We start from the raw sequence: 114329 nt of genomic DNA, 5'->3' as shown, positions 1-114329 counted from the left end.
TACAGTTGGCGAGCTGTGGTCCCCAATGGTTTGACCGGCTTGCAAGCCGTCAATATTGAAGGCGAGCGTGTGATGTTGGCGCTGGACACCAATCCGGAAGGTCAAAGCCCGATTACCTCGCAACCGGCAAACGCCGCCGTGGTGAACGCAGGTGCTGGCCATGACCCACGTGTCATTGACCCTGCCCTGCCCTATGCCCAGGCCGTCGCGGCCGGCGCACAACGCGAAGGGCCAGCCATCAATAACGGACAAGGCCTGAAACCCGCGAACTCCAGTTTCGAGAACTTCAGCAACGCGATTTCGGCTCACGACCCGACCTACTTTATTGTCGGCAATAAAGGCGGCACCAATGCCCGCTTCCAGCTGAGCTTCAAGTACCGCCTGCATTCGCCGGATGATCCTAGCAATCCGAAGTTCTACGATCACTTCTACATTGGCTATACGCAAACAGCCCTGTGGGATCTGCATGCCGAATCCAAGCCTTTTGTAGACACCACCTACCGCCCCAGCTTCTTCTGGCGTAAGGACTCCATCTGGGAATCCGAGCAGAAACGTCTATTCATGGGCCTGGCAACCGGCTACGAACACGCTTCCAACGGCAAAGCAGGAGATGACTCCCGCTCCATGAACGAGGTCTTCATCCAGCCCGAGTTCAATTACCGCTTTGATCACGGCGCCACACTGACGTTCGCCCCACGCATAAAACACTATGTATTTATGGGCGAAAACGACGATTGGGCACATTACCGTGGTCGAGTGGACTGGAAGCTGCGCTACGCCCAGGACAACGGGCTGGTACTGTCCGGCATGTACAACAAGGGCGCCGGCAGCCGCAATACACATGAACTGTCTATTGCCTGGCCGCTGAACCGCACGCCTTTGAACATGAACGGCTACCTCTACGCCCAGTACTTCTCGGGTTACGCGGAAACCATGTTGAGCTACCGCGAGCGCAGCTCTTCGCAGTTCCGTATCGGTCTGGCGCTGGTGCCGTAAGCGCTGCTACAACAGTCCCCCACCGCGTCGGCTTCCCATGCCGGCGCGGGCCATATCATGGTCACAGGCCTGAATCAGAAAGCGCTGAAACAAGGCCACCAATCCTTCCGGCTCACGTCCTTTAGGCCACAACAAGCCCACCTCTACCGACTCCACCGGGTCATGAATCCCGATGGCATGGATACGCTTGCCTTCCAGAGACCAGGGCCGGTAAACCATATCTGACAAGATCGTCACCCCAAAGCCATAAGCTACCAAACCGCGCACCGCCTCCAGGGAGCGCGTCCGCATAGCCACACGCTCCGGAAAGCCGGGGCTGCCCCAATGTCGCATGGCCGCCGTATCGGCATCGTCCACCGTCAGAAAGATGTAAGGATAGTTGTTGACCTGCTCCAGGGACACACTGGACTCATTGGCCAGAGCATGTTGATCCGACACCCATAAGCGCCGGCGGGAACTGCTCAGGCGATGGTGCCCGAACATGGCCAAATCGGTGATATTCGACAAAATAGCAACACCCAGATCGATACGCTCGCCCTCCAGGGCGGCCTCCATTTCGGGGCGCTCCATATCCACCAGCTCGATGTCGATATTCGGATAGCTGTGCTTGAAACGACTGATCAGATCAGGCAAGAAGTAGCCTAGAACCGTATAGCCCGCGGCTACCCGAATCTGCCCTTCGATATTTTGTCGCCGCAAATCTGCATGGTTCAGCGCATCGCTGACGGCATCAATCACGTGATGGGCGTGGTGAAAGAACGCCTGTCCCTGTGGCGTTAACTCCACACCATGGGGCAAACGCTCAAACAAGGCCACATTCAGCTGGCGCTCCAGACTTTGCACCGCATTACTGATAGCCGACTGGGAGACATTCTCCGCCTGGGCCGCCGCCGAGAACTGCCCGCTGACCGCCGCAGCGATGAAATATCGAAACTGCCTCAGAGTCACTTCGTGCTTCATAGCCATCCGTTTTTCAGATATCAGGTACACGTAAATTTGATTTTACGATAACAAAAAGCTGCCCTAGACTAAAGAACAAACGACAACAACTTGCACGAAAACCATCCTTCTTGCAGGAGACAAACTCATGAATGCCCCACTCAACAAACCTTACAAGGCCATGTTGGAATCCGTGTCCCTGGATGACAAATACACTGTCACCAAGGGCCGCGCCTATATGAGCGGCACCCAAGCCCTGGTGCGCTTGCCCATGCTGCAGAAAGAACGGGACCGGCGCGCCGGTCTGAATACAGCAGGCTTCATCTCTGGCTACCGGGGCTCCCCATTAGGGAGCGTAGACCAGGCTCTGTGGCAAGCCAGCAAACATCTGAAAGAACACGACATCGTGTTCAAACCCGGTCTGAACGAAGATCTGGCCGCTACCGCCGTCTGGGGTAGCCAGCAAACCAATCTGTACCCCAGTGCCCGTTTCGACGGCACCTTTGCCATGTGGTACGGCAAGGGCCCTGGCGTGGACCGCTCCATGGACGTGTTCAAGCATGCCAACTCGGCCGGTAGCGCCCGCCACGGCGGTGTGCTGGTACTGGCAGGCGATGACCACGGTGCCAAATCCTCCACCGTTGCCCACCAGTCCGATCACGTTTTCGCCGCCGCCGGTATTCCCGTGCTCTACCCGGCCAACGTGCAGGAATACCTGGACTTTGGCCAGCACGGCTGGGCCATGAGCCGTTTCTCCGGCCTGTGGGTAGCCTTGAAATGCGTCACCGAAGTGGTGGAGTCAAACGCCTCGGTCGATCTGGACCCGGACAGCCTGAACATTGTCCTGCCCGAGATCGAGGACATGCCCGCCGATGGCCTGAACATCCGCTGGCCAGACCCGCCACTGGCGCAAGAAGCCCGCATGATGAACCACAAGTGGTACGCCGCTCTGGCTTATGTGCGCGCCAACAAATTGAACCGCGTCGAGATTGATTCGCCCGAAGCCCGCTTTGGCATCATGACGGCGGGTAAAGCCTATCTGGATACCCGTCAGGCACTGGCCGATCTGGGCCTGTCCGACGAGCTATGCGCCGAGCTAGGTATCCGACTATTTAAAGTGGGCTGTATTTGGCCCCTGGACGGGCAAGACGCCCGCCAGTTCGCAACCGGCCTGTCCGAAATTCTGGTGGTGGAAGAAAAACGCCAGATTCTGGAATATGCACTTAAAGAAGAGCTGTACAACTGGCGCGATGACGTACGTCCCAAGGTCTACGGCAAGTTTGACGAGACCGAGCACGGTGGCGGCGAATGGTCCAGCTTGCGCTCGCCCTGGCTACTCCCTCCTCAAGGTGAACTGTCTCCTGCGATTATTGCGCGCGCCATTGCCCGCCGCCTGTGCACCATGGACATTTCCGAGGAGCTGCAAGCCCGCATCCAGGCCCGTCTGGCCATTCTGGATGCCAAGGACCGCGAAGCCCGTATGCCGCGCGTCAGCGTAGAGCGCAAGCCCTGGTTCTGTTCGGGCTGTCCGCACAATACCTCCACTCGCGTGCCCGAAGGCTCGCGCGCCATGGCCGGGATTGGCTGCCACTACATGACGGTCTGGATGGATCGCAGCACCTCCACTTTCAGTCATATGGGCGGCGAAGGCGTCGCCTGGATTGGCCAACAACCCTTTACCGATGAAAAACACGTCTTCGCCAACCTGGGCGATGGCACGTATTTCCATTCGGGAATTTTGGCGATCCGAGCCTCGATCGCAGCCAACTCCAATATCACCTACAAGATTCTGTATAACGATGCCGTCGCCATGACAGGCGGCCAACCCGTAGACGGGATCTTGAAAGTCACCGACGTCATTGCCCAAGTCCATGCCGAGGGCGCTCGCAAGATTGTGGTGGTCACCGACGAGCCCGAGAAATTCAAGGGCGTGACCCTGGCTGGCAACCCGCCTGTGTATCACCGTGATGAGCTGGACCGCGTACAGCGCGAGCTGCGCGAAGTGCCCGGCACCACCATCCTGGTGTATGACCAGACCTGCGCCACGGAAAAACGCCGTCGCCGCAAGAAAGGGACTTACCCGGACCCTGCCCTGCGCGCCTTCATCAACGACACGGTCTGTGAAGGCTGCGGTGACTGCTCGGTCAAATCCAACTGCTTGTCCGTTGAGCCTCTGGACACCCCTATGGGCTCCAAGCGCCGCATCAACCAGTCCTCCTGTAATAAGGACTTCTCCTGCGTTAACGGTTTCTGCCCCAGCTTTGTCACGCTGAAAGGGGCGCAGGTACGCAAGCCGGAAGCTCAGGGCCGTTCGCTGGAGTCCTTCAATCTGGCCGATCTGCCTTTGCCCAAACTGCCGGATCTGGACAAGACCTACGGTATTTTGATCGCCGGTATTGGCGGCACAGGTGTCGTGACGGTAGGCGGCCTGCTGGGTATGGCTGCTCATATCGAGCAAAAAGGGGTCAGCGTTCTGGATATGGCCGGTTTGGCCCAGAAAGGTGGTGCAGTGCTAAGCCACGTGCAAATCGCACGCCAGCCCGATCTGCTCCATGCCACCCGCGTCCCAACGGGCGAGGCCTCCTTGCTGATTGGCAGTGATGCTCTGGTTAGCGCCTCCACGGATGTCCTGAGCCGTGTCAGCCGCGATCGCACCCACACCATTATCAACACCGCAGCCAGCCCGACTTCGGACCTGATCGGCAATGCGCACTGGAAATTCCCGCTGCAAACCGCCTGCACGGATATCGAAAATGCCGTAGGCAAGGAAATCCGCTATCTGGACGCCAATGCCCTGGCCGTACACGTTATGGGCGATGCGCTCTATGCCAACCCCATCTTGCTGGGCTATGCCTTCCAGCGCGGCTGGATTCCGCTGCATATGGACAGCTTGCTGCGCGCTATCGAACTGAACGGCGTCGCTGTCAAAGCCAACCGTGAAGCCTTCCAGTGGGGGCGTCTGGCGGCTGAAAAGGGTATCGAAGCCTTGATGGAAGGTGCGACACCCAAAGCCCGCGAAGTCACTTTTCCTGAAAGCGTGCAGTCCCTGATCAAGCGCATGGAAGAACACCTGACTGCCTATCAGAACCCGGCCTGGGCCAAGCGTTACCGCGACGCCATCAACAAGGTCATGGAACGCGAATCGCGCCTGAATCAGGACAAGGCTCTACCCCTGACTCGCATCGCCGCCACGCAACTGGCCAAGCTGATGAGCTACAAGGACGAGTACGAAGTGGCCCGCCTGTACACCGACCCGGCCTTCCTGGACAAGCTGCGTGCCCAGTTTGCGGGTGAACCTGGCAAGGACTACCAGATTGAATACCATCTGGCCCCGCCCTTGCTCGGTCGCAAGAACAGCCAGGGTCAGCCAGTCAAGAGCAAGTTCGGCCCTTCGACCCGCAGCTTGTTCAAGATTCTGGCCCGTCTGCGTGGTTTGCGTGGTGGTGCGCTGGATATCTTTGGCTACACCCAGGAACGCCGTCAGGAACGTCAGAACATTGAAGACTATCTGGCCGACCTGAATGAAGTCAGCGCCCACCTGGATGCGGACAATATGGAAGTGGCCCAGCGCTGGTTGAACTACCCGGATCTGATCCGTGGCTACGGCCATGTCAAAGATGCGGGCCACGTCAAAGCCTACGCCCAGCGTGAACAACAACGCAGCCAGTTCCGTTCTCGTACCGAACCCAGCCAACGCGTTGCCTGAACCTATCGCCAGCCCTGGTAACACAGGGCTGGCTCCCCTTAACTCCTCCTTAGCGGCAGGCTGTCTTTCAAAGCGGCCTGCTTTTTTTTCGTCTTTAAACCCCGAACCGGCATGCGGCCACACTTCCCCGACAAGCCCAAGCGTTTAGCAAGATAGTTTGCTCAGTAAACTGACATACAATCGTGCAATTCGATGCCAGTGCCACCGTCCGTGGCAATTAGGTCGACCAGGACCACATTTTATGCGCCATCTTGTTTACGTTTTTGTTCCTTCAGCCCTGATTTTGCTGACCGCTTTCAGGCTGGCTTTTGCCTTGTGGCAATGGCCGCGTGTACGTCAGGCCGGAGGTCTGCTGCCCATCCTGATTGGCGGCTTGCGTATCGACGCCCTGATGATCGCCGCGCTCAGCGCCCCCGTGGTCTTGCTGGCCCCCTGGCTAGGACACTATCCCGTCATGACGACGATAGCCGCCATCTGGTTTACCTTCGCCTGGTTCCTGCTGACCTTGCTGGAAGTTTCCACGCCCCAATTCATTATTGAATACGACACTCGCCCCAATCGGCTGTATGTGGACTATCTGAAGCACCCTCAAGAAGTAGTGGGCATGCTCTGGAAAGGCTACAAGCTGATGATAGGCATCGCCCTGATTGGTCTGGGGCTGATTGTGTATTCGGGCTGGTCTATTTTTGGTCATGTGTCTGCCGACCCCGTGATGAGCTGGTGGCTGCGTCCTATCTGGATGCTGATTGCTGCGGCCCTGTGCGTCCTGGCAATTCGGGGCACCTTGGCCCACCGCCCCATCAATCCTTCTTCGGTCGCCTGGAGCAGCGACAGCATGCTCAACACGCTGCCCTTGAACTCGCTGTATAACGTGGCCTACGCCATCTACAGCATGAAAAACGAGCGCTCGGCCGAGGATATTTACGGTGGCCTGGACGTCGCAGAAATGAACCAGATCGTGCGCGATGCGGCTGCCTTGCCGGCTGGCCCTGACACACTACCCACCCTGCATCGTCAGACGCCCGTGCAAAAACGTGAGCGCAAACCCAATCTGGTCCTGATCGTGGAGGAGAGCCTGGGGGCGCAATATGTCAGCAATCTGGGCGGGGCCAATCTAACCCCCGAACTGGACAAACTGGCCCAAACGGGCTGGAACTTTCGCCGCGCCTACGCTACCGGCACGCGTTCGGTACGGGGTCTGGAAGCGGTTTCTGCCGGTTTCCCCCCAACCGTGGCAGACGCTGTACTGCGCCTGCCCGGCTCGCAAACCCGCTTTTTCACCCTGGCCCAATTGCTCAAGGAACAAGGCTACCGCTCACGCTTTATCTATGGCGGCGAAGCCCACTTTGACAATATGAAGAGCTTTTTCCTGGGCAATGGCTTTGATGAGCTGCATGAGCAATCCAGCTTTGAGTCCCCCGAGTTCGTCGGCACCTGGGGCGCCAGCGACGAGGACATGTTCAACAAGCTGCACCAGTTGCTAAGCCAGGACAAGGAGCAACCCACCCTGACGCTGGCGTTCTCCGTCAGCAACCACTCGCCTTGGGAATACCCGGCTGGCCGTATTCAGGTGGAAGGCGATCCCGCCACGGTAGAGAACACGGTACGTTACGCCGACTGGGCCATTGGGGACTTCTTCAAGAAAGCGCGTGAATCCGACTATTGGGACAACACAGTATTCTTGATCGTGGCCGACCATGACTCGCGCGTGGGCGGTGCCAATCTGGTGCCTGTGCGTCACTTCCATATTCCTGCCCTGATTCTGGGCGCAGGCGTTCCCAGCCGTCAGGACGAACGCATCATGAGCCAGATTGACCTGGCTCCCACCCTGCTATCTCTGATGGGCATTGAAAGCGAGCACCCCATGATCGGGCGCGACCTGACCCAGCAGGACAGCGACCGGGCCATGATGCAGTACTTCGAGAACTATGGCTATTTGAAAGGCGACATCCTGACCGTGCTGATGCCACACCTGCCGCCTTGTCAGTATCGCTATACCGCGCCGGACAAGTACGAGCCGCTGGAACAGATAGACGAAGAGCTGGCCAAGGAAGCCCTTGCCCACGTGCTCTGGCCTAGCTGGGCGTATCACGAACAGGCTTACACCCTGCCCCACCTGCAAAAACGCTAAAACCGAGGGTTCAGGGCTTGACGAAGTCCTGAATTTGTTCTACTATACTTGTCTTTAGTCGGGGCGTAGCGCAGCCTGGTAGCGCATCTGGTTTGGGACCAGAGGGTCGCGAGTTCGAATCCCGCCGCCCCGACCATTAAAGAATTAAAGGCTTAGTTCATTGCACAGTGAACTAAGCCTTTTTTTTTGCCTGCTCCCAGGGCATCGCCTTATTTGCGTTATGCTCTGACGACCGCCTTAAGCCCTGCTTGTTCCTGACCCGTTCAAACTACACGGATGTGTCCTTCAAAAAGCTGAGTTTGCCATTAGGCTCGATATAAGCCGCCGCTACCTCTTCCAGCGACTGGATTCCGGCCAAACGCATTTCACTCAGAATTTCATCGCGAGTCACAAACTCCCGACGCATATTGCGCCACTGCAATTGCCCGTCCCTGACCACACACACTTTGCGCGGAGTGGCCAGTGCATTGAGCGCCGGGAATCGGTACATCAGCCAATCGACTATGTACCCCCAAGCCACAATGGTTGCGGCCACCAGCAGACCATCCGTCAAGGAATTGCTGCCGCCTGACATCGCATTACCACTGGCATCGGCAATCAGCAAAAGAATCAACAGGTCCGCAACGCCCAGCGATCCCAGTTCACGTCGTCCTGCCAGCCGCAGCAGGACGAACAGAACAAAGTACACCACTGTGCCTCGCAGCACGGACTCCAACACAGGTATTTCCAGTGCGAAGACCGTGCTCCAATCAGGTGTCAGCATGACGACAAGCAGCCTTTGATCAGTTCAGATCAAAGTACTGGTGGTCCTTGGGACGCTGGCCTGCCACATCCTTGGCCGTGATCTTGTCAGTGAACTCATTGCCCAGGTGAGAGCGCACATAGTTGACGACTTCGGCTATTTGCTCGTCATTTAGAACGCCACCAAAACCGGGCATGCCCTTATTGCCCTGGTTCACCATGAACACCACATAAGCAGGCGCCCCCAGTTTCGGATTCTTGGACAGGGACGGATACATGCCCGCCCCTTGAGCGCCCTTGCCATCGATCATGTGGCAAGACGCACAGACCTGCTCATAAATTTCCTGGCCGGTTTTCTGGGTAAAGACCACCGTATCACCCCCTACCACCGCCGTATCCGCATGGCTGATGGTCAACAGTCCCGAGGCCAGAAAAACCGCTAGAGATCGCATCATCATGACTAGGCTCCTTTGGAATCGGCTTGTTGATTACCCACAATATGGCTATGCAAGCGGGAAATCGCGTTCAGGGACGACAGGATCGCGCCTTCCTGCCAGGCGTTGACGTAAGAAGCGTGCTCACCCGCCAAAACCAGTCGACCATCAATCTGGCACAGGTTCTCGTAGTGCGCGGCCCGTGTCTGGTCCGTCCACATGCCATAGCAGCCCAATGTCCAGGGAACGCGGTGCCAGGCGACCGCCACCCCACTCTCGAACTCATCCTTATATTGAGGGTGGATTTGCGCACCATATTCCAGGGCCTTCTTGACCCGGTCCTCAGGACTGAGCGACGACCATTCCACGGCGCTGGGACCGAACATATACCCCCCCAGCAATACGCCTTTGCCACCGGCCATCATGCCGCCACTGGGGTAAGAGATTTGTGTGATGGGCAGGTCGGTATAACTGATGCCGCCATAGATCGCGTCATCATCTTCCCAGAAGCGCCGTTTGAACTGCAGCCCGATCTTGACCGAGGGAGCGTAGGGCACAGCGTCAATGGCAGCGTGCATTTCCTTGCTGGCATCCAGATCTATCTGGCTCAGAATCGACAAGGGAATGGTGCATACGCACCAGTCTGCTGTTTCAGTGTGCTCGCTACCCTTGCTTTGATCCTTGTAGCTAACCGTCACCTTGCCATCACTCTGCTTGATTGCAGTGACCTTGGCATTAAAGGTAAACAGGCCCTCCAGCTCCTTGCCAAAAGCAGCGCCGATCTGGTCCATCCCGCCAACCGGCTGAAACATGGTCTGCTGGAACTCGTACAGATCATGAATGCCCATATTGTGCCAAACACTGGAGCGCACAATATCGGCCAGTTTCAAAGGCTCGGAAAACTCAGGTTGAGCATTCAGACCGCCTCCCGGATCACGCTCAAAACCGCGCACCTCGGAACTGGCATGGCCTTTCACATAAGCCATGTTCTTGTCCAAGGCCCCCCAACTGCGCAAGGCTTCCAGCAGCTTTTCCTGATCTTCCTTGGACAAGGGTGCATCCAGCGACTGAGTATTAATGGCTTTGGACAAGAGCTCGGAGACCTGCCCCTGAAAATCCGCGTGGATATGGCGAAACCGCTGAGGCTTGCCACCAAAATGCTCTTTGCTATGCAAATAGGCGTTGTAGTTGTACTGGATAAACGGTTCCAGCCTGACTTTCAGCCGCTTACAATAATCCAGCAAGGCCCGGTGATGGAAAGGAATCCGCCACGGGCCGGGGTTGATGTATTGATCCTTGTCGAACTTGACATCCTGCTTGGCACCCCCCAGCTCGGTATAGCTGTCCCCGCCGTGCAAGGACCAGTTGCGCCCCCCCACTTTTTCCCGAAACTCCAGGATTTTGACTTTGTACCCTGCATTGCGCAGCTCCAAAGCGGCCACCATGCCAGCCAGACCCGCCCCCAGGATCACCACAGAGGTCCCTGGCTTGGGCTTGCCTTCCAGACGAATCGGGCCATCGTAACTGCCCTCCGCCGCATGGCCCAGACGCATCATGGCCTGATACATGGCCGCGCCACCTGCGGCATACCCGACCATCGTCAGGAAATGTCGCCGTGTCAGTATTCCACCCTGTGAAACTTGGCTCATCGTCCTTTCTCCTTTTGGAAAAATGATGAGCAGCATTCGCCCCCAACTTCTTTGCCTGCCCCCGGTGCATGAATGCTACTCGTGTGGAAAAAAACAAAGAACACAATGCCTTATGATCAACTTGTCACTTAACTATAAGCACCTAAAATGTTTAAGCCCAACATAAGAAACACATCTTTACAGGGCTGAAAATTAGCTGACTCCCGATAAATGCGTACAAACCCCTTTTTGATGTGGGCCTATGCTTGCCAAGTTCACCACGACGGGATATAATTTTTTTCTTAGTCGGGGCGTAGCGCAGCCTGGTAGCGCATCTGGTTTGGGACCAGAGGGTCGCGAGTTCGAATCCCGCCGCCCCGACCAAAAAATTCAAAGGCCTTGCAGAGCAATCTGCAAGGCCTTTTAGTTTTGCCGGTTCGGTTCACTGCGTCATTTAACTTTGGCTGGCGCTCACACCCACCGAGTCGGGCAAACCAAAAATAGAATCAAATGCCCAGTTGTAGATAAAGGCGAAGATGGGAAAGAAAGCCAGCAACACCGCTTCCATCAAAAAAGCTTTCCACAAGCTGACATTTAGCCACCACGCAATCAGCGGGATCAGCAAAGACACCAGCACAATCTGAAAACCGGCCACGTGCAGCACCCGGTGCCAGAACGTACGCGCCTGAATCTGACGACGACGCTCCCAGGCTTCAAACAGCATGTTGTAGAACAGGTTCACCGATACTGCGCAGGTGCTGATCATGAAAGACAGCATCCCGCTTTCCAGGGCCCCTGCCCCACTCAAGTGCCCCAATACGGTTGCCGCTACCATCATGCCCAGCAACTCGAACATCCCTATGTAGACGACTCTTCTTTTCCATCCCTGCACGATAAATATCCTTGATCAAAAGCTCAGAAAGCATGATTATCCGCAGTACAGCTTCTAGAAAAAGTCAGATTCCATCAGTTTTACTTATGGTTTAGCCATGCTTACCAGTGATCATCTTGAGCTCTTGCTTGCCGTGGTTGAACACGGCTCCTTCTCCGCCGCCGCGCGGGCGTTGCGCCGCACACAATCGGCCGTCAGCATGGCCGTGGCCAATCTGGAGGCCGAGCTGGATCTGTCGCTTTTTGACCGCAGCCGACGTGAACCTGTACCCACGGCCGAACTACTGGCCATGCTGCCCGACGCCAAGCTGATCGCCAGCCGCTTGCAGAGTTTGCGACTGCATTTGCAGGAATTATCGGGGGGATTGGAAAGCCATTTACGGCTGGGTATCGTGTGCGATGTCGATCCCGAACCGGCGTTGATTGCCTTGCAGGCTCTGGAACAACGCTATCCCGGTCTGGACATAGAACTGCGAACCGCGCCCCAAGACGCACTGGTCGAAGCGTTGCAAAAGCGCGAGCTGGATCTGTGCATTGCCTATGGCGGGCGGGAACTGGAAAGCGTGGGGATTGTGCAATCGCTGTGGACCGAAACCATTAGCGCTGTCGCTGCACCCGGCCATCCCTTGCTACAGGAAAGCCCCAGGCCCCTGGAAGATTTGAAAGCCTACCGGCAGATTGTGATTACCAGCCCCGACAAGGATATACGCAAGGACCGTTCCATGCTCAGCCTGCGTCAATGGAAAACGGACAGTCTGCCCATGACACTGGAACTGGTGGAACGCGGATTGGGCTGGGCGAATCTGCCCCTGTCTTGCCTGCGGCCCTCACTGGAGTCTGGCCGTTTGCACCGTATCCAGTTCTCTACCGGCAGCAATGGTCTGGACTTGCCCATTTATCTTCTGCAATCCAAGGGACAGGATGTGGGCAAGGCGCGGGCCCTGTTCAGACAGGCCCTGCAAGACGAATTGAATACGCGCCTTGCGCCTATTCCGGTACGGTGACATTCGCCTGGCCGCTATCAGCCAGGAACTGCGCCACCATCCCTTCCTTTTTCTGCCGAGCAATAAAAGCCTCAACCCAGGCATGGGCCAGCGTACGCTCCGACGGCACCGCCATGGCCTGACGAATTACAGTGAAACTGTCGGGCAGCACACGCAAGCCGCTGCGGGAGCGGGCATAGCGCTCCAAAGGCTGTCGTACGCCCGCAGCGGCATCCAGCTCTTCTTCCACAAACAGATCAATCGCATCGGCAGAGGTCGTTGCTCGTACCAGATCGGCATGTTTTAAATGACGGCTCAGGAACAAATCGTAGGCCGCCCCTTTGCCAACGGCAATGCACACGCCTTGCTGATCCAGCTGATCCACGTTCTGAAAGGCGGACTTGTCACGCACCAGATAGGTGCCTTCGATATGCACATAGGCTTCACTGAAGCGAATCTTCTCCGCACGCTTGGGATCAATCGCCAAAAAAGCCAGATCCCACTCGTCCCTGTAGACCGCCTCTACGACAGCCTGGGCCGCATCGTAGCCATGAAATTGCACGCTCAGGCCCAGCTCTTGCGCCACGCTGCGCGCCAGGTCCGCCGAGACCCCTTTGGGCGACTGCTCATTGGCACCGCGTTGGGCCAGGACGGGATTGCCATAATTCATGGCAACACGCAAAACCCCGCTGGGGGCCAGTTCTGCTGCGACAGCCTGCTTTTGTGTCATGTAAATGCTCCGTCATACTTTTAAGAACCCGGTCTTCTACAATAACGCACCTTCCTGTCCCACTACATAATGGAGCGCCTGTATGTCTCGTGATGATCTTGGAAAACTCTTGCTGCGTGTCACGGTCGGTGTGTTGATCCTGCTGCACGGCATCGCCAAGATACGTTATGGCATCGGAGGAATCGAAAGAATGCTGATCGCCAATAATATGCCCGGCTTTCTGGCCTGGGGCGTGTACATAGGCGAAGTGATTGCTCCCGTCCTGATGATTCTGGGTTTTTACGCCCGTGCCGGCGGTTTGATTGTAGCCATGAACATGGTCATTGCCTTGCTGCTGGCCCATAGCAACCAGATCGGCAGTTTCAATGCCCAAGGTATTTGGGCATTGGAGTTGCAAGGCATGTTCCTGATTGGTGCGCTCACAGTCGGCTTGATTGGCGCCGGACGCTACAGCCTGGGTGGCGATGGCGGCCCCTGGAACTAAGGCTGGCCCGATTCATGTGCTGAAAAACGCCCGCTTCGCCGGGCGTTTTTCATGGATGATCAAGCTTAACCCCCACCTGCCCCCCCTTGTTCGCCCTAGCCACTCAGTCCGCTGGCCTCAGGTAGCTCTACACTCGACAATACTGCACTTGCACGGGAGTTAAAGTTGGCGTTGGCGTTGGCGTTGGCGTTGGCGTTGGCGTTGGCGTTGGCGTTGGCGTTGGCACCCAGCTTCCGGCCTTAACTTGCCAAGGTCAAATCCAGTCGCAAACCACCTTTTTCCGACGCACTGGCTTGCACCTTCCCCTGATAGCTGCGCGCGAGCTCACGCACAATATCCAGTCCCAATCCAAAGCCTGGATGTCGCTCATCCGCACGCTGGCCACGACCAAACACACGCTCCAACTGCTCCGGCTCCAGGCCAGGACCATCATCTTCCACCACCAGATGCAGCACATTGTCCTGCTGCCACACCTGACACCACACATTCTGCGTCGCCCATTTGCAGGCGTTATCCAACAGGTTTCCAGCCATCTCCTGCAAGTCCTGCTCTTCGCCTTTAAAGATCAACTCCTGATCGGGTAAATCCAGATGAATCTGTTTGTCGCTATGCAAACGCCCCATCACCCGACACAAGGATTGCAGACAACTAGACACATCCGTACGCACACCTATGGCGCGTACCGCCATGGCCCGTGCACGAGACAAGTGGTGGTCAACCTGACGCTGGGCCAAGGCCACCTGCTCGCTAACCAAAGCCGCCAAATGCGGATCTTCGGATTGCGCAGCATTGCCCATAATCGTTAGCGGGGTTTTGACCGCATGGGCCAGATTTCCTGCCTGCGCCCGTGCGCGATCCACCATACCCGCATTAGCACTGAGTACAGCATTGAAATCATCCACCAAGGGTTGAATTTCACTGGGGAAATTGCCACTGACTTGTGGCTCCCGCCCCTCCTGCACATCCAGCAAACGACGTCGCAAAAGATGCAGAGGGTACAAGGCCAGCACCACTTGCAAGATTGCCGCCAGGATCAAACCCACGGCCAAACCACCCAGCGACAGGAACAGAATCCGCTCAAAACGGGCTAATGGTTCGGCCAGCAGCTCCCGATTGCCGGCCACCATGATCTGCAAGCTTTGTCCCTTATCATTCACCTCGTCCAGCTCCTGACGCAACACAACCAGGCGCTGCTTTTCCGGCCCCGTCAGTGACAAGACGCCATTGGGCGAATCGGGAGCATTCACATCCAGAGCCTCGTCCCACAAGGACGTCGAGCGCAAAACCACCGTCCACTGCTCACTGCCCGCTTCCTGGCGTGCAATCTGCCAGTACATACCCGAATAAGGCTGCTCAAATAAAGGATCGCTCAGGCGCGATTGCAAAGTCACCCCATCCGCATTGTCCAGATTCACGTCCGCCATAATCTGGTCCAGATGAGTTTGCAAACGCTGCTCGAACTGACGGTAAACGTGGTCTTGAAACAAGCGGTTCAGGCCCAAACCGGCCAGAACAATACTGATCAGAATCCAGGCCAAAGTCCCCAGCAGCAGGCGGCCACGCAGAGAGCCCAGAATGGTATGACCCCGCAAGGCGATCATGCTTCAGGGTCCACCAGACGGTAGCCCATACCTCGCACCGTTTCGATATAACCGGCGGGCAATTTCTTGCGCAGACGGCCGATAAAAACCTCGATGGTATTGGAGTCGCGCTCGAAGTCCTGAGAGTAAATATGCTCGGTCAATTGAGTACGCGACAGCACTTGGCCAGGGTGATGCATCATGAACGCCAGCAAACGGTATTCATGGCTGGTCAGCGACAAGACCATGCCCGCACAACTGATCGAGGACGAGCGCGCGTCCAGCTCCAATTTGCCCAGCTGCAAACGTGGGTTCGCCTGACCGGCCGCACGGCGCAGCAAAGCGCGCATACGAGCCAGCAGCTCTTCCATGTGAAAGGGTTTGGCCACGTAATCGTCTGCACCCGCATCCATACCTTCGACCTTATCGTGCCAATCATTGCGTGCGGTCAGAATCAGCACCGGCATATTGATGTCCGAAGCACGCCAACGACGCAAGACCGATACCCCGTCCATGCCCGGCAAACCCAGATCCAGAACTACCGCATCAAAGGCCTCTACCTCGCCCTGATAATGGCCTTGCTCACCATCATGAGCCACCTGAACGGCATAGCCGGCCCGTTCCAGCGCCTGCTGCAATTGCGCTGCCAGGGTAGGTTCGTCTTCAACAACCAGTATCCGCATCTTAATGTCCTCGGGAATGCGAGCGTTTCACGCCGCGCACAAGCAGCACTTTGGCGGTCAAGGCATCCACTTTCAGACGCAACAAGCGGTTGTCATCAACCAGCATGCGCAAGTCATACACCCAAAGCTCAAAGCGCTCGTCATATTCAAACTGCACACGCAGCACTCGTCCGGGATAGGTCTCGCGCACCCGCTTCAAGACTTCCCGCAACGGCAAGGCTTCCCCACGGCGCACGGCTTCGCGGGCCTGATCGTGGCCCCGATAGGCCGGGCCCGGAGGCCAGTACGGGCTGGGGCCGAAACGCTCGTTAGGAGGGGGAGGCGGGGGTGGAGGCGGGGGAGGGGGCAAACGACGAAAACAGTCGTCGTCCCCGAGGTAATCATGTCCTGACCAATCCGAACGCTGATTCCTGTCCCACGACGAATCCCCCTTCTGCTTTTTGCTGCCGCAGTCAGGGTAATCGTGAGAATGGGCCAATGCCAATGGCATCACCGCCGTCAAAACGGCGGCCAAACTCATCAGCAAGGCGGATTGTTTAATGGACGTCATAAGAATCGGTACGTGCAGAAAAATAGAGGGATCAAACGATCACTCCCCCTTATATAGCAAGCTGCGGATGAACATAACATGAACAGCAGCTTCAGTTTAGATTCAGAGCCACCTGTCCATAATGGGCACCAGGCTGACAGGACAAACAAACCTTCCCACCTCAAAAGGAAGCTACCCAGGAATCTGACAGCACCACTTTTTGATTACATGAAGGAGCTATACATGAAACGCACTTCCCTCTTTTCTGCCCTGGTATTGAGCGCAAGTCTGTTGGGTGGCACCGCTGCCATTGCACAGGAAGCCACAAGCGCAGCCCAAACACAGAGCACGCAGCAACAAGCCCGTCAGGCCCGCGACCACAAACCGCTGACCGCTGATCAAGTCACCGATATCGGTCCCGCCTACCAGCGCCTAAAAGATGCCGGCTACACCAAAGTGGGCAGCCTGCATCAGCGAGGCGACAACATCATGGCCATGGTGGTCGATAAGGACGGCAAGGTTGTACGTGTCCGTTCCGAAGGTGCCAATGGCGAGTTTACGGTTGTAGAGCGCAAGAACGACGGTCAGCATCGTCGCGGCCACCGCTCCGGTCACGATCAACAACGTGACAGCGCCACGAAAGAGGCCACCAAGTCCTGATCATCACATCACTTTCCCCTAAGCAGTTGATGTTCGCAAGCAGTAGAAGTGACAACACGCGGTTGTTTTAGCAGTAGAAGTCGGTAGCAGGACGAAAAACGGCGCCCCCCCAGCGCCGTTTTTCTTTTCTACTGATTAGCCCGGATAGGGTCATCCCGCTCAAGGCGTTAGGATGGGAGTCTGTTTCACCTTTGGGAAAAGTGTCTCTCATGCTGTCTGCTGATTCGGTTTACTCACAAAGCTACTCGGAATTTCACTGGTCCATCCCCGAGCACTACAACATCGCTCACGACACCTGCGACAAATGGGCTGACGGGTCCGGGCGTCTGGCCCTGATCCAGCAATTGCCCGATGGTCAGATCAAACGCTACACCTTCGATCAGCTCAAAGCCTGGTCCGATTCTTTAGCGGCTGCCTGGCAAGCCCAGGGTATTCAGGCAGGCGACCGTATCGCCATCTTTCTGGCTCAAGGACTGGAAACGGCGCTGGCGCATTTGGCGACCTACAAGATTGGCGCCATTGCCATGCCCTTGTTCACCCTGTTTGGCACGGACGCGCTGCGCTACAGGCTGAATGATTCCGGTGCCAGCACCTTGATTACCGATCAACAAGGCCTGGAGACGGTGTTGCCCTTGCGCGAGCACCTGCCACAGCTCAAACATCTTTACCAAAGTGACAGCCAGCAGGATCAGGGCGATGCACTTTCCTTATGGCAAGCCATTGCCGCCCACCCCGAACCGGCACCGCGCACATTGAATACCCGCGCAGACGACCCTGCCGTGCTGATCTATACCTCCGGCACCACAGGTTCGGCCAAAGGTGCTCTACATGCCCACCGCGTGCTGCTGGGGCATCTGCCGGGCGTAGAGATGTCGCACAACTTCCTGCCCACAGGCGAAGGCCTGATGTGGACACCCGCCGACTGGGCCTGGATTGGCGGCCTGCTGGATGTGCTGCTACCGGCCTGGCATCACGGCATACCCGTGCTGGCCTACCGCTTCCCCAAATTCGATGCCGAGGCTACCTGGAAACTGATGTCCGAGCACGGTGTCACGCATACTTTCCTGCCCCCTACTGCCCTGAAAATGCTGCGTCGCAGCCAATGGTCACGCGAGCAATGGCCTTTGAAGCTGCAATCCATTGCCAGTGGCGGGGAGTCACTAGGCGTACAGTTGCTGGATTGGGCGAAGCAGGAACTGGGCATCACCATCAACGAGTTCTACGGACAAACCGAGTGCAATATGATCGTGTCCTCTTGCTCGGCCTGGTTTCCAGGACAGGCGGGCAAGATCGGCAAGGCCGTGCCTGGTCACAAGGTCGCGATTGTGGATGATCAGGGGCAAATTCAGAAACCCGGCATCGAAGGCCATATTGCCGTGCAGTCCCCCGATCCGGTTATGTTCCTGGGTTACTGGCAACGGCCTGAAGCCACTCGCGAGAAATTTGTGGGTGACTGGCTGCTGACCGGCGACAAAGGCATGCAGGACGAGGATGGCTATATCCAGTTCGTAGGCCGCGATGATGATGTCATCACCAGCTCCGGCTACCGCATTGGGCCCGGCCCGATTGAGGATGGCCTGATGGGGCATCCCGCTGTCGCCATGGCGGCAGTGATCGGTGTCCCCGACCCCGAACGCACCGAAGTCGTGAAAGCTTTTGTGGTGCTGAAGGAGGATATCGAACCGTCCCAGGAACTGGTCAAGGAGATTCAGGAGCACATCAAACGCCGGGTGGCTGCACATGAGTACCCACGGCTGATTGAGTTTGTCGATGCCCTGCCCATGACAACCACCGGCAAAGTCATACGTCATGCTTTACGCAAATTGAGCCAGTAAAGGCACAAGCTGCAGGCGGCACCCGCACAACACAAGGCCGTCGCTACTCCCTTTACTGGAGCCAACGCCGCCCCAATGGATAAAAAAACACCCCAATCCTTGGACGTAAATCCAGCGATTGGGGTGGTTGCCACACAGGAACAACTGTCCCGATGTGGGGGTATGGCTTTATTCAAACTCCAGGCAAAGCGCCGCAAGGCCGCTCTGCCCGCATCCGTCTGATTAACCGAAACGACCCGTGATGTAGTCTTCGGTTTCCTTGCGAGCGGGCTTCACGAAGATCTGGTCAGTTTCACCAAATTCCATCAACTCGCCCAGATACATATAGGCAGTGTAATCCGAGCAACGAGCCGCTTGCTGCATGTTGTGGGTCACGATAACCACGGTGTAATCCGCTTTCAGTTCAGCAATCAGCTCTTCAATCTTGGCCGTGGAAATCGGGTCCAGTGCCGAGCAAGGCTCGTCCAGCAGCAGAACTTCGGGTTTGATCGCCACACCACGGGCAATACACAGACGCTGCTGCTGACCACCGGACAGGCCGTTACCGCTTTGGTGCAGCTTATCTTTCACTTCGTTCCACAGCGCAGCTTTGGACAAGGCCCATTCCACACGCTCGTCCATTTCGCCTTTGCTCAGGCGCTCGAACAAACGCACGCCAAAGGCCACGTTGTCGTAAATGCTCATGGGAAATGGTGTCGGCTTCTGGAACACCATGCCCACTTTGGCGCGGATCAGGGAGATGTCCTGCTTGGACGTCAGCAGGTTTTCATTGTCCAGCAGGATTTCACCTTCAGCGCGCTGGCCGGGGTACAGCTCGTACATGCGGTTCAGCGTGCGCAGCAAGGTGGATTTACCGCAACCGGATGGTCCGATAAAGGCCGTGACCTTCTTTTCCTTGATAGACATGTTCACATTGCGCAGGGCATGGAATTTGCCATAGAAGAAATTCAGGTTGCGGATTTCAATCTTGGTCGATTCGTCGGAGGTAATAATTTGACTCATAGCGTTGGCCGACTAGGGCGCTCCGTGAAAACGTTATTTTTGGCGGAAAAGGCTGCGAGCCAGGATATTGATACCCAAGACCAGCAAGGTAATCAGCACCGCACCTGCCCAGGCCAGACGGTTCCAGTCCTCAAAGGGGCTGGCAGCATATTGGAAAATCACCACCGGCAAGTTGGCCAGCGGTGCGTTCATGTTCAGGGACATGAACTGGTTGTTCAAGGCGGTGAACAACAAGGGAGCCGTTTCACCCGCAATACGAGCCACAGCCAGCAGAACGCCCGTCACGATACCGGGCAAGGCAGCACGGTAGGAGATGGACATCACAATCTTCCACTTGGGGCAGCCCAGAGCCGCCGCGGCTTCGCGCAGACCGTTGGGAACCAGCATCAACATATTGTCTGTGGAACGTACCACCACGGGGATCACCAGAATGGCCAAAGCCAAGGAACCGGCCCAACCCGAATAGTGCCCCACCTGTGCCACGTATACGGCATAGATGAACAGACCAATAATGATGGACGGTGCCGACAACAGCACGTCGTTCAAAAAGCGGGTGGCCGGAGCCAGCCAGCCGCGCTGACCGTATTCGGCCAGATAGGTGCCGGCCAGAATGCCGATAGGTGTGCCGATCAGAGTACCGACGCCAGCCATCATGACACTGCCGACAATGGCGTTCAGCAAACCACCCTCACCACCAGGAGGCGGGGTGCTTTCAAACAACAGGGACCAGGCCATGGCACTGCTGCCCTTTTCAATCAGGGTCCAGATGATCCAGAACAGCCAGAACAGGCCGAAGATCAAGGCAGTAAAAGACACACCCAGCATCAGGCGGTTAAACACCTGCCTGCGTTTGTAAATCGGGTTGCTCAGACTAATTGCGGATTTTTTATCAAACATGGTAGGTGATCCTTAGCGCGACGTGCCTTCGTTCTTGGCCAGACGCAACAAGAGCAACTTGGAGATCGCCAATACAACCGTGGTGATCAGGAACAGGATCAGACCCAGCTCCAGCAAGGCGGATTTCTGCATGCCACCGGCTTCGTTAAACTCGTTGGCCAGTGCAGACGCAATCGAGTTCGAGGGCGAAAACAGCGAGCTTGGCAAGTTAAAGGAGTTACCAATCACAAAGGTGACAGCCATGGTTTCACCCAGCGCACGTCCCAGACCCAACATGATCCCGCCAATCACCCCGTTCTTGGTGAAAGGCAGCACCACACGCCACATCACTTCCCAGGTCGTGCTGCCCAGACCGTATGCGGACTCCTTGAGCATGGGAGGCACCAGCTCGAACACGTCGCGCATCACGGCGGTAATGAAGGGGATCACCATAATGGACAGAATCAGACCGGCGGTAAAGACACCAATCCCGAAGGGGGGGCCCGCAAAGATCTGACCCAGCACTGGCACCCCGTCAAAAAAGGAGATCAGGCCAGGCTGTACATAGCGCTGGAACAGGGGCACAAAGACAAACAGGCCCCACATACCGTAAATAATGGAGGGAATCGCAGCCAGCATTTCAATGGCCGTACCCAGAGGGCGACGCAACCAGGCTGGCGAGAGCTCTGTCAGGAACATCGCAATGCCAAACGAGACCGGCACGGCAATACAGAGTGCGATGAAAGAAGTCAGCAAGGTACCGGCAATGGGCACCAATGCGCCATATTCGTTATTGACCGGATCCCAGTTATTCGTCCAGAGAAAAGAGAAACCGTATTCGGCAATGGATTCCCGGCTTCCATAGATCAGGGAAATAGAGATGGCAGCCAGCAATATGAACACGAGAAACGCAAACGAGCGTGTCATGTTCTTGAAAATGCCGTCCATAAAGGCGTTCTGATTTGATTTCATGTAGACAGATGAAGGGACAGGCCGGAATAGGACGAACGCACTGCAACCGATTCACAGATTCTGTAACAGCCAGGGCTGCTCCAGCCCAACAAACCGGATAACGCTACGCGCTGTGCGTTCAAGACAAAACCGTAATTTTTACATAATAAAGACGGCACCACCTAGAGGTGGGCCGTCTCGCAGGATCAATTTACAACTGACCTGTATTTGAACACGAATCTTACTTCCAGACCGCAGCGCCGTCTTTGGACTTGATCTCCGATGCCCAGGCCGCCTTGATCTGGTCGGTTACGTCCTTAGGCAACGCAACGTAATCCAGCTCTTCAGCAGATTTGGCACCGTTCTCGAAGGCCCAGTTAAAGAAGTTCAGCACTTCTTTACCGTTCTCGGGCTTGTCCTGCACCTTGTGCATCAGGATGAAGGTAGCCGAAGTGATAGGCCAGGACTTTGCGCCAGGCTCTTCGGTCAGAATCACACCCATGCCAGGCGTACCGGCCCAGTCTGCGTTGGCAGCGGCGGCAGCAAAGCTTTCCTGACCAGGCTGGACGAATTGGCCGTCCTTGTTCTGCAACTGGGTCCAGGACAATTTGTTTTGCTTGGCGTAAGCGTATTCAACGTAGCCGATCGAGTTCTGCAGCTGGCGTACGTAAGCAGCCACGCCTTCGTTACCCTTGCCGCCTTGACCGGTAGGCCACTTCACAGCCTTGCCTTCACCAACCTGGGACTTCCAGTCCGGGGACACTTTGGACAGGTAGTTGGTCCAACCGAAAGTGGTGCCCGAACCGTCGGAGCGGTGAACCACCACGATGTCCTTGTTAGGCAAGGTCAAATCGGGGTTCAGCTCCTTGATGGCTGCATCGTCCCACTTGGTGATCTTGGCCAGGTAGATATCGCCCAGTACTTTACCGGACAGTTTCAGCTTGCCAGGCTCAATGCCTTCGACGTTGATCACAGGCACCACACCACCGATCACGGCGGGGAACTGCAACAGGTTTTCTTTTTCCAGTGTTTCGACCTTCATTGGGTCGTCCGAAGCACCGAAATCCACGGTCTTGGCAATAATCTGCTGCTGACCACCACCCGAACCAATCGACTGGTAGTTGACGCGGTTATTCGTTTGTTTGGCGTATTCAGCCGCCCATTTGGCATAGATTGGGTAAGGGAACGACGCACCAGCACCGGTTACGTCTGCAGCTGTGGCAGTAGCCGCAAAAGCGCTGAACGCCAGAGCAATACTTACCTTGTTGAATACACGTTTTAACATCGAGAAATCCTCTTGATGATAGTCAGATCACAGGCCCACCCTGTATGTGTCGTCATAGTAAACAGACTATATGACACGTTCATGACAGTCTGTATTTCACACACCGCCCAAGCGCTGCATCATGCTCAGATGCAGATTGAACGGGGCACCGCGACTGCGGATGCGGTTATAAGTGCCATCCGGATTGGCCTTCCAGGACAACTGGTTGTCACGCAAGGCATAGGTGAAGGCTTCGGCAATAACCCGCTTTTTCAGGCTGCGGTCCAGCACTGGCACACCCAGCTCCACGCGGCGGAAGAAGTTGCGGTCCATCCAGTCGGCCGAGGAAATAAAGACCTCTTCCTGACCGCCATTGTAGAAATAGAAAACACGCGAGTGCTCCAGAAAGCGTCCGATGATTGAACGCACCTGGATGTTCTCCGACAAACCCTTGACCCCCGGACGCAAGGCGCAAGCACCACGCACGATCAGGTCTACCCTGACTCCGGCCTGGCTGGCATCGTAAAGCGCCTGAATGATCTTGGGCTCCAGCAGGGAGTTCATCTTGGCCATGATGCGGGCTTTCTTGCCTGCCAGGGCGCGCTCGGTTTCCGCCTGGATGCGATCCATCATGCTGTCATGCAAGGTGAACGGCGACTGCAGCAAGCGCTTCAGGGGCCGCCAGGCACCCAGCCCGGTCAGCATGGAAAACACCTTGTCCATGTCCTCGCAAATTTCCTGATTGGCGGTAATCAGGCCAAAGTCCGTGTACAGGCGAGCGGTGCGCGGGTGATAGTTACCCGTACCCAAATGACCATAACGCCGGATCGAACCCCCTTCACGACGCAACACCAGTGCCATCTTGGCGTGGGTCTTGTGCCCCACCACCCCGTAACTGACGTGTGCTCCCACCTCTTCCAGCTTGGCGGCCCAATTGATATTGGTCTGTTCGTCAAAACGAGCCATCAGCTCCACCACCACCGTTACCTCTTTGCCAGCACGCGCCGCCGATAGGAGGATATTCATCAACTCCGAATCTTCACCAGTACGGTAAATCGTCTGCTTGATACCGACGACGGCCGGGTCCGCCGCTGCGGCACGCAAGAAGCTCAAGACGGGCTGGAAGGACTGATACGGATGGTGCAGCAGTTGGTCTTTGCGGGAAATCGCCTCAAAAAACTGTGCGGGGGATTCAAATGAAGAATCAAACGGCGCCGGAATAGGCGCACGGTAATCCGGGAACAGAAGATCCGGACGGTCTGGCACATTACACAGCTGCATCAGGCGCGTCAGATTGACCGGGCCGCTGACGCGATAAGTATCTGGCACATCCAGCGAAAACTCGCTTTGCAAAAAGCGCTCCAGGCGCTCGGGCATGGAACGGTCAATTTCCAGACGTACGGCCGCACCAAAGTTACGTTGCGACAGCTCACCCTGCAAGGCGGCGCGCAAGTTGGTAACTTCTTCCTCGTCCACAAACAGATCGCTGTTACGGGTAACGCGCCACTGATAGCAGCCCTTTACGTCCATGCCGGGAAAAAGCTCGCCCACAAAAACGCTGATCAGGGAAGTCAGCAGCATATAGCCTTGGGGAATGCCGGCGATATCATCTGGCACACGAATCACACGTGGCAAGGCACGGGGTGCCTGCACAATGGCAATCGTGCCGGTGCGGGCAAAGGCGTCTTCACCGCTCAGCTCAACAATGTAGTTCAGGCTTTTGTTGTAGACGCGCGGAAAGGGATGCGCCGGGTCCAGACCAATAGGCGTGAGCAAAGGCATAACGTCACGCAAAAAGGTTTGATATGCCCATTCACGCTGAGCAGGTGTCCATAGCGCGGTCAGCAGCAACCCTATGCCTTCATCCATCAAGGTCGGCAAGACCTCGTCCATCAGCAAGTCGTTTTGTTTCTCGACCAACTGGTGAGCCGCAGCCTGCACCTTGTCAAACGCTTGTTGAGGCAAAAACCCGTCATCCCCCACTTGATGAGGATTTTGCAAGATCTGTTCTTTCAGACTGGAAATACGAATTTCAAAGAATTCATCCAGGTTAGAACTCACGATACAGATGTAGCGCAAGCGCTCCAGCAAAGGCGTGGTCGAATTTTCGGCCATGGCCAGCACTCGCTCATTGAACTTGAGCAAGGACAACTCACGGTTTAGCAAGGTTGAATCTGGAGAAGGCAGCATGGTGAGGTCGTTAAAAAGCCAAAGAAAATGGGATCGTGAGACTTTTACTACATGAATGTTACAGCTCTATGACCCGTAGCAATTCAAGTCTAAAACAGCTCTGCCTGGCAGGAGCGCAAATATCACATCGCCTTTCCCAAGATGCTTTCATCTAACTTTTCTTAATTTTCCGGTTTATGTAACAAAACCCATGATTAATGTCCTTATAATCGCACAGTAATCATCCCGAGCGATGCCTCATGGAACAACTTCTTGCCGCTGTGGACCTGGGCTCCAACAGCTTTCGTTTATCCATTGGACGAGTGGTTCAGCACAACGGTCATGCCCAGATCTACACCATTGACCGCCTGAATGAATCCGTCCGACTCGCCGCTGGCATGGGTCCCGACAAATACATCAGTCCCGATGCCATTGAACGCGCCGTAGTCATTCTGAAACGCTTCAACGAACGTCTGGCCGGTTTTCACCCCAATCGCGTTCGCGCTGTAGCCACCAATACCTTTCGGGTGGCACGCAATTTAAGCGAGGTTCTGCCGGCTGCCGAGGCAGCCTTTGGCTTTCCTATCGAGGTCATCTCCGGCCACGAGGAAGCCCGCCTGATTTTCTCCGGAATCAGCAACGAGCTGCCACCCTCCCCCAATCGCCGTCTGATGATCGACATCGGCGGCGGTTCGACCGAAGTCATTATTGGCAAGGGCCTCAAACCTCTGCTGCTGTCCTCGCTCTACATGGGCTGTGTCAGCTATACCGACAAATTCTTCTCCGATGGCGTGATCACCGAAGAGCGCATGAGCAATGCGATCCTGACGGCTCGTCGCGAACTGGAAGGAATTACGCGCCAATACCGCAAAACGGGCTGGCAGGAAGCGTATGGCTCCTCCGGAACCGCCAAGGGCCTGATCGCCATCCTGCAAGAGAACGGCATGTCCAAAAAGGGGATTACCCTGGAAGGCATGGAGTTGCTGCGCAAACGCCTGGTGCACGATGGCAAGGTGGACACACGCAATCTGAGCGGCATCAAACCACACCGCGCGCCCGTGCTGGCGGCAGGTCTGGCCATTATGATGGCCGCCTTCCAGGAGCTGAAGATTCGCCAGATGCTGCCTGGTGAAGGCGCACTGCGTGTGGGTGTGCTCTACGACATGCTGGGGCGCGAATCGGAACACGATCAGCGTGACCAGACCGTTCAGCAAATGATGAAGCGCTATCAGGTCGACACACGCCAGGCCCATCGTGTGCACGAGGCGGCGATGAAGTTCTTCGCACAACTGAAGCTGCCCGACACCCCTGAAGTGCAGGAACTGCAGCGTCAATTGGGCTGGGCTGCCGATCTTCATGAAGTGGGCCTGAGCATTGCACACGCGGATTACCACAAGCACACGGCCTACGTGCTGGAACATGCCGATATGCCCGGCTTTTCCAACGACGACCAAGCCTTGTTGAGCTTCCTGAGCCTGGGTCACCAGGGCAAGCTGGGTAAACTCAAGCGCTTTGAGTCCAATAACGCCTGGTGGCTGACATTGCTGAGCCTGCGTCTGGCCGTCATGCTGATGCGCCGTCGCGAGGACAGGGAAACCCTTCCGCTGAGCCTGCAAGCGCGTGGCAAGACCGTCATGATTCATCTGGATCACGAATGGATGGCCAGCCATCCCCTGTCCCAGGCCTCCTTGCTGGCTGAAGTACAGGCTTGGCAAAGCGATATCAATGATCTGAGCCTGGAGCTGGTCTGACAAGGCCTGCTGGACCTGTAGCGGCTAGGTGGTGGGCCAAGCCAAGCAGATAATCAGAACCTAAAAAACCCCCGAAAGTTGGATTGCCATCCAACTTTCGGGGGTTCTTTTTATTCGCAGGCCCTATTCAGGCCCGACTTGTTCAGGCCTGAGCAGTACGCAATCAGACCAGGCCAAAGTGACGTTTATAGCGCTCGTCCATGGCTTCCAGATCCAGCAGGACAGGAAAGTCTGCCGTATTGAAGTCCGGATCCCAGGCAGGCTCCCCACAAATCGTGGCCCCCAGCTTCAGGTAGCCTTTGATCAGCGGTGGAATGCGCGCTGGCAAATCGCTGTTCAGTCGTTCAACCGGATAGCGATTCAAGGGCTGCACATGCGGAATGTGCTTGTTGTCCTGCATGGATTTTTGGGCCACACGCCAGACTTCGGCGGCGGTGACGCCATCATCACGCAAACTGACACTGGCACAACCCAGAAGGTAACGGTAACCACCTACACGCGTCAGGGCAGCAATACCACCCCACAGCATCATGATGGCCGAGCCATTACGGTAGTCGGGATGGATGCAGGAGCGCCCAACCTCAACCAGGCTGGGGCGCAGCGCATCCAGGGCACTGATATCGAATTCGGACTCTGAATAATAGCCGCCCGCTTTATTGGCATTTTCAGGGGTCAGCAAGCGGTAGGTTCCTACAACCCGGTTTTCTTCGGGTTCGGTAACCATGAAATGCTCGCACCAGGGGTCGAAGCGGTCTATATCCAGACCATTGTGCTGGTCTGGAAAGACGGCGTTCATTTCCTGGGTGAAAACCTGAAAACGCAAGCGCTGAAGACATTCAAGCTCAGCCTGGGTACGAGCCAGGCGCAAGGCCAGGCCTCCAACGGTATGACCTGCCCAAGTATTCGCCCAATCCACTTCAGTACGTTCGCGCTCAAGATTTAGCATCGTGATGACTCCAAACACTTTCGTGCATCATGCACAAACAATGTTTCAGGTATTTGATAGCCACATTACTATTTCATTAAATCCACTGCAAGCAAGGTATCGATGCCTGCTTGAGCCAGATCGGCTTGTTCTGCTTCCACCATCAAGCGCAGCTTGGGTTCTGTACCTGATGCACGAATAAGCACTCGCCCACGGTCACCCAACATTTGCTCCACTTCACGGGTTGCCTGTTGCAAACCCGCATGGTTTTTCCAGTCCTGGCCCGCTTGCAATGGCACGTTAACCATAATTTGCGGGTACATCTTCAGGCCTTCCATCAGTTCTGGCAGGCTCTTGCCGCTATGGCACAGGGCGGTCAGCACTTGCAGGGCGGCAATAATACCATCGCCTGTGGTGTGCCAGTCCAGGCACAGCAGGTGACCGGAGCTTTCGCCACCGAACACCCAGCCGTTTTGCTGCATCAATTCCAGCACGTAGCGGTCGCCCACTTTGGCTCGAGCAAACTCCACGCCCAATTCCTGCATTTTCTTCTCGAAACCCAGGTTGGTCATCAGCGTGCCAACCACGCCTTTTACAGGCTGGGTCTGCAGATGATCAGCAACAATTAGATACAATAGTTCGTCGCCATTGTAGATGCGCCCCTGGGAATCGACCATTTGCAGACGGTCTGCGTCACCATCCAACGCAATACCCAAATCTGCGCCGTGCTTGCGTACTTCTTCGGCCAGCTTCTCGGGATAAGTCGCGCCCACTTCCTGATTGATGTTGAACCCATCAGGTTGAACACCCACGGCAACCACTTCGGCACCCAATTCGCGGAACACGTGCGGAGCGATGTTGTAAGCCGCGCCATGAGCGGCATCCACAACAATCTTGAGCCCGTTCAGGTTCAAGTCGTTCGGGAAGGCACTCTTGCAAAATTCAATATAACGGCCAGCCGAGTCAGCCAGACGACGGGCACGGCCCAGGGACTCGGACTTCACCCAGTGCATGGGCTGGTCAATGGCTTGCTCGATTTTCAGCTCGATCTCGTCAGGCAGCTTGGTGCCCTGTGCGGAAAAGAACTTGATACCGTTGTCGTAATACGGGTTGTGCGAGGCAGAGATCACGATACCGGCCGTCAGGCGCAGCGTACGCGTCAAATAGGCCACAGCGGGCGTAGGCACAGGGCCAGCCAGCAATACATCGATCCCGGCGGCCGACAAACCGGCTTCCAGCGCCGATTCCAGCATGTAGCCAGAAATTCGGGTGTCCTTGCCAATCACCACGGTGGGGCGGCCTGTACCTTCATACTGGGCAGCCAGAACCTGCCCGGCAGCGTAACCCAGGCGCAAAGCGAACTCGGGGTTAATCGTTGGGCCACCTACTTCACCGCGGACACCATCGGTGCCGAAATACTTACGATCGCTCATTCAGAGACTCCACATTCAACCGCGTTCCACACATCCAGCGCTTCGCGCGTGGCGGCTACATCATGGACACGGACAATTTTTGCGCCCCGTGCCACGCAGGCAAGGGCTGCCGATAGACTACCAATCAAACGCTCACTGGCGGGTTTCCCCGTGACATGGCCAATCATGGATTTGCGCGACAAGCCGATCAACCAGGGGTAACCAGGCACTGCCGCCTGCTGCAAATCCCGTAGCAACTGATAATTATGTGCCGCTGTTTTACCGAAGCCAAAGCCGGGATCCAGCATGATACGCTCGGATTGAATGCCTGCGCTCACTATGGCGTCACATCGTTGTTGCAAAAAATGACGTACATCAACGACCACATCATCGTAGTGAACCTGCTCTTGCATGGTCCTGGGCTCACCTTGCATGTGCATGATGCACAGTCCGCAATTGGAGTCCTTGACGGCCTCGATGGCACCGGGCATGCGCAAGGCATAGATGTCATTGATCATGTCTGCACCGGCCGCCAGGCTGGCGCGCATGACCTCAGGCTTGAACGTATCCACCGACAAGGCCACACCGCTGTCGCGCAAGCCCTCGATCAGGGGAATGACACGCTCAAGCTCTTGTTCCAGGGAAACGGGTTCGGCACCGGGACGAGTCGACTCGCCACCAATATCCAGAATGTCTGCGCCTTCGGCGATTAATTGACGGGCGTGGTCCAGCGCCCGAGGCAAATCATTGTGTGCATTGCCGTCATAAAAGGAGTCTGGGGTGACATTCACAATCCCCATAACCAAAGGGCGCTCCAGCCCAAACTGGAAGCGCCCACAAGACCACTCAGGGTAATTCATGAAATAGGCATGGCCTATGTTGTAAGTTAAGCAACCGGCGTTGTCGCCGCGGCACCCTTGTCATCAGCTGGGCGAGGACCAGCGGCTGGTGGCGTGGAGCCATCGGAGGGTGTGTTGTCATTGCTGTTGGGCACGTGTGGAGCCCGTGGTGGCAAACCTTTCATGATGTCGTCGATCTGGTCGGCATCAATGGTTTCCCACTCCAGCAAGGCCTTGGCCATGGCATGCATCTTGTCCATATTGTCTTCGATCAGCTTGCGGGCAACCGCGTACTGTTCGTCGATAATCTTGCGGATTTCGAAGTCCACTTTCTGCATGGTGGCTTCGGACACATGCGTGGTTTTGGTGACGCTGCGCCCCAGGAACACTTCGCCTTCGTTCTCGGCGTACACAACAGGCCCCAGGGAGTCTGTCATGCCGTAGCGAGTCACGATGTCACGCGCAATTTGCGTGGCACGTTCAAAGTCGTTCGATGCGCCCGTGGTCATTTGATTCATGAACACTTCTTCAGCGATACGACCACCGAACAGCACGGCGATCATGTTCAACAGGCGCTCTTTGTCCATGCTGTAGCGATCGCCTTCCGGCAACTGCATGGTGACACCCAACGCACGACCACGAGGAATGATGGTGACTTTGTGAACCGGGTCCGTCTTGGGCAGCATGCAAGCTACCAAGGCGTGACCGGCTTCGTGGTAAGCGGTGTTGCGACGCTCTTCCTCGGGCATGATCATGGTGCGACGTTCTGCACCCATGATGATCTTGTCCTTGGCGCGCTCGAAGTCCTGCATATCCACGGTGCGACCATTACGGCGCGCAGCGAACAAAGCGGCTTCGTTGACCAGGTTGGCCAGATCAGCACCGGAGAAACCGGGAGTACCACGAGCCAGCACCACAGCGTCCACGTTGGGAGCCAAAGGCACTTTGCGCATGTGCACTTTCAGAATCTGCTCACGACCACGGATGTCAGGCAGGCCAACAACCACTTGACGGTCAAAACGGCCAGGACGCAGCAAAGCGGGGTCCAGTACGTCAGGACGGTTGGTTGCAGCAATGACCAGTACGCCTTGGCCGGTTTCAAAACCGTCCATCTCGACCAGCAACTGGTTCAGTGTCTGTTCACGTTCGTCGTTACCACCGCCAAGGCCTGCGCCACGCTGGCGGCCCACGGCGTCGATTTCGTCGATAAAGATGATGCAAGGCGATTGCTTCTTGGCGGTCTCGAACATGTCGCGAACGCGGGAAGCACCCACACCCACAAACATTTCGACGAAGTCGGAACCGGAAATGCTGAAGAAAGGCACTTTGGCTTCGCCAGCAATGGCACGAGCCAACAGGGTCTTACCTGTACCCGGCGAGCCAACCATCAGGATACCGCGTGGAATGCGGCCACCCAGACGCTGGAAGCGGCTTGGGTCGCGCAGAAAGTCCACCAGTTCCTGTACGTCTTCCTTGGCTTCGTCGCAACCGGCCACGTCCGCAAAGGTAACAGGGTTGGAGTTCTCGTCCAGCAAACGTGCACGGGATTTACCGAAGCTGAATGCCCCGCCCTTGCCGCCACCTTGCATCTGACGCATGAAGAACACCCACACGCCAATCAGGAGCAACATGGGGAACCAGGAGATGAACAGGCTGGTCAGGAAGGAAGGCTCTTCACGGGCTTTACCCGATACCTGCACACCGGATTTCACCAGTTCAGGCACCATCCACAGGTCACCGGGGGACGTCAGCGAGTAGCTGCGGCCAGAATCCGGCGTGACATGCAGGGTATCGCCCTGAATATCCACCTTGCTGATGCGGCCGGAGCGGGCATCATTCATGAATTGTGTGTAAGTGACGCCATCAGTGGCTGGTGGCCGGCCGTCAAACTGCTTGAAAACAGTAAACAGCACCAGCGCAATAACCATCCAGATCGCGACTTTGGAAAACGAATTGTTCAAAGCCAATCTCCTGCGATTGCGATAACTTGCTCCATATGCTTACACATACCTGAACAAGCGCCATACATAGTTCATTCTACCCGATTCAAAGCCCGGCAAGTCATAAATTACCTGCGCTTCAAGCCACGGGCAACGAGAAAGGTTTCGGAGGATTTATCACGCGAAGCCTTGGGTTTACGCTCGACGACTCTGACAAAATTCTGCTTGAAAGACTCCACGATCTGGGAAAACCCGCTGCCGTGGAAGGCTTTGACGATCAGTACCCCTTCATCGGTCAGATGCTGCAGGGCAAATTCCTGTGCCAGCTCGCATAAATGCTGGATGCGGGCGGAATCGGCCGATGCCACACCAGACAAGTTGGGGGCCATATCCGAAATCACAAGGTCTACCGCCGCACCTTTTAAGGAATCTTGCAATTGCTCCAGTACAGAGTCCTCGCGAAAGTCGCCTTGCATGAACTCTACCCCGGCAATTGGTTCCATTTCCAATATATCCAGTGCGATAATGCGACCATTGAGCACACCGCCAGGGCCGACCATGCGTTCCCGTATCAATTGCGACCAGCTGCCCGGCGTAGACCCCAGGTCCACCACCACCTTGCCCTGAACCTGAATCTTCTCCAGATCCAATATTTCACTGAGCTTGAAGGCCGCACGCGCGCGATACCCTTTTTGTTGCGCCAATTTGACGTAGGGGTCATTTATATGCTGCTGAACCCACTCTTTAGAGAATTTTTTCTTGGCCATTCCCGTACAATCTCTTTATGCCAAAACTCAACCTTACACCTCATGAGCGCAGCGAACTTCGTGCTGCTGCTCACGCTCTGCGCCCAGTTGTCCTGATTGGAGACAATGGCCTGACCGACGCCGTGATCAAGGAAATCACCGTCCACCTGCAGGCTCACCAGCTCATCAAGATCCGTGTGGCCGGTGATGACCGTCAGGCTCGTCTGACCATGTTAGAACAAATCTGCGATGCGCTCGATGCTGCCCCTATTCATCATCTGGGCAAAATCCTGACTATCTACAGACCCAATATCGAACGCCCCCCTGTTTTGGGAGCGCCTGTTGAAAAACCTACCCGTGCGGTGCGCAAGCCTTCGGAGCCTTACACGCCCAAAAAGCTGGCCGCTTCCGGTGTTCAGCGTACGCGCAAGACGGAACGTGCTCGCCGTGCTGAAATGCAAGCTGAACGCAGCAGCACCCAGGAGAAGAAAGCCTCGGCCGCACCACGCAGTGTTCAAAAGTTCTCGGCAGTCAAACCTGCTGCCGCGCCCCGTAGCAATACCAACCGTCCTGGCAGTGCCATGTCCTTGCGGGCAGGTGCTCGTCGCGGACTGGGCGGTTCGGGCAAACGCTAAACTGCCGTAAATTATAAGGCCCCCGCACAATGTGCAGGGGCCTTTCTTTTGCGTGCTCGAATCAACAGCAGGGCAAGCCTGCTGTCAGAAGCAAGGTCAAACGTAACTGATCGACAGGATTTCGTATTCACGAATACCGGCGGGCGCCTTGACCTCGACCACATCACCTTCGCTCTTGCCGATCAGGGCACGAGCCACAGGGCTGGAGATGGAGATCTTGTTGGCACGGATATCGGCCTCGACGTCACCCACAATCTGGTAAGTCACGGTGTTGCCGGACTCCAGGTCCTCGATTTCAACCGTAGCACCAAATACGATGCGGCCATCCGCCTGCAGCGCGGCCGGTTCGATAATCTGGGCATTGGACAAAGTGCCTTCCAATTCGGCAATCCGACCCTCGATAAAGCCTTGGCGCTCGCGCGCGGCATCATACTCGGCGTTCTCGGACAAATCGCCTTGTGCTCGCGCTTCGGCGATGGCGTTAATTACATCCGGGCGTTCCACCGTCTTGAGGCGGTGTAATTCGACTTGCAAACGTTGTGCGCCCTGCGCAGTCAATGGGATCGCAGACATAGTATTCCTGCTCAACAAGTAAAAGACGCTCCGTAGCAGGAGCGCCTGGAAGATAGGGGGATAACGATGATGGGGCAAACAATCAAACAGGTTGAATCGGCCGACTTGAAAGTCCTGCTGACCCTACAGCGTACATTCAAACACACTGCTCAAGCCAAACCTGCCGGCTGCCCCAATATGGCTTTTCCGACACAGAGAAATTCTGCGGCAGAAAAAAACCCCGCGAAGAACCGGGGTGTGAGATCTATTGTCGGCAAACTGCCTGAAAATAGCAAGCCCCTGAAACCCCTGTGTAAAAAAACAGAAGCTCAAGGGCCACGGGTTTAGAGCAGGCTATGTCAAGACTGGCGACAGGCTGAGGGCCAAACTAGTCAGAGCCAGGCCAGTCTTGATTCGCCTTGGGCCGACTACACCATATTCTGGCGACGGCCTCGCAACAAAGCGTGCAGCAAAATGGCACCAAAGGTGGCGCAGCCAATGCCGTCCAGACGAATCACGCCAAACTGCAAGGAGAAGTTACCAGCCCCCAGAATCAGGGTGACGGCTGCCACCAGCAAATTGCGGTTATCGCTGAAATCCACCTGGTTCACCACCCAGATACGGGCGCCCGCAATAGCGATCAAACCAAACACCACGATAGACATGCCACCGAGTACAGGACCAGGAATCGACTGAATCACGGCACCAAACTTGGGCGAAAAGCCCAGGAAAATCGCGATCACGGCAGCAAAGGCAAACACCAGCGTCGAGTAGATACGGGTAGCGGCCATCACGCCGATATTCTCAGCATAAGTCGTCACACCAGTGCCGCCTACGGAGCCGGACAGCATGGTCGCCACGCCATCACCCACGAAAGCACGCCCCAGATAACCGTCCAGATCCTGGCCGGTCATGGCGCTAACCGCCTTGATGTGACCCAGATTCTCGGCCACCAGAATAATGGCCACCGGCACAATCACGGTCATGGCATGAGCCTGGAACACAGGCGCAGAAAAGCTGGGCAGACCCAGCCAGGCGGCTTCAGCAACCGGCGCAAAGTTGATTGGGGTGCCGTAGCCCATCACATTGGTGAAAACCCAGTACAACACGCAAGCCAGGGCCAAACCCACCAGAATCAGCAAACGCTGAGCCACCCCACGGGTATAGACCGCAATACCACCCACGCACAACACGGTCATCAAGGCCATCATGGAATCGAAGGTGCCGCTACCCATCGCGCCCTTGGCCGCAATAGGAGCCAGATTCAGGCCAATCACCGCCACAATCGAGCCGGTAACAACCGGAGGCATCCAATGGTTGATCAAACGCGCTGCCCCACCCTGGGTACGGGCATTGAACACCCAGACCAGAACACCGATCAGCGTATAGACCAGACCACAGATAATAATGGCCCCCAAGGCCACGCCAATATTGGGATTCGGGCCGCTGCCGGCATAGCCGGTAACCGCAATCACACCGCCAATAAATGCAAAACTGGAACCCAGGTAGCTGGGAACCCGGCCACCGACAAACACAAAGAAAATCAGCGTACCAATACCGGACATCAAGATGGCCAGATTGGGATCAAAGCCCATCAACAAGGGAGCCAGAATGGTGGAGCCGAACATGGCCACCACGTGCTGCGCACCCATGGCAATGTTTTGCGGCGTGGCCAGACATTCGTCGGGCTGCACAACCGCACCGGGTTCGCTGCCGGACACTCGGCGCCAACGCGGGAAGTAAGACTGAGACATAAAGGGTTCCAGAAAAGGAATAAAGAAATACAGCGCAATTGGTCAGACGGTCGCGCAGTGCTCCCTGAGGCACTGGCTGATTCGTTGAGGCATGATTTTAAACGTGAAAGACTCAACAAGGCACCTGAAAATAAGGCAGTACGCGGTAAACCCCAACATGGATCCAGCTAGTCCAGGTTTCAAACTGCCTTTTGGCGTCGATGCTCGCGCTATATGCGGTATATACCCCCTCTATCTGCCTGTGCTTGACTGGCCCATTACAATAGACAATCAGCCTGCCTTTGGCAGTCCGATTCCCTAGCAGAGTGATTACGCCAGCATGAGTACGTCTATTTGTCTGATCCGCCATGGTGAAACCGCCTGGAACGCCGTACGCCGTTTACAGGGCTGGCAGGATATAGAGCTGAACGAGACCGGCCGCGAACAGGCCCGTGTCCTGCAAAGTTACCTGAGCTCCCCGGCGTTTCACATGCCTGTGGATGCCGTCATCAGCAGCGATCTGCAACGCGCCTCAGAAACAGCGGCAATTGCCTGTCAGCATTGGGATATTGAAATCCAGCAAATCCAGGGACTGCGCGAGCGTGGCTTTGGCAAGCTGGAAGGCCAGGCCTGGGATGCGGCAGGTCGCCATGGGCCGGATCAGCCCGACGATACCGTCGATATCGATTACGCCGTAGAGGGCGGCGAATCACTGCGTCAGTTTCAAACACGGGTTCTGAGCTGCTTTGAGGCGCTGGCGCAGGACAATGCGGGCAAAAACCTGCTGGTCTTTGCCCATGGCGGTGTCATTGATATGGTTTGGCGCAAGCTGAACCAGCAGGCGCTGAATGCCAAGCGCACTCATGCCATTTTGAATACCAGTTTGAATTTCTTCAGTATCGATGAAGACTTGAACTGGACCTGTACGCAGTGGGGGCAGTTGCCACATCTGAATACGGCACTGGACGAGCAAGTCTAAGCCATACATAGCCATGATCAGGCAGGTACCCGCAGATCGGATTAGCTGCAGCGTTCGATAAACCAGCCTGAGACTTGTGCGGAGTCCTGTCCGCCTGACTCACCTCATCAGTTCCTGACAGTGTCTCCAGCGCCACACCCGCAACCTTCATCCTTGCGATAGCGACGGCCCTATACCAGGAAGAGCCACAGGCACTATTGCGGTTGCGGCCATAAGCATAGCCCCCTCAAACCACGATGAGGCCAACAAGGGCCTCAAAAATCAGCTACAGGGGCAATGATCAGCTTTCTTTGTTCAGTCGTGGCTTGCGCGGCGCCTGACGAGCCAGACGGTCATACAGCCAATTAGGGAAAAGACGCATCAGGCGCGAGACAACTCCCATCTGCCACGGAATGACTCGATAGGACACGCCCTGCTCGATAGTCTTGCGAGCTTTGCGGGCAAAGTCCTCAGCAGGCATCAGAAACGGCATGGAGTAAGGATTCTGCGCCGTCATGGCCGTGCGAATATAACCGGGCGTAATGGTGACAACAGAGACACCGTACAACGACAGCTCCAGCCGCAAGCTTTCGCAGTAGGCAATGACAGCCGCCTTGGAGCTGCTATAAGCTCCTGCACCAGGCAGACCACGAATACCCGCCACGCTGGCAATACCCACCAAGGTTCCCTTCCCCGCCGCTTTCATGGTGCCGATAAAAGGCTCGAAGGTCGCCACCATGGCCAGAAGGTTTGTATCCACAATGGCTTTGAAGACGGCAAAATCCTCGGTTTCTTCCGTCAAGGTGCCAGCGCTGATCCCCGCACTGGCAATGACCACATCAATTTTTTGCCCTGTGAACTGCAAAAAGTCCTGGGCCGCTTGATGCAAGGCGTCTCTGTCACGTACATCCGCCACATAGATACGGTGCACACCGGGCAAGCTCTCAGCCAGCGCCTGGAGTTCTTCCTGACGCCGGCCCAGCAAACCCAGGCAAGCACCTTGAGCGGCGTACTCCTGGGCCAGCGCTTTGCCCAGACCGCTGCTGGCACCCGTGATAAAGACGGTTTGCATCTTTGCCTGCTTTTTACAGGAAGATCAGGGCAGCAATGCCCAGCACCAGCAACCACTTGAGGATGTAGTACAGGGTTTCGTTCTTTTTCTTGATCGCCTTGCCGAAACGACGCACTGCATAAACCGTACCGAAAATACGGTTTATACCACCGGTGCGGTCGCCTTCCTGGTTAGGAGCGGCAGCGGCGCGCAGCAAGAAACCACCCACTGCGTGATTGATCGCCTGTGCCCAACGGTAACGCATGGGGCGCTCTACGTCCGCAAACAAGATAATGCGGTTCTGATCCGTTTTGTTCTCGGCGTAGTGAATAAAGGTTTCATCAAACACCACGGCCTCGCCATCACGCCAGTGATAACGCTGGCCGTCCACTTCGATATAGCAATCCGGACTATTAGGCGTCATCAGCCCCATGTGAAAGCGCAGCGAACCCGCATAAGGGTCGCGGTGACGCGGTAAACGGGCACCGGGTGGCAAAGAGGTGAACATGGCCGCCTTGATCGAAGGAATGTCCTTGAGCAGATTGGTCGTCACCGGGCACAGTTCGCGTGCTGACGGATGATCCGCGTCATACCACTTCAGGTAAAAACGCGTCCAGCCGGTTTTAAAGAAGGAGTTGAAACCCGCATCGTTGTACTTGTCCGAGGCCTTGATATGGCCTTCGCCAAATAGCTGCTCGGCCTCGGCACGGATTTCATCGCAGTGCTCCAGCAGCTTGTTCAGCTCGGGAAAGTGTTTCAAATCCAGATACGGCTCGTTCGGTACTGCCGAAAAGCCGTACATGAAGACGTTCAAAGGAGCCGTGAAGGTGGAATGATCCAGCAACTGGCGAGAAAACCGGTGCCTGACTCTACCCCTGAAGTGCACAACAATCGTGCACACGATGAACAAGGCAAGAATGAACCATTTCACGACATGATCTCCAAAGAAGAAAACTTCTGCACTGTGCAGGCAGTGGCCTGCGTGCTGCCCCAATACGACGGCTTGGTCTTGTCTGATGCAAGAACAAAAAAAGGCGCACCACTAAGGTGCGCCTTTCCAGCCGGGTAAGACTTAGTGTTTCGCGAGCAGAGCGTGCAGCTCTTGAAGCGCGTAAACTTTCAAGCCCTCACCTTGGCTCAGATACTGCAAGCCTTGAACCGCCGCCACAGCACCGGCAATGGTGGTGTAGTAGGCCAGGTTGGCAGCCAGCGCATGTGTACGGATTGTACGCGAATCAACGATGGCGTTGCGACGCTCTTCAACCGTATTGATGACCAAGGAAACTTCACCATTCTTGATCATGTCCACAATGTGCGGACGGCCTTCGGTAACCTTGTTCACCACTTGAACAGCCAGACCAGCCTGTTCGATGGCGCTGGCGGTACCGCGAGTAGCCACAACCTTGAAGCCCAGCGAAATCAGGCCACGAGCCACTTCAACCGCTTGTGGTTTATCCTGAGCACGCACGCTGATGAAGGCCTGGCCGCCCTTGGGCAGGTTCACACTGGCAGCCATCTGCGACTTCACGAAGGCTTCGGCAAACGAGGTGCCCACACCCATGACTTCGCCGGTGGACTTCATTTCAGGTCCCAGAATGGTATCCACACCAGGGAACTTCACGAAGGGGAACACGGCTTCTTTCACGCTGTAGTAAGACGGCGTGACTTCTTCAGTAATGCCTTGCTGGGACAGAGTCTGACCAGCCATGGCGCGAGCGGCGATCTTGGCCAGCTGCAAACCGGTAGCCTTGGACACGAACGGCACGGTACGCGAAGCACGTGGGTTCACTTCCAGCACGTACACATCGCCATCCTGAATGGCGAACTGCACGTTCATCAAGCCCTTCACGTTCAAGGCCTTGGCCATAAGTGCGGTCTGGCGCTTGATTTCAGCCACGGTTTCGTCGCTGAGCGAGTAAGGAGGCAAGCTGCAAGCGGAGTCACCGGAGTGAACACCAGCTTGTTCAATGTGTTGCATCACACCGCCCACAAACACGCGCTCGCCATCGGCCAGGCAGTCCACGTCCACTTCGGTGGCGTTATTCAGGAAGTGATCCAGCAGCACGGGCGAGTCATTGCTGACCTTGACCGCTTCGCGCATATAGCGCTCCAGGTCTTGCTGCTCGTGCACAATTTCCATGGCGCGGCCACCCAGCACATAGCTTGGGCGCACCACCAGGGGGTATCCAATTTCAGCAGCCAGAGCAATGGCTTCGCCTTCGGTACGAGCTGTACGGTTTGGCGGCTGACGCAGACCCAGCTTGGTCAGCAGCTTCTGGAAGCGCTCACGGTCTTCAGCCACGTCAATGGATTCAGGGCTGGTACCGATGATAGGTACACCGTTGGCTTCCAGAGCACGTGCCAATTTCAGCGGAGTCTGGCCACCGTACTGAACGATGGTGCCCACGGGTTTTTCGATATGAACGATTTCCAGCACGTCTTCCAGAGTCAGAGGCTCGAAGTACAGACGGTCGGAGGTGTCGTAGTCGGTAGAAACGGTTTCGGGGTTGCAGTTGACCATGATGGTTTCGTAACCATCTTCGCGCAATGCCAAAGCAGCGTGCACGCAGCAGTAGTCAAACTCGATACCCTGACCAATACGGTTAGGACCACCACCCAGAACAATGATCTTCTTCTTGTCCGTAGGATGGGATTCGCACTCTTCCTCGTAGGTCGAGTACATATAGGCCGTATCGGTGGAGAATTCGGCCGCGCAGGTGTCCACACGCTTGTAGACAGGACGCACGTTCAACTGGTGACGCAGTTTGCGCACTTCCGATTCCACGGTGTCCAGCAGGAAGGCCAGACGGCGGTCGGAGAATCCACGACGTTTCAGACCGAACAAGGTGTCGCGGTCCAGATCGGCCAGCGTCTTTTGCTCCAGAGCCAGTTCAATGTCCACGATCTCTTTGATCTGGGCCAGGAACCAGGGGTCGATCTTGGTCAGGTTGTGAACTTCGTCCAGGGTCAGGCCTTGAGCGAAAGCATCGCCCACGTACCAGATACGCTCTGGGCCGGGTTCGCCCAGCTCGACCTGCAGTTTTTCGCGGTCGGTGGTTTTCTGGTTCAGACCATCCACACCCACTTCCAGGCCACGCAGGGCTTTCTGGAAGGATTCCTGGAAAGTGCGGCCAATAGCCATCACTTCACCTACGGACTTCATCTGGGTGGTCAGGCGCGAGTCGGCCTGAGGGAATTTTTCGAAAGCGAAACGTGGCACCTTGGTAACCACGTAGTCGATGGTGGGCTCGAACGAAGCGGGAGTCGCACCGCCGGTAATTTCGTTCAGCAACTCGTCCAGGGTGTAACCCACGGCCAGGCGCGCAGCGATCTTGGCAATAGGGAAGCCCGTGGCTTTGGAAGCCAGAGCCGAGGAACGGGACACGCGCGGGTTCATTTCGATAACGATCATGCGGCCGTTATCGGGGTTCACCGCGAACTGTACGTTCGAACCACCGGTATCCACACCGATTTCGCGCAATACGGCGATCGATGCATTACGCATGATCTGGTATTCGCGGTCGGTCAGGGTTTGGGCAGGAGCCACGGTGATGGAGTCACCGGTGTGCACACCCATGGGGTCCAGGTTTTCAATGGAGCACACAATAATGCAGTTGTCGGCGCGGTCACGCACGACTTCCATTTCAAACTCTTTCCAGCCCAGCAGGGATTCTTCAATCAGCAGTTCGTTGGTTGGCGATGCTTCCAGACCACGACGGCAGATGGTTTCGAATTCTTCAGGGTTGTAGGCAATACCGCCGCCCGTACCGCCCAGCGTGAAGCTGGGGCGAATCACGACGGGGAAACCGGCAGTACCGATTTCTTCAGCGATACGCTTTTGAACCGCCCAGGCTTCGTCCATGCTGTGAGCCACGCCGGACTTGGCGGACTCCAGACCGATGGAGGTCATGGCGTCCTTGAATTTCAGGCGGTCTTCGGCTTTTTCGATAGCGGCGGCGTTGGCACCGATCAGCTCGACACCGAATTTTTCCAGCACGCCATGCTTGGCCAGATCCAGGGCGCAGTTCAGCGCGGTTTGGCCGCCCATGGTGGGCAAGAGCGCATCGGGACGCTCTTTTTCAATAATTTTCTCGACAGCTTGCCAGGTGATGGGCTCGATGTAGGTGACGTCGGCCGTATCCGGGTCCGTCATAATGGTGGCCGGGTTGCTGTTGACCAGCACAGTCCGGTAACCCTCGGCCTTCAGGGCCTTACATGCCTGGGCTCCCGAGTAGTCGAATTCACAAGCCTGACCAATGATGATCGGGCCTGCGCCAATGATAAGAATGCTTTTTAAGTCTGAACGCTTTGGCATAGTGCGATTTATTTATTGGCCTGGTGGGCAGCCATCAGGCTGATGAATTTGTCGAACAGCGAGGCAATATCGCGCGGGCCGGGAGTGGCTTCGGGGTGACCCTGGAAGCAAAACGCGGGGCGATCTGTCAACTCGAAGCCTTGCAGGCTCTGGTCGAACAAAGAAATGTGCGTGACCTTGGCATTGGCTGGCAAGGTTGTGGCATCCACCGCAAAGCCGTGATTCTGGCTGGTGATGAACACGCGGCCGCTGGCCAGTTCCTGCACAGGGTGGTTGGCACCGTGGTGGCCATTTTTCATCTTCAAGGTCCGAGCACCTACGGCCAGACCCAGGATCTGATGACCCAGGCAAATACCAAACACAGGCAACTTGCGCTCCAGCAAGCCCTTGCAAGCTTCGATTGCGTAATCGCAAGGCTCCGGATCACCAGGGCCATTGGACAGGAACACGCCATCAGGTTCGTAAGCCAGCACATCGGCCAATGGAGTTTGCGCAGGCACGACGGTGACCTTACAGCCACGGTCCGCCAACAGGCGCAGGATGTTGGCCTTGACGCCAAAGTCGTAAGCCACCACGTGGAAGCGGTCGCCTTCGGGCTTGGAGAAACCTTGGCCCAGTTCCCACGAACCTTCGGTCCAGTTGTAGGACTTGTCGGTGGTAACCACCTTGGCCAGGTCCTGACCTTTCAGGCCAGGGAAAGAGCGAGCCAGTTCCAGTGCACGTTCGGCGTCATCACCCACCAGGATGCAGGCACCCATGGAGCCTTTCTCGCGCAAAATGCGAGTCAGCTTGCGGGTGTCGATACCGGAGATGGCCACAACACCCTGAGCTTTCAGGTAGTCGGGCAAAGACTGGGTGGAGCGGAAGTTGGACAGGCGGGCGGGACAATCGCGAATGACAAGCCCGGCAGCGTGGGCTTTGGTGGATTCGGAGTCCTCTGGATTGACACCGGTATTACCGATGTGCGGATAGGTAAGCGTAACAATTTGACCGCTGTAGCTTGGGTCTGTCAGGATTTCCTGATAGCCCGTCATGGCTGTATTGAAAACGATCTCAGCAACACAGTGCCCCTCGGCACCGATTGATACCCCTTTGAATAGGGTTCCATCCGCCAGGGCTAGGACGGCACTAGTGATAGTGCGGGACTCCTCAGGAAATAAAGACGGCAGCACGTTAAAAACCCCGGATTCTGAAATTAATATTAAACCTTCTAATTATATGCTCAAACGGGGTTTTTCCGGTAGTTTATCGGTAATAACACCGAAACCAGGCACGAAAACCTGGAAAATCGACTACAGTAATTGATTGGTTTGATGGCTTTGCGATGGACTAGTAACAGACATGACTACTCAGCTTGACTCCCTGCGCCAGTGCACAACCGTAGTGGCCGACACAGGCGATTTTGAAGCGATGCGTGCGTATCGCCCTACCGATGCAACAACCAATCCTTCCCTGATCTTGAAGGCTGTCCAGCAGGCGGCCTATCGCCCCTTGCTGGACCGTGTCATCGCCGACCACCCTCACGCCAGCCTGGCAGAAACCAGCGACCTGTTGCTGGTTGCCTTTGGCCAACAAATTCTGGACATTGTTCCCGGCCGCGTCTCCACCGAAGTGGATGCTCGCCTGTCCTTTGATACCCTGGCCAGTGTCGAGCGCGCCCGCCATATCATTCAGCATTACGAAAAGGCCGGTGTGCCGCGCGAACGGGTACTGATCAAGCTGGCCAGCACCTGGGAAGGCATTCAGGCCGCCCGTACGCTGCAAGCCGAAGGCATCAACTGCAACCTGACCCTTTTGTTCTGCCTGCCGCAAGCCATCGCCTGCGCCCAGGCCAAAGTCACCCTGATCTCGCCCTTTGTGGGTCGCATCTACGACTGGTTCAAGAAAACCGCTGGCCAGGACTGGGACGAAAGCGCCAACCAGGGCGAGAACGATCCCGGCGTGCGCTCGGTCCGCAGCATTTACGAATACTACAAAACCTATGACATCCCCACGGAGATCATGGGTGCCAGCTTCCGCAATGTCGGCCAGATCAAGGCGCTGGCCGGTTGCGATCTGCTGACCATCAGCCCGGATCTGCTGGGCCAGCTGGATGCAGCCCAGGGTGAAGTCCCTGCCATGCTGGATGTGGCGCGCGCCAAGGCCGTCGCCCCCGAATGGCGTGCCAGCAATGAAATCACTTTCCGCACGGATTTGAACCAGGACGCGATGGCTACTGAAAAGCTGGCCGAAGGCATCCGTCAGTTCACCGCGGATGGCATCAAGCTGGACTCCTTGATTCAGCAAGCGCGTCAGCAGGCTTGATCACTGGCACAACACTTTAGAAGGCTTTGCACCCAGCAAAGCCCGAAAAGAAGCTCCCATGTTTGATCAACAATTTGATCAGCAAAAAGGATCCGCCCGGCATTGCGCCGGGCTGATTTGCTTTGAGCCCTATCTGGACTGCAGCCAGATCTTGCTCAGGTCAATACGCACCACACTTTTCTAATCCAGCACACTTTCTTTCAACGTTCGCAAAGCAAGCTGATTTGTGGACAATTCTTCTTATAGTCTTCCCAAAAGCCTGGCGGATAGGCATCCAAAGCCTGCTGAGTCAATAACGGCATCTGCCAGCGAAAGGACCGAAAACCCGCCTTTGCCAGGGCTGCTTCGTAATGCTCTTTACTCCAGCGGTGATAGGTAAAACGAATCGGCGGCCCCACATTAAAGTGTGCAGTATGCCGAAAGCCCTCTTGGTACGGCTCCTCCGTCAGCACTTTCAAACCGTACTTGGCCACATCCTCCTTTCCCAACTGAAAGTCCGGGTTCACGGTATAGGCCACCAAGCGACCATCCGGTTTCAGATTATCTGCCACGGCCTGGAACATCTGCTCCAACTCCTGCACTGACCGGGAGTAATTGAACAGAAAGGCCGCAATTGCCCGGTCGAACTGCCCGATTACCCCCATCTGCAGCACGTCTCCCACCCGGAACTCAATATCCTCCTTCTGCTGCCTGGAAATGTCTTTAGCCTGATTAACCATGCTCTCCGAAATATCCACCCCCACGACCTTGGCTGCCCCCTGCTCGTAGGCCCGGCGCCCGAAAAAACCATAACCACAGGCCAGATCCAGCACAGACTTGCCCTTCACGTCTCCCAGCAACTGCTCCACAGTAGCGACCTCTGCCAGCCGAGCGGGCGAGGTCCGGTTGAACTCTTCGTAAATCGTGCCGATTGCGTTGTAGTCATGCTGTTTTTCCATGTACGTCTCCATCTGCTTGGTTTGACAACAAACACGTCAAGGTACTAAGACTGCTGGCACACACCGATCACGCGGTGCGGCCTTGATCTATAGCACTTTGGGGCCTGGGCGATAGGAGTGAAAACCACATATCGATCCTGTCATGTTTGTTCTTTTATGTATTTAAGCGCCTAACTGTCTCCTCCCTGTCCCCACTCTCGAAAACAAGCAGGCATAAAAAAACCGACTCCTGAAACGGGAGCCGGTTCTCTCGACATTTGGGCCAGACAGCGGTCAGAGCTTTTCTGTGCCGCCACCTTGCGGCCGCCAGGCCAGCAAGCGATCCTCAAAGACACTGACCAGCCCATCCAGGATCAGCGCAAACACCGTCAGGACAACAATACCGGCGAACACTGTATTCACGTCCAATGTGCCCTCTGCCTGCAAGATCAGATAACCGACCCCACTGGCTGAACCCAGGTATTCACCCACCACAGCACCCACAAAGGCCAGACCGACCGAGGTGTGCAGGCTGGAGAACACCCAGCTGGTTGCCGAAGGAATATAGACATGGCGCAGCAACTGGCGACGGCTGGCACCCAGCATGCGGGCGTTGTCCAGCAAGGTGGAGCTGACTTCACGCACACCCTGGTATACGTTGAAGAACACGATAAAGAACACCAGAGTCACGGCCAGAGCCACTTTGGACCAGATGCCCAGACCAAACCACATGCCGAAGATAGGCGCAAGAATCACGCGCGGCATGGAGTTGGCCGCCGTCAGGTACGGGTCCAGCAAGGCCGCCGCACGCGGCGACAGGCCCAGCCACAGACCGCAAGCCAGACCGGCAATCGTACCGATGGCAAAGGCCAGCAGGGTTTCGCTCAAGGTCACGCCCAGGTGCAGGTAAATATCACCATTGGTGACGAACCAGGCCCAGATCACCTTGACCACTTCCAGTGGCTGGCCAAAGAAGAAGGCTACTTTGGGGTCCAGCGTAAAAAAGTGCCAGGCAGCCAGAATGACGATGAGCAGCGAAATTTGCCAGCCGCGCAGGGCCAGCTTGGATTGAGTAATAGATTTAGACATATCAGGCACGCTTTTGCTGGGCATAACCCTTCAGAACTTCATCACGCAAGACGGCCCAGATTGCCGCGTGCAATTCGACAAAGCGGGGGTCGTTGCGTACTTCGGCCACGTCACGAGGGCGTGGAAGATCGACATGAAATTCGCCGATGGGATGAGTGCCCGGCCCGGCCGACAGGACCACCACCCGGTCGCTCATGGCAATGGCTTCATCCAGGTCGTGAGTGATGAACAGCACGGCTTTACGCTGCGCCATCCAGATCTCCAGCACCTCGTTTTCCATCAATTGACGGGTCTGAATGTCCAGCGCCGAGAACGGCTCATCCATCAGAATGATGTCGGGATCACGAATCAGGGTCTGGGCCAGCATGACACGTTTGCGCATACCGCCAGACATCTGATGCGGGTAACGATCCCCGAAACCACCCAGGCCGACTCGCTTGAGCCACTCCTGGGCACGGGCGCGGGCCTCGTCCTGCGGGACACCGGCAAACTCCAGACCGGCCATCACGTTGGATTCGGCACTGCGCCAGGGCATCAGCGCTTCGCCCTGGAACATGTAGCCAGCGCGCTCGTTCACCCCTTCCAGGGGTTTACCGAACACACGCACTTCGCCCGACGAAGGGCTCAGCAAACCCGCCCCTACGTTCAGGAGCGTGGATTTGCCGCAGCCCGTTGGGCCTACAACCGACACAAATTCGCCTGGAGCAATGCTCAGGCTGGCGTCACGGACCGCTGTGTACGTACCTTTGCCATCGCGGGATGCAAAAACACAGCTGATGTTATCTAAAGAAAGTGCTGCCTCAGACATTGGGATACTTCTTGTTGGCTTTTTCAGCAAACTCGTTGGTGAAGATCTTGCTGGTATCAATCTTGGATGCGTCCAGATTCGGCACAAAAGCGGCCAGCGCATTCAAGGCGGTAGCGGGGCCATCAGCATCGACCAGACCATCTGGCGAGAGTGCTTCTTTATTGGCGTCCAGACATTGCTTGTACAGCTCTACATCACCCAGCAGGTAGGTGGCAGGCACGGTTTTGGCAATGGTTTCAGCGTCGTTGGCCTGAATCCATTTATCGGCGCGTACGATGGCGTTGGCCAGGGCCTGAGCCGTGTTCGGATTCTTGGTGATGAAGTCTTCAGAAGCGTACAAGCAGGCCGAAGGCATGTTGCCGCCAAAAATGGTCTTGGTGTCGGCAACGGTACGGGTGTCAGCAATGACACGTACCTCGTTTTCCTTGAGCAAGGTGCCGATAACCGGGTCCAGGTTAGCCATGGCATCGATCTGACCCGTACGCATGGCGGTGACCGCACCCGCGCCAGCGCCTACGCCGATAAAGGCCACGTCCGAGGGTTTCAGACCGTTCTGTTCCAGATAGAAGTTGACCATCATATTGGTCGAGGAACCCGGTGCGGTCACACCGATTTTCTTGCCCTTCAAATCCGCAGGCGACTTATAGTCAGCCATCGTCTTGTTGGACACGGCCAAAACGATGGCCGGTGCGCGTCCTTGCTGCACAAAGGCACGGTACATCTGCCCTTTGGCCTGCAAGTTGATGGTGTGCTCAAAAGCGCCCGAGACGACATCGGCACTGCCACCGACAACCGCTTGCAGGGCCTTGGAGCCACCGGCAAAGTCGGCCACTTTGACCTTGAGGCCTTCATCATCAAAATAGCCGTTAATCTCGGCAATGGACAAAGGCAGGTAATAGATCAGCGCTTTGCCACCGACGGCAATCGTGATGCTTTTTTTCTCGATTTCCTGTGCACGGGCCAATGTTGGCAGCGACAGTGCCAATCCCGATGCTCCAACCAGCTTGAGTGCATGACGACGAGTCAGTTTCATGGCAATCCCCTTCTTGTTGTTGGTCATTAATTATTTAGGTTTGATACTTATACTAAAAAACAAAGGGGGGTGTCCTCCCTTGTCCGCCAAGCGGTCAAACCCGATTAGGTGGCGCGACGCTCCATCAAAGCCCAGGCAATGGTGCTGGGGTCTACGTACTCCAGCTCGCTCCCGGCTGGCACACCGCGTGCCAGTCGAGTTACTTTCAAACCTTGGCTAGTGAGCATTTCCGCCAAATGATGGGCGGTGGTTTCGCCCTCTGCGGTGAAATTGGTCGCTAGAATCACTTCCTGCACTTGGCCATCACCGGCTCGCTCTAGCAAGCGGTCAAATTGCAAGGCATCCGGGCCTATGCCTTCCAGCGGCGTCAAACGCCCCATCAGCACATAGTAAAGGCCTCGATAGCCATGCGTAGCCTCGATCATGTTTTGATCGGCAGGCGTCTCCACCACACACAACAACGCCGGATCACGGCGGGGATTGGCACAGGTTTCACAGATAGGTTGAACAGTGAAACCATTGCAGCGCTGACAGTGCTGCAGTGCCGTCGTGGCATGTTCAAGAGCGCGGCTCAATTGGTCGGCGCCTACCAGGTCGTGTTGCAACAAGTGGTAGGCCATGCGGCGAGCGCTACGCTCGCCCACACCGGGTAGCCGACGCAGAGCCTGGATCAGAGCCCGAAGCGGTTCGGGCTCAGCGATCTGCGGTTCGTTCATTAGAACGGGAACTTCATACCGGGTGGCAGTGGCAGGCCAGCGGTAACACCCGCCATTTTTTCCTGCGACGTTGCCTCGGCTTTGCGCTGTGCATCGTTAAAGGCAGCAGCAATCAAATCTTCCAGCATCTCTTTTTCGTCTTCCAGCAGGCTGGGGTCGATAGAGACACGGCGCACATCGTGGCGGCAGTTCATGATGACCTTGACCAGACCACCGCCGGAAACGCCCTCGACCTCGATATCGGCCAAGGCTTCCTGGGCCTTTTTCATGTTTTCCTGCATTTGCTGCGCCTGGCGCATCAAGCCGGCAATCTGACCTTTCATCATGGTTTGGTTTTCCTGATTGATATAAATTGACAAGGGGCCATTCAGACGGCCCGAACCAAAGGAGTGGCCTTGATCGATCCGGCTTTGACGCTGCCGTCAAAGTCCTGGATCAGGCTCAAGACAAAGGGATCCTGGGCAACCTGCTCTTCGGCCTGCCGCTGGCGCTCGGCCAGCTTGGCCTGCTCCACGGCATGCGCGGTAGCATCGCCCGTATCCCCGTATTCGATCACCAACTGAATGGACTGGGCAAAGTATTCCGACAAAACGGTGCGCAAGCGCGCTTTGCCCTGGCTGCCTTCAGTGGCCTTGATTTTGGCACGCAGATGAATTTCCTGGCCTTTCACGCCCAGCCATTCGCTCTGGCGGGCCAATTCAGCGGCCCAGCCACTTAAGGGCAGGCTGGTTGCCACTTCGGGCCAGGTTTCCGGTTTCATGCCGCCCAGACGCACAGTACGCGGGCTATCCGAGCCGCTTTGCGGTACAGGCAGGCCCAGTTCAGTATCGGGCATGAAGCGATCAGACATGGACACAGACGGTACATCGCCATCTTCTTCGGCACGAGCCGCGTCCATATCCAGAGGTTGGTAATTCTCGAACTCTTCGTCCATGCCCTCGGACAGCCAGGCGGGCTCTTCCGGGCCGTCCTGGGTGGAGACGGCTGGCGGCGCTTCTTCAGCCACGGGTTCTACTCGGGCGGCGGCCTGAGCCTGAGACGACATCAGGGGCTGAGCACTGCTCTTGCCCTGGGCTTTGGAGGATTCCGCTACAGGGTCGGCAGAGGAATCAGCCTGGGATGCGGAGATGGGCTCTACGGCTGGCTGGGCTGACGGGGCGGATGGAGTCGATGCCGCTTGGGCGGCTTCAACAGCGCTGCTGTCAGCAACTGCAGTCACAGCTTCTTGAGGCTGACTGGTCGCGGAACCGGCTTCAAAGCTTGCATCCGCTGGGGCAGACTCTGAAGAGTTATAGCTGGCCCCTGCACCGGCAGGCTCGGGAGCATCTTCCCAGGCCGGGATAAAATCGTCGTCAGCGGGGATGGATTCTGCGACAGGCGCTGCTTGGGCTGCATGTGCACTGGCAACATCAGCGACCGGGGCGGCTGCAGGGGCAGAAGCCTGTGCCTGCTGAGACGCGGCCTGTGGGCTAACCGCAGGCTGAGTGGTTTGCGCGGCTTGTACTGCTTGTGCGGTTTGCGTGCTCGGCTCTGTTTGCGCACCCTGCGCAGCTTGCTGTAGAGGCGCGGCAGAGGCGGCGGCATCAACAGAGGCAGCGGGGGCTGCCGCAGGAGCGGGAGCAGCCTGAGCCGCGCCAGCACCAGCACCAGCACCAGCACCAGCACCAGCACCAGCAGTATCAGACCCCGAAGGCCCTGCTGGCGGTGGCACATACGCCGAGACGGGCTCGGGCAGCAAGGCCAGCATGCGCAAGCACGCCATCACAAAACCGGCGTACTCATCCGGAGCCAAAGACAGCTCCTGACGGCTATGCACCGCTACCGAATAAAACAACTGCACATGATCGGGCGAGAGCATGGGCGCTAGTTGCCGCACCGCCTCTGCCAGAGGATCATCATCAGAAATCGTGCCGGGAATGCGCTGCTCGATGGCGATACGGGACAACAAGGTTGCCAGATCAGCCAGAGCGCCCGAATAAGACAGGCCGCGCAAGGCCAGATCATCGGCCACACCCATAATGGCCTGTGCATCGTAAGCGACCAGCGCTTGCAGCAATTGCGCCAGGTGGCGTTGATCAATGGTGCCCAGCATGGCTTGCACAGCCTGGGCGCTAAGATCGCCCGCGCTATAGGCAATAGCCTGGTCGCTCAGCGACAAGGCATCGCGCATGGAGCCATCAGCTGCCTGTGCCAGCAAACGCAAGGCAGGCAGCTCGAACTGCATTTCTTCCTGAGTCAGAATGTCTTGCAGATGGCCCACAATCGCGGGCACTGTCATCTGCTTCAAATTGAATTGCAGACAGCGCGACAAGACCGTGACCGGAATCTTTTGCGGATCGGTCGTGGCCAGAATGAATTTGACGTGCGCTGGCGGCTCTTCCAGCGTCTTGAGCATGGCGTTGAAGGCGTGCCCGGTCAGCATGTGAACTTCGTCAATCATGTAGACCTTGTAACGGCCCGAGCTGGGGGCGTAGACCGCCTGCTCCAGCAGCTGGGTCATCTCTTCCACACCACGGTTGGAAGCGGCGTCCAGCTCTACATAATCAATAAAGCGGCCAGCATCAATCTCGGTACAAGCGCGGCAAACGCCACAGGGCTTGGAAGTGATGCCAGTTTCGCAGTTCAGCGACTTGGCCAGAATACGCGACAAGGTGGTCTTGCCCACGCCGCGTGTGCCCGTAAACAGCCAGGCATGGTGCAGGCGCTGGGTATCCAGGGCGTGCGTCAGAGCGCGCACCACGTGGTCCTGACCAACCAAGGTGTCAAAGGAACGGGGGCGCCACTTGCGGGCCAGAACGAGATAGGTCATGCGAATTCCGGACGGCGTGAACCATCAATACAAATAAGCGAAAGGAAAAGTGTACCGGATTCGGTGCTGAAGGGAAGCAGATAGACCGGGCGCGCATAACCCGATAAGCAAATGAAGTGGCGAGCCTGACTCCGGCACTGATTCTGCACGGCTGTGGCTGCTTCGTTCCCGACCTGACCAGATTCACCGCCGAACCATGCGGAGGGGCCCGCCGACCAATAGTGTAGCATCAATACGGCAGCCAAAGATCGGCTCTCGGGAAATAAAGCGCAGCCTGCGCGGGCCGGCCATCCAGAGCCTGCACCTGCTCACAATACCGCTGCAATTGCGGCGCATAACGCTCCAGCATCCGGGCCTTGAAATCGTCCAGACTTTCATGCTCGGCAGGTCGTCCGGTCTTGTAATCCACCACCAGCCAGTGATCTTCCTGGGAAATGGCCAGGTCAATAATCGACACCCGGCCACTGACGTCCAGCAAGGACCATTCCCGGTAAGCTCGGCTGACGCCCAGCAGCCAGCGGCCCCGTTCCGTCTGTACGGTCGCAGTAATCGCTTCAAACAGGGATTGGGCGGCTTCATCCAGATAGGTCGCTGGCACACCAGCACGCAACAGTTGACGACGCATCACGGCGCGGCCTTGCTGCAAGCGTTCTACCGGCCATTGCTCCAGCCCTTCACGGCCCAGCTTTTCCAGCCAGTCGTGGGCAACCGTACCAATGGCTTTTTCATGAGTCGTGTCCAGGGACCACTGCCAGCTTTGATACTGCGGGCTGTCGGCCTGCAACTGCTCGGGCGGCGCGGCCGGCAAGCTCACCACACGCTGCAACAATGCTGCGGAACCTTGTCCGGCTTCCTCTTGCTGTCCGCCCTGCTCGGCTTGCCAAACAGGAGCCTGTGGCTGCTCCAGGACCGGCCAGACACGGCTCAGCAAGGAGCGGCCATCCGGCTCGCGCAGGCCCTTATCCTGGGTGATGCTCAATTCCGCAAACAGATGCAGCTCCTGACGGGCACGCGTCAGGGCCACATATAACAAGCGGTGGCTTTCCTGCTCGGCCCGGATACGCTCCCGCGCCGCCAGAAACTGCGACACCGGATCGCGCTGCTCGCTGCCCTTGTGACTGATCGGCCCCAGAATCAAGCGCTCGGCGCTGTGCTCCAGACGAATCAACGGCTCGGAGTCGGCTGCTGACTGCTTGTGCAAGCCAAACAAAATGACAGTTTCAAACTCCAGGCCCTTGGACTTGTGAATCGTCATCACCTCCACGGCCTTGCCCGTACCTTGCGGGGTGGCATACAGCGACTCCACACGGGCCTGCAATTGTTGCTGGTCGGGCGGTCCGTAAGGGCATAACTCCTCCAGCAGACGCAAGACTTGTTCTGCATCCGCCTGATCAGCCAGGCTTGGATAGACTTGCGGCCCGCCCAAGCGCGTCCAGCATTCCTGCACCCAGGCAGCAAAAGGCATCAAGCCACTACGATTGCCTTTGCCCAGCAAGATCTGGCAAGCAAAGAGCAGACGAGAACGCTCGTTGGCATCCCAGTCTTCAAAATCCTGATTGTGTGTAAGCTCGGCCAAGGTCTGTGTAGGATGCAAGGCGCACAGGCGGTGCAGACTCTCCAAACGCAGGCCGATCAATGGCGAGCGCAACACGGACAGCCAGGCCAGTCGATCAGCCGGGTGCGCCAAGGCACGGACCAACTGCACCAGATCAGCCACCACAGGACGCTGTTGCAAGGGTTCCAGTTCTACGGCTCGACACGGTATGCCCTGCTCGCCCAGCTTGCGCACCAGACCATGCAAGTGCGAACGTGCTCGCACCAGAATCGCCACCGGATGTTCGCTGTCCTGATAACGTTCCAGAGCTTGGGCCGCACACTGAACCGCCTCCTGCACTGCACGCTCTTGAGCCGCTTGCTGCGACGGCACAGCGTCCTCTCCCCTAGCCACTCGGAAATGCCAGGACGGATGAAAATGCACCGCCCAATCGGGGATATCGGGCTTGAAGGCGGTCGAGTGTTCGTAGGTGACCATGCCCAGATCCGGGTCAGGTCGAGCCGGAAACAATTGCGCCCCCACTTTGTTCACCCATTCCACCAAGCGCGGATGTGAACGGAAGTTATTACTGAGATTCAGCGGCTCCAGCTCTACTTCGCCCAAGCGTCGAGCTTGCCAGACTTGCAGAAACAAACCCACTTCCGCCTTGCGGAAACGGTAAATGGACTGCATGGGGTCGCCCACCAAAAACAGACTGCGTCCATCGCCAGGCTCCCAGCCGCTGGTCAGGCGTTCCAGCAACTGCACCTGGGATTGGCTGGTGTCCTGGAACTCGTCTACCAGCAAATGGCGTATGGACCTGTCCATGCGCAAGAGCAGCTCGCCCGGCTCGTCGGCATCACCCAAGGCTTGCAAGGCACGTTGGGCAATCTCGGTGAAATCGACCTCGGCTTTCTCGGCAAAGCGCAGTTTCAATTGCGCCGCAGCCAGCCACAAGACCTGAATCAGATTGGACAGGACTTCTTGCTGCTGGGGGGAGTATTGCTCGGGCAAAAGGCGTGCACTGGCCAGGCGGGCAATCCAGGGCTCAGCCCCCAGACAATTGCTCAACCACTCGGTCAGCATTTCTTTTTGTGCCGTTTTAGGGGGAAAGCCATTACGCACCGTCAGGCTTTTGCGCAGATCGCCTTTATCCGTCAGCAACAAGGCTGCCAGACCACGCCAGCGCGGCAAATCGTCCATGACCGGGGCCAGGTTATCGCCTTGCCAATCCGCCAAGGCCAGCACATCGCCGCTTTCCAGATTCGAGGCCGCAAAGCAGGCCAGGGGGGCCAAGGTTCGCGCCCAACCGGGTGGCAGTGAATCGCTTAGCTGCTGCAGTTGCTGCTCCACCACCTCACGCAAACTGTCTTGTAAAAAGGCTACATCACCGCCCTGCCCCACCGCTGGCAACCACTGATCGCGGCTGGCCAACATACCGGCCAACAGAGCTTGCGCCTGCAGCAAGTTCACATCCATGTGCTCCAGAAAACGCGCCACGCTGGGCACGCTTTCCGCCATCTCCAGCGTGGCCCAAGCCGCCGCTTCGTAATGCTCCTGGGCCTTATCGGTAATGGCCGGAACCCCGCCCAGCCCCGTAATCCAGGGCATGGCGCGTACCAGGTGGGCACACAAGGAGTCGATGGTCCGGATGCTTAAACGGGCCGGGTAAGCCAGCAAATCCCACTGCTGCTCCTGATTGCGCTGCATGGCGGCACGCGCCAGTTCCCAGCTGCGTACCCGGTAGGGCTCGGCAGGCCGTTCCTGATTGGCAGCGGCCAACTTCTCCAGTACACGCGCATGCATTTCAGCCGCAGCTTTACGGGTGAAGGTAATGGCCACTATTTCTTCTGGCCGCTGCACGCGAGCCAGCAAGGCCAGAATCCGATCGGTCAGCAGCTCTGTCTTGCCGGAACCGGCTGGGGCCTGGACCAGAAAGGAGGACTCGGGGTCCAGTGCCCGTGCACGGGCGGGGCTATCGCTAGGGACTGTCACCATTACACCTCTCCTCCATTGTCTTGGAGGTCTTCCTGGAACAAACGTAAAAAGGGCAAAACATCGCAATACAGCAAATCGTTGCGGTTCCAGATCTGGTTGGCGGCCTGCCCTTGCAGGAACTCATCTGCCAAGCCTTCCACCGCCTGTTTCCACTGCGCGATTTGGGCGGTCCACTGCTGGGCGCTCTCCAATTCGGTCAGACCCTCAATATCCATGCCGGGCGCGGCCAAACCGCTTAAACCGACCTGTCGGGCATGCAAGCGTACAAAGGCCAAACCACTGACGGTGCGGCCCTCATCCTGCAAGGCGGCGGCATAAAACGGCAATTGCAGATTCACGGGTCTGGGCCGCAGCCAGTCTTTATCGGGCCGCAGCTCGCCTATGCCGGTTTTGTAATCCAACAGTAATTGCTCGCCATCAGCCAGATCATCCAAGCGGTCCAGACGCAGGTTCAGACGTAACAAGCCACGGTTCCAACTCAACTCATGCTCCGTCGCCCCCAGGGCGAACGGTGGGCGCTGGGCTTCCTGATGAGCGTACTCATTCAAGACGGCCAGACCCCGCTCCATTTCCAGGCTGCGCAGCACTGGACCGTAATCGGCCAGCTCTTCTTGCGCCGCTTGATCGATGCACGTTTGCACCACATCCAGCAGTGAGCCCTCACCAATCAGCTCATGCAGGCTGTCCTGATCCTTCACACGCAGCCAGAACAATTCGACGGCGCGGTGCAGGAACATCCCGCGTGTATTCATATCGCCCACACGGGCGTAGTCGGGCAAGGCCTGACCATGTAGCCGAAACTTCACAAAAGCCCACAAGGGATTGCGAGCCTGTGTATCCAGCACACTGATCCCGCCACGTATGCGCTCTTCCAGCTTCAGACTGGGGCCTTGCTCGTCCAGCAAGGCTTCCTGTGCAACGGCCTGCTCTGCCTGCACCGCCCAAGGCATTTCCAGCACGGGCCAGTGGGCAATCAAGGGGCTGGGCCTCAGCTCCTGTTCGCCCTGATGCAAAGGCGCACTTAGCAAAACCTGATTCCCACAGCGTAGCAAGGCACTCAGCATCCAGCGCGCCCATTCCAGCTCCCGCTCTGGCGTACTGCGAGGTGCCGAGACTCGACGCAACACCTGGGCAGGAATCAAAGGATTGGGTTTGACCGCAGCAGGCAAAATATCATCGGTCAGGCCCAGCACCCATACGGCATCCCAGCGCCCGCCTTCCGCTTCCAGAAAACCCAGCACGTCCAGCCGGGAACGTGGGTCTCGTTGTGGCTGGAACAAATTTTCACGGGCCATGCGGGCCAAAGCGCTTTGTGCCTTCAAGGCACTGATGCGACCCAAGACCGGCGCTTGCTGCGCCAATTGCAGCAGCAAGGCTTCCAAAGCCTCCAGAGTTTGAAACTGGGCACTATCCAGACGGTTAGTGCCCGGAAAGCCCAAAGCCTCCAGGCATTGGCGCATGACCGACGCCCAGGTATCCACTCCTTGAGCGCCTGCCGATACGGACTCGAAGCGTTCCACCGCCTTGCCCCAGGCCAGAGCCAGTTCGGGTGTGTGGAAGCTGAGCATGTCGGCAAATTCTTTACGGCTAACTTGTGTAATGCGGTTGTCGCGCCAGGCCTTGTCAATGCGGGCACGGCCACCTGCTTCAGACTGTTCTGCCTGACACGCTCCCAAACGCAAGGCTTCGCCCAGCATGGCGGGCTCGGCCTGCCCCTTGGTCGCCAGCGTAAACAAGGCCTTCAACCAGGCCATGGCCGCTTCAACCACTGGCCACTCAGCCAAGGATCGGGCTGCCGCCACGTTATAGGGCAAAGCACCTTGATCCGTGTGCATGGCCTGTCGCAAAAGACGATGCACCAACGGCAATTGCGTTTCCAGCTGCGCGGCCACAATGGCTACTGTGCGACCCGGGTACTCGTCCAATTGACGACGCGCCCACTGCACCGCCAGGCGCCATTCCGTATCCGCATCCTGCGCCTGCACCCGATACACCTCTGTCGCCGGAGCCTCTTCGTGCTGCAGCTGGAGAATCTCTACCCCCATGTCCTGCAAACCACTCAACAAACTTTGCAGGCGCGGCGAATATTCATGAAAACCATGCAGCACCATATGGCGATGACGCATGTGCAAGGCGCCTGCCTGCACCGCTTTGAGCACACGCTCCGCAGCCAGGTTTGCATCATCCAGATCTGCCTGCTCCAGGCTTTGCCGGTAGTGAGAGCGCCATTGCATGAAGCGTTCAAAATCCACGCTGGCCTCGCCGGGTTTCAGCTCGATATTCCACTCATCCAGCAAGGTATCGGCTTCACAAGCCAGACGCGCCGCCTGACCGACATCCAGAAAATAGCCCTCTTCCTCGCATTGCTCGATGCTGTGTTCCCAACGCTGCAAGGCGGCAAAGCGATCCATCTGGTGCGCGGCTGGTTGCCACTGTTCGGAAAAGCAGAGCTGATCACTGGCCTGCGCCAGCCAGGCGCCCAAAGGCACAATTTCCGGTACGGCAACTGTCCCGCCAGCACCCGCCAGACGGGCCGACAAATGTCCCAGCAGGCGGCGCGCATAGCGCTTGTTCACGGTCAAGACAACCGTCTCGGCACTATTGAGCTCCTGCAATTGAGCCATGGAAACAGCAGGGGTGTCGTACATAGAAAAAACCAGTTAAGGTTGCAAGAAAACAGAACGGCCAGCAGCGCTGATCCGGCCATTGTACCGGCGCTCTATCCCTAGTTTGTTCCCGCCCTTACACTTATCACCATGTCTAGTTCAAACACCCCCAATACCGAATTAACCGGCAGCCTGTCGCTGCGCACTGGCGACCATACCTGGGGTAGCGCCCGCCGTATGGCCTTGCTGGCCGCCATTGCCGAGCAGGGCTCGATCTCTGCCGCTGCCCGTCATATTGGCATCAGCTACAAGGCGGCCTGGGACGCCATCGACATCATGAACAATATGGCGGGCGAACCTCTGGTGCTGCGCAGTACGGGCGGTCATCGTGGTGGCGGTGCCACCCTGACGCCCAAAGCCGTCGAACTGCTGGAGCTGTATCAAACCTACGACCGGCTGCATCAACGCTTCATGAGCCGTATTGGTCGTTTAATGCCTTCCGTGGCGACTCAAATGGAGTTACTCCAAACCATGATCATGCAAACTTCGGCTCGCAACCAACTGCCCGGTATCGTTACCACGATTAAAACGGGAGCCGTCAACGACGAAATTCATGTGGATATTGGCCAGGGCCAAATCGTGGTCGCGTCCATCACACGAGAAAGCACGGAAAACCTGGGCCTGCGTGAGGGGCAGAAAGTTCTGGCCTTTCTGAAAGCGTCCTCGATCATGATTGGCACGGGCGACACCCGTAACTCCCTGTCCGCACGCAATCAACTGCCCGGCACGATTACCGATGTCATTACCGGTGCCGTCAATGCAGAAGTACGTCTGGAACTGCCACAGGGCCTGACAGTCACCGCCAGCATCACCCTGGACAGCACACAGCGCTTGCACCTGGAAGCAGGCCAGTCCGCCTATGCACTGTTCAAGGCATCCAGCGTGATGATCGCTACGCTGTAAGAGCTTCCAGATCCGCGCTGGTACAGCATTCGATAATGCGTCCATCGCGAATACGATAGACCTCTTGGGCCAGGGCCCTGGCATCCTCAGGATCGTGCGTGATCAGGATAGTGGGAATATCGATCTGGCTTTGCAACTGAGCCAGTTCAGCCCGCAAACGCGCACGCAAGTCCTGATCCAGGGCCGCCAAAGGCTCATCCAGCAAAAGCAGCTGAGGTTCAATAGCCAAGGCTCGCGCCAAGGCACAACGCTGCTTTTGCCCGCCCGACAGTTGGGCGGGATAGCTGCTTAATACCGACTCCAGCTGAAACGCTTCTACCCAACGCTGGGCAGCCGCAGGCATGTCTCGCACGGAGCGGTTGAACAAGCCCGTGTTCAGACCAAAGCAAATATTCTGTGCTGCGGTCAGATGCGGGAACAGGCCGTAGTCCTGAAACAGGTACGCCACCCGACGCTCGCGTGGTTTCAGGTTGATGCCTTTTTCAGAATCAAAATAGACCTGATTGCCAATTTGAATGCGGCCATGGTCGGGCCGCAACAAGCCCGCCACGCTTTGCACCGTCAAGGACTTGCCCGAACCCGAAGGCCCGTACAGGGCAATATGACGGGCTTCGGTTTGAATCTGAATGTTCAAGTCGAAATGACGGGCCTCGCTGACCACGGTGCGTTGAATCTGTACAGTCAGGCTCATTGCATCCCTCTTTTACGGCGTACGTGACGGGGTGACAAGGCACTGGTACTCCACAGGACCAGCACACAAGTAATCGAAATAATAGCGACCAGCACCAATGCCTGCTGATCCTCCCCTGCCTGGACTGCCTCGTAAATGGCGATGGACATGGTTTGGGTGCGCCCCGGTATGCTGCCCGCGATCATCAACGTAGCGCCGAACTCGCCCAAAGCGCGGGCAAAGGCCAGCAAAACGCCTGCCATGATGCCACGCGCTGCCAAAGGCAGGCTGACACGAAAGAAGATGGCCAAGGGCTTCAGACCCAGCACGCTGGCCGCATTTTCCAGGCGGGGGTCCACATCCTCAAAAGCCGCACGCGCGGCCTTCAAAATCATGGGAAAAGCTACGACAGTCGCGGCAATCACCGCGCCCTGCCAGGTAAAGACCAGTTCAATCCCCATACTGGAGAGCCATTGCCCAAAGGCACTGCGCCGACCCAGCAAGACCAGCAGGTAATAGCCGATGACGGTAGGCGGCAAAACCATGGGCAAGGTCAAGATGGAATCAAGCAGATCACACCAGCGCGACTGCCAGCGCGACAAGGCATAGGCCACTCCTATACCCAGCACACAGGCAAACAAGGTCGCCCAACCGGCGACCTTGAGCGATAAGCACAGAGGAATCCAAAGTGAAGTCATCCGACGATCAAAATCCTGTCAAGGCTTGGCAAAACCGTATTTTGCCAGCACTTGCTGTCCGGATTCAGACATGACGAAATCCTGGAAAGCCTGAGCCTTGTCATTACGGCCTTCGCGCTGCACCAAGGCAATCGGGTAAGTGACAGGTTCCGTGGTCTTGAGCACTTCCAGCACTTCCACCTTGTCTTTCATGATGGCCGCGTCGGTCGCGAACACGAAACCGGCTTCCACTTCACCACGAGCGACATAATCCAGCACCTGACGCACGTTCTGGCCCAGAATTTCACGCTGTTTCACCGCATCCCACTGACCGGCCTTCTCCAGAGCGGCCTGAGTATAACGACCCACAGGGACGACAGTCGGATTACCCAAAGCAACGCGTTTAACTTCCGCCTTGCCTAGATCGCCAGCGTTCGTAACCCTGGCAGGGTTGTCGCTAGGCACAATCAGCACAACCTGATTCTGCACAAAATTCTTGCGGGTGGCAGGATCCACAGCCTTGGCCTCTTCGGCCTTGTTCATGGCTTTCTGATCTGCCGAAGCAAACACATCCACAGGAGCGCCATTGACGATCTGCTGCAACAGCACGTCCGATGCTGCAAAACTGGTCAGCACTTTGGTGCCAGGATGCTCTGCCTCAAACTGGCCAGCCAGTTCCTTGAAGGCGTTGGTCAGACTGGCGGCGGCGGCCACAACCAATTCATCGGCTTGCGCGGCGCCTTGCAAGAACAGGGATAAGGCAGCGACCGATACGACACGTTTGAACATTGTTTTCTCCTCCAAGGGCAGGTGTAACGAATTAGTATAATCAGGAAATATATATAGGTATATAGCGTAAATCTACCCGTCTGCTGAATGAAGCTCATCATCCCGGAGTGATAGCATGATGGCTTTCCAGCTTCATTCCGGCTGCCAAAAGCACGCTTTACGACTCTTCCATCCTCATGACGCAAGCCAGTCTGATTTCCGATTTCATCACCATGCTCTGGTTGCAGGACGGCCTGTCTGCCAACACCCAACAAGCGTATCGGCAGGATCTGGAACGCCTGGAGGAATGGGCTCAACAAGAGCGCGAAGGCAAAGCGCTGGAGCAGTTGGAAGCCAAGGATTTGCGGGAATGGATGGCCAGCCAGGCAGATCAGAGCAAGGCCAGCACAGCCAATCGCAGGCTGGCCACCTTACGTCGCTTTTACAACTGGACAGTGCAAGAAGGCATGCGGCAGGACGATCCCTGCCTGGAATTGAGCAGCGCCCGACAGGCCCCACGCGTCCCGCACACCTTGTCCGAAGAACAGGTAGAACGCCTGCTGGCTGCCCCGGACATACATAATCCCTTGGGGCTGCGCGATCGCTGCATGCTGGAAACCTTGTATGCCAGCGGTTTGCGCGTCACGGAATTGACTGAACTGCCCTTGCAGAACCTGAGCCTGAGCGATGGCGTGCTGCGCATCGACCAGGGCAAGGGGGGCAAGGACAGGCTGGTGCCCTTGGGGCAGGAGGCCCTGCACTGGATCGAACGCTATATGCAGGAATCCCGCCCTGCCTTGCTGGGCCAGCGCCGCAGCGATTTTGTCTTTATTACCGGGCGCGGCACCTGCATGAGCCGCCAATCCTTTTGGTTGATCGTCAAGAAATATGCGGTTCAGGCCGGTATTCTGGCCCCCTTGTCGCCGCACGTTTTACGTCATGCTTTCGCGACCCATTTGCTCAACCACGGCGCCGACCTGCGCGTGGTGCAAATGCTCTTGGGACACGCCGACATTTCCACGACCCAGATTTATACTCATGTGGCACGTGAGCGCTTGAAAGCCTTGCACGCAGCCCATCATCCACGCGCCTGAGCGCACTACCAAGATATGGCTAAAGAAAAACACGTTAGCGAAACACCGGCCACACAGTGGCTACGTAAAAATGGCATTTCCTTTACCGAGCATAGCTACAACTATGTCGATCATGGCGGAGCCATGGAAGCGGCAGCCCAGCTGGGTCTGGATCTGCACCGGGTGGCCAAGACCCTGATCATGGAAGATGAAAGCGCCAAGCCCCTGATCATCGTGATGCACGGCGACCGTGAAGTCTCCACCAAGAATCTGGCCCGTCAAACCGGCGCGAAAAAGATCGCCCCCTGTAAACCGGATGTGGCTCAACGCCATTCGGGCTATATGGTTGGCGGCACCTCGCCCTTTGCCACCCGCAAGGCCATGCCGGTGTGGCTGGAAGAAGAACTGCTGGAATTCGACACCATTTACATCAATGGTGGCCGACGAGGCTATTTGCTGGGCATCAATCCCCAGGTTCTGATCGACAAGCTGGGGGCACGCCCCGTACAGGCTGGCCTGGAAAAAGGCTGATCTTACTTGGCAGCAGGTATAAAAAGACGGCGCAGTCAGCCCGTCTTTTTTTTGTCCCGCACTTGCTTGAACCATCAAACGCCGCAATAAACAGCCTGGTTCTGCTCCCTGCACTTCCTGCCACGCGCAGCCACCTCCTCCCGCAACTGGACCTGGATAGCAGCGGACTACAACACTGTCCGCTCCATCGCTCTTCACAAACGCAGGTGATTGCACCTCTTTGGCATTTCGCCAGATAATTCAAACCTGAATAATAAGAGGGGACCCCATGTTTCAATCCTTGCGCCAGCCCGCCATCATGACGGTGACTTTGGCGGCTGCTGGCATCCTGATGGTTACCATGGGGATACGCCAATCCTTTGGCCTGTTCGTCGGCCCCGTTGATAAGGCAACCGGCATGGGCATCATGTCCATCAGCTTTGCCATGGCCGTGGGCCAGCTTGCCTGGGGGGCCATCCAGCCTATTGCCGGTGCCTGCTCCGACCGTTGGGGCCCGGACCGGGTTCTGATCGCGGGCCTTCTGATTCTGGCACTGGGCTGTGCCGTAACACCATTTATTGGTACCGGGCTAGGGCTGACCCTGACGCTGGGCCTGCTGGCCAGTATTGGCTCGGGCGCGGCCAGTTTCTCCACCTTGATTGGCGCTGCCGCCCAACGTATTCCGGATCACGCCCGCGGTCAGGCCTCGGGCCTGATCAATGCCGGCGGCTCCTTCGGGCAGTTCGTCTTTGCCCCCGTGGTGCAAAAGCTGATCGGCTGGGTCGGCTGGATGTCGACCTTTTGGGTTCTGGCCCTGACCGCCCTGCTGACCCTGCCTCTGATTCGCAAGCTAAGTCCGGGCAGCAAGCCCGAAAAAGCCGCAGCCACCCCAGCCCCTGTTGTCAGCGGTCCCGGTCTGGCCGAGACACTGAAAAGCGCCATGAAGGATCGCAGTTACTTGCTGCTGAGTCTGGGCTTTTTCACCTGCGGTTTTCACATTGCTTTTCTGGTCACCCACTTACCGGGGGAAATTGACTTGTGCGGGCTGCCACCTTCGGTAGCAAGCTGGTCGCTGGCCTTGATCGGCCTGGCCAATATCTTTGGCAGTATTGCCGCCGGTTCCTGCATTGCCCGCTGGCGCAGCAAATACGTGCTGGCCCTGATGTATGCCTCGCGCGCCGTGCTGATCCTGTGGTACTTGATGATGCCTAAAACCGATCTGGTGTTTTACATCTTTGCCATCGGCCTGGGGCTGACCTGGCTGGCTACCGTGCCCCCTACCGCCAATATCGTCGCCAAGCTGTTTGGCACGCGCTATCTGGCAACCCTGTTTGGTCTGGCCTTGTTCTCGCACCAGATCGGCGGCTTTCTGGGCGCATGGCTGGGGGGTATCGCCTTGACCCGCTTTGGTGACTACAGCTGGATGTGGTGGGCTGATATTGCCTTGGCCGTACTGGCGGCCATCGTCAACCTGCCGATTCGCGAAGCCAGGATCAAGATGCAAACAGCTTAGACAACTCGCAATCGAAACTTCGCCAAGCAACAGCACAAACGGTTGCCCAAAGAAGAACTCCGTTTACCCCTCATCAAAAAGACCCGCCATGGCTGGCGGGTCTTTTATTTGGCGTAAGCATAAGTCCTCGTTATAACGGGGCAAAGTCTCGCCCCCCTTTCGGCGCCGCGCAAGGCTGCTGCCGTATCGGTGGTAAAGAACGGGTTGCCCGAATAGTGAGCTTAGAACATGGTATTGCTATTGGCCGCCTGCTCCGGCACGGCCTGAATCACATCCCAGTGCTCCACAATCTTGCCGTCTTGCACCCGGAAAATATCCATCACAGCCTGCCCGCGATCGGCCTTGCCATTGGTCGAATGCACATGCAGATAAACCAGATCGCCGTCTGCGGCACTACGCACAATCCGTGCGCGAGACTGCGGGTTCTCTTTGAAATAGCCATCAAAATACCCCACGAAAGGCGCTTTTCCGTCCGGCACCTCCGGGTTGTGCTGGATATAGTCCTCAGCTACGACCGCCGCCGCTTCCTGCACCTGATGCTGGTTAAAGAAGCTGTCGTAAAAATCGACCACCAGCTTGCGATTGCTCTCTTCCTGAGCCACATCACGAGTCGGCGAATTGGCAGCCAACGCTGCATTTGTGCTCAACAAGAAAGAGCCCGCTAATAAAACTGGAGATACCCATCGGATTAAACCTTTCATCAGTCCCACTCCCTGTTCAATAACCTACGGTGAAGCGCTGGCGCGAATGGGCAGGACGTTCAATCTCGTCCACCAAAGCGATGGCGTAATCCTCATAAGAAATCTTGCTGCCTTGGTCGGAGACCAAAAGGCTGTCTTTGCCGATACGGAATTTGCCTGTGCGCTGACCGGGGCCAAACTCTGCCGAGGGCGACAGGAAAGTCCAATCCAGTTCTTTTTCCTGACGCAACTGATCCAGAAAGGCAATGCCACCCAAGGCCTCGGTCCGGTAAGCGTCCGGGAAAGCAGGCTGATCAATCAAACGCTGACCGGGGGCCACTTCAAGGCTGGCGGCACCGCCTACCACTAGATAACGCGGCACACCGGCCGCACGAACCGCCGTAATCAGCTTGGAAGGATCTGACGACGCAAAACGAACCGCGCTAATTGCAATATCGTGCCCTTTCAATAGCGCAATCAAACCATCCAGATCATTCACATCGCCCTGAACTGCGGTGACATTGGGCAGGCTGGCAATTTTTTCAGTATGGCGAGCAATCGCTGTCACCGTATGACCGCGATCCGAGAGTTCTTTCAAAAGGCGCGAACCGACTTCGCCAGAAGCACCTATCAATGCAATACGAGACATAACAGCTCCTTGTGTGCTCAAATAAAGACCTGGTCTATAAAGTAGACCATTAAGCGTGATGCTAGACAGTTTTTTGACCGTCCACAAGAAGTCACGCAGGCCATACCAGGTCACACGGAAGTGACTATTGAACACAGGAAAGCAAGCCGCCATGTCCTCATCAAGCGCAGCCACACTGGCTTCCAGCCCCATACAGGAAGAATTTGAGCAACCCTGTCCCATCCGGGATGTACTGGATCGGATTGGCGACCAATGGAGCCTGCTGATCCTGGAATCGCTGGCACCGGGCACCCTGCGCTTTAATGAGCTGGGTCGGAAAATCGGTGATATTTCCCGTCAAATGCTCTCGCGTACGCTCAAAAGGCTGGAAACCGATGGGTTTGTACAACGGACCTTATACGCCGAAGTACCGCCCCGCGTGGAATACACGCTGACCGAATTGGGGCAGTCTTTTCTGGTACCTATGCGAGAACTGGTGAAGTGGGCAGACGTACACCACGCCCGTATCTGTCAGGCGCGGCGGGAAGCTCAGGTGCAGTGAGAAAGCCAATCCAGCAGAAACAAAAAAAGCCGCATTACGCGGCTTTTTCTTGGACGACGGGGTCAAGCCGCACTGGCCGGCAAACCGAACACCCGGTCAAAGGTCCAGCTGAAAATAAAGGAATAAATCAGAAAGAACACCAGAATGGCTACTTCCATACGCAAGGCTTCCAGCAAGCCGACCTGATACCACCACATATACAAAGGCACGATAGCAATTACCAGGCCAGCCTCAAAGCTGATGGCATGCACACTACGGCGCAACAGACTGCGGCCTTTGACAGCTTGGCGGGATTCCCAATGTTCGAACGCCGTGTTGAACACGTAGTTCCAGACAATCGCAATCACCGAGATCGCCACAGCAATGGGCGCAGACTCTGAAGCCTCCCCACCGGCAAAGTACGCCAGCAAGAAAGAAGAAAAAACAATGGCAAAAAACTCGAACAAACCCACGTAAAAAACGCGGCGTTTCCAACCCTGGAGTGTCATGACTACCCTGCTGCGGTGCATCAGCCTGGCACTGAAAGAGATTCAGCCGGACGAGACGATGCGTTCAAAAATGGAGTGGCAAATCCGATGCACAGGCCCTCAGCCCGCATCGAAGCTGCAATAAAGCGCACAATCCTACCACAGGCAGGCAGACGGTTTGCAAGGCAGCCCCAATAACCCTTTTCAAACCCAATCGCGCGATATTGTTACCCAAGCCTTACGTCATTCACAGCCCGTATCACTCCTCATCAAATCGCATAATCTGTACGCGTCGCAGCATTTATGGTGTCAGTTCCAACCCTCAACCTCTGGACTGGAGCGAACAATGACATCACATAAAGCCAACACCGAACAGCTGCATGAACTCTTGTATCAAGCCCTGGAAACCGAATTGGGCGGAGAGCAAGTCTATAAAGCAGCCATTTCCTGTGCCAATAACGCGGACCTGAAAAAAGAATGGGAAGGCTACCTGGAAGAAACACTGACACACCAACAGGTGCTGAAAAGTATCTTTGAGGAGCTGGCACTGGACCCCGCCAAACAAACACCCGGCCGACAAGTACTGAAACAGATCGCCTCTGCACTGGTCAAGGCCATGGAGTTGGCCAAACAGGCAGGGGATCCGAATGCGGCAGAGCTGGTCGCATCCGAATGTGTCATTCTGGCCGAAACCAAAGACCATCTGAATTGGCAGTTGATTGGCCTGGTTGGCGAGCAGAGCAAAGACAAGAAACTGGCGACTTTACTCAAACAGGCTCATTACGCCGTCGCTGCCGATGAGGGCCATCACCTGTACCATACCCAGGGTTGGTCTCGCGAGCTGTGGATTCAATCCTTGGGATTTCCTGCCGTACTGCCCCCGCCAGAAGAGCAAAAGCAAGTCGAAACGCCGATCGGGGCCTCGCGGGCCGAGCAGCAACGCAACAAGATGCTGTAAAAAAAGGCCGCAAGGCCCTTTTATCTTTATGTATCGCCGTCCAGACGTCGGCGCGCTTTCAACGCGATGGAGGAATAATAGGCCTCCAATTTCTTGAGCTGCTTTTCATCCAGTTCCTCAACATCAATCAAGCGCTCATTGGCATCGGTCAGTGAAATAATCAGCTCATCAAGTTTTATATGCAGTGCCTTGCTATCTTTATTCTGATTTTGCTGAATTAAAAACACCATCAAGAAAGTAATAATCGTGGTTCCGGTATTGATAATTAACTGCCAAGTCTCCGAATAATTAAAATAAGGCCCGGACAAGGCCCAGACCAGCACGGCTAAAACAGCAACAGAAAACATGATGGGCGAGCCGGCAAAGCGGGTCACGGTCTTGGCAAAGCAGTCAAACAAACTGTCTACAGAATCTGGCTTGCAAGGTTTGACCACGGGTGGCTCCTCCTGTCTGCACGCAGAGGAGGAAAACGGGTCTTTTTCCAAGGAACGCTTGTCGTTTTTCATGGCAAATTCCTTATAAATAAAAGCAGTTTAGTCGGGAGCACGCCTCATATATTTCAAATAAAAACGAAACTGGGCAAAATTCAAACACAGCTCGATCAAGGACACACCAGATTTTCCTGCCATCGACTTGAGTCACACCGACGACAAGCCAGCCAAACGATTTGCCCAAGCCTTATCCCCTTGCCTGATGCAAGGATAGACAAGAACTCCTCTGTTTTTTTTACGGGTATTTGCGAACGAAATATCCTTTTACAGCTGACACTACCCAAGCCCCAACAAGATTTGTAAGATGCGGGCTGACTATCTTGCTTTCAGTTTGATAGTTTTTGTAGAAAGTACATTGCTGTCTTTTTTTAAACACGCTATTTCCCATAGCCTTTATTTAAAAAGGAGCAAGAAGTGGGCAAGATCGACCATAAAACCATGTGTATTTTGTGCCAGACTCTGCCGCTTTCCAAAGCGCACACACCTAAGCATGCTTATATGGAACGCGTCACCAAAACAGAGGACTATGGAGACCAGGGAGCACAGAGCCTGTTTCGCTGCTCCGTTTGCCAAACTCACTGGCTTTATCAACAAGACAAATGGAAAAGTTGTCTGGGATTCAAGCTCTGGACCGGGAGTGTGGATGACTATCTGTCCTCAACAAGAAATCCCGTCAAAGCCTGGGGCCACCAACAGACCTCCAGAAGCCCATCTCCGGGTTTTGACAATCGACCGTTCCATTAGCGCCTCCTGCATTCCATAGCACGCATGACTCTTGAATTGTCATCACGAGCGATTAGTCAGGTGCTCAAGCCAGCCTTGTTGCTCAAGACAGGGCTGGCTCAAGAAAAGAAAACGAGCAGGCACGAACAGCACTGCGCAAAAAGCACAGGATGCTAATCATCAAGTGGGATATCAAAGCTCGGCCTATCAGAACGAGCCTTCAGGACCATGAAGCCGGGCAGGCGTCATGCATAAGAATGGCGGGCCCAGCAGGAATCGAACCTGCAATCTTCCCTTAGGAGGGGAAAGTTATATCCATTTAACTATGGGCCCGGCGGGTCTTTTGTGGAGTTCGTGCAAGCCGCATGTATACTGGCTTACACCGCATGAACACTGGCTTACACCGCATGAACACTGGCTTTCAAGCCGAGTACGGACTCACGACAATATCATTATTTGTCATTCAACATCATCCGTTATCATGCTGAACTGCTACAAAACTGCTACAGGAGTTGATGCTATGGCGTCCATTATAAAAATCGGAAACAGCTGGCGCGCACAGATCAGGAAAGCAGGGCGTAAGTCTATCAGCAAGACGTTTCCCACGAAAGCCCAGGCGATCCGTTGGGGATACGAAATGGAAGGCGGTGCCAAAGCCCAGTCCCGCCTGACCGTGGCTGAGGTCATTGCCAGCTACCGCGAGCAACGCGAACTGTCAGGACGGCCCATTTCCAAAAGAACGAACACACATCACATGCTAGAGAATTTGGCCAACGACGAGTTTGGTTTAGGCCAGCTCCGTGTGGAAAAACTAGAGACAGATGACCTGATCCAATACTGCAGGCGACGGCTACGCACGATTCAACCGAGTACCGCCAATATGGAAATGACGCAACTGGGTACTGTGTTACGTCATACCAAGGGCATGTTAGAACTGCAAATTGGGGACATTGTAGGGGACGCTCGCCCTGCCCTGCATCACTACGGCCTGATCGGCGCGAGCAACATGCGCACTCGTCGACCTACGGCTGCTGAGCTGGAAGCTATTTATAAGGAAATTGATGCCCGTCCACGTATGAAACACATGCGGGCGATTCTTACGGTAGCGCTACATACCGGAATGCGACGAGGAGAAATATTGCGGATCCGATGGCTAGACCTGGACGATACACGTCGTACTGTGATCATCCGAGACAGAAAAGACCCAAAGCAGAAAATTGGCAATGACCAGGAGATCCCTCTCCTGGGTGCTTCATGGGATGTCATCCAAGCTCAACCGCGCAAAGCGAATGAGCCACGCATCTTCCCTTACAACCCAAGCACAGTGAGCAACAATTTCACGCAAATATGCAAGAAGTTGGGCATCACTGGCTTGGTGCTTCATGACATGCGCCATGAACTGACCAGCACATTATTTGAGTCTGGCTGGCAGATCCCGGAAGTCGCCGTGGTAACAGGTCACAAGTCTTGGACCCAGCTCAAGCGTTATACGCAAATCGAGCCAACCAGTCTTCATGACAAACCTATCGCATTTCGGAAGACAAGCTAGCCTGGGCCTGTTGGTAGCAAGCATCCAGATAACGCCCCAGCTCCCGGACATCCACAAACCGATTCCGGCCCTCCACATAGCTGGGGATAGGAAATGTTCCGTCACTAATCTGATTACGCACAGTTCCATGCGTCAGGCCCAGCTCCTGGGCCACCTCTTTAACAGATACGCGCAGACGCCCGTACTTCAAATAGAGCATTGCCGCTGAATTAGCCACGGTCTGCCCCTCCTATACTGAAGATCCAGCATCGCTCTGAAGTGCTGCCAGTGGTTTTGATTGCACTGTTGACCACACGCTGGCCCTCATACTTATAGCGGCGACTGGTCTTTAACAACTGCTTCAACTCACGCACCGGCGGTATCTGCTGCTTATGATCGGCGGCCACAGTCACAAAATGGTTCAGGTTGATGGCCACTTGGCCTTTGACCCTAGAGTGATTCAAGCGCTGGTTCAAATCCTCACCCTCTCCCTGGTTCAAGTATTCATACATATCCCAAAACTCCTGTACCAATGGATGATCAGCACTCAATGCCTGCTCACGCTGCTTAGCCAAGAGCCGAAAGTGCTCATGCAGCTCGTGGAGCTGGTTATCGGTAATAGGCACAACCAATTGCAATGCTTCAGCCAGCGCCATCATCTGAGCGTGATTCAAAGCGATACGAACAGTCTTAATGCCATCCTGATCCAGCAAAGCGGCCTGGTGCTCTTCCGTTTTAGTGGCGACGATCTCCACCACTTCCTTAGCTTGTAGAATGGACTGCAACGTGAAGCCGCTCAGCTCTTCCACGGTCATGCGGCGGATCCGCTGATAAGCGGCTGCTGAGCCACGGGTATGGCTGGATTTATCAAAATACAAATGCACAATCCGCGACAGGATTGCCTCGGACGCGCTGACGGTGTTGTTTTGTGCAATCACGATGGCACCTCGGAAAGGCGGTTCATAAGTTTCATTCCCGCTGGTGGCCATCCCCCGAGACCGCAAGCTGCGACCGTTGTACGCTGTTTTCAGCTCGTCCCAATCAAAGGACTTAACGTGGGCCTTGCCCTCACCGCTTTGTTCTCGATCGGACTCAATCAGCACTGATGGCATGTTCGCTGTCTGAGCAAAATTACGTGCTCGACCCGCATTTGTGGATTTGGCCGGATCCCAGCCTTCATGTTCATCCCGACCCAACAACTTCCAAAGAAACTCAATCACGCTTGTTTTACCAGCTCCTGCCTCGCCCACGATCTCAAGGAACGGGTAGCTCTTTTGCTCCTTGCGGATTTGTTCTGCAAACAAGGAGCCGAAAAAAAATGTCAATGCAGCTAAGCCATTACTTCCAAACGCCTCGGCATAGGACTGAAACCACTCCTTCTTGTAGTCTCTCAAATCAGAGTTGACCTGGACGTCCACCGACTGCAACAGACTTTTTAACGACACCTTGCCTAGGTCAAAATAGTCCTCCTCATTGATCTGATAGGTCTTCCCGTCCCGCACAGCGATGTTCCGATACACGTAGGTATCAAATTCACGGGCATAGCCAATAAAGTCCACCGTCTCGACTCGCTTAATGCCGAAGAGCTGATGGCGCATCGTCCGCTCCAACATGGAGTTAGTACCGGTATAGACTGCGCCAGGCGCAATACCCAGCAACCGCTTCTTGAACTCGCTGGCCGTCGATATCTGACCGGCTGTAAAAGTGTTCTTGATAGCAGCACCATCGTGCGGAAACTCCACTCTGAAGTAATACCAGGACTCATCCGTAATCTTGTTCTGTTGAAAGTACAGGGGTGTAGGCAAGCAATTGGCGATCTCGCGGATACTTCCGGACTCTCGCATGGCCAACTCGCGTAACTCCTCCTGGTCCAGACCTGATTTCTCCTCAGAAATGCGATCAATTGCCTTGTGATATTTATCAATGTCCAAGTCAAACCAATACTGACGATTACCAAAGCCGAACTCAAAGGAGTTCAGGCCTTTCCTTTCATAAATCAGCCGTCCACGTTCCGCAGCCGTTTTTGCTGTCAGTATTGCGCCCTCGTATAGAAACTCCTCAAGCCCGGTCTGACTTAGGTAATGCTTAGCTGGATCCTCTTGATTACGGTCGAAAAGCAGCAGATCACTCCAGTCACGCTTCTGCTTGCCTTGGGGGATGATGGCAGCCTGGCAAAGCCATCCCTCTTTTTCAGCACGGGCCTTCCACTTCGGAATATAGGTACGCCCTGACCTGTCACCATCCAGAGCCCAAACAAGAGTCGGTAGATGACCCTTCCGTGACTCCCGTAGCCGATCAAGAAATATTGCCGGGTAAACATTGCTAGTCATTGCTGCGATTGTTGGGGTGCCGGCCTGCGTTAGCGCAATCGCGTCAAAGATCCCTTCGACGATCCAGAGCTTACGGACCTCCTGCAAATTAACAGTCGGAGGAACAAAACAGTGGCCTTTGAACGGTACGCCGAATTTGAAATTAGCCTTTTTCTCGAAACGGCCTGGCTCATCAATAAGACGTTCCCACCAGGTATCGCCTACAGCAAACCGAACTGTGGCTGTACCTATATTTCGGCTCTTGTCGTAATAGGTCTCCTGCGTGTAGCAGCCTTTAATCAGCGATAAATCAAACCCGCGACCTATGTTTAAGTAGGCATCTGCAGCTGCAGTGGGGCTTTCCTTTGTTTGGGGGTAACGACGAGACCAATGTTCAAATAGGTCCGGGTACAACTCCTTGATTGGCACCTCATAGCCGCACTTATTTAGGCGGCCACACTTAATGACCCAGGGATTATCTGCTTTGGTATACAGCTCCTTTTTGCCGCAGGAAGGGCAGCACCCCTGCCGCAGCCAGCCGGAGCGCTCCTTGAAATCAAACTCACCAAGTTTGATCAGAGCTTCATTAAGAATATCAGGGGACATCAGCATTTAGCGAACACCCAGTTTGCGGAACTCAACAAAGCGAAAGCCGCTTTTCGACTCCAGAGTTACAAGAGATTTATGCTCATAAACTGCGCTGGCTCGGTCCCAGTTCGACAGTGCCCCCTGATCAGCCTGACAAACCAGATCAGTCACAGTAGCTTCAGCATCGGTGCGCTTGTGATCACTCATCAACATCAAAAATGCTCCTTTGAGGTGACTGGTTCAAAACATCGAAAACGTGCTCGACCTCAGACCGCTCCATAACAGGCAGGTCAACACTTGGATCCGGCAGACCGGAAGGGGAAATGGTGCGGACTGCTTCTAATGTGGCAACCCAGGAGTGGCCGCAAGGCACCTTGTTGCACAAGAAATAGACTTTGCGCATGGTTCGGGAAACGCCAGTGCTGGTTCGGATCTGCGCACGGCTCCCGCAATGCGGGCAATCCATGCCTACACGGAGTGCCATAGCGCTACTCCTTTTTGCCTTGGCGCATCTGCTCTAGGCCTAAGCGAAAGCAAATACGAGCAAACTGCGCAAGAGTGCGCTCGTCTGCGGCGGCTAACTCGCGTACCTGGGCCATCTCGGCAGGCGGCAAACGAAGACCAATCATTTGAGGGGTGTTGTCGGGGCTGGTGCGGGCTGCCCCCTTAGTGGTATGTTTCATGGCGTGACTCTCGATAACAGAAGTGACATTCGTTATTGTGGTACTCAATTGAATACCTGTCAACACACATAGAACATATTGGAACCCTTATGAGTTCTTTTGAAGAAAGACTAGTCTCCGAAAGAAAACGCCTAGGCCTGAATCAAACAGAGTTTGGGGCAATAGCTGGCGTGCAGAAACAAGCTCAAGTCCACTATGAAAGTGGAAACCGAAAGCCGAATAGTGCCTACCTTGAAGCCCTAGCTTCGGCGGGTGTCGATATTGGCTACTTGTTTACTGGGGCTAAGACAATAGGGGACAGTGATGTCCAGGCGGAACTAAACGCGCTCTCAGAGGCTTGGGAGGCGATAGACTGGGCGCTGGCTGATGCCCAAAAGTCTCTGCCGTCAGGGAAGAAACGTAAAGCAGCAGAAGCCCTGTATATGGCAGTCAAACACGGGGAAGGTGAGGCTAAGCCTTTGGCTCGCTTACTTAGCAAAGCAGCGTAATAAAACCGCTCGGGAGAGCGGTTGCATTCAGATGAGTATATCCAGGCCTGAGCCCACAAAATCTGTCAGCACTGTAAGGCAGAAGCCCCCATTGCAGTCTATAAGCAGGATAAGCTCAAAGCCGGGAAATAATCATGACCAACATTCGTAGATCGAATCTGGATTGAACTCCGAGAGCCAAAGAAATGGCGATCTCTCGTAAAGCACCGGAAAGACAGTCACCCCAGGCTGAGAGGCTATGTATTGTTTCACTTCAGGTGTGAAGCGCAGGGCATTGCTTGACTCACTAGAAACGTAGATATGTAGCTTGGTCGCACCGCACTGCATTTCATTGCCACTCTTGTATTTGATGATTTCAGCAAGTTGCTCAACACTGATGTGCCCGTAATGGTCATGGAGCAAATCTATCATTACGAGCTCGCCAGCAATCTTCGCGAGGTATGCGTATAAGTGATAGTCTCTAGGAAGCTCCATAATTGTGCATATATAAATCTCCCCCGTATACTTTTCGTGCAAAAACCGATATAGAAGGACCTCCACAATATCGCTATGTTGCGCCCGGCCGGCAATACTTCTCAGCTCATACTCGGAGTCACGTCCTAAAAGATTTTTAAATGGAACGATCACTTTCCAACCCTTGGAAAAAACCTCTGTATTGGCGCTACTGACCTCTTGCCAATAACATTCGCCACTGTCAGGACTACAAAGAATAATCAAGACAGGGAGCGAATGCTCGATCCAGTATTTTAGGTGCCTCGTCTGCCCTCTAAAGACGATGCCGGTAGCCGTTAGCTCTGAAAAATAACTTGATCCGCACTTAATCTGCGCCGCAATTAACCTACCGGTTCCACGTTGATCAGAACTCACAAGCTCGATTTGTGCGTCAATTCCCAAATCTGCTTTTCGTAGATCTCTAAAAATCCACTTGAGTTCATCAGAAACGATCCGATCAACCATTCGGACACCCTTGTCTCCGAGATAGTCGCAATACTGGGGAAGATCATCAAAGTCCATTGTTTTTATTAGCAAAATTTTAAACAGTTAGAAGGCTTTTACGAGTCAGAAAAGTCGCTCCGCTCGCGATAGACAACTCAGGGCCAAAAGCGGACGTTATGAGACTTGATCATCCACCACCTGCCAGCATCTCGTTAGCCATCATCAGCATGAGCACTACCTCAACCACCATATGGTCAGGAGCCACAATTTTAGGATCGTTCGCTACATGATCCATCTGAGCTACTAAAGTTTGAGCAATTTTCTTGATCGCTGGCATGCGGCCACTACTAATAGTGTTCTGTATAAGTGGAACAAAATTTTCTCGATTGTAGGCAGCCAATACCATATCCGCGATGGTGGCTAACTTATTTTCTGGAGTCGCCTGCTTCCACTCTTGCAAGCTTGCATCGTGTAAGGTGCCTCCTTCATACCACTGCTGAGCTAAAGCCATTGATACAAACAGCACCATCCAAAGAGCTACAACACCACGAAACATAAGACGCATTACTTTCCCTCGTTAATAGACCTGGCTGACGTTAATAAAGTAATCTTTTATAACATTTTGTTTTCTTCAACTAACGAGCTGTAAGACCCGAATGAACGTGCATTATCTTTTTGGTGAACTGCCCGCAGAGGCAGCGCCATACCGTGATTATTTAAGAGAGCTTCTGGCAGAAGCCACGCCACTGGAAGCCGACCAACTGGTTGAAATAAAAAAAACGGTGCAGGATTAATCGCACATCACGTCAGCTGGATATTTGTATTTTAATTTCAAACACTTAAAAACATAGCCCCTTTAAGAAGGGGCCTATTCTAGCTTTATTGGTTTTCTTCTTGGCTATCCGGCTCTTCGACTTCCTGAGTTTCCAGATCTAGGGTCAGCCGTAAACCACCAGAACCATCCAGACTGTGCTCCAAGTTTTTCACAAGCCACTCGATCTCCCGAATAGGCGGTTTCATATTCGTAAATTTAACCCGAGACTGTGGGGTCATTTCGGGACGGCTCACTGCCATACTGAATTTCATACTTGCTATACCGCGACGGATCCGCTGCCACTCAGCCTGTGCAGCCTGTAAAGCGTCTGTCTCGTTGGCATATGTCTCGCGCAGGTGCTTTGCATTGCCCAGAACCCCTACGACCACAGAGCGCTTCTTACTTTTACGGGTATCAAGCCACATTGCTTTAACGCCGGTGTACGAATCCCGCCCCACCTGATGAAAGCTATGGCTATCCCCATCACTTCGTACCAGCTCCAGCAAAGGCATCTGTTGCCCGTTCTGAGTTCTAGCTCCAGTAATCACCAAGAACACCAGTCGCCCATCTTTGACGTTGGCCACGGCATCGTAGCGCTTACCAATACGATTCAAGAAAGCCAGGTCAGACTCATTGGTTTGATCAATGTGCTCCACCTTGATCTTTGCGAACACCGGATCCACAACGGGCTTTAAGCCATGATCTGCCGCGAAAGCCTCCACAATTTCCTTCACGGTCTTCTTATGAAAGCTGCGCTCAGTACGTGTGCGTAGCGGACTGGTCATATCCGCAGAGCGGCCACGCAACGTGATGATGTCGGGTGTGCCGCTATGCGTCAGCTCGTCTACCGTAAACGTACCTTTGTCGACCAGGCCGATATGACTCCAGCCAATTGAGACTGCAAGCACGGCTCCCAATGGCGGAATCTCCAACAAGCCATCGTGATCACTAAGGGTAATGTCGAGCTGGTCAGCCTCATCACCACGACATTCTCGAATCGACAGACTGATCAAACGCGGATTAAGCGCCGGTGCCAGATCTTTACCATCCAACAGCACGCGCCAAACCGCACGAGGATAAAGGGGATTCATAAAGCATGCCGCCTTACAGTAATACGTGTGATGGGAGTTTTAAATCGCCCAGGAAGGCATCGGCTTTATCTTCATCAATGCGAGTCAAGGACACACTGAACTCGATACGACGAGCCTGACCAAAATGATTGTGTACGGACTGGCTTTCCGTCAGGTTCGTAATCACATAAACCCCATGGAAAAAACCCAGGCCATCCACCAAAGTGAAGGCCTTACCCGTATCACCCATGTTCCGTAAGAAACTGATAGACGCTGCCATGCCCATCTGGCCAGGGGCGAGCCACCCAGGCAAAGTAATGGTTTCGTCGCCTACGCCCAGGTACTGAAAAGCAGCTCTGGCACCTACACGACTGCTTTGAGCGTGACGCCAGGATGTCTGCCGCTCTAGAGTTTGATACGCTGCCGTGTTCATTCCGAACATGAACAGACCCAATGCCATCATCATTTTGGAATCCTCAATAGTCGGTTAGGCTGGAACGCTGCCGAGCACGCTGCTCGTTCTTGTACCGCTCCAGCTCCAGGCGCACTGCCTGTGCGATGTCCGTCGGACTTTGACCAGCCTGCGGATAAATATTGATCTCGATGTGATCGCCTCCCTGGCTATACCGAGAGTTCGTGGACTCTTGTCTATAGGTGTTCTGCTGGACCTGGTGCTGGATTGATGGCCGAGTGTCGAACACCAAAGCACCCACACGCTGCAAGGCCTGCTCCACGGTCTGGCCAACGCGAGAAAGAACATCACCGGCTGGGGCCAAGAAACTGCCCAGACGCTCGCGTAATTGATCCAGCATAGAGACGGGCTGACTACCCGCATCATTGACAGTAGGGACCACCGGCGGCGGCAATACAGGTAGCTTTTCCTGCCAGCGTATCGTCCCCTCATCTTTCACCAGTTGTGGGATAGGTTCCTTGCGAACGATTGGCTTTCGCGCTTTTGGAACCGTTCGACTCCGTTCACGCAGCTCCTGTAGTTTCTCCAGTGGCTTAGCCTGCTCCACTGCCTCAACCGCTTTAGAGATGTACTTGTGTGCCTGGGCTTGCAAGGGATTAGCGCCAGCAGCCATTGCCACACCGGCAGATAGCACTGTTGCAACAAGTCCCTTTACAGCCTTGCCTACAGTCGGCTTACGCTGCGTCACACCGATAGCCGCACCCTCGGAGATGTTCTGGCCAAAGCCCATAAAGACACGGCTGGGCGAGTGAATCCCCAGCTTTTCTTTGAACCAGCCAGTGACCTGGTCGCCCAGGCCGGTAATTGAATCCTTTACAGCACCGGCCATACCTTGGATCCCGTTCACCAAGCCCGACAGCATCATCGAACCAAACCCCGTAAACTTCTCTGGCAGCTCCACACCGAAGTAGGACATGACGCCAGACATAACCTGGTAGAACAAGCCCAATGGTGACCAATTAAGAATGACGGCACCAATACCTGCCAAGCCTCCCGAGGCTCCCAGCGACAAATCAGACCAGAACTTTGTGAATAGCCCCTGCACTGCCGACCAGGCACGGCTTGCACCATCGCCCAGGCCGCGCAGCATTGCCATACCTGCTTCACTCAACGAGCTGGGTAACTCAATGCCCAGGTAGCGCATCACCCCGGCCCAAGCCTTGTAGACCCAGCCCAGAGGCGACCAATTCACCAGGAGTGAAATTACAGCACCTACACCTTGGTCAAATGCGGACCGAATCTGGCTCCATAACCCAGCGAAGAACTGCCGGATTGGCTCCCAGTACTTGATGATCAAGTAAGCACCAAGCGCTATTGCAGTGATTGCCAAGCCAATGGGATTGAGTAGCAACAAGCGACTGAACGCAAGAAAGCCACGCGCCAGCATTGAAAAAGCACTACCACCCACTTTCGCAAGCAGAGATAACGCGCCTCCTCCCTTGATCCCCAGCATACTGAGCCCAAACCGAACCATGACTATCGGGCCAAGAATGGAGGCCAGCATAAGCGTCAACGCGCCACCGGCAGCGATAACGACCGCCAGAACAGCGGCCACGCGAATCAGGCCCGAAGTCAGTTCAGGATTCGCAACAGTCCATGCTTTGATGCTCCCAACAAGTCCTGTGACAGACTGCACCAGGCCGCGCAAAGCTCCGTTCTGCTGCTCCTGCAACTGAATGCCCAGATCTTCCCAGCCGCTGCTCAGCTCGTCCAAATCGCCTACCAGGTTATCGCCCATTGTTTTGGCTGTTGCTGAAGCTTCACCTTGCGCTTCCCGAAGAATTGCAATTAGTGCCTGCAGTTCACCGCTGCCAGCTTGCTGCGTCAGTACCGTCATCGCAGCACCCGCTTCCTCACCGGCGATATGTTTAAGCAGGCCCCCCCGCTGAACATTGCCCATTTTCTTTGTGCGGTCGTGGATCTCTTCCAACAAGTCCGGCAAAGGACGCATGTTGCCCTGCGCGTCCTTTACCTTGATGCCCAATTGGTCCAGCGCTTTAGCCGCTTCTTTGGGCGGAGCTGCAAGACGGCTCAGGATTGCCCGTAAGGCAGTACCACCCATTGACCCCTGAATACCAGCATCACCCAGTTTCCCGGCTGCTGCGGCCATGATTTCGATGTCTTGACCGTAGGCGGCGGCATTCGGTGCCGCATACTTCATGGTCTCGCCAAGCATATACAGAGAGGTATTTGACCTGGTGAACGCAGCTGTAAGCACGTCACCGACTCGCGTCATGTCACTTGCCTGCAGGCTAAAGCCCGTCAAAATATTGGAGGCGATGTCTGCCGTCTGAGCCAGATCCATGTCCCCCGCCTTTGCAACATCCAGCATGGCAGGCATCGAGGCGATGATGTCCTCGGGCTTGAATCCAGCCATCGCAAAGAAGCTTTGCCCTTGCGCTGCCTCAGTGGCGCTGAACATGGTGTCTGCACCCAGCTCCCGCGCTTGCCTTCGCAGTGCCGCCAATGCCTCATCTTCTGTACCCAAGCGAGATAAAGCCTGCACCTTACTCATGGTGGCATCAAACTCAAGACCAGGCGCCATCATCTTCGCGCCGGAATACAGCGCACTAGTACCCACTGCAAGGCCAGTCGCGCCGGTGGCCGCCATGCTTGAAGTCAGGGCTTGGCCGCGAGCCAGACGCTCTTTTGCTTCATTGACACGCTGCTGCTGCCGGGCGACCTGCTCCAAGCGCGTTTTCTGTTCAGTCAACGCACGATTGGTTTGAGCGATGTTTGAGCGCAGCTCTCGTTCGCCAGAGGCCAGTTGACGGGTCGACATGCCAGCAGAGTTGAGTCTGGTACGCAATGTCTGCAGCTCAGTGCTTTGCTGGCCATGCGTCTGTTTAAGTCGCTGCGCGTCTGCCACGGCACGCTTGAACTCTTGCTGTATCGCTCGGGTAGGCTGTGCTACCCCGCCCATTGCGCGTGCTAACTGCTGCACCCGGCCCTGGGCCTGCTGCAGCTCTGTTTTAGTTTGATTGAGTCCAGCCGACAGCTCTCGAAAGCGGCCTACGTCCTTTTGGGTGGCCTCCAGGCCGCGCAGCCGGTCGCGTAATTGCTTCAGGGATTGAGAGGATGTGCCTGCCCCGCCTCGGATCCTCTGAAGTGGAGCGGAGATCTTGTCTTGCAGGGCAGTGAGAATTTTGAGTTGTAGAGTCTTGCTCATGTCGATTCCAGACCCTACATCCGTCAGGATTCGGGCTGAGTGCGCTCGCGGGCGCGTTCATGCCAGTCCATCAGTTCAGACACGGTCATGTCTGTCATGGCCGACGGCGGCCAGTGAAAGACCACGGCCAAGTCGGCCATGATCTCATCCACACTTATTGGAAGTCCTGCTGCAGCTTCTTCGGTGCCAAAAAAGTGGCAACTTCCACACCCAAAGCAGTCAAATCAGCCGGATCCAAATTTGCCACCTCCTGCTCTACCAGCGCTGGCTGACTGATACGTGGAATCAGCTTGATCAGACTGGACACATCCAGGTTGGCCAGGTTGGCCAAGTTCAAACCGCGCAGCTCGCCGGACTTGGGTTTGCGCAACTGCACATGCGTGATCACGTCTGCTCCGCGCTTGATGGTGGTCTCCAGCTCGACCTGGCCAGGCTGGGTAGCGACCGGGGTTTGTGTCTGGGTCGTTTCGTCTTTCATGGTTTTCTCTCGTGAAAAAAGGTTTACAGGCCCAGAGCGGCACGGATGCCCTGGCTCAGATCATTGCCACCAATGCGTTTGATCAGATTGATGGCGTCAATCTCGATCAGCTCTTCGCCATTGAGCGTGAGCTTGTAGTAGCTCAGTGAGGTCGTGATCTTCTTCTTGGTATCTTCACCGGCCTTGGCTGTGCCCATGTCGATCTCGCTGTGACGGCCACGCACCACGATTTCGAGTGCTTTCACTTCGGCCACATCATCGCTTTGCACGGCACCGGCGAAACGCAGGCCGAAGGAGCCATGTGTCATAGATCCAAATTGACGGAACACCTGGGGGTCAAAACCGCCCACGGTCCACTCCATCGTCATTTTCTCCATGCCAAAGTCGATGTCGACAGGCACGTCCATGCCGCCACCGCGCCACTCTTCCATCTTTGCGGTCAACTTGGGCAAGACGATCTCTTCGACCTGGCCAATGTAGTTCTGACCTTCGTTGAACAAATTGAAATTCTTGAGCTTTGCAGGTAATGCCATCGTTAGCCCCTGTTATGCCGCCTGGGAGACGCGCTGAGCGAAGTCAACTAGGTAGCGGTTAGTGATGCGCTGACGGAAATTCAGGTTTTCCAGCGGTGGGACCGGCGTGTAGTCGTAGTCGATGTAGGCCTTGCCCGACTGCAGTACCTCAGCGGTGTTGGGCTCCTCATCAAACCAGGCCTGGCCATCAATGATGTAGCCCAGGGACTTCAGCTCACGGAACTTGGCATTGATCCCTTCGATGATGTCCTTGATCAAGGATGGGTTCATCGGACCGTCAACCGCCCACATATGGCCCTCGGCCATCGTGTCGGCCAGGACTTGCGCCGTGCGCGTGTAGTTCTCAAAGGGATAGAGGCTTTGCGGACCGGCGCAAGTGCGGGATCCCCAGAACCGGAAGCCTTGCCGGTTGATCAGGGTGGTGATGTCTTTTTCATTCAGATAGCCCGCATCGGTCGCTGGATCCTGCAGATCCCAGAACACATCCCGAGAGATGCCCGTGGCGCCATTGATGACGATATTGGACAGCGTCTTATGCCAGCCTACCTGCTCGTCCAGCTTGGCACGCAAGCCCAGAGCAAACGCGGATGCGGCAATGGCCGATTCCTTCTTAGATGCCGTATCAAAGCGCATCAGTTCAGGCCAAATCAGCATCAGCTCGCGCTGCCCGAATGTCTCACGGAACGCAGCGGCCTCCTCTTTGGTCTGGCTGACCAAGTCAGACGCATAAGCAAAGCCACGCAGCTTATTCGCGATTGTGGCAAGCTCGGCGGTAATGGCGGCATTCTCCAGGCCTGGTGCGCCAATAATGCGGGGTTTGACACGAGGACCGGATGACTGCGCCGCGAGCAAGGCCTGCATGCCGGTGTAGCGACCGGAGGCATCGGCACCACCGATCACATTGGCCGTCGTCTCTTCTGGCGTTACGCCTTCGGCCACACGCACGACCACCGTAGTGGGCGAAGCCTGGGCAGCCATTGCATCCAACGAGCGTGCCAGCGTGCCCTTCTCACCAGCCTTGCCCACGGCAGACAGAACATTGGTCAGCAGAACCGGGCGATTGAGAGGAAAAAGTTCGGCATCAGCATCGTCAGCCGTGGCCACCATGCCGACAATGCCGGTAGAAATAGTGCGAATGGGTCGTGTGCCACCTTCAATTTCAGTGACACGGACACCGTGATGATAGTCAGCCGCCATGCGGGCCTCCCTATGAGCGTGATCGGGTTAGAACAGCTCTATGGTGGCGTGCATGGCGACGTAGTTCACCGCTGGTGATTTCTCAGATAGCCGTTACGAAGAAACGCCGAGTATTGAACCTCCACGGTCCGCTTAGTCGACCAATTGCTGGCTTGCCAACAAAAATAACTCCGCCTGATCCAAAGCTTTCTGTCACATGTCCTCGACGGCGATGCCATGCGCAGCGGCCAGGCCGTCCCAATAGGGGAGTCGGCGCAGCTCAGTCCGCAGCCAAGCCAGAGCTTCCGGTTGCTGAACCGGCCAAAGGTGACTTCTGGAAAAAATCATTACCGTTCATTTACACTTGCGATATGCGTGAACATTATCTTGATGGGCTGCGTGGTTGGGCCGCCCTATTCGTCGTTGGCAGCCACCTCGGGCCCATGTTTTTGACCCAGGGCTTGCTACAGAACATTTTCCCGTTCTTCACTGACGGACAAATGGCTGTATACGTTTTTTTCGTGCTGTCGGGCTATGTCCTCTCTATTGGTTTTTTCCACACTGGGCAGCGCAACGCCGTCGTGACGCTGGCGCTCCGTCGATATCCGCGGCTGACCATCCCGATTCTGACGACTACACTGCTGTCCCTACTGTCCATGAAACTCGGACTGTTCGCCAATATTCCTGCTGGCCAGGCGGCATCAAGCGCTTGGCTTGAATCGTTCTACCAGTTTCAAGGCTCCCTGCCGGGGGCACTGCAATTTGGACTCTGGGACGTCTATGCAAACTACGACGGCCCCACATCCTACAATTCGGCACTCTGGACAATGTGGATCGAAATGTTGGGGTCCATGGTTATTTTTGGCCTGTTGCTACTGGCCGGCCAAAACCGAATAATGCAACTGGTGGCCATAGCTGCATTCGCATTCTGGGCCACACGCCACAACGAACACTTGGTGGCATTCACCCTGGGCATGCTGCTAGCCCTCTGCAGTGCGCAAGCTTGGATTCCCCGCAACAACGCCGCCGGATTCTGCCTGCTTGCCGCTACGCTCCCCATCACAATGCTGCGCTACATGGGAGACAGCGTTACCGCACTGTCATGCTATGCGGCGGCAATTGTTTTGGCGGTACTGCTCTCCCCTGCCCTGCAGGCAATGCTGTCCACCCGTCTCTCGCAATGGCTGGGGCGGGTTTCATTCCCGTTGTATCTGACACACATGCTGATCATCTGCAGCCTTAGCTCCGCAATGTACCTGTATTTCGGGGACGGCAATGCAGTCTCCCCCCAGGAGGGGGCCCTGATTGCCGTAGTGAGTATTGCCGCCTGCCTATGTGCTGCGAGACTCTTCCTCCCAGTCGAGCTAGCCGCGATCAACGTTGCCCGCGCCTTCTCTGGCCTCGTCCTGCAGCTCGTCCGTACTGCTGCTCGGTGGCACAGGCCAAACAATATCTGACGCTGCTGAATTAATGCGGCCCAAAGCAATACGATACTGGCGCCACTGGAGCAATAGAGCCGCCTCGGCAGCTGTGGCGATGCCGAGATCCTCCGCATCGCTCAGCGGCGCCATATTGAGCGCTGCCCAACCGAGAAGCTGATCTCGAGTCCGAACATTCTGCGCAAATGCTTCTTCTGGTGATGGGCCAGGCAAAGCAACTGTGGTAGGCAGCCCATCCTCACCTAGCACGACATATTCTCCACGCGAAGGGGCTTCTTGGCAGTACGCATACAGTTGACCCTCTATCTCTACGAGATCTGTTGGCACTGCTGATTCGCTCATCAGAGCAAGCACGTCTTCAGGGTAAAACCCGTTTCGGCTGCTCGAGTAGAAAATGGCCATGATGAACTCCTTAATAACCAAATGCGAGCCAAGCGACGGCCCGAGGTCCAGTCCCCCATGGTCCGCCCGCGGCAGATGGTGGGGTATAAGTAAATATCTTGAATTGGCTCCCAATTACAACGGACGTTTCAGGAAACGCCGCAGCAGCAGGAGCTGCTGCCTCAGAGCCAATAGCACAGGCAATCGGTTGCCCAAGTACACCGTTTGGAAATGCCGTGGGGAGCGTAATTGTGTAATTACTGAAGTCCTTGACATACCCGCCTTGAACAATCAGCCCTCCTGGGAAAACCTGATACCAAGAGTTTTGCGTCAATGATCGTTTCAAAAACACATCCGCCAACTTTTTTGGAGTCAGTGCATCCGTGTCATTCGTCAGCCCTTGAGCAAGAGCGGTCGTAGCGATCTTTATCAAGCCGAGAGCTGACTGTGATGCTGGCGTTTTATTGGCCTTGCTATTGGGGTCGAAGTTCTTGGTGTGCCAGAGCTCGCAGGCATTGCGCCAGGTATCATTTGTTGGAAACCAGCCTTGCAGGTAAAACCTGTCCGTGTACGGGTCTGTTGACAGCCGCATTGCTCCCCGTGTTGACGAGTACTGCATATCAAAAAAAAACTGCCCGCCGCCATGCGCTGGCGCAGCTCCAGAGAGGTAATAGAATCCTGTTGGGTTGAAACTGTCTCGGCCTCCAGGAGGGAAGCCAGCAGTGCTCCCCAAACCATAGTCGCCAACAGCTAAAGACATCTTCCACACTTGCCATACTGAGTTTGCCCGGCCACGGTAGAACATAACCCCGGAGCTACCATTAATTAAAATCTGAGCACCAGTTGAACCTATCTGTCGATGGATTATTAGACCGCTTCCAAAACCTTCAGGTAGGTCTGCTACGGAGCTGTTTGCCCAATACAGCCCAGATGGAACCCCATCATTATTTACAGAATCGGAAGGGAACTTATCGTAACTACTGCCTGCGCCAATGCTGCCCAGGCCAAACGCCATACCAACAGCGAGTAGCTTGCCATCCGTACTGTCATTCGGACTTGATTGCACATTCTGACCCAGACCATACGGCGTCAATGCTTTAGTTTTGCTGGCACGTGATACCGCTTCCACATCTGTCGCATATGCAGTCACCCCCTTCACTGAAGTGGTGGCATCAGTCTTATCCGCCTTTTTAGCCAATAGGTCCTGCATGGTGGTAGCAAAATTGGGATCGTTCCCCAGCGCCTGTGCCAACTTCTTCAAAGTATCAAGAGCTGCAGGAGCAGCATCAACCAACATAGCTGACACAGCATGCACGAATGCGGTCGTCGCCAGCTGTGTTGTCTTCGTTGCTGCCAAGGCTGTGGGCGCTGTGGGTACACCAGTTAAGGCCGGACTGGCTTTTGTTGCATAGGCACTGAGCTCATTCTTATCTGCTTTTTTAGCCAGCAGGCCCTGCATAGTGGCAGCAAAATTGGGATCATTGCCCAATGCCTGTGCCAACTTCTTCAAGGTATCAAGGGATGCCGGGCTGGAGTCAACCAGCAGGGCCACCACAGCATGCACAAAAGCAGTCGTCGCCAGCTGTGTTGTCTTCGTTGCTGCCGAGGCAGTAGGCGCTGTGGGTTTACCAGTTAACGCAGGGCTTGCCTTGGGCGCATATTGAGGATGCGGATCACCTGCATCAATATGCTGAGTCAGTGCAGTCTGGACAGTAAGTACGTCCTGCCTGGTCGCTAATACCACCGCCGGGTCAATTTTGAGTGACACAACCGATGCGTTAGACAAGAGTAAAACAATACGAATTACTTGAGTACGGCCAGACCCCTCTGCCATTTGCGGCTTGTACGTAGGAGGCAGACTGGCCACCGCAATCAGATCGCCTGCATCGTCAAAAACGCCCGCTTCCCGGATCCACCACCCGCCATCGCCTTCGGGGATAACCTGCTCTACGATAATCTGAGACGGGTTTTCAGGATCTATGGACGCTCGATTAATTGCTTCTCGGCGAATTTGATTAACCAATTTACGCTGTTTACGATCCGGCGTAGGCACGGCTCCATTACCATCGCCTACCGCCATTGTGGCGTAATTCACTTTAACGCCCAGCACGGCAGCATTCTGATGCTTGGCCTCTCCGATTTCCGTCAAGATTGCGAAATAGGGCTGATTCATAATTGTCTCACCGTCATTGTGTCAATAATATGCAAGGCGCCAATTGCGCCCGGTTGCATTACCACCTCTATATCTCTCTGGCGCGGCGGATACACTGTTAATTCGTCTCCCAAGAAGGCCGCAGCTCCCATGTATGCCGCCCCTTGGCCGACGAGTGAGATCTGTAATCCCGTCACATGGCGTGACAGCGGACGAGTCTCATCAATCAACCGCACTAGCTCTGCGTAGGTTTCATCCGTTATGCCTTCGTTATTCACTCCAATCACTAATTGAAAGGTGCCTCGTCGGGCTGGTGGCACCATCTCATGCCACTCAATCACATCGAGCAGATAGCCAAACGGCTCAACAACGCGACGTAGCGACGCGATTGTTCCCTTATGCTTATGCACATAAAATGAATCGCGTATCACCTGGATTTTTGTCGTCAGGGGCCAAGCCTCCGACCACCTATCGACTGAGACCTCCCAGGCGAGGTAGGGCAAGGCCCACTCGGGTGCTAACTCCGGTCGCGTCACATCTACAATTTCATTGACGGGCAGTTCATCGATTGACCGGCAAGTATCTGCAATGCTGTGTTCAAGCGCGGTACTGCCGGGAGGCAAAGTATTCATGGTCACGCGCCTGTACCCGGAGGATCGGCAAGGTTAATGTCGACCTCAACACAACAACCAGCCTGGGCCTCTGTCAGCAACAAATCGGTGGAGGGCTGGTGTAGCGAGACATGCTCGACACCTTCCACATACATCAAATGCTCTAGAAAATTCCGCCAAACTGGTTGACCTTGGCGTTTACGACGATTGACGTATTTTTTGATGTTGTTGACGGCTTCCGCTAATGCCAACTCCCCTCCCGGGCCGCTGGATTTCAGAGTCAGCGTTGCTCGCACCGAGTACCGAACGATCTGTGACGACAGAACAGTCAAACGATCCCCTACAGGTCGGATCTCCTCATCATTAAGCGCATCAAAAACCACACTCAGTAATTCAGGACTGGCCGTTCCGTCACGTTCCGATGAAAGTACATACACAACAATGTCACAGGGTTCTGGACTAACAGCCAGCGCATCTACAACACGTCCATCCGCTGACCGAGCGTGAAACACATACGCACCCCGAGGACCAGCCGTAGACAGTCCCTCATAAGCATCCTGGATCCGCTCTCGCAATGCCTCGTCTGATTCCATAATCAAAGGTTTCGGCGGATTAGCCGTCAAATCCTCTTGTTGTACGACGAGACGCTTGATGTAGTACCGCGCTGCTATGTGGTCTAGATCGGCTCGCTTTGCAAATGCAAGCAAAACTCGACGGACACGCTCATTAATCCGTTCGCGCAATAGCATCTCGCGATAGCTATTCTCTTGTAGCAGCATGGCTAATGGCTCCGAATCCATGTCGATAGCTACTTGAATGCCAGGCCGCAACTCTGGTGGAACCTGTTGCAAAAGAGCCGATTTCCGTTCAGCCAGAATTTGCTCAAAATTAATTTCTTCAATAGCCTCGGGAGTTGGGAGCAGCGACAGATCAATGGGCGATGACGTTTTCACGGCAACCTCACAGGAATTGAAAGCAGCCAGTCCTGATCCCGTTCATAGCCGTTAACAATCAAGTCACTGCGGCCCGGCTCTTGATCGCTGGGCTGCAATTGAACTCGCGTCAGTCGCAAGCGTGGTTCTTGGCGTACCAAAGCAGTGGCGGATGCCGCATACAGCAGCACGACCGTGGAATCGTTCAAAGGATGGTCCATCAGATCAGGCAGCAAGCTGCCAAACTCTCGACGCATCACGCGGGAGCCGATCGGCGTGGTCAGGATTTTGGTGATGGACTGCGCCAGATGGTCATGATCTGTCACGGCGCGGCCAGTCGTCATGTTCAGGCCCATGTAGCGACTCATTGCGGCTCTCCCGTATTGCTATCGCCCGAGCGAACACCGCCATGGACGTGAATGTGCAACACGACGCCATTGGAAGAAAGCTCACCGCCACTATGGCGAAACTCGCCACTAATGCGGGTGCTGCCACCTTCACCACCTTGACCAGACATACCCGCCAGGTACGTCAACAAGCCTTCAACGGTGTGCTTGCCTGTGGACACGACCTGGTCGGCATCCAAAGTGATCAGAGGGGCTTTGAGGGTAATGGAGTCGGACGCCTGCAAAAGGCGAGTCTTCAGGCCAGTGGTCGCCAAATGGCCTGCTGCTGCGTCATGCTCATGACGAGTGCCGTCTTTGTGAGTCGTGACGATGGCATCAGGGTTTGACGATGGTGCGGGTCGTTCATCGGAAGGCAGACCGGCCAGCACGATACCTGCTGATAAGTCCCCCTCGGGGGCCAAGACCACGACCTGCTCGCCCACCGTCAGCGGGGACCAGGTGCGGGTGTCACCGGCACGTAATTCCAGCCAGCGCAGCCAGTTGGTTGTCAGATCACCAATGGCGACACGGACGCGGGACGGATGGGCACAATCAACCTCGGCGACGTTTCCGACGCGGATCAGATTGGCGAGGAGGCGGGCGATGTCTTCCATGCCTCCATGATGCTGGGCGAAGCCCCAATGCACCACGACGGCAAGTTGGCAATGTCAGATCACCAAATCACGGCTCAAGATGGCGCAGGTATGCATCTTCAATCAGCCGTTGCTCAGCGTCTGTCAGCCCCAGCAATTCGCGTTGTGGCATGCGAAAACGCCGCCCACGGTTTGACGTGGCCAGCTCACCGTACTGGTGAACAAAAGCCACCATGGCATCACGCCCACGAAAGCCTACCGCCAGATCATCCGCACTGGATTCAGCCTTCAAGTACCGCGCGGTGCGCAACCGAGCGAACATGGCACGCCTGCGGATCGTGCCTTTCTTGCTCCGTAGCTGCTTTCCTTGCTGACGTGGGGTGTAGGCTGTGCCGTCTGGATTGCGCTGCGCGGCGATACGGGAGGCCTGGCTACGGCGCAGCTCGACTGCTACGCGCCGGTTCACGGCTCTACGCTGGCCAGGCTCCAGCTTGCCCAGTATGCTCGACAGCCAGGCCTCCAGCTCGTGAAAGTCCTGGTCAGCCAAAACGCGGCTCCCAGGCAGGGACGGTGTAACGCCCCAGTTCCTGCCCATCACGCCGGTAAATGACCGTCATTTCATACTGCTGTTCAGGAAACTGTGGGTGTGGCGGCTCGCCTACGTGCTCAACCGTCAGTACGCCACCCGCGTCCTGCTTGACGATAACGCGCTCGGTCAAATCAACCTGCAAAGCCAAATCCACCTGGCTGGAGCTAAGCACTTCAGCATCAAACCGAATCAGCTTTGCCGCCCTTTCTGGATTCTCAAACAATTCTGGCTGCTCGGTACGCAGCAAGGCCAGCAAGGGCAAGATCAACTGGTCGGCATGATGAGGGTAGTCCTGCACGATGACGCTCAAGGTGTAGCGGTACTCATAGGACAGGCTGGCGCTACCACGACAAGCAATGGAACCGCCCTCCAGGAACACCTGGAGCTTTTCTGGATCCCGGACCAGATACGGGTTAGCACGCTCAATGACCTGGCGCACTTTATCGGGTTTGAGCATCCTGGGCCTCCTGCTGGCAACGATAGACGGCATCTACCTGAGCGGCACACACAGCCCAATCATTCTCGACCTGGTCCAGCAATACGTTCAGATCACCGTTCGTCCGTGGCTGGCTCGCGGTCAGTGTGCAAGGCACGACTGGAGCGCACTGCATCGTGATAAGCCTGTGCGCCGGTGACGGCGGGACGCTCGCGCAAGCGCTGAACAGTATCGGGCAGCTGGCCCAGAGACCACTCACGTATTTCTTGAACATGTTGCTCTAGCTTCCTGAATTCGGCCTGGCGCTGAGCGAGCGTGCCGCGCAGCGCGGCCTGCTGGCTAAGAAGGGCACCCGACTGGGAGTTAATGGTGGCTTGGTGAGTCTGGATGCTATTAAGCAGCTCCTCCAAACCGAGGAGCTGCTTCTTTTGTTCCTGGGCGATCTCAGTCTGCAAGCTGGCCCGCTGATAGGACTGCCAGGCCGCATAGCCCAGCAGCACAATGATGGCCAACTGCAAGGTACTTTGACGCCAGCTCATGACGCATCCTTGATCCATTGCTCATAGCGTTTGAACGCCCTGGCCAGCTTCACGTCATACAAGTTATCGGCATAGGCTGGGCCGTTGTAGAGCCGTGCGAACGTCGCCCATTTGCGACCAACTAGCGCCCGATGCAGGGCCGGGTCAGCCAAGATAAAGCGCACAAATGCGTCCAGATGGTTGCCCTCGGACTCGCGCATGTAAGCGACGAACTCACGCACGGACTCAAAGCCCAGGGCTTTCGCGTGGTAGCCCATTATCTGGAACGCGCCCCAGCTGCAGGCCTCATACGCCGCATCGACATGGATCTCGACCGCCACCGCCAGGCGCGTATATTCAGAGCGCCCACCGGCATAGCCACCACGCTGCTGACTGACGACACCGGGGAACTTAAGAGCCAAAGGCTTGGGATCCACGCCATGAACCACCAAACGCCGCCAGAACACATGACGCTCAAACAAGATGCGAGGCATACCAGGCTCAATAAAACCCGTCCCGGTACTCTCCACTTCATTGACGGCCATGACGCTGGCCAGGTCAACGCCCAACTTCTGCGCGGCAGCAACCAGATCGGACTGTTTCATGTACACGCCCGTCTCGCTGCCCTTGAGATAGGCCTCGGTCTTGGGTCCATAAATGCCATCGACCACCAGGCCTGCACGGGCTTGAGTCTGACGAATCACCGCCTCGGTGCGCTCATCATAGACATTCGTGCGCTCAATCTTAAAGCCCTGGCTAAACAGTCGTTGCTGCAAGCTCCCCACATCGGCACCCACAGAATTTAGTCGCAGGATCATGGCTCCTCCTTGCCAAAATACTTACCGGAATAAAATTCAATAACCTTTGAACCCGCCCAGCCCGCAATGGTCACCAGGCCCAGCTGCAAGAATTTGTTTGTTTGTGCCGCCTCACTCAGTGCGTAAGTGATGATCCCGGCGGTTATGCCCACCAGCAGCCCCACGGCCAGCTCTTTGAAAATACGGGTGACAACTACGATCTCGCTTTTCAGCCGAAACATCGTGTTAGCAGTAGAGGCGCAGGTCGCTGACATCAAATTAATTACCAGGTCCATGATCGTTCCACCTGTTGTCAGTTGCGCCCACAGCGAGACTTGAGACGCGTACACAGAAGCATGGACGCCATAGCAGGCCAGCACGATCAACATATCTCGCACCGTTCTACTCATAGCTACCCCGCATCGCGGTTTGGCTGACAATGCCGTCACGCAGACAGAACGCCACCCCAGCTGTCGCCAGCATGATGTAGTAGCCGTTCACAATAATTGCGCCTGGACCCACTTCTACACTGACCACGACTAAGGTGGCGAAGTAGCAAAACACAGGGGGCAGAAATAACAGGTGTCGCCAACGATGAAATATCAGCATCAACGGTTTGACGGGGTCGCAACTGAATGGTGTGCAGTACCGAAACATCGCCAGCACGCCATCAATCAGAAGCAGCAAGCCTGCGGCAAGGAGCACTCCAATGATAATGAGCGCCGCATCATGCAACTGTATCGCCCGATAGAACACCGAACCCGGTACGAAAAGGCCATACAGCCCCTGATACGCCGTCACCAGGCCGTAAAAGATACGCACCGGCCAGTCAGCCGACATATTCAAACTCAGATAGCTGCGATGGCAGCCCATTTTTCTCAGACTCAGTCCCATAACTTCACCGTTTTAAGTGTGTTCACGCGGACCACCGGCCTATCGGGCAACGTGACAGCCGTCCCGTGTTCCAGGATCGGTCCCTGCTCCGTCAAACCGGGATTGAGCAGCAGCGTCTGCTCCACCACGCCCTGGGTCTGGCCCAGGTAGCGCCAACAAATCGCATCCAGCGTGTCTCCCTGGTGCGCGTACACAATCACAAAGCCTCCACCACTAAACGGGGTAAGCCCAGAAAGTCGCGCACTGCCCACCGATGCACACGGCGAGCATCATCAGCCATGCTGTCGTAGTCCTCTGCGCGGCGCTGAGCACTTGCCGACGCATCCACGTCCAGGTAACGCTCATACAGCTCAGCCTGGGCATAGAAGTACACAGCCCGCCGATACAGATCAGACTGGCATTCGTCCAGCGCTTGTGGATTCGCTGAACGCCAAGCCGACAACTGATCATTGACCACGTACACAGCATTGTTCAGACATTCGACCAGGCGCTCATTCGTGACGGTGCCAGGTAGGCGCAATATCTCGCGGACATGGCTCGACTTGATAACTGGCCAGTCCCCTTGCTGAATCTCGATATCGGCTTCCAACTGGCCGGGTCGTTCTGTAGACACCTTGGGCTTGGCAGCGGCAACAGCAAAGCTCATGACACATCCTTGTGTGGTGGGCGGTGGGCGGGTCGTCCGCAGTCATGCCATCAGGCGCTGCTTCAGACCCGCGCCGCCCAGGCTCGGGGAGCACGGTTTATGCAGACGCTTTAGCCAGCGCCGCATCAATCTCGGTCAGCAGGCGCTTAACGCCTATCTTGTCGTTCAACTCCAACGCTCGGGTGTAGTGCCGGTGTGCCTCGCGCAGGTCGCCACGGTCATACAACGCAGCACCTAGCGCCTTATGCAGCTTGGCGCGGGCCTCGTCGTGCATGTCATGGCTGGCAGTCAGGCGCTCTATTTCCAGCAGTACCTGCAGCGGGAATGGTTTGCCCGCCTTTTGCTGGGCCAGTGCCGTATCGGCCACTTCATCCACCAAAACGGTGGCGACATTGCGCTGATACTGGTCGGGCAGGACCAGGTCATGCTGGAGCACGTAGTGACCGATGCGAAGCGCTTCATCAAAGCTGCCCACATCCAGATGCCAAACCATCGCAGTTACCAGGACATCGTCCTGGCCACCACGCCCGGCATCCAGAACACCGTTGATCCAGTTTTCGTACTCGGGCAGGATCTCGCGCTTGACCTCGATCTTGCGCTCGATGCTCTGGATGTCCTTGAGCCGACGGCGGTCAGCATCCAACTTGGCCAGCATCAGTTCATAGGCCGTGTTACCGGCCAGGCTCTCGCCTGGATCACTCTGTGCAGCCGCCATTGCGGCAGTCACAGTCTCAAAGCGCCGTTGTGCTGGGCTGCTCATATCAACCTCCGTTAAACAAGGGTGATGTTCTCGGCCAGCGCCGCGCAGCCGTAGTCTTCCAGCTCGTAGGCATCATTGGACGACTGGAACGTGTCGATCCGGTCGCGGGCAGGATTGTCAATCACAGAACGGCGCTGTGCGCCTTCTTGGTAATACAGGGACAAGTTATCCAGGCGGGTAACCAGAATGGCATTGGGCGGGAAATACGGCACGCGAACGGCTGGCAAATTGCCGATACGTTTCTGACTGATGATCAGATCAGCGGCCAACTGCTCGGTCGGAGCATGGTTAGCGTTCACCAAAGGGAAATACTTGTCGGCCAGCAGTTTGCGTCCACAAATGGCCACAAGCTTGGTGTCCTCCTGGTACCACGGCTCAATCATGTTATTGACCAGGTCATACACGACCGCATCCAGGTTGTTGTATTCGGCTGAGCCACCGACCTTCAGCTCGCCAGAGCCTGCATCCGTCTCAAACAGACGGCGCTGAGGAGCCTTGGTACGCAGCTTTTGCAACCAACCAATGCCCACATCCTGCAGCAGCGGATTCGCAGCAGGATCAGACGTAGCTGCGCGGCTGGTGCCGTTAAAGCCAATTGTGATTCGGCTAAGCGCAATGGCCTGCAAAATCATGTTCGTCAGGCGTACCTGGAAGTCAGGAAACTTGGCCCACTGGTCCAACTGGGCATACGTCACATAGGTGTCGTAGTTGGTCTGTTCACAGCGGTATTTGTTGTTGTCCAGCTCGGCCACAGACTTGGGCTGACGTTCTTTGGTTTTCGTGTCAGTCGTGCTGGCAATGGGACCACCAATGCCCAGGCCGATTTTCTCGCCTTCCTGCTCGCGCACGCCAAAGAGATTGATGCTTTTCAGGAACTCGCTGGATTCCTGAATTTTGTTTTCCATCGTCTGCTGCACACTCGGGTCAGCAGTGAACTTGCTGACGACAGCAGCCAGTTGGACATGGTTCAAAGAGGCCAGGCGGTTCAGCCAGGCGTCAAAGGCAATGCGGGTTTCGTTACGCATGAATATTGCTCCGTGATTCGATGATGGGGTTTAGCAATCGGTCTGCACCAGGCCGTTATCGCCAGTGGCGGGAGGGCGATGCTGTTTACCGGCATCGGTGCTTTCGATGAGCTGCTTAAAGCTGTTGAAGTCTTTGCGCAGCTCAGCCAGCTCTTCCCCCTGGTCCTTAAATGCAGTCTGAACGCTCGCCAGCTCCTGCTCTTGCTCGGCGCTGTGTTTGACCACATCCCCAACCAGATCGACCAATTCGGTCAGATCCTGATCCGTTGCCTTGTTTTGCTTCTTGAACATGGCCTTCAAGTTCTTCAAGCTCTCAGAAAGACGGGATGGCTGCTCGCCCTGGTCTTCTTCAAAGTCCAGATCCAATGCCGTAGCCACGCTGAACAGGTTGCCCTTGTCCTGCTTGCGCCCCGCCAGCGGTGAGTTGTCGGCCTGCTGCTGGGAAAACTGCAGCATTTCTGTACCTAAAGAGGCTGGGCTGTCCGTGACGCCCAGGCCGGTCAAATAGGCCTTGCCCGATCCAGTGAAGTCAGGATTAATCTCGATGGAGCTGTAGACCTTCTGGCGCTTCTTGTTCAGCGCAACCAGCTCATCAGTAGGATCCAGCTGAGCGAACAGCTCCAGCTTGCCACCCTCGCCTTCTCGGGCTTCAAGCGCCAACACGTCGCCATAGGCGCGGAAGCTGCTGTCTGGGTGAATCCCGCGCAAGTGCTCCAGCCAGATACGAGCGCCGAACTTCTTCGGATCGTAGCTGGCGGCCATTTGCTGGATCCATTCGCGGGTAATCGTGCGCCCGTCTGTAGCCGCACCTTCGGTGGCTACGCGGAAAAACTTGGGTTTGAATTTCATGCCTTGCTCGCTGTGTTTGACGACGATAGGGACATGATTGCCTCGCCAGCCTGATGCCTCAAGCAAGCGGGTTTCGCCATGTTCGATGGCGAATATCAGACAGTGTTTAATTAGGAGGGGCCTGCCTATTCTGGCGGCATGCTCACCGTAGAACACGATCACGACAACCGCCGCCTGGCCAAGTTTCTGTACTGGCAAGGCTGGTCTTTAACAGCGATTGCCCAGCACCTGGGCGAGCGCCGGTCTACCGTGGGATCGTGGAAAAGCCGTGATGGCTGGGACTCAGCCTCCGCCCTGGAGCGTATTGAGGGGGCTACGGAATGCCGCATGGTGCAGCTCGTCCTAAACCCCAACAAGAGCGGATCCGATTACAAAGAGATTGACCTGCTTGGCCGCCAGATGGAACGCTACGCTCGGGTGCGTAAATACTTGGGCGCGGAGGGCAACGAGGTCGACCTGAACCCGAACCTCGCCGCCCAGAACAGCAAGCCGCGAAAAAAACCTCGCAAGAACCACCTAACCGACGAGCAAATCGCCAAACTGGTGGAGGCTTTTGAAGGGTCGATCTTTCAGTACCAGCGGGTATGGTGGGAATCCAAGAACCAGCGCACACGCATCATTCTGAAGTCGCGCCAGATCGGCGCTACATGGTTCTTTGCACGGGAAGCCCTGCTGGACGCCCTGCTGACAGGTCGCAACCAGATTTTTATCTCTGCATCCAAGGCCCAGGCTCACGTCTTCAAGCAATACATCCTGGCGTTTGTGCGGGAGGTACTGGACATCGAGCTGCGCGGTGATCCCATCGTGCTGTCCAATGGGGCCACGCTCTACTTCCTGGGCACAAACTTTCGTACCGCCCAGAGCTATCACGGCAATCTGTACGTGGATGAGTTTTTCTGGATCCCGAACTTTGAGCAGCTGAACAAAGTCGCCTCCGGCATGGCCATTCACAAGAAATGGCGTAAAACCTATTTCTCAACACCATCGGCCATGAGCCATGAAGCCTACCCGTTCTGGTCCGGGGAGAAACTGGGCAAGATCCAGGCCAAGGCCACCATCAAGATGGATGTCAGCCACAACGCGCTCAAAATGGGCCGTCTGTGCGCTGACCGGATCTGGCGGCAGATCGTCACGATCTACGACGCGGAAGAAGGCGGCTGCGACCTCTTTGACATCGAGGAGCTGCGCAACTTCGAATACACCGAGGAAGAGTTTCAGAACCTGCTGCTGTGCATCTTCCTGGACGACACCAAATCGGTATTCCCGCTACAGCTGCTGCAGCGCTGCATGGTGGACTCGTGGGAGGTCTGGACAGACCTGAAACCCCATGCTGCACGTCCCTTTGGCAATCGAGAGGTCTGGATCGGCTACGACCCCGCCGACACCGGCGACCACCAGGGCTGTGTCGTTCTTGCCCCGCCTGCCGTCCCTGGCGGCAAGTTCCGACTCCTTGAGCGGCTCCAGTTCAAAGGCCTGGACTACGAACAGCAAGCCGCCGAGATCCAGAAACTCTGCGGCAAATACCACGTCACGCATATCGGCATCGACACCACCGGCATGGGCGGGGCCGTCTATCAGTTGGTCCGCAAGTTCTTCCCGGCTGCAGTAGCAATCAACTACTCGGTCGAGGTCAAAACAGAGATGGTGCTCAAAATGCAGAACGTCATGCGCAATGGCCGGTTTGAGTTTGACGCCGGTGCCGTTGACCTGGCCCAGTCGTTCCTGTCTATCCGTAAGCAGCTCACGCCAAGCGGTCGCCAAGCGACCTATGCCTCTGGCCGGACACGCGCCGTAGGCCACGCCGATCTGGCCTGGGCCTGCATGAATGCCATCTATCACGAACCGCTACACGGCAGTACCGAGTCGTCTGCCAATATTTTGGAGTTTAGCGAATGAACGCAGTCACCGAAGCGACAGACCAGGTGCAGGCTGAGCAACCAGGCATTGAAGCCTTCACGTTTGGCGAGCCTGAATCCGTCCTGGACAAAAGCCGCATCATGGAACACTTCCAGGTACTAGATGCCGGAAAGTGGTATGAGCCGCCGGTGTCTCTGGATGGCCTAGCCCGATCCTTCCGTGCAAGTCCTCATCACAGTTCTGCCATCTATGTGAAGCGGAACATTCTGGCCAGCGCCTTTATCCCACACCCGCTACTCAGCCGCGAGGACTTCAGCGCCTACGTGCTAGACTACCTGGTGCTCGCCAACAGCTATCTGGAAGTGCGCCGCAATCGCCTGGGCGCACCAATCAAGCTCAAACCAGCGTTGGGGAAGTACGTAAGGCGGGCCAGCCAGGAAGAAGACCGCTATGTCTTTCTGCATTCATGGTCCAAAGAACACTGGTTTGAACCAGGGCAGGTCTATCAGCAACGTGAGCCTGATCTGCACCAAGAGATCTATGGCGTGCCTGAATATCTGTCTGCTTTGTCTTCCGCCTGGCTGAACGAAGAGGCAACCTTATTCCGCCGCCGCTATTACAAAAACGGCTCACACGCGGGTTACATCATGTATGTGACCGATGCCATTCACAATGACACGGACATCAATGCGCTACGTCAAGCCGTAAAAAGCAGCAAGGGGGTGGGGAATTTCCGCAACTTGTTCATGTATGCACCGGGCGGAAAAGAGAAAGGCTTACAGGTTATCCCGCTGTCAGAAGTAGCGGCCAAGGACGAATTCTTCAACATTAAGAACGTGACACGTGACGACATCCTGGCGGCTCATCGCGTACCGCCTCAACTAATGGGCGTCATGCCCACGGTAACGGGTGGGTTTGGATCAGTGAAGCCTGCTGCAGAGGTATTTATCATGAATGAACTAGAACCGCTGCAAAACCGTCTCAGATCAGTAAACAACTGGATAGGAATTGAGGTGGTTAGATTCAAAGATTACAGGCTTCAGGAAAGCTAAAGGTGCTCTCTAAGCCATTAATAAAAAAAGCAGTTGGGAAAACCCAACTGCATGACCTAAAGTTGGAGTTAAAAGCTCGTTTACTCGTCTTCTAAAACTCCGACTTCCTGCCGCACCTGCGGAAGAATCCGCCTCCCAATGGCTGCTACCTGAGCTCTGGGCGGTCTACCCTCAAATCGTGGTGATTCAACCGCCACCTGATGAACTCCTCGTATATCCAGGGACGCCACTTGTACCTCTGCCTCATAAGTAATGGCAGTCTCAATTGCATGGCCTACAGTCATACGATTACCAGCTATCAGCCTAGCAGCAACATCCGCAATCAACAGCGATCTTTCAGCAAGGTCAGCGTTATCAGCTTGATCCAAACGATAATCAGATCCCATAGCAAGATCTCCAAAAACACTCCTGGGGGCAGAACAATAACCACAAAACAGAGGGATTGTCAACAAAACCTCAATTCCTCCTCTAATTATTCTTTAATCGCCGTCCCCTCCGCGCCTGCGACGCTCACCGAATAAGCACCTTTTAACGCAGCCCTTCAAGCCCTGGGAGGCCCGCCATTGGCGCGGCTCACAAGGAATAAGGGGTACGCAACTCTAACGCACTTTGACGCAGCCTGACGGATTTAAGCAGCCCATCGCAACTCAAGCACTCCAGCAATAAATCCAGGTAGGCCGTGGGGAAAGTGTAATCTCCGTAATCTCACCAAAAACGATATCTCAACCCACTGATATTCAAAGAAAAATCAGGTTACGGTGAAACCGTAATTTACCGTAACCTAAACTGTAATTTACTCATAAACCATTGATAAATAACGAATTATTAAAACAGATAAATTACATTTTTATAGTGTAATTAATTACGGTCTGATTACATAAAAATTACACTCTGACAGTTAGCTGAATCCAGCAGAAATAAAGGCTTTCAAGCCATACTCAGAAAAAGATTACAGAGATTACACTTTCCCCACGGCCTACCTGGATTTTTCGACCTGAGTATTTCTTGTCCCTGAAACTCCCTCACACTGTGCCTGGCCATGTGCTCACAGGCTCTCTCTGACGGAGTAAAAGCGTCGGCCGCAATGATGCCCATTCCTGGCCACCGGCTAACAAGACCAGCAAATCATCCGGTATAGGTTCGCTACGCAATGTCATCTCGGGAACATGGCCCACCACGTGCTAAGTGAGTCGCTCCAGGCTCAAACCTGCCCATTCACCAGGCGCAAAAAAAGCCACCGCTTGGTGGCCAACTGCTACAAAACTGCTACAGCACTTTCTTAGTTCATTGTTTTATAAGGGGAAAGCGGTGTAGAAAACTCCATTAACTATGGGCCCGGTGGCTTGTCTGCGCAGTGGGCCCAGGCGGGCCAGACGCCACATGCACCGCAGGAATCCAGGCTTTACAACACGCAAGAGTAGATTCGACGCCCTCTCTTGTTCGTAAACAACCCGCTATTTTCCTGCCTGCTGCTACTGAACGTGCTACAGCAAAAGAACGGTCCAAAGACCCTGTCCTGCCGCCGTGCGCTTCTAAAAAAGCAGTCGCAAAGTGTACCAGCTAGACCGCGGAGACGGAAGGATTGAAACAGCTCAACAAGGCTGCCCCGCAGTGCTTCAAACAAGCATGAAAAAAAACGCATCACGAATGATTTCACCGCTGAAAATCCGCGTCAAAACCAGGCCTGGAACGTCCTTCCCCTGTCCTTCCACCGTCCAAAACGAACACCGAAACCCAATCAGCAAGCCACCTCCGGCGCTTTCTAGGACAAACCCCAATCTAAATATGTTGTTAATATATTTAGAAAATATTAAGATCCATCCCATGCTTTGACGCTGGCCGCCAGCCTGCGACGGAGCTGGACTATAAAAAAACCACCGGAGACAAACATGAAATCCAAACTTGTTGCATCCACCCTGGCCGGCCTGTTTCTGCTGGGCAGCATGGCCTCAGCGCAAGCGGCCGAAATCAGTTGGCGCGTACCAACTTCCGTACCCGAAGGCTCCCCGTTTTATCAGAATTTTCTGGAGCGTTTTGCAAAGAACGTGAAGCTCATGACGGGGGATCGTGTCGAGATTCAGCCCTTTGGAGCAGGTGTTATTGTTCCCGCCCTTAAAGTTTTTGAAGCGGTAGAGACCGGCGTAGTAGAGGCGGGGCACTCCACCTCCAGCTACCTGGTCAACCAGGACCCGGCCAATGCCATTTTTGCTGGCTACCCCGGTGGCATGGGACCTGATGCTTATCGCGTCTGGCTGTATGAAGGCGGCGGCAAGGAAAAACTGCAGGAGCTGCGTTCCAAAAACGGTCTCAAAACCATGATTGTCGGTTTGGGTTCGACGGAAGTGCTGGCCCACTCCAACACCCCCATCCGAACTGCAGAGGACTTGAAAGGCCTGAAATATCGCACTTCCGGTGCCTGGGCGGACGTAATGAAAGACTATTTCGGTGCCGTTCCCACCGTGGTGCCACCCGGCGACACGTACACCCTGTTGCAGCGCAAAGGGGTCGATGCGGTGGAATGGGCTACCCCCTCCTCCAATACCCCCGAAGGTTTTCATCAGGCCGCCAAATACATTGTGGTCCCTGGCGTGCATCAGCCCACCTTTATGTGGGAAGTCGTCCTGAAGCAGGAAACCTGGGATAAAGTGCCGGCCGATTTGCAGCAACTGATTGAGGCCGCTGCCGAACTGACCACCCACCAATCCCTGGACTACTTCTACAACGCCGACATCAAAGCCATGGAGAAGTACCGCCAGGGTCGCAATGAAGTCATCACTCTGGACCCGGCCTTCATCAAGCAATTGGCGGATGCCGGCAATGATTGGGTACACAAGAAAGCCGAAGCGCAAGCGCAATCGGGCAACGACTACATGAAGAATTTGCTGACTGATTACGACGGATTCCTGAACCGTTGGCGCAGTGAAAGCAATTACCTGATCCGAGACTAAGTCCCACTTTCTGAAGGAGAGCTGCCATGCTGCAGCCTATTTCAAAACTGATCGACTTTATCGCTCTTGCAAGCGCTCGGCTGGCGGAAATGGCGGCGGCAATCCTGGTCACCGCCATGGTATGGGAAGTCTTTGCCCGTTATGTTCTGCATGCCCCCACCGTCTGGGCCTTTGATGTGGCGTACATGATGAATGGGGCTATTTTTCTGCTGGGCATGGCCTGGGTGATGCGTCAGAACGAACACATCAGCATTGATGTGGTTCGCAAGCACTTGCCCAAGTCCCTGGCCCGTATGTCTGACGTGCTCCTGTACCTGCTGGTGCTGTTTCCGCTGTTTGCCATCTTGAGCAAAGTCGGGATACAGAAAGCCTGGATGGCCTGGAAGCTGAACGAGGTCGAAATGGTCAGCCCCTGGGCCCCGGTGATGTGGCCCTTCTACGCCTGCATTGCCATTGGCCTGATCGCCTTTACCTTGCAACTGCTGGCCCATGGCTTGCGCTGTGCGGTCAAAGAACAGAACACTGCTGACGTCGAGGTGAGCCCATGAATTTATGGATCGCCGGACTCATGTTCCCTGCTCTGTTCCTGCTGATTTTTCAGGGCATGCCCGTGGCTTTTGCGCTGATCCTGCCCGCTTTTCTGGCCGGTTGGTACGCCTTTGGCCCCATGGTCTTTGACCAGATGTATGGTGCTTTGTATGGAGCGGCCACCAACCATATCCTGTCAGCGATTCCCATGTTTGTGCTGATGGGAGCCCTGCTGGAGCGCTCGGGCATTGCGGCACGCCTGTTTCGCACCATGCAGTTATGGCTGGGCGGCCTGCCAGGCGGGCTGGCCATTGCCACCATCGCCATGGCGGCGACCTTTGCCGCTGCAGCAGGCGTGGTTGGCGCGGTAGAAATCATGGTGGGGCTGATGGCCATCCCGGCCATGAAGCGCTTTCGCTACAACAACTCGCTGATCGCGGGCACGATCTGCGCCGGGGGCTCCCTGGGCACCATGATTCCTCCCTCGGTGGTCGCAGTCGTCTATGCCTCCCTGGCACAGGTTCCGGTTGGCGAGCTGTTTGCTGCCATGCTCTTTCCGGGCCTGTTGATGACCACGCTCTTTGTGGCCTACATCCTGATCGCCACCACGCTCAAGCCAGAGCTGGGCCCACGGGCAGATGACGAGGATATGCGCCGACCTTTGGGGGAAAAAATCAGTATCACAATGCGTGGTCTGGTTCCCATGATGCTGCTGATCATCGCTGTTCTGGGTTCCTTGATGAAAGGCATCGCATCACCCACCGAGGCCGCCGCCTTGGGCGCTGCTGCCGCCGCTGTTCTTTGTATCTTCTACCGTCAGTTCAACTGGGAAGTTTTCAGTGGAGCCTTGCGAATCACGGTACGCATTACGGCAATGATCATGCTGATCGTGGCGGGAGGCACCATGTTTACCGGCGCCTTCGCGGCCAATGGAGGTGCCAAGCTGGTACAGATGCTGACCAGCGACTTGGGACTGGGCAGTACAGGTACGATCATTCTGTTCCTGGGCATCGTCTTTCTGCTGGGCTTTGTACTGGACTGGACAGCGAACGTGCTGATTTGCGTTCCGCTTTTCCTGCCCTTTATTGTGGCAAGCGGGCTGGACCCCTTATGGTTTGGCGTGATGGTGATCGTTGTCATTCAGACCAGCTATCTGACACCGCCCCTGGCCTCATCCATTTTCTACCTGCTGTCCATTGCCCCGAAAGACATGACATACGGACAAGTTTGTCGAGGTGTAGTGCCGTTTATTCTTGCTCAATTGCTGACCCTGCTGATCGTCGCTCTGTTTCCGGCGATTGCCACCTGGCTGCCCCAGCAAGTATCCGGCTTTTAACGCAATTTTTATATTGGAGTCTCCGTGAGTAGCGCCCCCACCCCTTCTTCTCGTGCCGCTGAAACCGCCTATCAAGCGATTGAGCAGTTAATTGCCACTCTCAAACTGGAGCCTGGTCAGGCCATTGTAGAAAGTGATCTGGTGGAAATGACAGGTTTGGGACGCACCCCCTTGCGTGAAGCCCTGATGCGCATGGTGGCCTTGGGATTGATCGAGCAACAGCCCCGCCGCGGCCTGCGTGTCAGTGAAATCCGTGTGGCTGAACATCTGACTCTGATTGAAACGCGCCGGGTTCTGGAACGCCTGATTGTGCAGGGAGCCGCCCGCTGGGCGACCCCAGCCCAGCGCAGCGCATTGCTCGGTCACGCCCAGGCCATGGTGGATGCTGCTGACGCCAAGGATATCGACGCCTACATGCTGGCCGACCAGCATCTGGACGAAGTCATCCACCAGGCCTGTCGCAACACCTTTGCTGTGCAAGCGGTCACTCCCATGATCGTTCAGTGCCGACGGTTCTGGTACGCCTATCAATATGAAGGGGACCTGGAGGCCGGAGCCCAAGCTCATTTAACCCTGGCCGAAGGCATCCAGGATGGAAACCCCGAACAGGCCTTGCAGGGCTCCGAGACGCTGATGGCCTACCTCAGCGCCTTCACCCGCAAAGTCATTGAATAAACCGATAGATCAACTATTAATAATCTGGAGACATCATGAATCTGAACGGAATCCTCGTTCCCATCGTTACCCCGTTTGACGCCAACAACCAGTTAAACGAAGCTGCGCTGGAGCGTCTGGTTGAGTGCTTTATTGAAGCCGGAGTAGGCGGTATCGTGGCTTGTGGAACCACGGGCGAATACTACGCGCTCAGTGCACAGGAGCGTCGCCGCGTGCTGGAGATTGTTGCCAGAACTGGCCGTGGCCGCACAACACTGATTGCCGGCGTGAACTCCATGTCGCCTGCCGAAGCCATCAGCCGAATCCGTGAAGCGGAAGAGCTAGGGTATGAGGCACTGATGCTCTCTCCCACCCCTTACAGCCTGCCCGGCCAGAATGAAGTGGTGGCGTATTTCAAGGAGGTCGCCGCGGCCACTGAACTGCCCATCGTCATGTACAACTTCCCGGCACGCATTGGCATCCAGATCGAGCTTGAATCCGTTTACGAACTGGCCAAGGTCAAGAACATTGTGGGCATCAAGGAGAGCAGCGGCAACTTCAGCCGGGTGGTTGCCATGGTCAATGCCAATCTGCCCGACTTCCAGGTTGTTTGCGGCTGCGATGACCAGGCGGCCGATTTCCTGTTCTGGGGAGTTCGTAGCTGGATCAGTGGCGGGGCCAATGTGTTTCCTGCCGAGCAGGTCCAAATGCTGAAAGCCGCCGAGCAAGGAGACTGGGACACGGTACGTCGCATGATGGCCGCCATGTTGCCCGCCATTGCCGCCATGGAGTCCGGCAACTACAACCAGAAAGCCAAACTGGGCTGCGTGCGTCACGGCATTGATGTCGGTTCGGTACGCTTGCCTCTGCTGCCAGTCGACGCGCAGGAACGAGATGACTTCCTGGCCCAGATCAACGCTTATCAAGTAGAACAGGAGGCTTGAATGCCCACGCAACAAGAGACTGTCTTTGAGTTGGCCCGCGCCGGAAAGCTGCACGCTTCCCATTTGATTCCTGGCTATCAAACCACGGCTTCGGCCCTGCTCGATAACGTCAGCCCTATCGACTTGGCCGTAATTGGCAACATCGCTGCCGGCCAAGCCTCGGATGTAGAAGCGGCGGTGGCTGCCGCACGCGCAAGCTTTGAGTCCGGCGAATGGTCTGAGTTGTCTCCGGCAGAACGCAAAAAAATCATGCTCAAATGGGTGGCCTTGCTGGAGCAACACGCCGAGGAACTGGCCGCACTTGATTGTGTGGACGCAGGCAAGCCCATTACTGAATGCCTGAACACCGACATGCCCGCCACCATCGATACCTTCAGCTGGTATGCAGAGACAGCCGATAAATGCTTTGGTCGAATTTCCCCAACCGGCTCCGACGCGCTGGGCTTGATCACCAAGGAACCCATTGGGGTCGTGGCGGCCGTCCTGCCCTGGAATTTCCCGGCTCAAATGTACGCCTGGAAAGTTGCGCCTGCGCTGGTGTGCGGCAATTCGGTCATTGTGAAACCGTCCGAGCTGACCAGCCTGAGCGCCTACCGCATGACACAGCTGGCACATCAGGCAGGCATTCCCGCAGGAGCCCTGATCCTGATCACAGGCACAGGCGAGGAAGTCGGAGAGCCTTTGGGCCGGCACGGGGACGTGGACATTGTGTCGTTTACCGGCTCCACCGAAGTGGGTCGCCTGTTTCTGAAGTATTCCGCAGAAAGCAATCTGAAGGAGGTCGTGCTGGAATGCGGCGGGAAAAGCCCCCAGGTCGTTTTTGAGGATGCCCTGCTGGACGAAGCAGTTCCGTCCATCCTGGCGGCCGCATTCTGGAACATGAGCGAAAACTGCAGCTGCGGCTCCCGCCTGATCGTACACAGCAGCCTGAAAGACACGCTGCTGCAAAAACTCAAACAGGGGCTGAGTTCCTGGAAAGTAGGTCTGCCTACGGATCCGGACGTGTCTATCGGGCCGATGGTAGAACAAGCGCACTTTGAAAAAGTGGCCAGCTTTCTGCAGAACCCCGGCAAAAACGCCAAGTTGGTTCATGGGGGGCGCATTCACAGTGACCTGGGCAGTGGTTGGTATATCGAGCCCACCATCTTCGATCACATCACCCCGGAAGACCGCCTCTTCCAGGAGGAAGTGTTCGGCCCCGTTCTGGCCATCACGACCTTCGAGACAGAAGAGCAAGCCATCGCCTTGGCAAACGATACCCAATATGGCCTGGCCGCCTCCCTCTACACGCTTGATGTACGGCGGGCGCAGCGTGTCTCGCGCAAAATCAAGGCAGGCACCGTTTCGATAAATGGCTTTTCCGAAGGCGACATCACCGCCCCCTTTGGCGGCTTCAAACTGTCCGGTTTTGGCGGCAAGGACAAGGGAATGGAGGCCCTGGATCAGTACCAGCAAACCAAGGCCATCTGGTATGTGAACCAGTAAGCCACTGCTTGCATAGCCCCGGCATCAATAAACCGGGCGCTGCACACCGCCCCCCCCCCTTCCAGACTCCTGGGCATACAAGCGGGGGGTGGTTCTGATCACTGAGCTGCTCCGGTTTTTTGAGCAGGTATGACATCCTGCTTCCAGCCCTTGCCCTGCCCGCTCGGCATAGGGCGCTCACGGTGTAACACTAGCAATCAGCCCGCAGCAGACAGAACGACATTAGTAGAAAAAAGCCCCCCGCTCCAAAGGCACCGTCTTATCAGTACACACCCGTTTCAGCTCCTGCGCGAACAGCTTGTCCACCGGACGCTGCTGACCGGCCACCCGAGTAAAAAGCGCGATAGGCGACAAGCCCCACTCAAAGGAGTACGGCACAATCGCCACGCCGGACACGCGCACCAGTTCTTCAGCAATTTCGGTCGGGACCACAGACACAGCACGGGAGTGATTCACGATCAGTTCACCGATCAGCTTGGGTGAAGAGGTTTCCACACTGGGCACCGGCTCCAACAAGCCTGCCCGCAAAAACAGATTCGCCACCTGCCGCCGCATCGGGGTATTGCGCGGTCCCAGAATCCAGTCCAGATCCTGCAATTGCGCCCAATCCAACTTGCGTCGGCCCAATCGCCCCGCCAGTTCCCGGCTGGCAATCAAGCGTGGTTGCTGCGCGTACAAGGCTTCATGGCGCAGCCCTTTCATATTCAAGTCCGGAGAACTGCGCGCCACCACTGCATCCAAAGCGTGATCACGCAGTTGTTCCAGCAACGTTTCCGTTAGCCCCTCGGTAATGCTGACGGACACCACCTGCCCTTGAGGGCGAGTTGCCCGCAAGGCCGTGGAAACCAGCTTGCCGGACACCAGGGGAATCACCCCCAGCCGCAAATGTGCTTGCCGCCCCATGCTGTGCGCCTGCAAGTCCAGACTCAACAACTCCATGTCCTGCACCATGGCCCGAGCACGTGAAATCACGATCTGCCCTTGCGCTGTTGCCTCCATACCACGCGATGAACGCAGGAATAGCGGTGTGCCAAAGACTTGCTCCACCTCGGCCAAGGCTTGAGTGACCGCAGGCTGAGTCATCGCCATTAAATCCGCCACTTTGGTCAGCGAGCCCAAGCGGTCGATCTCGATCAGCAGAGCCAGGTGACGCAACCTGAGTCGTTGTACCAGGCGATGGGCGATATCGTTTGTTTCCAAGCCTTTACCCCTATCTATAAGCATTTGCTAATAGGGTAATAATAAGCCCTAATACTACGGACTGTTTAATTATCTACACTTGTTGAAAGCCGGCGCTGGCGCACTATTCGCCACGCCTTCCCTGGATTTCACCAAACACCTGTTTGGCGCCTGAGCAAGAGGACACGATGAGTTCACCTGTAGATCGACAAGCCGCCCTGGATTACCACGAGTTCCCCATTCCCGGCAAAGTCACCATTGCCGCGACCAAACCCCTGGTCAGCCAACGTGACCTGGGCCTGGCCTATTCCCCTGGTGTTGCTGCCGCCTGCGAAGAGATCGTGGTCGACCCGAAAAACGCCTTCCGCTACACCGGCCGGGGCAATCTGGTGGGCGTGATCTCCAACGGTACCGCTGTGCTGGGTCTGGGCAATATTGGGGCCCTGGCCTCCAAACCCGTGATGGAAGGCAAGGCCGTTCTGTTCAAGAAATTTGCTGGCCTGGACGTGTTTGACATCGAGATCAACGAAACCGATCCCGACAAGCTGGTGGATATCATCGCCGGTCTGGAGCCCACCTTCGGTGGCATCAACCTGGAAGACATCAAGGCACCCGAGTGTTTTGAAGTGGAGCGCAAGCTGCGCGAACGCATGAACATCCCCGTCTTTCACGACGACCAGCACGGTACCGCCATTTGCGTGACGGCGGCTTTCCTGAACGGCCTGAAAGTGGTCGGCAAAGATATCAAGAAGATCAAGGTTGTGACCTCCGGTGCCGGTGCGGCCGCGCTGGCTTGCCTGGACTTGATGGTGGACATGGGCCTGCCCGAAGAAAATGTCTGGGTCACCGACATTGACGGCGTGGTCTACAAAGGCCGCCCTGGTCACCAGGTTCCTGAACTGGCCCGTTTCGCCAAAGAAACCGAGGCCCGCAAGCTGGCTGATGTCATCGACAACGCTGACGTTTTCGTGGGCCTGTCCGCCGGTGGCGTACTGAAAGCTGAAATGCTGCAGAAAATGGCAGACCGTCCCTTCGTGATGGCGCTGGCCAACCCCACCCCCGAAATTTTGCCTGAAGTGGCCAAAGCTGCTCGCGATGACGTCATCATGGCAACCGGCCGTTCGGACTTCCCGAATCAGGTCAACAACGTGCTGTGCTTCCCCTACATCTTCCGCGGTGCGCTGGATGTGGGCGCCACCACGATTACCCGTGGCATGGAAAAAGCTGCTGCCCGCGCGATTGCGGCTCTGGCTGAAGAAGAGCAAGACGAAGCCGTGGCCGCTGCCTACGGTGGCTACGGCCTGAGCTTTGGCCCCGACTACCTGATCCCCAAGCCATTCGACCCACGTCTGATCGTGCGCATCGCCCCCGCCGTGGCTCAAGCCGCCATGGAAGAAGGCGTGGCAACCCGCCCTATCGCTGACCTGGAAGGCTACATCGCCAAGCTGCAACAGTTTGTCTACCACTCTGGCGCGTTCATGAAGCCCGTGTTTGCCGTAGCCAAGCAATTGGTGCGCGAAGGCGGCAAGGCTCGCATCGTCTTTACCGAAGGTGAAGAAGAACGTGTGCTGCGCGCCGTGCAAGTGATTGTGGACGAGAAGCTGGCCCACCCGATTCTGGTTGGCCGTCCTGCCGTGCTGCTGTCTCGCATCAAGAAATTTGGTCTGCGCCTGCGCTTGGGCGTGGATGTGGAAGTGACCAACCCCGAGTCTGACGACCGTTTCCACCAGTACTGGACCACGTACTGGGAAAAAATGTGTCGTCGCGGTATCAGCAAGGAAATGGCTCGCGTGGAAATGCGTCGCCGCCTGACCCTGATTGGCTCGACCATGGTGCACCTGGGTGATGCCGACGGCATGATCTGCGGCACGATCGGTTCCTACCACAACCACCTGCGCTATATCGACGAGATGATCGGCCGCAAGCCCGGCTCCAGCGTCTACGCTGCCATGAACATTCTGCTCCTGGGCGAGCGTACGGTTGCCTTGACCGACACACACGTCAACGACGATCCGAACGCACAGGAAATTGCGGAATACACGATTGAAGCCGCCCGCATGTTGAGTACGCTGAGCCTGGAACCCAAGGTGGCCCTGCTGTCGCGCTCCAACTTTGGTACCGACTCGGCCACTTCCGGACCCAAAATGCGTGAAGCCCTGCGTTTGATTCAGGAGCAAGCCCCTGACCTGGAAGTAGACGGTGAAATGCATGCCGACTGCGCTCTGGACGAAAGCTTGCGCAATCGTACCTTGCCCAACTCCTCGCTGAAAGGCTCGGCCAACCTGCTGGTCTGCCCGAACGTGGACGCTGGCAATATCAGCTACAACCTGCTGAAGACTGCTGCTGGCAGCAACGTGGCCATCGGTCCTTTCCTGATGGGCGCCAATGCTCCTGTACACATCCTGACTTACAGCTCCACCGTACGCCGCATCATTAATATGACGGCCTTGACCGTGCTGCAAGCCAATCGTGGCTAGGCCTTAGGGCAGAAATGAAAAACCGGCCTGTGCAGGCCGGTTTTTTATGGCTGACATTTAAAGTCCAAGGCTTATTCCAGCTTGATATTGCCTTTCTTGACCACGTCGTGGGCCCAGTCGTACTGCTCCTTGATTTCCTTGGCGAACTCTTCAGGCGAGTTACCCGACGGTGTTGCCCCCTGCTTTTCCAGAGCCGAAATAATTTCGGGTTTCTTCAAGGCTTCCGCAGCAGCGGCATGCAGCTTGGCAACGATTTCAGGCGGCGTACCCTTGGGAGCCAGCAGACCATACCAGGCCGGGCTGTTCAGCTGCGGGTAGCCTTCTTCGGCCAAGGTCGGCACATCTTTCAGAGCAGGCAGGCGCTCGGGCCAGGCAATAGCCAGTGCGCGCAAGTTGCCAGCCTGGATCTGGGCCATGGACGACGGCAGGTTATCAAACATGGCATTGATCTGGCCACCGACCGCATCCGTTACAGCCGGGCCGGCACCACGGTAAGGCACGTGCACGATATCAGTGCCGGTTTCCAGCTTGAAGGCTTCGCCAAACAAGTGCAGCACCGAGCAAGTGCCCGAGCTGCCGTAGGAATACTTACCTGGATTGTCTTTCAGTTGCTGCACGAACTCCTTGAAGTTCTGTGCCGGGAATTTGGGGTTGACCTCGATCACGTTGGGCAGGTTGGCAAAGTTGCTGACCGGCACAAAGTCTTTCAAGGGGTCGTAAGGCAAATCATTGGGGCGGCAAGCGGGATTTACTGCCAGAGTCGAAATGGTGGCAATTGACAAGGTATAGCCGTCAGGTTTGGCGCGAGCCGCTTCTGCCGCTCCAATAGCGCCACCGGCACCACCCTTGTTTTCTACCACCATGGACTGGCCCAGCACTTCGCTCATGCCCTTGGTCACAATGCGCGCCACAATATCGGTGGAGCCGCCTGGCGCAAAAGGAACAATGACGCGAATCGCTTGATTAGGATAATCCGCTTGAGCATGAGCGACATTAGCCGTGCCGATCATGGACAAACTTGCACAAAGGGATAGCAGCGCAAATTTCTTGGGAAACTTCTCTATCATGGGAACATCTCCTCTTTAGTCTTTTTGTAGATCCATCCCCTGGGTAAGGGGAACTAACCAATAATAGCGCAGCTACTCCTCATCAATTGTTAATTCTGAAAGCAGATACCTACAGGGGATATACCTATATCTGCCTTTAATTACCGTCATCATGGCCACAATATTCCCGCTGATCCTGCCCGATTTTCTGTTGATAGCGCTGGGGGCATTGCTGCTGCATCGCTTTCATTTCAGCCGGGATTTTTTCCAGGGTGCCGAAAAGCTGGTCTATTACGTCCTGTTTCCAGCCCTGCTGTTTGATTCCATTACCCGCATCCCGCTCAATCTGGGCGATACCTGGCCTTTATTGGTCGCTGCGGCTGTTTTAATTGCTGTAGGCACGGTTTTGGCTTGGTTAGCCCTGCCCATTCTGAAACCCGAACATTTGCAGCACGCGGCCCTGACTCAATGCGCCTTTCGCTTCAATACCTATTTGGGGATGTCTCTGGCCAGTGCGATTGCCGGGCCATCGGGTGTCGCCGTTATGGCTTTGCTGGTGGGCTTTTCTGTTCCCATGGCCAATATGGTGGCAGTGACCGTGCTGGCGCGGGGGCAGCAAGGCCGTATCGCCATCGAGCTGCTTAAAAATCCCCTGATTCTGTCTACTGTTGCTGCACTGGCCTGGAATCTGGCTGGTTTGTCCGTACCAGGCCCGGTTCAATTGGCCTTTAGCCGCTTGGGGGCTTGTGCCCTGGGGATTGGTTTGTTGTGTGTAGGCGCCACCTTGTCCCTGCAAGGCTCGCGGCGTGCCGGGGCCTTGATCGGCTGGATTACGGCCATCAAGCTGCTGGCTTTGCCCTTGGCGGCCCTGGCAATTGCCTGGGTGTTGGATATGAGCACATTGGAGCGCCAGATGTTACTGGTATTTGCTGCCCTGCCTACGGCCTCTTCTGCCCACGTACTGGCTGCCCGCATGGGAGCCGATAGCCGTCTGGTCGCGCTGACCATGTCGATCGGCACTATACTAGCGGGCTTGACCATTCCATTGTGGTTATCCCTCGCTACCTGATCCAAGCCTATGAATCCGCAAGCTTTAACCCTGTCCTTGCCTGACGAGGACGCTACCACCGCCTTGGCCGAGCGCCTTGCCCCGCTGCTAAGCGGTCAGGTTCCCGGTGTGCCTGTGGGTGGCCGAATTCATCTTCATGGTGACCTGGGCGCCGGTAAAACCCACTTTGTTCGGGCCCTGTTACGGGCTTGTGGCGTTACCGGTCGTATCAAAAGTCCTAGCTACGCTTTGCTTGAAAGTTATAAAGTTTCTAGCTTATACTTCTATCATCTTGATTTTTATAGATTTAGCGATCCACGAGAATGGGTCGACGCAGGTTTTCGCGATATTTTGCAAGACAATGCTGTTGTGCTGATCGAATGGCCCGAAAAAGCAGGGGATTTATTGCCCGAGCCCGATCTGGATTTACACCTGGATTATTGCGGTGACGGTCGTTTGGCCACCCTGGATGCACGCAGCGCCAAAGGAACGCTATGGATTACGACACTCGCCCCCAGCCTGCAGAAGTAGCCCCAGCCGGCAAGGCCCGTCGCCGATTCGTCGCCACGGCCACCACCCTGTTCCTGCTTCCCGTCATACCGCGGCTGGCGAACGCCAGCACCATCGTGGCCGTCCGTACCTGGCCGGCAGACGAATACACCCGCGTCACCCTGGAAATGGATAGCGAGCTCAAGGCCGAGCACTTCACACTGGAAAACCCCCATCGCATGGTGGTGGATATCCAGGGCCTGACCATGAACCGCACCATCGAGGAGCTGGTTTCCAAGGTCCGCCCCAATGACCCCTACATTCGCTCCGTGCGCGTGGGCCAGAACCGCCCCGACGTCGTGCGTCTGGTGCTGGATCTGAAACAGGCCGTCGCTCCACAGATCTTTACCCTCAAGCCCGTTGGCGAATACAAGTACCGTCTGGTGCTGGACTTGTACCCGCGCGTGGCGCAAGACCCGCTGCTGGCCTTGCAAATTCAGGACGATAACGACCCCCTGGCTTCCGTCCTGGAAAGCCTGGCTCAAAACTCGCCTGACGCCCCTGTGCCTACGGTACAAGGGCAAACCTTGCCGCCCGTCGCTCGTACGCCGCCTCCTGTCACGACTCCACCGCGCTCCCCTTCGCCTGCAGCCACGCCGGGTACTCCCAATCGTCCCTTGCTGATTGCGCTGGACCCCGGCCACGGTGGAGAGGACCCCGGTGCCATCGGCCCCGGTGGTACGCGTGAAAAAGATGTGGTGCTGAACATAGCCCGACGCTTGAAACGTCTGATTGATGCGCAGCCCAATATGCGTACTTATTTGACGCGTGACTCGGACTTCTTCGTGCCGCTGCAAGTGCGTGTGCAAAAAGCCCGTCGGGTGAAGGCAGACCTGTTCATCAGTATTCACGCTGACGCCTGGATCAAGCCTAGTGCGCGTGGCTCGTCCATCTACGCCCTGTCTCAAAACGGTGCCACCAGCTCGGCTGCTCGGTGGCTGGCCAAGAAAGAGAACGATGCTGACTTGATCGGTGGTCTGAACCTGGGTTCCCACAACCGTCAGGTTGCGCAAATTCTGCTGGACCTGTCCACAGCCGCACAGATTAACGATTCGGTGAAAGTGGGCTCGCGTCTGCTGGGCGAGATCGGCAAGATCAACCGCCTGCACAAGCGCAATGTTGAACGCGCTGGTTTTGCTGTGCTGAAAGCACCCGATATTCCATCGATTCTGATCGAAACGGCATTTATCAGTAATCCGGAAGAAGAGCGTCTGCTACGCAGTTCTTCGCATCAGGACAAGATTGCCCAAGCCATTCTGACCGGCATCCGGGGATATTTTGCCGAGTTTCCTGCACTGGCCAGCCGCAGCTAACTATCTGCTTTTTTTGTTTCTATAGAGTCTGAAGCTGTCCAGAAAAGAGAGCATCTTTGGGCAAGGACCTGTTTGAACCTGAATCGGTGTGGCCT

General features: G+C 55.9%; 107 protein-coding genes, 3 tRNA genes and 1 other RNA gene (1 of these 111 only partly in view). 35 read left to right on the top strand and 76 right to left on the bottom strand.

Annotated elements, in window-relative coordinates:
* Positions 1 to 996: the 3' portion of a phospholipase A gene (locus ACU6HM_RS10495; protein WP_336972786.1), read on the top strand. Its footprint begins 309 nt before the window's first position; 996 of the gene's 1305 nt are visible here — the last part of the coding sequence; the start codon falls outside the window, past its left edge; its stop codon occupies positions 994 to 996.
* 6 nt (positions 997 to 1002) lie between these two features.
* Here ACU6HM_RS10495 and ACU6HM_RS10490 read toward each other — a convergent pair whose 3' ends face one another.
* Complete coding sequence (locus ACU6HM_RS10490; RefSeq protein WP_022983505.1) at positions 1003 to 1956, bottom strand: LysR family transcriptional regulator; 954 nt, start codon at positions 1954 to 1956, stop codon at positions 1003 to 1005.
* A gap of 127 nt (positions 1957 to 2083) precedes the next feature.
* Between ACU6HM_RS10490 and ACU6HM_RS10485 the strand changes: the two genes are divergently transcribed.
* The 3 genes from ACU6HM_RS10485 (at position 2084) to ACU6HM_RS10475 (ending at position 7908) form a co-directional block, all read left to right on the top strand.
* Positions 2084 to 5641 (top strand): indolepyruvate ferredoxin oxidoreductase family protein, encoded by a 3558-nt coding sequence (locus ACU6HM_RS10485; protein ID WP_060185662.1) that lies wholly within the window; start codon positions 2084 to 2086, stop codon positions 5639 to 5641.
* Positions 5642 to 5882: 241 nt separating this feature from the next.
* Complete coding sequence (locus ACU6HM_RS10480) at positions 5883 to 7772, top strand: LTA synthase family protein (RefSeq protein ID WP_446763774.1); 1890 nt, start codon at positions 5883 to 5885, stop codon at positions 7770 to 7772.
* A gap of 59 nt (positions 7773 to 7831) precedes the next feature.
* Positions 7832 to 7908, top strand: a tRNA-Pro gene (locus ACU6HM_RS10475).
* A gap of 132 nt (positions 7909 to 8040) precedes the next feature.
* On the opposite strand, the gene ACU6HM_RS10470 is transcribed toward ACU6HM_RS10475, so the two are convergent.
* The 3 genes from ACU6HM_RS10470 to ACU6HM_RS10460 are packed head-to-tail and all read right to left on the bottom strand — an operon-like array spanning position 8041 to position 10596.
* Entirely contained in the window at positions 8041 to 8535 is a 495-nt protein-coding gene (locus ACU6HM_RS10470) for a DUF421 domain-containing protein (RefSeq protein ID WP_009457931.1), read from the bottom strand.
* A gap of 19 nt (positions 8536 to 8554) precedes the next feature.
* Positions 8555 to 8971, bottom strand: a complete 417-nt coding sequence (locus tag ACU6HM_RS10465; protein ID WP_009457933.1) for a c-type cytochrome — start codon at positions 8969 to 8971, stop codon at positions 8555 to 8557.
* Between the two features lie 2 nt (positions 8972 to 8973).
* The gene (locus ACU6HM_RS10460; protein WP_009457935.1) at positions 8974 to 10596 is read right to left on the bottom strand and encodes a flavin monoamine oxidase family protein; all 1623 of its coding nucleotides are present in this window, start codon (positions 10594 to 10596) and stop codon (positions 8974 to 8976) included.
* Positions 10597 to 10882: 286 nt separating this feature from the next.
* Here ACU6HM_RS10460 and ACU6HM_RS10455 point away from each other — a divergent pair.
* Positions 10883 to 10959: transfer RNA gene (locus tag ACU6HM_RS10455), tRNA-Pro, on the top strand.
* A gap of 70 nt (positions 10960 to 11029) precedes the next feature.
* On the opposite strand, the gene ACU6HM_RS10450 is transcribed toward ACU6HM_RS10455, so the two are convergent.
* Positions 11030 to 11467 carry a PACE efflux transporter gene (locus tag ACU6HM_RS10450; RefSeq protein ID WP_446763773.1) on the bottom strand — a complete coding sequence of 146 codons (438 nt, stop codon included), beginning with the start codon at positions 11465 to 11467 and terminating at the stop codon, positions 11030 to 11032.
* Positions 11468 to 11564: 97 nt separating this feature from the next.
* Here ACU6HM_RS10450 and ACU6HM_RS10445 point away from each other — a divergent pair, with 97 nt between their 5' ends.
* Positions 11565 to 12470 carry a LysR family transcriptional regulator gene (locus tag ACU6HM_RS10445; RefSeq protein WP_009457940.1) on the top strand — a complete coding sequence of 302 codons (906 nt, stop codon included), beginning with the start codon at positions 11565 to 11567 and terminating at the stop codon, positions 12468 to 12470.
* On the opposite strand, the gene ACU6HM_RS10440 is transcribed toward ACU6HM_RS10445, so the two are convergent.
* A complete protein-coding gene (locus ACU6HM_RS10440; protein ID WP_009457942.1) occupies positions 12454 to 13179 on the bottom strand; it encodes a transporter substrate-binding domain-containing protein in 726 nt (241 codons plus the stop codon). The genes ACU6HM_RS10445 and ACU6HM_RS10440 overlap by 17 nt on opposite strands.
* A gap of 82 nt (positions 13180 to 13261) precedes the next feature.
* Here ACU6HM_RS10440 and ACU6HM_RS10435 point away from each other — a divergent pair, with 82 nt between their 5' ends.
* On the top strand, positions 13262 to 13663 hold the full coding sequence (locus tag ACU6HM_RS10435; RefSeq protein ID WP_009457944.1) for a DoxX family protein: 402 nt from the start codon (positions 13262 to 13264) through the stop codon (positions 13661 to 13663).
* A 239-nt stretch (positions 13664 to 13902) separates the two neighbouring features.
* Here ACU6HM_RS10435 and ACU6HM_RS10430 read toward each other — a convergent pair whose 3' ends face one another.
* From ACU6HM_RS10430 to ACU6HM_RS10420, 3 genes are read right to left on the bottom strand one after another with little or no spacing between them, the layout of a single operon-like run.
* Positions 13903 to 15264, bottom strand: a complete 1362-nt coding sequence (locus tag ACU6HM_RS10430) for a sensor histidine kinase (RefSeq protein ID WP_254499662.1) — start codon at positions 15262 to 15264, stop codon at positions 13903 to 13905.
* Positions 15261 to 15926 carry a response regulator transcription factor gene (locus ACU6HM_RS10425; protein ID WP_009457946.1) on the bottom strand — a complete coding sequence of 222 codons (666 nt, stop codon included), beginning with the start codon at positions 15924 to 15926 and terminating at the stop codon, positions 15261 to 15263. The genes ACU6HM_RS10430 and ACU6HM_RS10425 overlap by 4 nt, the downstream gene beginning before the upstream one ends.
* Before the next feature lies 1 nt (position 15927).
* On the bottom strand, positions 15928 to 16476 hold the full coding sequence (locus tag ACU6HM_RS10420) for a PepSY domain-containing protein (RefSeq protein ID WP_250756800.1): 549 nt from the start codon (positions 16474 to 16476) through the stop codon (positions 15928 to 15930).
* A gap of 222 nt (positions 16477 to 16698) precedes the next feature.
* Between ACU6HM_RS10420 and ACU6HM_RS10415 the strand changes: the two genes are divergently transcribed.
* Entirely contained in the window at positions 16699 to 17115 is a 417-nt protein-coding gene (locus ACU6HM_RS10415; protein ID WP_009463842.1) for a hypothetical protein, read from the top strand.
* Between the two features lie 209 nt (positions 17116 to 17324).
* The gene (locus ACU6HM_RS10410; protein ID WP_035270964.1) at positions 17325 to 18950 is read left to right on the top strand and encodes an acyl-CoA synthetase; all 1626 of its coding nucleotides are present in this window, start codon (positions 17325 to 17327) and stop codon (positions 18948 to 18950) included.
* Positions 18951 to 19172: 222 nt separating this feature from the next.
* Here the strand turns inward: ACU6HM_RS10410 and pstB are convergent, their stop codons facing one another.
* The 5 genes from pstB to ppk1 form a co-directional block, all read right to left on the bottom strand.
* Positions 19173 to 19952: a phosphate ABC transporter ATP-binding protein PstB gene (gene pstB, locus ACU6HM_RS10405; protein ID WP_009463840.1), complete on the bottom strand. Its 780-nt coding sequence runs from the start codon at positions 19950 to 19952 to the stop codon at positions 19173 to 19175.
* Positions 19953 to 19985: 33 nt separating this feature from the next.
* Positions 19986 to 20849, bottom strand: coding sequence for a phosphate ABC transporter permease PstA (gene pstA, locus ACU6HM_RS10400; protein ID WP_022983498.1), 864 nt, complete (start codon positions 20847 to 20849; stop codon positions 19986 to 19988).
* Positions 20850 to 20861: 12 nt separating this feature from the next.
* Positions 20862 to 21800, bottom strand: coding sequence for a phosphate ABC transporter permease subunit PstC (gene pstC, locus ACU6HM_RS10395; protein WP_026485253.1), 939 nt, complete (start codon positions 21798 to 21800; stop codon positions 20862 to 20864).
* 220 nt (positions 21801 to 22020) lie between these two features.
* Positions 22021 to 23064 (bottom strand): phosphate ABC transporter substrate-binding protein PstS, encoded by a 1044-nt coding sequence (gene pstS / locus ACU6HM_RS10390; RefSeq protein WP_026485252.1) that lies wholly within the window; start codon positions 23062 to 23064, stop codon positions 22021 to 22023.
* Positions 23065 to 23160: 96 nt separating this feature from the next.
* The gene (ppk1, locus tag ACU6HM_RS10385; protein WP_009463101.1) at positions 23161 to 25233 is read right to left on the bottom strand and encodes a polyphosphate kinase 1; all 2073 of its coding nucleotides are present in this window, start codon (positions 25231 to 25233) and stop codon (positions 23161 to 23163) included.
* Positions 25234 to 25472: 239 nt separating this feature from the next.
* On the opposite strand from ppk1, the gene ACU6HM_RS10380 reads away from it, so the two are divergent.
* Positions 25473 to 26963, top strand: a complete 1491-nt coding sequence (locus ACU6HM_RS10380; RefSeq protein WP_009463099.1) for a Ppx/GppA phosphatase family protein — start codon at positions 25473 to 25475, stop codon at positions 26961 to 26963.
* A gap of 163 nt (positions 26964 to 27126) precedes the next feature.
* On the opposite strand, the gene ACU6HM_RS10375 is transcribed toward ACU6HM_RS10380, so the two are convergent.
* The 5 genes from ACU6HM_RS10375 to ACU6HM_RS10355 form a co-directional block, all read right to left on the bottom strand.
* The gene (locus ACU6HM_RS10375; RefSeq protein WP_009463097.1) at positions 27127 to 27909 is read right to left on the bottom strand and encodes a GNAT family N-acetyltransferase; all 783 of its coding nucleotides are present in this window, start codon (positions 27907 to 27909) and stop codon (positions 27127 to 27129) included.
* Between the two features lie 68 nt (positions 27910 to 27977).
* On the bottom strand, positions 27978 to 29321 hold the full coding sequence (glmM, locus tag ACU6HM_RS10370; RefSeq protein ID WP_009463095.1) for a phosphoglucosamine mutase: 1344 nt from the start codon (positions 29319 to 29321) through the stop codon (positions 27978 to 27980).
* On the bottom strand, positions 29318 to 30160 hold the full coding sequence (gene folP / locus ACU6HM_RS10365) for a dihydropteroate synthase (protein ID WP_031232995.1): 843 nt from the start codon (positions 30158 to 30160) through the stop codon (positions 29318 to 29320). Before folP ends, glmM begins: the two co-directional genes overlap by 4 nt.
* A gap of 26 nt (positions 30161 to 30186) precedes the next feature.
* Complete coding sequence (gene ftsH, locus ACU6HM_RS10360) at positions 30187 to 32100, bottom strand: ATP-dependent zinc metalloprotease FtsH (protein WP_009463092.1); 1914 nt, start codon at positions 32098 to 32100, stop codon at positions 30187 to 30189.
* A gap of 107 nt (positions 32101 to 32207) precedes the next feature.
* Positions 32208 to 32846 (bottom strand): RlmE family RNA methyltransferase, encoded by a 639-nt coding sequence (locus ACU6HM_RS10355; RefSeq protein ID WP_009463090.1) that lies wholly within the window; start codon positions 32844 to 32846, stop codon positions 32208 to 32210.
* 17 nt (positions 32847 to 32863) lie between these two features.
* On the opposite strand from ACU6HM_RS10355, the gene ACU6HM_RS10350 reads away from it, so the two are divergent.
* A complete protein-coding gene (locus ACU6HM_RS10350) occupies positions 32864 to 33460 on the top strand; it encodes a YhbY family RNA-binding protein (protein WP_026485246.1) in 597 nt (198 codons plus the stop codon).
* Between the two features lie 96 nt (positions 33461 to 33556).
* Here ACU6HM_RS10350 and greA read toward each other — a convergent pair whose 3' ends face one another.
* Both greA and ACU6HM_RS10340 read right to left on the bottom strand, forming a co-directional pair.
* Positions 33557 to 34033 (bottom strand): transcription elongation factor GreA, encoded by a 477-nt coding sequence (gene greA, locus ACU6HM_RS10345; RefSeq protein WP_022983494.1) that lies wholly within the window; start codon positions 34031 to 34033, stop codon positions 33557 to 33559.
* 407 nt (positions 34034 to 34440) lie between these two features.
* Entirely contained in the window at positions 34441 to 35766 is a 1326-nt protein-coding gene (locus ACU6HM_RS10340) for a solute carrier family 23 protein (RefSeq protein ID WP_035270974.1), read from the bottom strand.
* A gap of 319 nt (positions 35767 to 36085) precedes the next feature.
* Here ACU6HM_RS10340 and ACU6HM_RS10335 point away from each other — a divergent pair, with 319 nt between their 5' ends.
* Complete coding sequence (locus tag ACU6HM_RS10335) at positions 36086 to 36724, top strand: histidine phosphatase family protein (RefSeq protein WP_446763772.1); 639 nt, start codon at positions 36086 to 36088, stop codon at positions 36722 to 36724.
* A 280-nt stretch (positions 36725 to 37004) separates the two neighbouring features.
* Here ACU6HM_RS10335 and ACU6HM_RS10330 read toward each other — a convergent pair whose 3' ends face one another.
* The 4 genes from ACU6HM_RS10330 to carA form a co-directional block, all read right to left on the bottom strand.
* Entirely contained in the window at positions 37005 to 37775 is a 771-nt protein-coding gene (locus ACU6HM_RS10330) for an SDR family oxidoreductase (protein WP_446763771.1), read from the bottom strand.
* Between the two features lie 13 nt (positions 37776 to 37788).
* Complete coding sequence (gene lpxO, locus ACU6HM_RS10325) at positions 37789 to 38685, bottom strand: lipid A hydroxylase LpxO (protein ID WP_026485242.1); 897 nt, start codon at positions 38683 to 38685, stop codon at positions 37789 to 37791.
* 141 nt (positions 38686 to 38826) lie between these two features.
* Positions 38827 to 42069: a carbamoyl-phosphate synthase large subunit gene (carB, locus tag ACU6HM_RS10320; protein WP_022983490.1), complete on the bottom strand. Its 3243-nt coding sequence runs from the start codon at positions 42067 to 42069 to the stop codon at positions 38827 to 38829.
* An 8-nt stretch (positions 42070 to 42077) separates the two neighbouring features.
* Positions 42078 to 43241, bottom strand: a complete 1164-nt coding sequence (gene carA / locus ACU6HM_RS10315; protein ID WP_446763770.1) for a glutamine-hydrolyzing carbamoyl-phosphate synthase small subunit — start codon at positions 43239 to 43241, stop codon at positions 42078 to 42080.
* Positions 43242 to 43410: 169 nt separating this feature from the next.
* On the opposite strand from carA, the gene tal reads away from it, so the two are divergent.
* Positions 43411 to 44373: a transaldolase gene (tal, locus tag ACU6HM_RS10310; RefSeq protein ID WP_009463071.1), complete on the top strand. Its 963-nt coding sequence runs from the start codon at positions 43411 to 43413 to the stop codon at positions 44371 to 44373.
* A 200-nt stretch (positions 44374 to 44573) separates the two neighbouring features.
* On the opposite strand, the gene ACU6HM_RS10305 is transcribed toward tal, so the two are convergent.
* The 10 genes from ACU6HM_RS10305 to ACU6HM_RS10260 all read right to left on the bottom strand — a co-directional run bounded on the left by ACU6HM_RS10305 (position 44574) and on the right by ACU6HM_RS10260 (position 57925).
* Positions 44574 to 45311, bottom strand: a complete 738-nt coding sequence (locus ACU6HM_RS10305) for a class I SAM-dependent methyltransferase (protein ID WP_254499669.1) — start codon at positions 45309 to 45311, stop codon at positions 44574 to 44576.
* Between the two features lie 273 nt (positions 45312 to 45584).
* Positions 45585 to 46379 carry an ABC transporter permease gene (locus ACU6HM_RS10300; protein ID WP_009463067.1) on the bottom strand — a complete coding sequence of 265 codons (795 nt, stop codon included), beginning with the start codon at positions 46377 to 46379 and terminating at the stop codon, positions 45585 to 45587.
* 1 nt (position 46380) lies between these two features.
* Positions 46381 to 47187, bottom strand: coding sequence for an ABC transporter ATP-binding protein (locus ACU6HM_RS10295; RefSeq protein WP_009463065.1), 807 nt, complete (start codon positions 47185 to 47187; stop codon positions 46381 to 46383).
* Positions 47180 to 48220 (bottom strand): ABC transporter substrate-binding protein, encoded by a 1041-nt coding sequence (locus tag ACU6HM_RS10290; RefSeq protein ID WP_035271448.1) that lies wholly within the window; start codon positions 48218 to 48220, stop codon positions 47180 to 47182. Before ACU6HM_RS10290 ends, ACU6HM_RS10295 begins: the two co-directional genes overlap by 8 nt.
* Positions 48221 to 48324: 104 nt before the next feature.
* Positions 48325 to 48936, bottom strand: coding sequence for a recombination mediator RecR (gene recR, locus ACU6HM_RS10285; RefSeq protein ID WP_003803396.1), 612 nt, complete (start codon positions 48934 to 48936; stop codon positions 48325 to 48327).
* On the bottom strand, positions 48936 to 49262 hold the full coding sequence (locus tag ACU6HM_RS10280) for a YbaB/EbfC family nucleoid-associated protein (RefSeq protein WP_009463063.1): 327 nt from the start codon (positions 49260 to 49262) through the stop codon (positions 48936 to 48938). Before ACU6HM_RS10280 ends, recR begins: the two co-directional genes overlap by 1 nt.
* A 41-nt stretch (positions 49263 to 49303) precedes the next feature.
* Entirely contained in the window at positions 49304 to 51745 is a 2442-nt protein-coding gene (gene dnaX, locus ACU6HM_RS10275; RefSeq protein WP_446763769.1) for a DNA polymerase III subunit gamma/tau, read from the bottom strand.
* A gap of 115 nt (positions 51746 to 51860) precedes the next feature.
* An RNA gene (gene ffs, locus ACU6HM_RS10270) (signal recognition particle sRNA small type) lies at positions 51861 to 51958 on the bottom strand.
* A 16-nt stretch (positions 51959 to 51974) separates the two neighbouring features.
* Positions 51975 to 55277, bottom strand: a complete 3303-nt coding sequence (locus ACU6HM_RS10265) for a UvrD-helicase domain-containing protein (protein ID WP_446763768.1) — start codon at positions 55275 to 55277, stop codon at positions 51975 to 51977.
* Positions 55277 to 57925 (bottom strand): PD-(D/E)XK nuclease family protein, encoded by a 2649-nt coding sequence (locus tag ACU6HM_RS10260; RefSeq protein ID WP_446763767.1) that lies wholly within the window; start codon positions 57923 to 57925, stop codon positions 55277 to 55279. Before ACU6HM_RS10260 ends, ACU6HM_RS10265 begins: the two co-directional genes overlap by 1 nt.
* Positions 57926 to 58033: 108 nt before the next feature.
* Between ACU6HM_RS10260 and ACU6HM_RS10255 the strand changes: the two genes are divergently transcribed.
* Entirely contained in the window at positions 58034 to 58846 is an 813-nt protein-coding gene (locus tag ACU6HM_RS10255) for a TOBE domain-containing protein (RefSeq protein WP_009461326.1), read from the top strand.
* Here the strand turns inward: ACU6HM_RS10255 and ACU6HM_RS10250 are convergent.
* The 3 genes from ACU6HM_RS10250 to modA are packed head-to-tail and all read right to left on the bottom strand — an operon-like array spanning position 58836 to position 60982.
* Positions 58836 to 59537, bottom strand: coding sequence for a sulfate/molybdate ABC transporter ATP-binding protein (locus ACU6HM_RS10250; RefSeq protein ID WP_250756786.1), 702 nt, complete (start codon positions 59535 to 59537; stop codon positions 58836 to 58838). The genes ACU6HM_RS10255 and ACU6HM_RS10250 overlap by 11 nt on opposite strands.
* Positions 59534 to 60214, bottom strand: a complete 681-nt coding sequence (gene modB, locus ACU6HM_RS10245; RefSeq protein ID WP_009461324.1) for a molybdate ABC transporter permease subunit — start codon at positions 60212 to 60214, stop codon at positions 59534 to 59536. The genes ACU6HM_RS10250 and modB overlap by 4 nt, the downstream gene beginning before the upstream one ends.
* A gap of 18 nt (positions 60215 to 60232) precedes the next feature.
* A complete protein-coding gene (gene modA, locus ACU6HM_RS10240; protein WP_009461323.1) occupies positions 60233 to 60982 on the bottom strand; it encodes a molybdate ABC transporter substrate-binding protein in 750 nt (249 codons plus the stop codon).
* 176 nt (positions 60983 to 61158) lie between these two features.
* Between modA and xerD the strand changes: the two genes are divergently transcribed.
* The 3 genes from xerD to ACU6HM_RS10225 all read left to right on the top strand — a co-directional run bounded on the left by xerD (position 61159) and on the right by ACU6HM_RS10225 (position 64057).
* Positions 61159 to 62055, top strand: a complete 897-nt coding sequence (xerD, locus tag ACU6HM_RS10235; RefSeq protein WP_026485227.1) for a site-specific tyrosine recombinase XerD — start codon at positions 61159 to 61161, stop codon at positions 62053 to 62055.
* A 15-nt stretch (positions 62056 to 62070) separates the two neighbouring features.
* Positions 62071 to 62565 carry a Cys-tRNA(Pro) deacylase gene (ybaK, locus tag ACU6HM_RS10230; protein ID WP_035270993.1) on the top strand — a complete coding sequence of 165 codons (495 nt, stop codon included), beginning with the start codon at positions 62071 to 62073 and terminating at the stop codon, positions 62563 to 62565.
* A gap of 268 nt (positions 62566 to 62833) precedes the next feature.
* Positions 62834 to 64057 (top strand): MFS transporter, encoded by a 1224-nt coding sequence (locus tag ACU6HM_RS10225; protein WP_022983484.1) that lies wholly within the window; start codon positions 62834 to 62836, stop codon positions 64055 to 64057.
* Positions 64058 to 64278: 221 nt separating this feature from the next.
* Here the strand turns inward: ACU6HM_RS10225 and ACU6HM_RS10220 are convergent, their stop codons facing one another.
* Together ACU6HM_RS10220 and ACU6HM_RS10215 are read right to left on the bottom strand one after the other, a co-directional pair.
* Complete coding sequence (locus ACU6HM_RS10220) at positions 64279 to 64758, bottom strand: nuclear transport factor 2 family protein (RefSeq protein WP_226349831.1); 480 nt, start codon at positions 64756 to 64758, stop codon at positions 64279 to 64281.
* A gap of 16 nt (positions 64759 to 64774) precedes the next feature.
* On the bottom strand, positions 64775 to 65386 hold the full coding sequence (locus ACU6HM_RS10215; RefSeq protein ID WP_009461315.1) for an NAD(P)-dependent oxidoreductase: 612 nt from the start codon (positions 65384 to 65386) through the stop codon (positions 64775 to 64777).
* A gap of 151 nt (positions 65387 to 65537) precedes the next feature.
* Between ACU6HM_RS10215 and ACU6HM_RS10210 the strand changes: the two genes are divergently transcribed.
* On the top strand, positions 65538 to 65927 hold the full coding sequence (locus ACU6HM_RS10210) for a winged helix-turn-helix transcriptional regulator (RefSeq protein ID WP_446763766.1): 390 nt from the start codon (positions 65538 to 65540) through the stop codon (positions 65925 to 65927).
* Between the two features lie 62 nt (positions 65928 to 65989).
* Here the strand turns inward: ACU6HM_RS10210 and ACU6HM_RS10205 are convergent, their stop codons facing one another.
* The gene (locus ACU6HM_RS10205) at positions 65990 to 66415 is read right to left on the bottom strand and encodes a PACE efflux transporter (protein ID WP_009461311.1); all 426 of its coding nucleotides are present in this window, start codon (positions 66413 to 66415) and stop codon (positions 65990 to 65992) included.
* A gap of 325 nt (positions 66416 to 66740) precedes the next feature.
* Between ACU6HM_RS10205 and ACU6HM_RS10200 the strand changes: the two genes are divergently transcribed.
* Positions 66741 to 67352, top strand: a complete 612-nt coding sequence (locus tag ACU6HM_RS10200) for a hypothetical protein (RefSeq protein ID WP_446763765.1) — start codon at positions 66741 to 66743, stop codon at positions 67350 to 67352.
* A 26-nt stretch (positions 67353 to 67378) separates the two neighbouring features.
* Here the strand turns inward: ACU6HM_RS10200 and ACU6HM_RS10195 are convergent, their stop codons facing one another.
* Positions 67379 to 67858 carry a low affinity iron permease family protein gene (locus tag ACU6HM_RS10195; RefSeq protein ID WP_026485221.1) on the bottom strand — a complete coding sequence of 160 codons (480 nt, stop codon included), beginning with the start codon at positions 67856 to 67858 and terminating at the stop codon, positions 67379 to 67381.
* 966 nt (positions 67859 to 68824) lie between these two features.
* A tRNA-Arg gene (locus tag ACU6HM_RS10190) sits at positions 68825 to 68899 on the bottom strand.
* A 187-nt stretch (positions 68900 to 69086) separates the two neighbouring features.
* On the opposite strand from ACU6HM_RS10190, the gene ACU6HM_RS10185 reads away from it, so the two are divergent.
* Positions 69087 to 70115, top strand: a complete 1029-nt coding sequence (locus tag ACU6HM_RS10185; protein WP_226349765.1) for a site-specific integrase — start codon at positions 69087 to 69089, stop codon at positions 70113 to 70115.
* Here the strand turns inward: ACU6HM_RS10185 and ACU6HM_RS10180 are convergent.
* The 5 genes from ACU6HM_RS10180 to ACU6HM_RS10160 are packed head-to-tail and all read right to left on the bottom strand — an operon-like array spanning position 70090 to position 73674.
* On the bottom strand, positions 70090 to 70332 hold the full coding sequence (locus tag ACU6HM_RS10180; RefSeq protein WP_446763764.1) for a helix-turn-helix transcriptional regulator: 243 nt from the start codon (positions 70330 to 70332) through the stop codon (positions 70090 to 70092). The genes ACU6HM_RS10185 and ACU6HM_RS10180 overlap by 26 nt on opposite strands.
* Complete coding sequence (locus ACU6HM_RS10175; protein WP_446763763.1) at positions 70325 to 73015, bottom strand: toprim domain-containing protein; 2691 nt, start codon at positions 73013 to 73015, stop codon at positions 70325 to 70327. Before ACU6HM_RS10175 ends, ACU6HM_RS10180 begins: the two co-directional genes overlap by 8 nt.
* Positions 73016 to 73204, bottom strand: a complete 189-nt coding sequence (locus tag ACU6HM_RS10170) for a hypothetical protein (protein WP_446763762.1) — start codon at positions 73202 to 73204, stop codon at positions 73016 to 73018. It lies immediately after the preceding gene.
* Entirely contained in the window at positions 73191 to 73457 is a 267-nt protein-coding gene (locus ACU6HM_RS10165; protein WP_446763837.1) for an ogr/Delta-like zinc finger family protein, read from the bottom strand. Before ACU6HM_RS10165 ends, ACU6HM_RS10170 begins: the two co-directional genes overlap by 14 nt.
* A 22-nt stretch (positions 73458 to 73479) precedes the next feature.
* Positions 73480 to 73674 carry a hypothetical protein gene (locus tag ACU6HM_RS10160; protein ID WP_115634149.1) on the bottom strand — a complete coding sequence of 65 codons (195 nt, stop codon included), beginning with the start codon at positions 73672 to 73674 and terminating at the stop codon, positions 73480 to 73482.
* A gap of 89 nt (positions 73675 to 73763) precedes the next feature.
* Between ACU6HM_RS10160 and ACU6HM_RS10155 the strand changes: the two genes are divergently transcribed.
* Positions 73764 to 74162 carry a helix-turn-helix domain-containing protein gene (locus ACU6HM_RS10155; protein ID WP_446763761.1) on the top strand — a complete coding sequence of 133 codons (399 nt, stop codon included), beginning with the start codon at positions 73764 to 73766 and terminating at the stop codon, positions 74160 to 74162.
* A gap of 132 nt (positions 74163 to 74294) precedes the next feature.
* Here the strand turns inward: ACU6HM_RS10155 and ACU6HM_RS10150 are convergent, their stop codons facing one another.
* Positions 74295 to 75176 carry a DUF4365 domain-containing protein gene (locus ACU6HM_RS10150; RefSeq protein WP_446763760.1) on the bottom strand — a complete coding sequence of 294 codons (882 nt, stop codon included), beginning with the start codon at positions 75174 to 75176 and terminating at the stop codon, positions 74295 to 74297.
* Between the two features lie 109 nt (positions 75177 to 75285).
* The gene (locus ACU6HM_RS10145) at positions 75286 to 75663 is read right to left on the bottom strand and encodes a hypothetical protein (RefSeq protein WP_446763759.1); all 378 of its coding nucleotides are present in this window, start codon (positions 75661 to 75663) and stop codon (positions 75286 to 75288) included.
* Between the two features lie 91 nt (positions 75664 to 75754).
* On the opposite strand from ACU6HM_RS10145, the gene ACU6HM_RS10140 reads away from it, so the two are divergent.
* On the top strand, positions 75755 to 75892 hold the full coding sequence (locus ACU6HM_RS10140) for a hypothetical protein (protein WP_446763758.1): 138 nt from the start codon (positions 75755 to 75757) through the stop codon (positions 75890 to 75892).
* An 85-nt stretch (positions 75893 to 75977) separates the two neighbouring features.
* Here the strand turns inward: ACU6HM_RS10140 and ACU6HM_RS10135 are convergent, their stop codons facing one another.
* The 7 genes from ACU6HM_RS10135 to ACU6HM_RS10105 are packed head-to-tail and all read right to left on the bottom strand — an operon-like array spanning position 75978 to position 82831.
* Positions 75978 to 77003, bottom strand: coding sequence for a contractile injection system protein, VgrG/Pvc8 family (locus ACU6HM_RS10135; protein WP_446763757.1), 1026 nt, complete (start codon positions 77001 to 77003; stop codon positions 75978 to 75980).
* 13 nt (positions 77004 to 77016) lie between these two features.
* Positions 77017 to 77448 carry a phage tail protein gene (locus ACU6HM_RS10130; RefSeq protein WP_446763756.1) on the bottom strand — a complete coding sequence of 144 codons (432 nt, stop codon included), beginning with the start codon at positions 77446 to 77448 and terminating at the stop codon, positions 77017 to 77019.
* A 10-nt stretch (positions 77449 to 77458) separates the two neighbouring features.
* On the bottom strand, positions 77459 to 80623 hold the full coding sequence (locus ACU6HM_RS10125; protein ID WP_446763755.1) for a phage tail tape measure protein: 3165 nt from the start codon (positions 80621 to 80623) through the stop codon (positions 77459 to 77461).
* A gap of 23 nt (positions 80624 to 80646) precedes the next feature.
* Positions 80647 to 80763: a GpE family phage tail protein gene (locus tag ACU6HM_RS10120; protein WP_115634321.1), complete on the bottom strand. Its 117-nt coding sequence runs from the start codon at positions 80761 to 80763 to the stop codon at positions 80647 to 80649.
* 14 nt (positions 80764 to 80777) lie between these two features.
* Positions 80778 to 81101 carry a phage tail assembly protein gene (locus ACU6HM_RS10115; RefSeq protein ID WP_446763754.1) on the bottom strand — a complete coding sequence of 108 codons (324 nt, stop codon included), beginning with the start codon at positions 81099 to 81101 and terminating at the stop codon, positions 80778 to 80780.
* A gap of 23 nt (positions 81102 to 81124) precedes the next feature.
* The gene (locus ACU6HM_RS10110; RefSeq protein ID WP_115634157.1) at positions 81125 to 81634 is read right to left on the bottom strand and encodes a phage major tail tube protein; all 510 of its coding nucleotides are present in this window, start codon (positions 81632 to 81634) and stop codon (positions 81125 to 81127) included.
* A gap of 12 nt (positions 81635 to 81646) precedes the next feature.
* A complete protein-coding gene (locus tag ACU6HM_RS10105) occupies positions 81647 to 82831 on the bottom strand; it encodes a phage tail sheath protein (RefSeq protein ID WP_446763753.1) in 1185 nt (394 codons plus the stop codon).
* Positions 82832 to 83181: 350 nt separating this feature from the next.
* Between ACU6HM_RS10105 and ACU6HM_RS10100 the strand changes: the two genes are divergently transcribed.
* The gene (locus ACU6HM_RS10100; protein ID WP_446763752.1) at positions 83182 to 84267 is read left to right on the top strand and encodes an acyltransferase family protein; all 1086 of its coding nucleotides are present in this window, start codon (positions 83182 to 83184) and stop codon (positions 84265 to 84267) included.
* On the opposite strand, the gene ACU6HM_RS10095 is transcribed toward ACU6HM_RS10100, so the two are convergent.
* From ACU6HM_RS10095 to ACU6HM_RS10015, 17 genes are all read right to left on the bottom strand, one after another.
* The gene (locus tag ACU6HM_RS10095; RefSeq protein ID WP_446763751.1) at positions 84175 to 84651 is read right to left on the bottom strand and encodes a tail fiber assembly protein; all 477 of its coding nucleotides are present in this window, start codon (positions 84649 to 84651) and stop codon (positions 84175 to 84177) included. The genes ACU6HM_RS10100 and ACU6HM_RS10095 overlap by 93 nt on opposite strands.
* A gap of 10 nt (positions 84652 to 84661) precedes the next feature.
* Complete coding sequence (locus ACU6HM_RS10090; protein ID WP_446763750.1) at positions 84662 to 86803, bottom strand: phage tail protein; 2142 nt, start codon at positions 86801 to 86803, stop codon at positions 84662 to 84664.
* Positions 86800 to 87414 carry a phage tail protein I gene (locus ACU6HM_RS10085; protein ID WP_446763749.1) on the bottom strand — a complete coding sequence of 205 codons (615 nt, stop codon included), beginning with the start codon at positions 87412 to 87414 and terminating at the stop codon, positions 86800 to 86802. Before ACU6HM_RS10085 ends, ACU6HM_RS10090 begins: the two co-directional genes overlap by 4 nt.
* 2 nt (positions 87415 to 87416) lie before the next feature.
* Positions 87417 to 88346, bottom strand: a complete 930-nt coding sequence (locus ACU6HM_RS10080) for a baseplate J/gp47 family protein (RefSeq protein WP_446763748.1) — start codon at positions 88344 to 88346, stop codon at positions 87417 to 87419.
* Positions 88343 to 88693 (bottom strand): GPW/gp25 family protein, encoded by a 351-nt coding sequence (locus ACU6HM_RS10075; protein WP_446763747.1) that lies wholly within the window; start codon positions 88691 to 88693, stop codon positions 88343 to 88345. Before ACU6HM_RS10075 ends, ACU6HM_RS10080 begins: the two co-directional genes overlap by 4 nt.
* Positions 88690 to 89325, bottom strand: a complete 636-nt coding sequence (locus tag ACU6HM_RS10070; RefSeq protein WP_446763746.1) for a phage baseplate assembly protein V — start codon at positions 89323 to 89325, stop codon at positions 88690 to 88692. The genes ACU6HM_RS10075 and ACU6HM_RS10070 overlap by 4 nt, the downstream gene beginning before the upstream one ends.
* Before the next feature lie 67 nt (positions 89326 to 89392).
* Positions 89393 to 89851, bottom strand: a complete 459-nt coding sequence (locus tag ACU6HM_RS10065; protein ID WP_446763745.1) for a phage virion morphogenesis protein — start codon at positions 89849 to 89851, stop codon at positions 89393 to 89395.
* Positions 89844 to 90350, bottom strand: coding sequence for a phage tail protein (locus tag ACU6HM_RS10060; RefSeq protein WP_446763744.1), 507 nt, complete (start codon positions 90348 to 90350; stop codon positions 89844 to 89846). The genes ACU6HM_RS10065 and ACU6HM_RS10060 overlap by 8 nt, the downstream gene beginning before the upstream one ends.
* Positions 90334 to 90603, bottom strand: coding sequence for an Rz1-like lysis system protein LysC (gene lysC, locus ACU6HM_RS10055; RefSeq protein WP_115634168.1), 270 nt, complete (start codon positions 90601 to 90603; stop codon positions 90334 to 90336). Before lysC ends, ACU6HM_RS10060 begins: the two co-directional genes overlap by 17 nt.
* Before the next feature lie 261 nt (positions 90604 to 90864).
* Positions 90865 to 91665 carry an N-acetylmuramidase domain-containing protein gene (locus tag ACU6HM_RS10050; protein WP_446763743.1) on the bottom strand — a complete coding sequence of 267 codons (801 nt, stop codon included), beginning with the start codon at positions 91663 to 91665 and terminating at the stop codon, positions 90865 to 90867.
* A complete protein-coding gene (locus tag ACU6HM_RS10045; RefSeq protein WP_264672127.1) occupies positions 91662 to 92033 on the bottom strand; it encodes a hypothetical protein in 372 nt (123 codons plus the stop codon). Before ACU6HM_RS10045 ends, ACU6HM_RS10050 begins: the two co-directional genes overlap by 4 nt.
* A gap of 13 nt (positions 92034 to 92046) precedes the next feature.
* Positions 92047 to 92538, bottom strand: a complete 492-nt coding sequence (locus ACU6HM_RS10040; RefSeq protein ID WP_446763742.1) for a hypothetical protein — start codon at positions 92536 to 92538, stop codon at positions 92047 to 92049.
* Positions 92529 to 92738 carry a tail protein X gene (locus tag ACU6HM_RS10035; protein WP_446763741.1) on the bottom strand — a complete coding sequence of 70 codons (210 nt, stop codon included), beginning with the start codon at positions 92736 to 92738 and terminating at the stop codon, positions 92529 to 92531. The genes ACU6HM_RS10040 and ACU6HM_RS10035 overlap by 10 nt, the downstream gene beginning before the upstream one ends.
* Complete coding sequence (locus tag ACU6HM_RS10030) at positions 92735 to 93184, bottom strand: head completion/stabilization protein (protein ID WP_446763740.1); 450 nt, start codon at positions 93182 to 93184, stop codon at positions 92735 to 92737. The genes ACU6HM_RS10035 and ACU6HM_RS10030 overlap by 4 nt, the downstream gene beginning before the upstream one ends.
* Before the next feature lie 97 nt (positions 93185 to 93281).
* Positions 93282 to 93944: a phage terminase small subunit gene (gpM, locus tag ACU6HM_RS10025; protein WP_115634174.1), complete on the bottom strand. Its 663-nt coding sequence runs from the start codon at positions 93942 to 93944 to the stop codon at positions 93282 to 93284.
* A gap of 11 nt (positions 93945 to 93955) precedes the next feature.
* Entirely contained in the window at positions 93956 to 94969 is a 1014-nt protein-coding gene (locus ACU6HM_RS10020; protein ID WP_446763739.1) for a phage major capsid protein, P2 family, read from the bottom strand.
* Between the two features lie 30 nt (positions 94970 to 94999).
* Entirely contained in the window at positions 95000 to 95884 is an 885-nt protein-coding gene (locus ACU6HM_RS10015) for a GPO family capsid scaffolding protein (protein ID WP_446763738.1), read from the bottom strand.
* A gap of 72 nt (positions 95885 to 95956) precedes the next feature.
* Here ACU6HM_RS10015 and ACU6HM_RS10010 point away from each other — a divergent pair, with 72 nt between their 5' ends.
* The 8 genes from ACU6HM_RS10010 to ACU6HM_RS09975 all read left to right on the top strand — a co-directional run bounded on the left by ACU6HM_RS10010 (position 95957) and on the right by ACU6HM_RS09975 (position 106622).
* Entirely contained in the window at positions 95957 to 97714 is a 1758-nt protein-coding gene (locus ACU6HM_RS10010; RefSeq protein WP_446763737.1) for a terminase large subunit domain-containing protein, read from the top strand.
* On the top strand, positions 97711 to 98727 hold the full coding sequence (locus ACU6HM_RS10005; RefSeq protein WP_446763736.1) for a phage portal protein: 1017 nt from the start codon (positions 97711 to 97713) through the stop codon (positions 98725 to 98727). Before ACU6HM_RS10010 ends, ACU6HM_RS10005 begins: the two co-directional genes overlap by 4 nt.
* Before the next feature lie 1889 nt (positions 98728 to 100616).
* The gene (gene dctP, locus ACU6HM_RS10000; RefSeq protein WP_022983481.1) at positions 100617 to 101675 is read left to right on the top strand and encodes a TRAP transporter substrate-binding protein DctP; all 1059 of its coding nucleotides are present in this window, start codon (positions 100617 to 100619) and stop codon (positions 101673 to 101675) included.
* A gap of 26 nt (positions 101676 to 101701) precedes the next feature.
* On the top strand, positions 101702 to 102223 hold the full coding sequence (locus ACU6HM_RS09995; protein ID WP_009461299.1) for a TRAP transporter small permease subunit: 522 nt from the start codon (positions 101702 to 101704) through the stop codon (positions 102221 to 102223).
* The gene (locus tag ACU6HM_RS09990; RefSeq protein ID WP_226349781.1) at positions 102220 to 103539 is read left to right on the top strand and encodes a TRAP transporter large permease; all 1320 of its coding nucleotides are present in this window, start codon (positions 102220 to 102222) and stop codon (positions 103537 to 103539) included. The genes ACU6HM_RS09995 and ACU6HM_RS09990 overlap by 4 nt, the downstream gene beginning before the upstream one ends.
* Positions 103540 to 103563: 24 nt before the next feature.
* Positions 103564 to 104214 (top strand): GntR family transcriptional regulator, encoded by a 651-nt coding sequence (locus ACU6HM_RS09985; protein ID WP_446763735.1) that lies wholly within the window; start codon positions 103564 to 103566, stop codon positions 104212 to 104214.
* Between the two features lie 35 nt (positions 104215 to 104249).
* Positions 104250 to 105137 (top strand): 4-hydroxy-tetrahydrodipicolinate synthase, encoded by an 888-nt coding sequence (dapA, locus tag ACU6HM_RS09980; RefSeq protein WP_009461293.1) that lies wholly within the window; start codon positions 104250 to 104252, stop codon positions 105135 to 105137.
* Positions 105138 to 106622: an aldehyde dehydrogenase gene (locus ACU6HM_RS09975; protein ID WP_009461291.1), complete on the top strand. Its 1485-nt coding sequence runs from the start codon at positions 105138 to 105140 to the stop codon at positions 106620 to 106622.
* A 222-nt stretch (positions 106623 to 106844) separates the two neighbouring features.
* Here ACU6HM_RS09975 and ACU6HM_RS09970 read toward each other — a convergent pair whose 3' ends face one another.
* Positions 106845 to 107846, bottom strand: coding sequence for a LysR substrate-binding domain-containing protein (locus ACU6HM_RS09970; RefSeq protein ID WP_083054089.1), 1002 nt, complete (start codon positions 107844 to 107846; stop codon positions 106845 to 106847).
* A 143-nt stretch (positions 107847 to 107989) separates the two neighbouring features.
* Between ACU6HM_RS09970 and ACU6HM_RS09965 the strand changes: the two genes are divergently transcribed.
* Positions 107990 to 110278 (top strand): NADP-dependent malic enzyme, encoded by a 2289-nt coding sequence (locus tag ACU6HM_RS09965; RefSeq protein WP_009461289.1) that lies wholly within the window; start codon positions 107990 to 107992, stop codon positions 110276 to 110278.
* Between the two features lie 71 nt (positions 110279 to 110349).
* Here ACU6HM_RS09965 and ACU6HM_RS09960 read toward each other — a convergent pair whose 3' ends face one another.
* Positions 110350 to 111288, bottom strand: a complete 939-nt coding sequence (locus tag ACU6HM_RS09960) for a tripartite tricarboxylate transporter substrate binding protein BugE (RefSeq protein ID WP_022983479.1) — start codon at positions 111286 to 111288, stop codon at positions 110350 to 110352.
* A gap of 208 nt (positions 111289 to 111496) precedes the next feature.
* Here ACU6HM_RS09960 and ACU6HM_RS09955 point away from each other — a divergent pair, with 208 nt between their 5' ends.
* The 3 genes from ACU6HM_RS09955 to ACU6HM_RS09945 are packed head-to-tail and all read left to right on the top strand — an operon-like array spanning position 111497 to position 114234.
* Positions 111497 to 112393, top strand: coding sequence for an AEC family transporter (locus ACU6HM_RS09955; protein WP_009461286.1), 897 nt, complete (start codon positions 111497 to 111499; stop codon positions 112391 to 112393).
* 9 nt (positions 112394 to 112402) lie between these two features.
* Positions 112403 to 112903 (top strand): bifunctional alanine racemase/tRNA (adenosine(37)-N6)-threonylcarbamoyltransferase complex ATPase subunit type 1 TsaE, encoded by a 501-nt coding sequence (locus ACU6HM_RS09950; RefSeq protein ID WP_009461285.1) that lies wholly within the window; start codon positions 112403 to 112405, stop codon positions 112901 to 112903.
* Positions 112867 to 114234, top strand: a complete 1368-nt coding sequence (locus tag ACU6HM_RS09945; RefSeq protein WP_009461284.1) for an N-acetylmuramoyl-L-alanine amidase — start codon at positions 112867 to 112869, stop codon at positions 114232 to 114234. Before ACU6HM_RS09950 ends, ACU6HM_RS09945 begins: the two co-directional genes overlap by 37 nt.
* The last annotated feature ends 95 nt before the right edge of the window (positions 114235 to 114329 follow it).

Source organism: Alcaligenes sp. RM2 (genome assembly GCF_052931795.1).
This window is presented reverse-complemented; position numbering and strand designations above follow the sequence as displayed.

Coding starts and splice junctions, on each gene's coding strand:
- ACU6HM_RS10490 (WP_022983505.1), bottom strand. CDS start 1,956: ATGAAGCACGAAGTGACTCTGAGGCAGTTTCGATATTTCATCGCTGCG.
- ACU6HM_RS10485 (WP_060185662.1), top strand. CDS start 2,084: ATGAATGCCCCACTCAACAAACCTTACAAGGCCATGTTGGAATCCGTG.
- ACU6HM_RS10480 (WP_446763774.1), top strand. CDS start 5,883: ATGCGCCATCTTGTTTACGTTTTTGTTCCTTCAGCCCTGATTTTGCTG.
- ACU6HM_RS10470 (WP_009457931.1), bottom strand. CDS start 8,535: ATGCTGACACCTGATTGGAGCACGGTCTTCGCACTGGAAATACCTGTG.
- ACU6HM_RS10465 (WP_009457933.1), bottom strand. CDS start 8,971: ATGATGATGCGATCTCTAGCGGTTTTTCTGGCCTCGGGACTGTTGACC.
- ACU6HM_RS10460 (WP_009457935.1), bottom strand. CDS start 10,596: ATGAGCCAAGTTTCACAGGGTGGAATACTGACACGGCGACATTTCCTG.
- ACU6HM_RS10445 (WP_009457940.1), top strand. CDS start 11,565: ATGCTTACCAGTGATCATCTTGAGCTCTTGCTTGCCGTGGTTGAACAC.
- ACU6HM_RS10440 (WP_009457942.1), bottom strand. CDS start 13,179: ATGACACAAAAGCAGGCTGTCGCAGCAGAACTGGCCCCCAGCGGGGTT.
- ACU6HM_RS10435 (WP_009457944.1), top strand. CDS start 13,262: ATGTCTCGTGATGATCTTGGAAAACTCTTGCTGCGTGTCACGGTCGGT.
- ACU6HM_RS10430 (WP_254499662.1), bottom strand. CDS start 15,264: ATGATCGCCTTGCGGGGTCATACCATTCTGGGCTCTCTGCGTGGCCGC.
- ACU6HM_RS10425 (WP_009457946.1), bottom strand. CDS start 15,926: ATGCGGATACTGGTTGTTGAAGACGAACCTACCCTGGCAGCGCAATTG.
- ACU6HM_RS10420 (WP_250756800.1), bottom strand. CDS start 16,476: ATGACGTCCATTAAACAATCCGCCTTGCTGATGAGTTTGGCCGCCGTT.
- ACU6HM_RS10415 (WP_009463842.1), top strand. CDS start 16,699: ATGAAACGCACTTCCCTCTTTTCTGCCCTGGTATTGAGCGCAAGTCTG.
- ACU6HM_RS10410 (WP_035270964.1), top strand. CDS start 17,325: ATGCTGTCTGCTGATTCGGTTTACTCACAAAGCTACTCGGAATTTCAC.
- pstB (WP_009463840.1), bottom strand. CDS start 19,952: ATGAGTCAAATTATTACCTCCGACGAATCGACCAAGATTGAAATCCGC.
- pstA (WP_022983498.1), bottom strand. CDS start 20,849: ATGTTTGATAAAAAATCCGCAATTAGTCTGAGCAACCCGATTTACAAA.
- pstC (WP_026485253.1), bottom strand. CDS start 21,800: ATGAAATCAAATCAGAACGCCTTTATGGACGGCATTTTCAAGAACATG.
- pstS (WP_026485252.1), bottom strand. CDS start 23,064: ATGTTAAAACGTGTATTCAACAAGGTAAGTATTGCTCTGGCGTTCAGC.
- ppk1 (WP_009463101.1), bottom strand. CDS start 25,233: ATGCTGCCTTCTCCAGATTCAACCTTGCTAAACCGTGAGTTGTCCTTG.
- ACU6HM_RS10380 (WP_009463099.1), top strand. CDS start 25,473: ATGGAACAACTTCTTGCCGCTGTGGACCTGGGCTCCAACAGCTTTCGT.
- ACU6HM_RS10375 (WP_009463097.1), bottom strand. CDS start 27,909: ATGCTAAATCTTGAGCGCGAACGTACTGAAGTGGATTGGGCGAATACT.
- glmM (WP_009463095.1), bottom strand. CDS start 29,321: ATGAGCGATCGTAAGTATTTCGGCACCGATGGTGTCCGCGGTGAAGTA.
- folP (WP_031232995.1), bottom strand. CDS start 30,160: ATGAATTACCCTGAGTGGTCTTGTGGGCGCTTCCAGTTTGGGCTGGAG.
- ACU6HM_RS10355 (WP_009463090.1), bottom strand. CDS start 32,846: ATGGCCAAGAAAAAATTCTCTAAAGAGTGGGTTCAGCAGCATATAAAT.
- ACU6HM_RS10350 (WP_026485246.1), top strand. CDS start 32,864: ATGCCAAAACTCAACCTTACACCTCATGAGCGCAGCGAACTTCGTGCT.
- greA (WP_022983494.1), bottom strand. CDS start 34,033: ATGTCTGCGATCCCATTGACTGCGCAGGGCGCACAACGTTTGCAAGTC.
- ACU6HM_RS10340 (WP_035270974.1), bottom strand. CDS start 35,766: ATGTCTCAGTCTTACTTCCCGCGTTGGCGCCGAGTGTCCGGCAGCGAA.
- ACU6HM_RS10335 (WP_446763772.1), top strand. CDS start 36,086: ATGAGTACGTCTATTTGTCTGATCCGCCATGGTGAAACCGCCTGGAAC.
- ACU6HM_RS10330 (WP_446763771.1), bottom strand. CDS start 37,775: ATGCAAACCGTCTTTATCACGGGTGCCAGCAGCGGTCTGGGCAAAGCG.
- carB (WP_022983490.1), bottom strand. CDS start 42,069: ATGCCAAAGCGTTCAGACTTAAAAAGCATTCTTATCATTGGCGCAGGC.
- tal (WP_009463071.1), top strand. CDS start 43,411: ATGACTACTCAGCTTGACTCCCTGCGCCAGTGCACAACCGTAGTGGCC.
- ACU6HM_RS10305 (WP_254499669.1), bottom strand. CDS start 45,311: ATGGAAAAACAGCATGACTACAACGCAATCGGCACGATTTACGAAGAG.
- ACU6HM_RS10300 (WP_009463067.1), bottom strand. CDS start 46,379: ATGTCTAAATCTATTACTCAATCCAAGCTGGCCCTGCGCGGCTGGCAA.
- ACU6HM_RS10295 (WP_009463065.1), bottom strand. CDS start 47,187: ATGTCTGAGGCAGCACTTTCTTTAGATAACATCAGCTGTGTTTTTGCA.
- ACU6HM_RS10290 (WP_035271448.1), bottom strand. CDS start 48,220: ATGAAACTGACTCGTCGTCATGCACTCAAGCTGGTTGGAGCATCGGGA.
- recR (WP_003803396.1), bottom strand. CDS start 48,936: ATGAACGAACCGCAGATCGCTGAGCCCGAACCGCTTCGGGCTCTGATC.
- ACU6HM_RS10280 (WP_009463063.1), bottom strand. CDS start 49,262: ATGATGAAAGGTCAGATTGCCGGCTTGATGCGCCAGGCGCAGCAAATG.
- dnaX (WP_446763769.1), bottom strand. CDS start 51,745: ATGACCTATCTCGTTCTGGCCCGCAAGTGGCGCCCCCGTTCCTTTGAC.
- ACU6HM_RS10265 (WP_446763768.1), bottom strand. CDS start 55,277: ATGGTGACAGTCCCTAGCGATAGCCCCGCCCGTGCACGGGCACTGGAC.
- ACU6HM_RS10260 (WP_446763767.1), bottom strand. CDS start 57,925: ATGTACGACACCCCTGCTGTTTCCATGGCTCAATTGCAGGAGCTCAAT.
- ACU6HM_RS10255 (WP_009461326.1), top strand. CDS start 58,034: ATGTCTAGTTCAAACACCCCCAATACCGAATTAACCGGCAGCCTGTCG.
- ACU6HM_RS10250 (WP_250756786.1), bottom strand. CDS start 59,537: ATGAGCCTGACTGTACAGATTCAACGCACCGTGGTCAGCGAGGCCCGT.
- modB (WP_009461324.1), bottom strand. CDS start 60,214: ATGACTTCACTTTGGATTCCTCTGTGCTTATCGCTCAAGGTCGCCGGT.
- modA (WP_009461323.1), bottom strand. CDS start 60,982: ATGTTCAAACGTGTCGTATCGGTCGCTGCCTTATCCCTGTTCTTGCAA.
- xerD (WP_026485227.1), top strand. CDS start 61,159: ATGACGCAAGCCAGTCTGATTTCCGATTTCATCACCATGCTCTGGTTG.
- ybaK (WP_035270993.1), top strand. CDS start 62,071: ATGGCTAAAGAAAAACACGTTAGCGAAACACCGGCCACACAGTGGCTA.
- ACU6HM_RS10225 (WP_022983484.1), top strand. CDS start 62,834: ATGTTTCAATCCTTGCGCCAGCCCGCCATCATGACGGTGACTTTGGCG.
- ACU6HM_RS10220 (WP_226349831.1), bottom strand. CDS start 64,758: ATGAAAGGTTTAATCCGATGGGTATCTCCAGTTTTATTAGCGGGCTCT.
- ACU6HM_RS10215 (WP_009461315.1), bottom strand. CDS start 65,386: ATGTCTCGTATTGCATTGATAGGTGCTTCTGGCGAAGTCGGTTCGCGC.
- ACU6HM_RS10210 (WP_446763766.1), top strand. CDS start 65,538: ATGTCCTCATCAAGCGCAGCCACACTGGCTTCCAGCCCCATACAGGAA.
- ACU6HM_RS10205 (WP_009461311.1), bottom strand. CDS start 66,415: ATGACACTCCAGGGTTGGAAACGCCGCGTTTTTTACGTGGGTTTGTTC.
- ACU6HM_RS10200 (WP_446763765.1), top strand. CDS start 66,741: ATGACATCACATAAAGCCAACACCGAACAGCTGCATGAACTCTTGTAT.
- ACU6HM_RS10195 (WP_026485221.1), bottom strand. CDS start 67,858: ATGAAAAACGACAAGCGTTCCTTGGAAAAAGACCCGTTTTCCTCCTCT.
- ACU6HM_RS10185 (WP_226349765.1), top strand. CDS start 69,087: ATGGCGTCCATTATAAAAATCGGAAACAGCTGGCGCGCACAGATCAGG.
- ACU6HM_RS10175 (WP_446763763.1), bottom strand. CDS start 73,015: ATGCTGATGTCCCCTGATATTCTTAATGAAGCTCTGATCAAACTTGGT.
- ACU6HM_RS10170 (WP_446763762.1), bottom strand. CDS start 73,204: ATGTTGATGAGTGATCACAAGCGCACCGATGCTGAAGCTACTGTGACT.
- ACU6HM_RS10165 (WP_446763837.1), bottom strand. CDS start 73,457: ATGGATTGCCCGCATTGCGGGAGCCGTGCGCAGATCCGAACCAGCACT.
- ACU6HM_RS10160 (WP_115634149.1), bottom strand. CDS start 73,674: ATGAAACATACCACTAAGGGGGCAGCCCGCACCAGCCCCGACAACACC.
- ACU6HM_RS10155 (WP_446763761.1), top strand. CDS start 73,764: ATGAGTTCTTTTGAAGAAAGACTAGTCTCCGAAAGAAAACGCCTAGGC.
- ACU6HM_RS10150 (WP_446763760.1), bottom strand. CDS start 75,176: ATGGACTTTGATGATCTTCCCCAGTATTGCGACTATCTCGGAGACAAG.
- ACU6HM_RS10145 (WP_446763759.1), bottom strand. CDS start 75,663: ATGCGTCTTATGTTTCGTGGTGTTGTAGCTCTTTGGATGGTGCTGTTT.
- ACU6HM_RS10140 (WP_446763758.1), top strand. CDS start 75,755: ATGAACGTGCATTATCTTTTTGGTGAACTGCCCGCAGAGGCAGCGCCA.
- ACU6HM_RS10135 (WP_446763757.1), bottom strand. CDS start 77,003: ATGAATCCCCTTTATCCTCGTGCGGTTTGGCGCGTGCTGTTGGATGGT.
- ACU6HM_RS10130 (WP_446763756.1), bottom strand. CDS start 77,448: ATGATGATGGCATTGGGTCTGTTCATGTTCGGAATGAACACGGCAGCG.
- ACU6HM_RS10125 (WP_446763755.1), bottom strand. CDS start 80,623: ATGAGCAAGACTCTACAACTCAAAATTCTCACTGCCCTGCAAGACAAG.
- ACU6HM_RS10120 (WP_115634321.1), bottom strand. CDS start 80,763: ATGGCCGACTTGGCCGTGGTCTTTCACTGGCCGCCGTCGGCCATGACA.
- ACU6HM_RS10115 (WP_446763754.1), bottom strand. CDS start 81,101: ATGAAAGACGAAACGACCCAGACACAAACCCCGGTCGCTACCCAGCCT.
- ACU6HM_RS10110 (WP_115634157.1), bottom strand. CDS start 81,634: ATGGCATTACCTGCAAAGCTCAAGAATTTCAATTTGTTCAACGAAGGT.
- ACU6HM_RS10105 (WP_446763753.1), bottom strand. CDS start 82,831: ATGGCGGCTGACTATCATCACGGTGTCCGTGTCACTGAAATTGAAGGT.
- ACU6HM_RS10100 (WP_446763752.1), top strand. CDS start 83,182: ATGCGTGAACATTATCTTGATGGGCTGCGTGGTTGGGCCGCCCTATTC.
- ACU6HM_RS10095 (WP_446763751.1), bottom strand. CDS start 84,651: ATGGCCATTTTCTACTCGAGCAGCCGAAACGGGTTTTACCCTGAAGAC.
- ACU6HM_RS10090 (WP_446763750.1), bottom strand. CDS start 86,803: ATGAATCAGCCCTATTTCGCAATCTTGACGGAAATCGGAGAGGCCAAG.
- ACU6HM_RS10085 (WP_446763749.1), bottom strand. CDS start 87,414: ATGAATACTTTGCCTCCCGGCAGTACCGCGCTTGAACACAGCATTGCA.
- ACU6HM_RS10075 (WP_446763747.1), bottom strand. CDS start 88,693: ATGAGTCGCTACATGGGCCTGAACATGACGACTGGCCGCGCCGTGACA.
- ACU6HM_RS10070 (WP_446763746.1), bottom strand. CDS start 89,325: ATGGAAGACATCGCCCGCCTCCTCGCCAATCTGATCCGCGTCGGAAAC.
- ACU6HM_RS10060 (WP_446763744.1), bottom strand. CDS start 90,350: ATGCTCAAACCCGATAAAGTGCGCCAGGTCATTGAGCGTGCTAACCCG.
- lysC (WP_115634168.1), bottom strand. CDS start 90,603: ATGTTCAAGAAATACGTGAGTGGTCTCTGGGCCAGCTGCCCGATACTG.
- ACU6HM_RS10050 (WP_446763743.1), bottom strand. CDS start 91,665: ATGATCCTGCGACTAAATTCTGTGGGTGCCGATGTGGGGAGCTTGCAG.
- ACU6HM_RS10045 (WP_264672127.1), bottom strand. CDS start 92,033: ATGTTGATCGTGCTGGCCTGCTATGGCGTCCATGCTTCTGTGTACGCG.
- ACU6HM_RS10040 (WP_446763742.1), bottom strand. CDS start 92,538: ATGGGACTGAGTCTGAGAAAAATGGGCTGCCATCGCAGCTATCTGAGT.
- ACU6HM_RS10030 (WP_446763740.1), bottom strand. CDS start 93,184: ATGAGCTTTGCTGTTGCCGCTGCCAAGCCCAAGGTGTCTACAGAACGA.
- gpM (WP_115634174.1), bottom strand. CDS start 93,944: ATGAGCAGCCCAGCACAACGGCGCTTTGAGACTGTGACTGCCGCAATG.
- ACU6HM_RS10020 (WP_446763739.1), bottom strand. CDS start 94,969: ATGCGTAACGAAACCCGCATTGCCTTTGACGCCTGGCTGAACCGCCTG.
- ACU6HM_RS10010 (WP_446763737.1), top strand. CDS start 95,957: ATGCTCACCGTAGAACACGATCACGACAACCGCCGCCTGGCCAAGTTT.
- ACU6HM_RS10005 (WP_446763736.1), top strand. CDS start 97,711: ATGAACGCAGTCACCGAAGCGACAGACCAGGTGCAGGCTGAGCAACCA.
- dctP (WP_022983481.1), top strand. CDS start 100,617: ATGAAATCCAAACTTGTTGCATCCACCCTGGCCGGCCTGTTTCTGCTG.
- ACU6HM_RS09995 (WP_009461299.1), top strand. CDS start 101,702: ATGCTGCAGCCTATTTCAAAACTGATCGACTTTATCGCTCTTGCAAGC.
- ACU6HM_RS09990 (WP_226349781.1), top strand. CDS start 102,220: ATGAATTTATGGATCGCCGGACTCATGTTCCCTGCTCTGTTCCTGCTG.
- dapA (WP_009461293.1), top strand. CDS start 104,250: ATGAATCTGAACGGAATCCTCGTTCCCATCGTTACCCCGTTTGACGCC.
- ACU6HM_RS09975 (WP_009461291.1), top strand. CDS start 105,138: ATGCCCACGCAACAAGAGACTGTCTTTGAGTTGGCCCGCGCCGGAAAG.
- ACU6HM_RS09970 (WP_083054089.1), bottom strand. CDS start 107,846: ATGCTTATAGATAGGGGTAAAGGCTTGGAAACAAACGATATCGCCCAT.
- ACU6HM_RS09965 (WP_009461289.1), top strand. CDS start 107,990: ATGAGTTCACCTGTAGATCGACAAGCCGCCCTGGATTACCACGAGTTC.
- ACU6HM_RS09960 (WP_022983479.1), bottom strand. CDS start 111,288: ATGATCGGCACGGCTAATGTCGCTCATGCTCAAGCGGATTATCCTAAT.
- ACU6HM_RS09955 (WP_009461286.1), top strand. CDS start 111,497: ATGGCCACAATATTCCCGCTGATCCTGCCCGATTTTCTGTTGATAGCG.
- ACU6HM_RS09950 (WP_009461285.1), top strand. CDS start 112,403: ATGAATCCGCAAGCTTTAACCCTGTCCTTGCCTGACGAGGACGCTACC.
- ACU6HM_RS09945 (WP_009461284.1), top strand. CDS start 112,867: ATGGATTACGACACTCGCCCCCAGCCTGCAGAAGTAGCCCCAGCCGGC.